Origin of the sequence: Streptomyces sp. NPDC015131 (assembly GCF_043079975.1) — a bacterium.
GTDB lineage: Bacteria > Actinomycetota > Actinomycetes > Streptomycetales > Streptomycetaceae > Streptomyces.
Window position 1 is genome coordinate 940,595 of sequence record NZ_JBIBVB010000001.1, and the last position, 113,901, is coordinate 1,054,495.

The window sequence follows — 113,901 nt, forward strand, 5'->3', positions numbered from 1 at the left end:
GACAGCACCGGCATCCCGGAGGTGATCGTCCAGGCGTGCAGGTCGTGCACGTCCAGCACCCCGGGAAGGGCCACTATGTGCGCCCGTACCTCGGCCATGTCCACGCCCTTCGGGGCGGACTCCAGCAGCACGTCCAGCGTCTCGCGCAGCAGCTTCAGGGTGCGCGGGACGATCATCAGGCCGATGACCAGCGAGGCGATCGGGTCGGCCGCCTGCCAGCCGGTGGCCAGGATGATCCCGGCCGAGATCAGCACCGTCACCGAGCCGAGCGCGTCCGCCAGCACCTCCAGATAGGCGCCCCGCACGTTCAGGCTCTCCTTCTGCCCCCGTACCAGCAGGGACAGCGAGACCATGTTGGCGACCAGGCCGAACAGGGCGAACGCGATCGCCACCCCGCCCTTGGTCTCGGCCGGCGTGATGAACCGCTGCACCGCCTCGAACAGCAGGAAGCCGCCCACCCCGAGCAGCAGCAGGCAGTTGGCGAGCGCCGCCAGTATCTCCGCCCGCGCGAAGCCGTAGGTGCGCCGCTGGTCGGCGGGGCGCCCGGCGAAGTGGATCGCCAGCAGCGCCATGGCGAGGCCCACGGCGTCGGTCGCCATGTGGGCGGCGTCGGCGATCAGGGCGAGCGAGTCGGCGACCACACCGCCCACGATCTCGGCCACCATGACCGCCACCGTGATCGCGAGCGCGATCCGCAACCGCCCCCGGTACGCGGCGGCGGCGGTGCCGGTCGGCGGCGGACCGCCGTGCGCGTGCCCGTGCCCGTGGTCGTGCCCAGCCCCCATGGAAAGCGCCTCCCGTTGATCGACGACACCGGCCAGTGAACTACGGGTGGGGGGTATCCGCAAGCTGGCATTGAACACGGTTGTCATCTGCCCTGACCTGCGGTTATGCCTCCTGGTCAGGGCCGTGGGCGATGCGCCCGGGAGGTCGCCGGGGACGGTCGGCGGACGGTTCCTCCGCGGGCCGTCCCGGCCGCGGTTTGTGGGGCGAGCCACCGATCGAGGATGATGATCGCGTACGGGCGGACGGCCGCCGGAGGCCGGGAAACCTCGGTGAAGTCCGGCTTCCGTTCATCCGATAGCCTCTGCCGACGTGCCGCCGCCCGCGACCGGGCCGAGCCGCCGCGCACCAGCCCCGTTCAGGCCCAAGGAGTGAGTTCGTCTGTCGACCGCCATCCTCACCGGTCCGCCGGTACCCGGATCGCCGCTCGAGGGCGATCTGCGGTCGCTGGGCTTCGACGTCCGGACCGCCGCCGACGCGCGGGAGACCGCCGCGCTGCTCGCCGCCGTCCCGGCCGCCGAGCGGGTCGCGGTCGTCGACCCGCGCTTCGTGGGCCACGTCCACGCACTGCGCCTCGCCCTGACGGACCCCCGCTTCCCGGCCGCCGCCGCCCCCGGCGCGCTCACCGCCCAGCCGGAGGCCCGCGCCGCGCTCACCCGCGCGCTCACGGCCGTGACGCCGGTCACGGAACGGAGCGTCACGGCCCCCGCCACCACCACGGCCGGAGCGCCGGCCACCGGGCCCGCGACCACCACGGCCGGAGCGCCGGCCACCGGGCCCGCGACGACCGCGGCCGGAGCGCCGGCCACCGCGCCCGCGACCACCACGGCCGGAGCGCCCGCCACCGCGCCCGCCCCGGGCGCCGGTGCCGGGCCGGCCACCCTGCCCGACCTGCTCGCGGACGCCCTCGGCGCCGACGGGGTCGCCGTCCACCGGCCCGACCTCGGGTCGCTGGTCGCCGCCGTGCCCGCCGACCCGCAGAGCCGCAAGGAGACCCGCGACGCCGTCGAGGCCGTCGACGACGAGGCCGTACGGCTCCGCTCCGCCGTGAAGGCCCGCGACGGGTTCTTCACCACCTTCTTCATCAGCCCCTACTCCCGCTACCTCGCCCGCTGGTGCGCCCGCCGGGGCCTCACGCCCAACCAGGTCACCACCGCCTCGCTGGTCACCGCGCTCGTCGCGGCCGGCTGCGCGGCCACCGGGACGCGCGGCGGGTACGTCGCCGCCGGAGTGCTGCTCCTCTTCTCCTTCGTCCTGGACTGCACCGACGGCCAGCTCGCCCGCTACTCGCTCCAGTACTCGACGATGGGCGCCTGGCTCGACGCGACCTTCGACCGGGCCAAGGAGTACGCCTACTACGCGGGCCTCGCGCTCGGCGCCGCCCGCGGCGGGGACGACGTCTGGGCCCTGGCCCTGGGCGCGATGGTCCTCCAGACCTGCCGCCATGTCGTGGACTTCTCCTTCAACGAGGCCAACCACGACGCCACCGCCAACACCAGCCCCACCGCCGCGCTCTCCGACAAGCTCGACGCCAAGGGCTGGACGGTCTGGGCGCGCCGGATGATAGTCCTGCCCATCGGCGAACGCTGGGCCATGATCGCCGTCCTCACGGCGGTCACCACCCCCCGCGTCGTCTTCTGGGCCCTGCTGATCGGCTGCGCCTTCGCCGCCTGCTACACCACCGCCGGCCGCCTCCTGCGGTCGCTCACCCGCAAGGCCCGCCGCACCGACCGGGCCGCCCGCGCCCTGGCCGACCTCGCCGACTCCGGCCCGCTCGCCCAGGCCGTCGCCGGGGCGTTCCGCTCCGCGCCCCGGACCCTGGCGCCCGTCACCGCCCTCGTGGGCGCCGCCGCCGTGGTCGCCACCGCGGCGCTCGCCCCCCTCGACGGCCCCTGGCCGGCGCTCGCCGCCCTCGCCTACGCCGTGACGTCCGGCGTGGCCGTCGCCCGCCCGCTGAAGGGCGCGCTGGACTGGCTCGTCCCGCCCGTCCTCCGCGCCGCGGAGTACCTCACGATCCTGGTCCTGGCCGCCCGCGCGGAGGCCCCGCAGGCGCTTCCCGCCGCATTCGGCCTGGTCGCGGCCGTCGCCTACCATCACTACGACACGGTCTACCGCATCCGCGGCGGCACCGGCGCGCCGCCCGCGTGGCTGGTGCGGACGATCGGCGGCCACGAGGGCCGCACGCTGGTGGTGGCGGTCCTCGCCACGGTCCTGGCGACCGGGAGCGGCTTCACGCTCGCGCTCACCGTCCTCGCCGTGGCCGTCGCGCTGGTGGTGCTCGTGGAGTCCATCCGCTTCTGGGTGTCCTCCGGAGCACCCGCCGTACACGACGAAGGAGAACCCGCATGATCGGCCTCGTACTGGCAGCCGGTGCCGGACGGCGTCTGCGCCCCTACACCGACACGCTCCCGAAGGCCCTCGTGCCGGTCGACCCCGCCGGTACCGGTGAGAAGACCGTGCTGGACCTCACCCTCGCCAACTTCGCCGCCGTCGGCCTGACCGAGGCCGCGATCGTCGTGGGCTACCGCAAGGAAGCGGTCTACGCCCGCAAGGAGGAGCTGGAGGCCACGTACGGCCTGAAGCTCACCCTGATCGACAACGACAAGGCCGAGGAGTGGAACAACGCCTACTCCCTGTGGTGCGCGCGTGACGTCCTGAAGGAGGGCGTCATCCTCGCCAACGGCGACACCGTGCACCCGGTCTCCGTCGAGGAGACCCTGCTCGCCGCCCGCGGTGAGGGCCGCCGCATCATCCTCGCCCTCGACACGGTGAAGCACCTCGCCGACGAGGAGATGAAGGTCATCACCGCCGACGGCCAGGGCGTGCGCCGCATCACCAAGCTGATGGACCCGGCCACCGCCACCGGCGAGTACATCGGCGTCACGCTCATCGAGCCCGAGGCCGCGGCCGACCTCGCCGACGCCCTGAAGGCCACCTTCGAGCGCGACCCGGACCTCTACTACGAGGACGGCTACCAGGAGCTGGTGAACCGCGGCTTCCGGATCGACGTGGCACCCATCGGCGACGTCAGGTGGGTGGAGATCGACAACCACGACGACCTCGCGAAGGGCCGTGAGATCGCGTGCCTGTACTGACCCGGCTCATCCCCTCGCCGGTCGTCGTCGACATCAGCTGCGGGGCGATGGACGACCTGGCCGGCCTCCTCGCCGACCAGCGGATCTCCGCCTCCGGCAAGCTCGCCGTGGCGATCAGCAACGGCTCGGGCCAGACCCTGCGCGAGAAGCTCGCGCCGGTCCTGCCCGACGCCGACTGGTACCCGGTCGAGGACGGCAGCATCGACTCCGCCGTGCGCCTCGCCGACGCCATCAAGGGCAGGCGGTACGACGCCGTGGTCGGCCTCGGCGGCGGCAAGATCATCGACGTGGCGAAGTACGCCGCCGCGCGCGTCGGCGTGCCCATGGTGTCCGTGGCGACGAACCTCTCGCACGACGGCATCTGCTCGCCGGTCTCCACGCTCGACAACGACAACGGACGCGGCTCCTACGGGGTCCCCTCGCCGATCGCCATGGTCATCGACCTCGACGTGATCCGCGAGGCGCCCTCCCGGTTCGTCCGCTCCGGCATCGGGGACGCGATCTCCAACATCTCGTCGATCGCCGACTGGGAGCTGTCGCACCGGCACACCGGCGAGCAGGTCGACGGCCTCGCCGCCGCCATGGCCCGTACGGCGGGGGAGTCGGTGCTGCGCCACCCGGGCACCGTCGCCGACGACGAGTTCCTCATCGTGCTGGCCGAGGCGCTGGTCCTCACCGGAATCGCCATGTCGATCAGCGGTGACACCCGGCCCGCGTCCGGCGCCTGCCACGAGATCTCCCACGCCTTCGACCTGCTCCACCCGGCGCGCTCGGCGCTCCACGGCGAGCAGGTCGGGCTCGGCGCCGCCTTCGCGATGCACCTGCGCGGTGCTCACGAGCAGTCCGGGCTCTTCGCCGAGGTGCTCCGCCGGCACGGCCTGCCCGTGCTGCCCGAGGAGATCGGCTTCTCCCCGGACGAGTTCGTCCGGGCCGTGGAGTACGCGCCGCAGACCCGCCCCGGGCGGTTCACCATCCTCGAGCACCTCGACCTGTCCACCGACCAGATCAGGGACGCGTACGCCGACTATGCCAAGACCATCCGTAGCTGAACTCCGCCCGGTCGTCCACCCGGCCGGAGTGAAGGACCGCCGCAGCGGGGAGCACTGGGGCGGCCGCCTCTACATGCGCGAGATCTCCCTGCGCATCACCCGGCTCCTGGTCACCACGCGGGTCACCCCGAACCAGCTGACGTACGTGATGACGCTCGCGGGCGTCCTCGCCGCCCCGGCGCTGCTGATCCCGGGCATCCCCGGGGCGCTCCTCGGCGCGCTCATGGTCCAGCTCTACCTGCTGCTCGACTGCGTCGACGGCGAGGTGGCCCGCTGGAAGAAGCAGTTCTCGCTGGGCGGGGTGTACCTGGACCGGGTCGGCGCCTACCTGTGCGACGCGGCGGTGCTGACCGGTTTCGGCCTGCGCGCCGCCGACCTGTGGGGCAGCGGCCGGATCGACTGGCTGTGGGCGTTCCTCGGCACCCTTGCCGCGCTGGGGGCCATCCTGATCAAGGCCGAGACCGACCTGGTCGGCGTGGCCCGCCACCAGGGCGGCCTGCCGCCGGTCCAGGAGTCGGCCGCCGAGCCCCGCTCGTCGGGCATGGCGCTGGCCCGCAGGGCGGCGGCCGCGCTGAAGTTCCACCGGCTCGTCCTCGGCATCGAGGCGTCGCTGCTCATCGTGGTGCTGGCGATCCTGGACACGGTCCGCGGCGACCTGTTCTTCTCCCGCCTCGGTGTCGCCGTCCTGGCGGGCATCGCCCTGCTCCAGACGGTGCTGCACCTGGTGTCGATCCTCGCCTCCAGCAGGCTGAAGTGAGGGGCCTGTGAGTACGCCGATGAAGCTGGGCGCCGTCATCATCACCATGGGCAACCGCCCCGACGACCTGCGCGCGCTGATCGAGTCCGTCCGCAAGCAGGACGGCGACCCGGTCGAGGTCGTCGTCGTCGGCAACGGCGCCCCCGTCACGGGCGTGCCCGACGGCGTCCGCACGGTCGACCTCCCGGAGAACCTGGGCATCCCGGGCGGGCGCAACGCCGGGATCGAGGCGTTCGGCCCCGGCGGCACGGACGTCGACGCCCTGCTGTTCCTGGACGACGACGGGCTGCTGGCGCAGACCGACACCGCCGAGCTGGTCCGCCGGGCGTTCACCGACGACCCGGAGCTGGGGATCATCAGCTTCCGGATCGCCGACCCGGACACCGGCGCCACCCAGCGGCGGCACGTGCCGCGGCTGCGCGCCTCCGACCCGCTGCGCTCCTCGCGGGTGACGACCTTCCTCGGCGGCGCCAACGCCGTACGGACGAAGGTGCTGGCCGAGGTGGGCGGCCTGCCGGACGCGTTCTTCTACGCGCACGAGGAGACCGACCTCGCCTGGCGGGCGCTCGACGCCGGCTGGATGATCGACTACCGCGCCGACATGGTGCTCTTCCACCCGACTACCGCGCCCTCCCGGCACGCGGTCTACCACCGGATGATCGCCCGCAACCGGGTCTGGCTGGCCCGCCGCAACCTGCCCGCGCCCCTGGTGCCGCTGTACCTCGGCGTGTGGCTGCTGCTGACCCTGGCCAGGCGCCCGTCCGTACCGGCGCTCAAGGCGTGGTTCGGCGGGTTCCGGGAGGGCTGGACCTCCCCGTGCGGCCCGCGCCGGCCCATGAGGTGGCGTACGGTGTGGCGCCTGACGAGACTGGGCCGCCCGCCCGTCATCTGAGAAGCTCGGAATCCGACAGGCCCGCCCGCCCGGCACGCCCGGAGCGGCGGGCCCGACACCACCAGCACGGGCGGCGGGGCCCGGCCGCCACCTGCCCCGCCCGCCCTCATCCGCCGCGCATCCGAAGACGAAAGTTTCCCCCAGTGAGTGAGACAACCCATGACGGAGCGATCGCCGTGACCGCTCCGCCATCCCCGGACGAGGGTCTGTCCCCGGCGGAGCTCGCCGCCAAGTACGGACTGTCGGTCAGCGGCGCCCGGCCCGGTCTGGCCGAGTACGTCCGGCAGCTGTGGGGCCGCCGCCACTTCATCCTGGCGTTCTCCCAGGCGAAGCTCACGGCCCAGTACAGCCAGGCCAAGCTCGGGCAGCTCTGGCAGGTGGCGACACCGCTGCTGAACGCGGCGGTCTACTTCCTCATCTTCGGCCTGATCCTGAACGCGGGCCGCGGCATGGAGAAGGAGGTCTACATCCCCTTCCTGGTGACCGGCGTCTTCGTCTTCATGTTCACGCAGACGTCCGTCATGTCCGGGGTGCGGGCGATCTCCGGGAACCTGGGGCTGGTGCGGGCGCTGCACTTCCCGCGCGCCTCGCTGCCCGTGTCGTTCGCGCTGCAGCAGCTCCAGCAGCTGATGTTCTCCATGATCGTGCTGTTCGTGATCGCGGCGGCGTTCGGCAGCTACCCGTCGCTGAGCTGGCTGCTGATCGTCCCGGCGCTGGCGCTGCAGTTCGTGTTCAACGTGGGCCTGTCGCTGATCATGGCCCGGCTCGGCAGCAAGACCCCGGACCTCGCGCAGCTGATGCCGTTCGTGATGCGGACCTGGATGTACGGGTCGGGCGTGATGTTCTCCATCCCGATCATGCTCCAGGGCAAGCCCGCCTGGATCGCGGACGTGCTGATGTACAACCCGGCGGCCATCTACATGGACCTCATCCGGTTCGCGCTGATCGACGGCTACGGCTCCGAGAACCTGCCGTCCCACGTGTGGTTCGCCGCCCTGCTGTGGGCGGTCCTCGCCGGCGTGGCCGGGTTCGTGTACTTCTGGAAGGCGGAGGAGCGGTACGGCCGTGGCTGACGACATCGACGACCAGACCCAGGCCGCCGTCGCCGACGGCGCCCGCATCCCCACCGTCATCGCCGACGACGTGCACATCGTGTACCGGGTCAACGGCGGCGGGGGCGGCAAGGGCAGCGCCACCGCGGCGCTCAGCCGGATACTGCGCCGCGACAAGCCGGAGTCGCGGGGCGTGCGCAAGGTGCACGCCGTGCGCGGGGTGTCCTTCACCGCGTACCGGGGCGAGGCCATCGGCCTCATCGGCACCAACGGCTCCGGGAAGTCGACCCTGCTGCGGGCCATCGCGGGCCTGCTGCCCACCGAGCGGGGCAAGGTCTACACCGACGGCCAGCCCTCGCTGCTGGGCGTGAACGCGGCCCTGATGGGCGACCTGACCGGTGAGCGCAATGTGATCCTCGGCGGCCTGGCCATGGGCATGTCCCGCGAGGAGATCAAGGAGCGCTACCAGGACATCGTCGACTTCTCCGGCATCAACGAGAAGGGCGACTTCATCACCCTGCCGATGCGGACCTACTCGTCCGGCATGGGCGCGCGGCTGCGGTTCGCCATCGCCGCCGCGAAGAACCACGACGTCCTGATGATCGACGAGGCGCTGGCGACGGGTGACCGGAAGTTCCAGATCCGCTCGGAGGAGCGCATCCGGGAGCTGCGCAAGGAGGCCGGCACGGTCTTCCTGGTCAGCCACAGCAACAAGTCCATCCGGGACACCTGCGACCGCGTCCTGTGGCTGGAGAAGGGCGAGCTGCTGATGGACGGCCCCACCAACGAGGTGCTGCGGGCGTACGAGAAGGAGACCGGCCGCTAGCGGCCCGGAGCGTACGGATCGGTGACGGCCCCCGCCCGCCCGGGCGGGGGCCTCGCGCTGGGCCGGCCGGGTGCGGCGCGCTTCCGCGTGTTCCGGCCGGCCAAGTCCCCTGCCGTACGGGGTGGTTGCCGTCGCGTGTGCGGGTGGCGGGGCCCGGGGGAGCCCCGGGCGCGGTCCCCGGCGTTGTACAACGTAAGCTGTACCGGTGTCATTCGTGGCAAGTCGGGTCAAACCTGCGCGATTCACCCGGATCGGTCCGGCCGGCCTCCGGCGGGAGTCTCCGCCGCGCCGGGGTGGCGCGGCGTCGCGGGACCGGCGGCGTGTCCGAAATAGGATGTTTTGGATCGGCAGTGTAGAACGGGAGACGTGACGGCAATGACGGAGAATCCCCAGCCCCGCCTCCGCAAGGGTCCCGCCGTCCGCACGCCGGGCAGTCCGCGGTGACCACCACCGCACGGGTGACACCCGACCCCGCCGCGCGCGGCACGCTCGACAAGGCCGCCCGCGAGAACTTCCCCGTGGCCCCCTTCTTCCTGCCCCGCGCCTGGCGCGCCGACCTCATGGCCGTCTACGGCTACGCCCGCCTGGTCGACGACATCGGCGACGGCGATCTGGCCCCCGGCGGCGCCGACGCCCGCCACCTCGGCGCCGAGGGCGAGACCGACCGGCTCACCCTCCTCGACGCCTTCGAGACCGACCTGCGGCGCGTCTTCGACGGAACCCCCCGCCACCCGCTGATGCGCGCCCTGCAGCCCACCGTGCGGCGCCACACGCTCACCCCCGAGCCGTTCCTCGGCCTGATCGAGGCCAACCGCCAGGACCAGCTCGTCCGGCGCTACCAGACCTACGATCAGCTCGCCGCCTACTGCGAGCTGTCCGCCAACCCCGTCGGCCGCCTCGTCCTCGGCATCACCGGCACCACCAGCCCCGAACGCCTCCGCCACTCCGACGCCATCTGCACCGCGCTCCAGATCGTCGAACACCTCCAGGACGTCGCCGAGGACTACGCCCGCGACCGCGTCTACCTCCCGGCCGACGACATGAAACGGTTCGGCGTCACCGAGGCCGACCTCGCCCGGCCCAACGCCACCGGCCCGGTGCGCGCCCTCGTCGCCCACGAGGCCGAACGCGCCCGCCGCCTGCTGCACGACGGCGCCCCCCTGGTGGGCAGCGTCCGCGGCCGGCTCCGGCTGCTGCTCGCCGGCTTCGCCGGCGGCGGGCACGCCGCGCTCGACGCCATCACGGCCGCCGGACACGACGTACTCCCCGGACCGCCCAGAGCCACCAGACCGAACCTGATGCGCGCGGTGGGAACCGTGTTGCGCAGAGCACGTGGAGAGGGGTGAGCGGGACCGTGGAGACACAGACCCCGGCGTCCGCGCCGGTGGCGGCCGCCTACAGCTACTGCGAGGCCGTCACCGGACAGCAGGCCCGCAACTTCGCCTACGGCATCCGGCTGCTGCCCACCGAGAAGCGGCAGGCCATGTCGGCGCTGTACGCGTTCTCCCGGCGGGTCGACGACATCGGCGACGGCCCCCTCGCGCCCGACGCCAAGACCGACCGGCTCCGGGCCACCCGCGAGCTGCTCGGCCGCATCCGCGACGGCGCCGTCGACGAGGACGACACCGACCCGGTCGCCGTCGCCCTGGCCGACACCGCCCGGCGCTTCCCGCTGCCGCTCGGCGGCCTCGACGAACTCATCGACGGCGTCCAGATGGACGTACGCGGCGAGACCTACGAGACCTGGGACGACCTCAAGGTCTACTGCCGGTGCGTGGCAGGCGCCATCGGCCGCCTCTCGCTCGCCATCTTCGGCACCGTGCCCGGCGCGCACGGAGCCGAACGCGCCCCCGAGTACGCCGACACCCTCGGTCTCGCCCTCCAGCTGACCAACATCCTGCGCGACGTCCGCGAGGACGCCGGAACCGGCCGCACCTACCTGCCCGCCGAGGACCTCGCCAAGTTCGGCTGCTCCGAAGGGTTCCGCGCCGCCACCCCGGCCCCCGGAGCCGACTTCGCCGGGCTCTTCCAGTACGAAGTGGCCCGCGCCCGCGCCCTGTTCGCCGAGGGCTACCGGCTGCTGCCCCTGCTCGACCGGCGCAGCGGCGCCTGCGTCGCCGCCATGGCCGGCATCTACCGCCGCCTCCTGGACCGCATCGAGCGCGACCCCGGGGCCGTGCTCCGCGGCCGGGTCTCGCTCCCCGGCCCCGAGAAGGCGTACGTCGCGGTCCGCGGCCTCTCCGGCCTGGACACCCGCACCGTCTCCCGCCGGCTCGTCAGGCGGCGCGCCTAGATGACGACGATGCCCGGGACCGGCCCGGTGAACCGGCACAATCGGCGCGCAACCCCGCACCACCGCCTCGCGTCACCGACTGCGACGACCCGACGGGAGACCGCATGAGCGACGACGTCCTGACCCCGGGCCGCGCCGCACCCGGCAGCGCCGTGGTCGTCGGCGGCGGCCTCGCCGGCATCACCGCCGCGCTGCGCCTGGCCGACGCCGGACTGCGCGTCACCCTCCTGGAGGGCCGGCCCCGCCTCGGCGGCCTCGCGTTCTCCTTCAAGCGCGGCGACCTCACCGTCGACAACGGCCAGCACGTCTACCTCCGCTGCTGCACCGCCTACCGCTGGTTCCTCGACCGCGTCGGCGGCACCAACCTCGCCCCCCTCCAGCCCCGCCTCGACGTCCCCGTCCTCGACGTCGCCCACCCGCGCGGCCCCCGCCTCGGCCGGCTGCGCCGCACCGCGCTGCCCGTCCCGTTCCACCTCGGCGCGAGCCTCGCCCGCTACCCGCACCTCTCGCTCGCCGAACGCGCCGCCGTGGGCCGCGCCGCCCTCGCGCTCCAGCGGCTCGACCCCGCCGACCCGGCCCTCGACGGCATCGACTTCGCCACCTGGCTCACCCACCGCGGCCAGTCGAAGCGGGCCGTCGAAGCCCTCTGGGACCTGATCGGCGTCGCCACCCTCAACGCCGTCGCCCCGCACTCCTCGATGGCCCTGGCCGCGATGGTCTTCAAGACCGCCCTGCTCACCGACCCCGGCGCCGCCGACATCGGCTGGGCGCACGTCCCGCTGGGCGAGCTGCACCACACCCGCGCCCGCGCCGCCCTCGACGCCGCCGGCGTCCGCACCGCGCTGCGCACCCGGGCCGGCGCGATCCTCCCCGCCCCGGACGGCGGCTGGACCGTCGACGTACCCGGCGAGCGGCTGGCGGCGGACACCGTCGTCCTCGCCGTACCGCAGCGCGAGGCGCACGACCTGCTGCCCCCGGGCGCGCTGGACGACCCCGGCAAGCTGCTCGACATCGGCACCGCCCCCATCCTCAACGTCCACGTCCTGTACGACCGCACGGTGCTGCGCCGCCCGTTCTTCGCCGCGCTCGGCACCCCGGTCCAGTGGGTCTTCGACCGCACCGACGCCTCCGGGTACACCGACGGCCAGTACCTGGCCCTGTCCCAGTCGGCCGCCGAGGCGGAGATCGACGAGCCCGTCTCCGTACTCCGCGAGCGCTACCTGCCCGAACTGGAGCGGCTGCTGCCCGCGGCGCGCGGCGCCAAGGTCCGGGACTTCTTCGTCACCCGGGAGCGGACAGCGACGTTCGCCCCCGCCCCCGGCGTCGGGCGGCTGCGGCCCGGCGCCCGCACCCGCGCGCCCGGCCTGCTGCTGGCCGGGGCGTGGACCGCCACCGGCTGGCCCGCGACCATGGAGGGCGCCGTGCGCAGCGGCTTCACCGCCGCGGACGCCGCCCTCACGGCCCTCGGCCGCCCCCACGCACATCCGCTCGAGGAGGCGGCATGAGCCTGAGTACTGGAACCAGAGGAGAGACCGTGCCGACTGTGCCCCCGGTGAACCCGGCCGTCGACACCGCGGACGTCACCGCGCTGCTGGAGCGGGGACGGACGATGTCCACCCCCGTGATGCGCGAGGCCGTGAAGAGACTGGCGCCGCCCATGGACACCGTCGCCGCCTACCACTTCGGCTGGATCGACGCCCACGGCCGGCCCGCCGACGGCGACAGCGGCAAGGCCGTGCGCCCCGCGCTGGCCCTGCTGTCCGCCGAGGCGGCCGGCGCGGCACCCGAGGTGGGCGTCCCCGGCGCGGTCGCCGTGGAGCTGGTGCACAACTTCTCGCTGCTGCACGACGACCTGATGGACGGCGACGAGCAGCGCCGCCACCGCGACACGGTGTGGAAGGTGCACGGCCCGGCCCAGGCGATCCTGGTCGGCGACGCCCTGTTCGCCCTCGCCAACGAGCTGCTGCTGGAGCTGGGCACCGTCGAGGCGGGCCGCGCCACCCGCCGCCTGACCACCGCCAGCCGCAAGCTCATCGACGGCCAGGCCCAGGACATCTCCTACGAGCACCGCGAGCGGGTCACCGTCGAGGAGTGCCTGACGATGGAGGGCAACAAGACGGGCGCCCTGCTCGCCTGCGCCTCCTCCATCGGCGCCGTCCTCGGCGGCGCCGACGACCGCACCGCCGACACCCTGGAGGCGTACGGCCACCACCTCGGCCTCGCCTTCCAGGCCGTCGACGACCTGCTCGGCATCTGGGGCGACCCGGAGGCCACCGGCAAGCAGACCTGGAGCGACCTGCGCCAGCGCAAGAAGTCCCTGCCGGTCGTCGCCGCGCTCGCCGCCGGCGGCCCGGCCTCCGAGCGGCTCGGGGAACTGCTCGCCGCCGACGCCAAGAACCCCGACCTCGACAGCTTCTCCGAGGAGGAGTTCGCCATGCGGGCGGCCCTCATCGAGGAGGCGGGCGGCCGGGAGTGGACCTCCGAGGAGGCCCGCCGCCAGCACACCGTCGCCATCGAGGCGCTGCACCGCGTCGACATGCCCGGCCGGGTCCGCGACCGGCTGACCGCGCTCGCCGACTTCGTCGTCGTACGCAAGCGATGACCACCCCCAGGAGTGCGTCGATCCGCACCATATGAATCGCTGGTCGCCGGCCGGTGCCACGGGCACCGGCCGACGGCTCACCCGCAGCAGCAGGACGCCAACTGCACGTTAGGGGAAGCCATGACAGCGACGACCGACGGAAGCACCGGGGACCTCGGCTCCCGCGCACCCTCGGACACCGGAACGACCACCACCACGACCACCCCCGCGGCCCCGGCCGCGGACGGCGTCCGGGACCTCGCCGCCCGCGCCGCCCAGCGCTCCGTCGAGCACCTCCTCTCCCGCCAGCACGACGAGGGCTGGTGGAAGGGCGACCTGGAGACCAACGTCACCATGGACGCCGAGGACCTCCTGCTCCGGGAGTTCCTGGGCGTACGGGACGAGGCCCTCGTCACCGCCGCCGCCCTGCACATCCGCGGCGCGCAGCGCGAGGACGGCACCTGGGCCACCTTCTACGGCGGGCCGGGCGAACTGTCCGCCACCATCGAGGCGTACGTCGCCCTGCGCCTGGCCGGCGACGCCCCCGACGAACCGCACATGGCCCGCGCCGCCGCCTGGATCCGCGGCCGGGGCGGCATCGCCTCCGCCCGGGTCTTCACCCGCATCTGGCTGGCCCTGTTCGGCTGGTGGAAGTGGGACGACCTCCCCGAGATCCCGCCCGAGATGGTGCTGCTGCCGAAGTGGTTCCCGCTCAGCATCTACTCCTTCGGCTGCTGGGCGCGGCAGACCATCGTGCCGCTCACCGTCGTGTCCGCGAAGCGGCCCGTGCGCCCCGCCCCCTTCCGGCTGGACGAGCTGCACGCCGACCCCGCCCGGCCCGCGCCGCCCCTGCCCCTCGCCCCCGCCACCACCTGGGAGGGGGCCTTCCAGCGGATCGACCGCGCCCTGCGCGCCTACCGCCGCGTCGCCCCCTCGTGGCTGCGCGGCACCGCGATGAAGGCCGCCGCCCGGTGGATCGTGGAGCGGCAGGAGAACGACGGCTGCTGGGGAGGCATCCAGCCCCCCGCCGTCTACTCGCTCATCGCGCTGCGACTGCTCGGCTACGACCTGGAACACCCGGTGATGCGCGCCGGGCTGGAGTCGCTCGACCGGTTCGCGGTCTGGAGCGACGACGGCGCCCGCATGATCGAGGCGTGCCAGTCGCCCGTCTGGGACACCTGCCTGGCCACCATCGCGCTCGCCGACGCGGGGCTCCGCCCCGACCACCCCGCCCTGGTGAAGGCCGCCGACTGGATGCTGGGCGAGGAGATCGTCCGCCCCGGCGACTGGACCGTGCGCCGCCCCGGGCTCACCCCCGGCGGCTGGGCGTTCGAGTTCCACAACGACAACTACCCCGACATCGACGACACCGCCGAGGTCATCCTGGCGCTGCGCCGCGTCCGGCACCCGCACCCGGAGCAGGTCGAGGCGGCCGTCCGGCGCGGCGCCAACTGGACCGCCGGGATGCAGTCCCGCGACGGCGGCTGGGCCGCCTTCGACGCCGACAACACCAGCCCCTTCCCCAACCAGCTGCCGTTCTGCGACTTCGGCGAGGTCATCGACCCGCCGTCCGCCGACGTCACCGCCCATGTGGTGGAGATGCTGGCGCACGAGGGCAAGGCCCATCACCCGCGCGCCCGGCGCGGTGTGGCGTGGCTGCTGGCCGCGCAGGAGCCCGGCGGCTCCTGGTTCGGCCGCTGGGGCGTCAACCACGTCTACGGCACCGGCTCGGTGGTGCCCGCGCTCACCGCGGCGGGGCTGCCCGTCTCGCACCCCGCGATCCGGCGGGCCGCCGCGTGGCTGGTGTCGGTGCAGAACCCCGACGGCGGCTGGGGCGAGGACCTGCGCTCGTACCGGGAGGCGGAGTGGGTCGGCCGCGGCGCCTCCACCGCCTCCCAGACGGCGTGGGCGCTGCTGGCCCTGCTGGCGGCGGGGGAGCGGGAGTCCGAGGCGGTGCGGCGCGGGATCGAGTGGCTGGCCGCGACCCAGCGCCCGGACGGCTCCTGGGACGAGCCGCACTTCACCGGCACCGGCTTCCCCTGGGACTTCTCCATCAACTACCACCTCTACCGGCAGGTCTTCCCGCTCACCGCGCTGGGCCGGTACGTCCACGGCGAACCGGTCGTCGGCCGGCTCGGCAAGGGGGCCTGATGGGGGCGGCGCCGGAGACCTCCGGCACCGCCAGGGCGCCCGGCGCGCCCGTCGCGGCGCCCCTGCTGATCGCCTGCGCGCTCGGCATCGAGCAGCTCGCGCTGCGCAGCGGCCGGCGCCGGCACGGCGCGGCGGCACCCGGGCCGGTGACTGTGCTCCGTACCGGCATGGGCCCGGCCAACGCGCAGCGGGCCGTCGCCCGGGCGCTGGAGGGCGGGGAGCTGCGGGGCGCCGCGGTGATCGCCTCCGGGTTCTGCGCCGGCCTGGAGCCGGGCATGCACCCCGGTGACCTGGTGGTCGCCGACGAGACCCGGGGCCCCGGCGGCTCCACGCCCTGCACCGGCACCGAGGCGCTGGTCGAGGCGCTCACCCGGGCCCTTCCGGGCCGCACGGTGCACACCGGCCCGCTCAGCGGCTCCGACCACGTGGTGCGCGGGCAGGAGCGGGCGCGGCTGCGCGGCACAGGTGCCGTGGCGGTGGACATGGAGTCCGCCGCCACCCTGCGCAGCGCGCTCAGCACCGGGGTGCGGTCCCGCCCGGTTGCGGCCGTCCGGGTGGTCGTGGACGCTCCGGAGCATGAGCTGGTGAGAATTGGCACGGTACGCGGGGGAATATCAGCTTTCTGCGTTCTTCGTTCTGTATTGCCCGCTTTCTTTGAATGGCACCGTTCTTTGCTGCTCCCCAGGAGGTGAGCCAGATGGCCATGCCGCTTCGCCAGACCATCCGGGTAGGGACGTATCTCTTCGAACAGAAGCTGCGCAAGCGTGAGAAGTTCCCGCTCATCGTCGAACTGGAGCCGCTCTACGCCTGCAACCTCGCCTGTGAGGGCTGCGGCAAGATCCAGCACCCCGCCGGGGTCCTGAAGCAGCGCATGCCGGTCGCCCAGGCCGTCGGAGCCGTCATGGAGTCCGGCGCCCCGATGGTGTCCATCGCCGGCGGCGAACCCCTGATGCACCCGCAGATCGACGAGATCGTGCGCCAGCTCACGGCGAAGAGGAAGTACGTCTTCCTCTGCACCAACGCCCTGCTCATGCGCAAGAAGATGGACAAGTTCACCCCCTCGCCCTACTTCGCCTTCGCCGTCCACATCGACGGCCTGCGCGAACGGCACGACGAGTCCGTCGCCAAGGAAGGCGTCTTCGACGAGGCCGTGGAGGCCATCAAGGAGGCCAAGAAGCGCGGCTTCCGCGTCACCACCAACTCGACCTTCTTCAACACCGACACCCCCCAGACCGTCATCGAGGTGCTCAACTACCTCAACGACGACCTGAAGGTCGACGAGATGATGATCTCGCCCGCGTACGCCTACGAGAAGGCGCCCGACCAGGAGCACTTCCTCGGCGTCGAGCAGACCCGCGAACTGTTCCGCAAGGCCTTCGCCGGCGGCAACCGGCGGCGCTGGCGGCTCAACCACTCCCCGCTCTTCCTCGACTTCCTGGAGGGCAAGGCCGACTTCCCCTGCACCGCCTGGGCGATCCCCAACTACTCGCTCTTCGGCTGGCAGCGGCCCTGCTACCTGATGGCGGACGGCTACGTCCCCACCTACCGGCAGCTCGTCGAGGAGACCGACTGGGACAAGTACGGCCGCGGCAAGGACGACCGCTGCGCCAACTGCATGGCGCACTGCGGGTACGAGCCCACCGCCGTCCTCGCCACCATGGGTTCGCTCAAGGAGTCCCTGCGCGCCGCCCGCGAGACGGTCTCCGGCGGCCGGGGGTGAGGGGGCGGGCGTGACGATCCTCGACACCGTCCGGGGCCCGCGCGACCTCCAGGCCCTCGACGCCGCGCACCTCGGGGACCTCGCCGGGGAGATCCGGCGGTTCCTGATCCACGCCGTCACCCGCACCGGCGGCCACCTCGGCCCCAACCTGGGCGTCGTGGAACTCACCCTCGCCCTCCACCGGGTCTTCGACTCGCCCGCCGACCGCATCGTCTGGGACACCGGCCACCAGTCGTACGTCCACAAGCTGCTCACCGGCCGGCAGGACTTCTCCAAGCTGCGCGGCAAGGGCGGCCTCTCCGGATACCCCTCCCGCGAGGAGTCCGCCCACGACATCGTCGAGAACTCCCACGCCTCCACCGCCCTGGGCTGGGCCGACGGCCTGGCCAAGGCACGCGACCTGCGCGGCGGGACCGGGCACGTCGTCGCCGTCACCGGCGACGGCGCGCTCACCGGCGGCATGGCGTGGGAGGCGCTCAACAACATCGCCGCCGCCCCCGGCCGCCCCCTGATCGTCGTCGTCAACGACAACGAACGCTCCTACGCGCCCACCATCGGCGGCCTCGCCGGACACCTCGCCACCCTGCGCACCACCGACGGCTACGAACGCTTCCTCGCCCTCGGCAAGGACGTCCTGCGCCACACGCCCGTCGTCGGACCACCGCTGTACGGGTCGCTCCACGGCGCCAAGAAGGGATTCAAGGACCTCGTCGCCCCCCAGGGCATGTTCGAGGACCTCGGGCTGAAGTACATCGGCCCCGTCGACGGGCACGACACCGCCGCCGTCGAAGCGGCGCTGCGCCGCGCCGCACGGTTCCGCGGCCCCGTCCTCGTCCACTGCCTCACCCAGAAGGGCCGCGGCTACGAACCCGCCCTGGAGCACGACGCCGACCGCTTCCACGCCGTCGCCGCCATGGACCCGCTCACCTGCGAACCCCTCGCGCCCGCCGCCGGCCCGTCCTGGACCTCCGTCTTCGGCGAGACCCTCGCCGAGATCGGCGCCGAGCGGCCGGACGTCGTCGCCCTCACCGCCGCCATGCTCCACCCGGTGGGGCTGACCGCCTTCGCCGAGCGGTTCCCGCAACGCGTCTGGGACGTCGGCATCGCCGAACAGCACGCCGTCACCAGCGCCGCCGGGCTCGCCACCGGCGGCCTGCACCCGGTCGTCGCCGTCTACGCCACCTTCCTCAACCGCGCCCTCGACCAGGTGCTCATGGACGTCGCCCTGCACCGGTGCGGCGTCACCTTCGTCCTGGACCGCGCCGGGGTCACCGGCGAGGACGGCGCCTCCCACAACGGCGTCTGGGACCTGTCCGTCCTCCAGGTCGTCCCCGGGCTGCGGATCGCCGCGCCGCGCGACGCCGTCCGGCTGCGCGACCAGCTCCGCGAGGCGGTGGACGTGAGCGACGCGCCGACCGTGGTGCGGTTCCCCAAGGGCCCCACCGGGCCCGAGGTGCCCGCCGTGGGGCGCGTCGGCGGCATGGACGTCCTGCACCGGGCCGGGGACGGCGACCCCGAGGTGCTGCTGGTCGCCGTGGGCGCCATGGCCCCCGTCTGCCTCGGGGCGGCCGGGCTGCTCACGGAACGCGGCGTCCGCTGCACGGTCGTCGACCCCCGCTGGGTCAAGCCGGTCGACGAGGCGCTCGCCCCGCTGGCCGCCCGGCACCGGCTGGTCGCCGTCGTCGAGGACAACAGCCGCGACGGCGGCGTCGGGTGGGCGGTCGGGCAGGCCCTGAGGGACGCCGGTACCGACGTACCCCTGCGGACCTTCGGCGTACCCGGGCAGTTCCTCGCCCACGGCAGGCGCGGTGAGGTGCTGGCCGATGTCGGGCTCACCCCGGTCGAGATCGCGGGCCGCATCAGCGGAGCGCTGGGACGCAAGGAGAACGACGCATGAGCAAGAAGTTCGACCTGGCGGAGCTGCTCGCCGAGCGCGGCGGCGACGGCTACGACCTGCACGCCCGCCACCTCAACCCGCAACTGCCCCGGATGCTGCGGACGATCGGCTTCGACCGGGTCTACGAGCGGGCCGAGGGCGCCTACTTCTGGGACGCCGAGGGCAACGAGCACCTCGACATGCTCGCCGGATTCGGCGTCATGGGCCTGGGCCGCCACCACCCCGTCGTCCGCAAGGCCGTCCACGACGCCCTCGACGCCGAACTGCCCGACCTCACCCGCTTCGACTGCCCGCCCCTGCCGGGCCTGCTCGCCGAGAAGCTCCTCACCCACTCGCCCCACCTCGACCGGGTGTTCTTCTCCAACAGCGGTACGGAGGCGGTGGAGACCGCCCTCAAGTTCGCCCGGTGCGCCACCGGCCGCCCCCGCGTCCTGTACTGCACCCACGCCTTCCACGGGCTGACCGCCGGCTCGCTCTCCGTCAACGGCGAGAAGTGCTTCCGCGACGGCTTCGCCCCGCTGCTGCCCGACACCGCGATCCCCCTGGGCGACCTGGCCGCCCTGGAGCGCGAGCTGAAGCGCGGCGACGTGGCCGCCCTCGTGGTGGAGCCCATCCAGGGCAAGGGCGTGCACGAGACGCCCCCCGGCTTCCTGCGCGCCGCCCAGGAGCTGCTCCACCGCCGCAAGGCCCTGCTGATCGCCGACGAGGTGCAGACCGGCCTCGGCCGGACCGGCGACTTCTACGCCCACCAGCACGAGGAGGGCGTCGAGCCGGACCTGGTGTGCGTGGCCAAGGCGCTCTCGGGCGGGTACGTCCCGGTCGGCGCCACCCTGGGCAAGGACTGGATCTTCAAGAAGGTGTACTCCTCGCTGGACCGGGTCCTCGTCCACTCGGCCAGCTTCGGATCGAACGCCCAGGCCATGGCCGCGGGGCTGGCCGTGCTGTCCGTCCTGGAGGACGAGGAGATCGTCGCCAACGCCCGGCGCACCGGCGACCTGCTGAAGTCGCGGCTCACCGCGCTCGTGGACCGCTACGAGATGCTGCACGAGGTGCGGGGCCGGGGGCTGATGATCGGCATCGAGTTCGGCCGGCCCTCGTCCCTGGGCCTGCGCGGCCGGTGGACGATGCTCCAGGCGGCCCGCAAGGGCCTGTTCGCCCAGATGGTCGTGGTGCCGCTGCTCCAGCGCCACCGCATCCTCACCCAGGTGTCCGGCGACCGCCTGGAGGTGATCAAGCTGATCCCGCCGCTGATCATCGGCGAGCGGGAGGTCGACCGGTTCGTGGACGCCTTCACCGAGGTCATGGACGAGGCGCACAACGGCGGCGGGCTGATCTGGGACTTCGGCCGGAACCTGGTCAAGCAGGCGGTCGCCAACGGCTGAGCCGCTTTTGCCTCCGAGGCAAATTGTTTGCCTCCGGGGAAAGGGTCTGGCGCAATGGACGCATGAGCACTTCCGCCGACGCGTCGTCCGGGGCCGCCGGTCCGTCGGGTGCGTCCGGGCCACCACCCGGGCCGTCCGGTCCGTCGGGTCCGTCGGGTCCGTCCGGTCCGGCCCTCCCGGGGGAGCCGGAGACCGGGCCCGGGGGACTGCCGGACGTGGCCCCGCAGCTGCGGGCGCTCCGGCGCCGCCGGGGGCTGACCCTGGAGGCCGCCGCACGCCGCGCCGGGCTCTCCCCGGCGCACCTGTCCCGCCTGGAGACCGGCCGCCGCCAGCCCTCGCTGCCGATGCTGCTGGCGCTGGCCCGTATCTACGGTACGACCGTCTCCGAGCTGCTGGGCGAGATCCCGCCGGAGCACGATCCCGTCGTCCGGGCCGGCCGGGCCGAGCCCGCCGAGGCCGACGGGTGGGTGTACCACCAGGCCGGCGGCCCCGGCCGGGCGATGCAGGCGCTGCGCGTCGAGGTGCCGTACGCCACCCCCGCCGACCTGGTGCGCGTCCACCCGGGGGAGGAGTGGCTGTATGTGCTCGCCGGGCGGGTGCGTCTGGTCCTCGGTGAGACCGTGCACGTCCTCGACCCCGGGGACAGCGCGCACTTCGACTCGCTCACCCCGCACCGTATCGGCGCCGCCACCCGCGGCGGCGCCGAGCTGCTGTTCGTCCACACCCTGATGCAGAGCGCCGCGGCCGACCTGTGCCTCGGCGCGCCCGGCCACCGCCGCTGACCCCGATCGGAGATCCGCCATGTCCCAGGAACGCTCGTTCCCCCGAGGGCTCGTCGTCCGGCTCTTCGCCTACCTGGTGGCCGGCCACCTCTTCGCGGCCTTCCTCTACCTCCTCTTCGCCCTCGGGGCCGAGTGAGTCACGAGGGCAAAAAGGAGGGCGGAGAGGAGTACGGAGAGGAGTGCGGGAGGAGCGTGGTCAGCCCTCGTCCAGCAGCCGCTCGCGCAGCCGCTCCCGGGTCTCCGGGGAGATCCGCAGCCCCTCGGTGAGATAGCGCTCGGTCGAGCCCCAGGTCTCGTCGATGGTCGCGAAGGCCGCGTCGAGGTAGTCGAGACGGGCCTCGAACAGCGGGCTCAGCAGCTCCAGGACCTCGGCCGACATCCCGGCGGGGGAGGTGTCGCTGCGGCGCACCTTGTAGCGGCGGTGCGGGTCGTTGGACTTGAGGTAGTCCTCCTCGATGGCGTCCCGCCCCACGCCCAGGGCGAGCAGCGTCACCGCGACGGACAGCCCGGCCCGGTCCTTTCCGGCCGCGCAGTGCATCAGCACCGGGACGCTGTCCTCGGCGAGCGCGTGGAGGACCCGGCTGTGCTCCCCGGTGCGCTGCGTGATGATCTCGCGGTACGAGGCCGTCATCCGGGCCGCGCCCTTGCCGTCCGCCAGGATCGAGCGGAGCTGGTCCAGGTCGCCGTCGCGGATCATGGTCCAGAACTCGGCCCCGTCGGCCGGGTCGGACAGCGGGATGTTCACATTCCGTACGCCGGGCAGCTCGACGTCCGGGCCCTCCAGCCGCTGGTCGGCCGCGTTGCGGAAGTCGAAGATCGTGTGCAGGCCCAGGGAGGCGAGGAAGGCGGCGTCCTCGCCGGTGGCGTGGGCGAGGTGCCCGCTGCGGTAGAGCCTGCCGTGGCGCACCCGTCGGCCGTCCGCGGCCGGAAGCCCGCCGACGTCACGGAAGTTGCGCACCCCTGTCAGCTCGGGCTCGGTCGGCGGGGCCTGCGGCGGCTGCTGCGTCACGGGGGCTCCTTGACGTCTCTGCGGTCGGCGTCCACCGCCGACGATGTCGCGGTCCGACGATACGACATCGGTGCGTCGGGCAATCAATCCCGGCGCATGTCGCACATCCGTTGCCCTTCCCGAGGTCAGCGCCCCGGCGGGCGTGGCGGGGCGCCCGGCCGCGAGGGTGGCGCGGGGGAGGATGTGATGCCTTACGTCCGCTCTGTACCGCTTGCGCCGTATGTTCCCGCCCGCCGCCCGGTGTCTCCGCTGCCTCCACCCGCCCGCGCGGGGCGGGGGTATAGGGGCTCTCGTTGCTGAATGGTGCTTCTGTCCGTTTCAGGGCAATAGGCATAACCTGCCCCGGTCGTACGGGAGATGGCGGGAGCCACGTGAGCAGCGTCATAACCGTGACGGTCCGTGGCGAAAGGCGAGGGCGAAATGCCGTGCCCGGCAACGGAATTCATGATCCGTAATTTACGGAGGGTGACCGCCGTTCCGGCCCCGCCGTACCCCCCGGAATGCCCGGCCGAATTCGGCGGCTTGTTCACGCCGACCCGGCTCGCTTACGGTCACGGCAATCCGGCCGGACCGCCGAGTCCTGCCACCGGCCGGAATTCGCACCCACCCACGCGTGGCAGGAGCGGGGGACCCAGGTAGTACGCCGGGACCGGATCAACTCCGGAACCGGCTCGGGGTGAAGTCGCGCCCATGGCGCGGCCGGACAACTCCAGTCCGAACCCGACAGCTCACCTCGCAGGCGCCGGAGAGGAAATCGCCATGCCCGCGAAGGGTAAGCACCGCCGTCCCAAGTCCAGCACCATCACGCGTGGTTTCGTCGCCGCCGGCACCGGAGGCGCGGCCATCGCCCTCCCGCTGTTCGGCGCCACCGGCGCGCACGCCGCCGAGACCGCCGCCCCGGCCGCCGCTCCGCAGGCCGTCACCGCCGCCGCGACGTCCGCCGCCCCGGCGCAGAAGGCGGCGCCGCGCACGTACACCGTGGTCGCCGGCGACCACCTCTCCAAGATCGCCCACGACAAGAACGTCAAGGGCGGCTGGAAGAAGCTGTACGAGGACAACCGCCAGGTCATCGGCGAGGACCCGGCCCTGATCCTCCCGGGCATGAAGCTCACCCTCGGCGCCAAGTCCACGGCCGCCCCGGCGAAGCCCAAGGCCGAGGACACCAAGGACTCCGAGGCCCGCGCCTCCCGCTCGGAGGCCCGTGCCGAGGCCCCCGCCCAGGCCGCCGCCCCGAAGACCAGCGGCTCCGGCTTCACCGCCCCGGTCGACGCCGGCGTCACCACCCCCTACCGGGCCTCCGGCTCCAGCTGGTCCTCCGGTTACCACACGGGTGTCGACTTCTCCGCCTCCTCGGGCACCCCGGTGAAGGCCGTCGGCGCCGGCACCGTCGTCTCGGCCGGCTGGAGCGGCTCGTACGGCAACGAGGTCGTCATCAAGCACGAGGACGGCAACTACTCGCAGTACGCCCACCTCTCCTCGCTGGCCGTCTCCTCCGGCCAGACGGTGAGCGGCGGCCAGCAGATCGGCCTGTCCGGTTCCACCGGCAACTCCACCGGCCCGCACCTGCACTTCGAGATCCGCACCAGCCCGAGCTACGGCGCGGACATCGACCCGCTGGCCTACCTCCGCCAGCACGGCGTCTCCGTCTGACACACCGTCGGCAGAGCTTTCGCCCTGCTTTCGCCGTCCTTCCGCGGCCCTTCCGCTGTCGTTGCGCGGTCCTTCCGCGGCCCGGCACCTTCCCGGTGCCGGGCCGCGGCGTATTCCGGGCTTGGGACAATTTTGACCGGTGGCAAACATCACCCCGCGTCAACCCCTCCTTACGGTCGCGTAGGTCACATCCCGGGGTGAAGGATGTGCTCCCGTGGCAGACGATTCGGCATTCAGGGACAGTGACGTATTCGGGTCGTACGCGGCGATCGGTGACAGCTTCACCGAAGGCGTCGGAGACCCCGGCCCCGGCGGCACGTTCGTCGGCTGGGCGGACCGGCTCGCCGTGCTCCTCGCGGACCGGCTGCCGGAACCGGACGCGTTCCGGTACGCCAACCTCGCCGTACGCGGGCGCCTCCTCGACCAGATCGTGGCGGAACAGGTGCCCCGCGCCAAGCAGCTGGCGCCCGACCTGGTGACCTTCTGCGCGGGCGGCAACGACATCATCCGGCCGGGCAGCGACCCCGACGAGGTCGCCGAGCGCTTCGAACGGGCCGTCGCCGACCTGACGTCCGCCGTCGGCACCGTCCTGGTGACGACCGGGTTCGACACCCGCACCGTCCCGGTGCTGCGCCGCCTGCGCGGCAAGATCGCCACGTACAACGGCCATGTCCGCGCCGTCGCCGACCGCTACGGCTGCCCCGTGCTCGACCTGTGGTCCCTGCGGACCGTGCAGGACCGGCGCGCCTGGGACGCCGACCGGCTCCACCTGTCCCCGGAGGGCCACACCCGCGTCGCCCTGCGGGCCGGGCAGGTGCTGGGGTACGCCGTCCCCGCCGACCCCGACCAGCCGTGGCCGCCGCTGCCGCCGCGCGGCACCCTCGAAGTGCGCCGGGACGACATCCAGTGGGCCCGCGAGTACCTCGTCCCGTGGATCGGCCGCCGGCTGCGGGGCGAGTCGTCCGGCGACCACATCTCCGCGAAGCGGCCCGACCTGCTGCCGCTGTGACGCTCACCCGGCGCCGGGCCCGCGTCCGGGCGGGCGGTACGATTCCCGGCCGCCGGGCGCGTCCGGGCGCTGCCCGGTGCGGCGGTCCTCCGCCGCCGGGCGCGGGTCGGTGGCCGGGCCCAGCTCACGGGCCAGCGCCTCGTCCGCCCAGGCCATCATCGTGGCGCGGCTGAAGGGCGGCGCCGCGTAGGCGGTCAGCTGCACGGCCAGTCCGTCCAGGAACGCGGTCAGCCGCCAGGCCGCGCCCACCGGGTCCTCGCACCGGAACTCGCCCGCCGCCGCGCCCTCGGCGATCACCTCCGCCAGCGCCGCCTTCCACCGACGGTCGAGGTCCTGGGCCACCTCCCGCAGCGCCGGTTCGCGCAGGGACGCCGCCCACCCGTCGATCCACAGGCGCCACCCCTCGGCCCGGCCGGTCGGGGCGTACCAGCGGACGGCCGCCCGCAGCCGGCTCGTCGCCGCCGTCCGGCGCCCCAGCAGCGTCCGCAGCCGCGCCAGGTCGCCCTCGGCGGCGTACGCGAACGCGGCGGCGACCAGCTTCTCCTTGGTCGAGAAGTGGTAGAGGACCAGCGCGTTGCTCACGCCCAGCGCGGAGGCCACGTCGGCGATCCGCACCGCCGCCACCCCCCGCGCCTCGATCTGCCCGACGGCGGCCCGCAGCAGTTCCTCGCGCCGCTCGGCCACGCTCAACCGCACTCTGCCCACCCGGCCACCCTAGGGCGCCGGGGCCGCCACCGTGGGCGCTCGCGGCGATCCGCGGCACGGGCCGCGGGTACGGGGACGGGGGTGGCCGTCGGTGGTGTCGTACCCGCCGCCCATAATGGAGGGACCCATACCCCTGGAGGTCCCGTGACCGGCGCCGGAACCCCGCACCCGCTGCGAGCCCGACTGCGTTCCCTCAGGTCCGCCGCCTTCGGCGCGGACTCCACCGGAGAGCGGATGGAGCGGATCCGCCGCTCGCCGAACTTCGGGGACGGGATCTTCCAGAACCCGGTGGGCACCCGGCACCGGCCGTCCGGCTCGACCCTCGACTTCGCGAAGGTCTACTTCGACCGGGAGTCCCGGGCCCGCCGGGCGCCGTCCGGCACCGTGCCGGTGCACCCCACCACCGTCGCCGACCTCGCCAGGCCCCCGGCCACCGGTCTGCGGCTCACCTGGCTGGGCCACTCCAGCGTGCTGGCCGAGATGGACGGCGCCCGCATCCTGTTCGACCCGGTGTGGGGCGAGCGCTGCTCCCCGTTCCCCTTCGCCGGTCCCAGGCGCCTCCACCCCGTCCCGCTGCCGCTCGCGGCGCTCGGACGGGTCGACGCCGTCGTGATCTCCCACGACCACTACGACCACCTCGACCTGCCCACCATCCGCGCTCTCGCCTCCACCGACACCGTCTTCGCCGTCCCGCTCGGCGTCGGCGCGCACCTGGAGCACTGGGGCGTGCCCGCCTCCCGGCTGCGCGAGCTGGACTGGCACGAGTCGACGGAGGCCGGCGGCCTGCGGCTCACCGCCACCCCGGCCCGGCACTTCTGCGGCCGGGGCCTGCGCAACCAGCAGCACACCCTCTGGGCCTCCTGGGCGGTCGCCGGTCCCGAGCACCGGATCTACCACAGCGGCGACACCGGGTACTTCGAGGGCTTCCGCGACATCGGCGCCGCGCACGGCCCGTTCGACGCCACCATGATCCAGCTCGGTGCGTACAGCGAGTTCTGGCCGGACATTCACATGACCCCGGACGAAGCGGTACGGGCGCACCTCGACCTCCAGGGCGGCGCCCCGCACGGGGTCCTGCTGCCCATCCACTGGGGCACCTTCAACCTCGCCCCGCACCCCTGGGCGGAGCCCGCCGAGTGGACCAGGGACGCGGCCGGGCAGGCGGGCCAGGCGGTGGCGGCCCCCCGCCCCGGCGAGCCCTTCGAAGCGGCGGGCAAGCTCCCGGCGGAGCCGTGGTGGCGCGACGTCTCCCGGCCCCTCACCCCCGGATGGCGCCGCCCCCCGGCCGCGCCCGGGGCGAACCGCGAGAACCTGGACCTCGCGGGCGAGCGGTGACGCCGGTGAAAAACGAGTGTGCTGCCGTGTGCCGTCGGCCGATCATGGGAGCATGACCGGCCTGCCGACGATCAGTACTTTGACCCTGCAGCACAGGATCCCGGACGACTGGGCGGCGGACCCATGGGCCGAGGTGCGCCCCCTGGTCGACGGTGTGGACGTGCTGAAAGCAGTCCATCCGGCAGGGCTGGCACCCAGTTGCCGGCACTGGCGAGGTCCGGCCGAGAGCTGGCCCCTGACTGTCACACAGGAGCCGCGCAGAGTCGTGATCACTGAGCCGACCTGCACCGCCGGCTGTTGCGGCGCCTTGTACGCCACCCTCCGCCGTGAGGGCTGCCGGGTGATCTGGGATGCGTGGGAGAACACCAGTAACGCCACCGCCCTGCCCGCTGACATCTGCTTCGATGCCTCCCAGTACGACGCCGAACTCGCACGAGCCGCAGCGGATCACAGCTGGGAACAGCCGGTGGACACCGTTGCCCGGCTGCTCGAACAGACCCTCACTGGCAGCGGCTGGTTCGAGCGGTGGAGCTGCGTCCTCACGGGTGTCTCGCCACGACGAGAAGAACCCGATCTCCCCGAGCAGCTCACCACTGCCGAGGGGGTCGACGTCGAGTTCCGGCATGCCCCGGCACCGGGGGAGCGCGCACGCTTCTACACCTACGCATTGGCGGTCGCGCACGATCGGCCCGTGGAGGAGCAGGTACGGCACCTCGCGGCCCTCGTCCTGGCGGACGACCCTCGGAGGAGCGCTGAGCCTCACCCGTAGCCGCGCAGACGTCTTTACGAGCGACTGCCCCGAGAAACGTGGGTCCCGCCGTGGTTGTTTCCCTCCCAGAACGGCCACTCACCGCGCCTGACTGATCTCTTCGTAAGACCGGCGTAATGGCTTGTCGCGGCGGTGTGCCGTTGAATGCGCCGCAGAGGACGCTGAGGACGTCGCCCTACGCGGGCGCGTAGCAGGGAGTGCGGAGATGAAGCTGGGTCGGGGGCGGCGGGGGCCGCTGGTGGGGGTCGTCGTGGTCGTGGTGACGGCCGTGGTGGCGGTGGGGCTGTATCTGTTCCAGCCGTGGAAGCTGTGGCAGGACGAGACCGTGAGCGAAGCGCTGCCCGCCGCCTCGCCCGCCGCCGGCCCGGCGCCCGGGTCCGGGGCGTCCGCGCCGGCCGCGGGGCCGCGCACCGTGGCAGAAGGGGCCTTCATCAGCCACGAGCACGACACGGCGGGAACGGCGAGGGTCGTGCGGCTGGCCGACGGCTCCCAGGTGCTGCGGCTGGAGGGGCTGGACACCAGCAACGGCCCGGACCTGCGGGTGTGGCTGACCGACGCGCCGGTGAAGGAGGGCGTGGCCGGATGGCGGGTGTTCGACGACGGGCGGTACGTCAGCCTCGGCAGGCTCAAGGGGAACAAGGGCGACCAGAACTACCCGATCCCGGCCGACGTGAACCTCGCCGACTACTCCAGCGTGGCCATCTGGTGCGACCGGTTCGACGTGTCCTTCGGCGCGGCACAACTCGCCACGGCCTAGCGGAGGATGCGCGCCGCCCCCGCGGTCATGACGGAAGTCTTACCGCGAAGTGCGGCAGCCCCCGCCGGACCCACCGGGTGCGTACCGTGCGGGCATGCGCGTACTTGTGACGGGAGGCGCCGGGTTCATCGGCGCACATGTGGTGGACGTCCTGCGGGAGCAGGGGCACGAGCCGGTGGTGCTCGACGCCTTGCTGCCGGCCGCACATCCGGTGCGACCCGCCCTCCCCGAGGCGGAGTTCCACCACGGGGACGTACGGGACGCCGACGCCGTACGCCACGCCCTGCGCGGCGTGGACGCCGTGTGCCACCAGGCGGCCATGGTCGGGCTGGGAAAGGACTTCGCCGACGCGCCGGACTACGTCGCGTGCAACGACCTGGGGACGGCCGTACTGCTGGCGGGCATGGCGGAGGCCGGGGTGCGCCGACTGGTGCAGGCCGGGTCGATGGTGGTGTACGGCGAGGGCCGGTACGAGTGTCGCGGCCACGGCCCGGTCCGGCCGGGCCCGCGCGCGGTGAGGGACCTGCGGGCGGGCCGGTTCGAACCGCGGTGCCCGCGCTGCGGGGCCGTACTGCTGCCGGGGCTGGTGGCGGAGGACGCCCCGCCGGACCCCCGCAACGTCTACGCCACCACCAAGCTGGCGCAGGAGCACCTGGCGGCGGCCTGGGCCAGGGCCACCGGCGGCTCGGCGGTGTCGCTGCGCTACCACAACGTGTACGGGCCGGGCATGCCCCGGGACACGCCGTACGCCGGGGTGGCCTCCTTCTTCCGCTCCGCCCTCGCGCGCGGCGAGGCGCCCCGGGTCTTCGAGGACGGCGGCCAGCGGCGGGACTTCGTGCACGTACGGGACGTGGCCAGGGCCAACGCGGCCGCCCTGACCGCGCCGCCCGCCCCCGGCGAGGACCACGGGGGCGCGGACGGGCGGCACACCGCGTACAACGTGGGCAGCGGGGAACCCCACACCGTGGGGGAGATGGCGGCGGAGCTCGCCCGGGCCCACGGCGGGCCGGGGCCGGTGGTGACGGGGGAGTTCCGGCTCGGGGACGTCCGGCACATCACGGCCGACTCCGCGCGCGCCCGGCGCGAGCTGGGCTGGCGTCCGCGGGTCGGTTTCGCCGAGGGGATGGCGGAGTTCGCCGGGACGGAGCAGCGGGCGTCGTCCGGGGCACTCTGACCCGTGCCCGGGGCGCGCCGACCCGTCGTGTCAGGCGAGGGGCAGGGTCACCTCGAAACGGCAGCCGCCCGGGACATTGCGGACGTCCGCCCGGCCGGCGTGGGCCTCCACGATCCCCCGGACGATCGCCAGACCCAGCCCCGCCCCGGACGGCGGGGTGCGCGCCGGGTTGCCGCGCCAGCCGGTGTCGAAGACGCGCGGCAGGTCGTCCTCGGCGATACCGCCGCACGCGTCGGTGACCGACAGCACGGCCGACTCCGCCCGGCGGGCGACCGCGACCGCGACGGTGCCGTCGGCGGGCGTGTGCCGAATGGCGTTCATCAGCAGGTTCGCCAGCACCCGGGTCATCTCCTTGCCGTCCACCTCGACGGGCACGTGCGCGATGTCCTCGCCCAGCAGGCGCACCCCGTGCTCCCGGGCGAGCGGATCGGCGCCCAGCAGGGCGTCCGCCGCCAGGTCGTGCAGCGACATCCGGCTGGGCGTCAGGGCGAGCGCCCCGGCGTGGATGCGGGACAGCTCGAACAGGTCACCGACCATGGTGTCGAGCCGTTCCACCTCGGCACGGATCTGCCGGTGGTACCGGTCCGGGTCGGCCGCCACGCCGTCCTCCAGCGCCTCGGCCATGGCCCGCATCCCGGCCAGCGGGGTGCGCAGGTCGTGCGAGATCCAGGCGACCAGCTCGCGGCGGGAGGTCTCCAGGGCCCGCTCACGCTCCCGGGAGGCGGCCAGCCTGGCGCTGGTGGACGCCAGCTCGCGGGCCAGCGAGGCCAGTTCGGCCGTGGCCGGGGCGGAGGGTGTCGCGAAGTCCCCCGCCTCGCCGAAGTCCCGTGCCGCGACCGTGAGTTCGCGGCTGCGGGCGACCACCCAGCGGCCCATCAGCAGGGCGGTCAGCAACGACACCACGGCCGCCATCGCCACGACCAGGGTGACCACCGTCAGGTCGTGCGGCGACAGGAACATCGCCTGCGCCACCGCCAGGGTGCCCGCCAGCATCGCGGTGACGGCCACGGCCGCGACGACCGTCAGCGAGACGGCGACCGACCGCTGCCGCAGCAGCCGCAGGGCCACCGCCCCGGCCGCCCCGGCGCACGCCGCGCCACCGAGCGCGAAGAGGGCGATGAGCAGGACGTCCGTCATGACTGTTCTCCCCGGCGCCGGGCGGGGAGCGCCCGCGTATCCTCCGCGAGACCGCCGGAGGCGATACCGCCGGAGGCGATACCGCCCGGATCGGCGACGCCGTCGGGCTGCGCCGCCGTGCCGTCCCCGTCGGCGACGCCGCCGAACCCGGATGTGCCGCCGGGCTGCGCCGTGATGCCGTCCCCGTCGGCGACGCCGCCGAACCCGGATGTGCCGCCGGGCCGCCCCGTGATGCCATCCCCGTCGGCGACGCCCTCGGGCCGCGCCGTACGGTTGCCGGGCTCGGGGCCGCCCCGCGGTCGCGCACCGGGCGGGGCCTGCGCCGCGGCGCCGGGGGGCGGGGCGTCGGCCGCCTCGAAGCGGTACCCGACGCCCCAGACGGTCTGGATGAGCCGGGGCGCGGCCGGGTCGCCCTCGATCTTGGCGCGGAGCCGGCGCACATGCACGGTCACGGTGGACAGGTCCCCGAAGTCCCAGCCCCACACGTCCCGCATCAGCTCCTCGCGGGTGTGTGCCCGCCCCGGCCGTGCCATGAAGTGCGCCAGCAGGTCGAACTCGCGCAGCGTGAGCGCCAGCTCGGTCCCGTCCTTCGACGCCCGCCGCGTCGCCGGGTCCACGACGATCCCCGCCGCGCGCAGCGGAACGCGGCCGTCCTCCCCGTCCCCGCCGCGCGCCGCGCCGTACCGGCTCCGCCGCAGCACCGACTCGACCCGCAGGACCAGCTCACGCGGGCTGAACGGCTTGGTCACATAGTCGTCGGCGCCCAGTTCGAGCCCCGCGATCCGGTCGTCCTCCGCCCCGCGCGCGGTGAGCATGATCACCGGCACCGGGCGGTCGTCGGTGCGCAGCCGCCGGCAGACCTCCAGCCCGTCGAGCCCCGGCAGCATCAGATCGAGGACCACCAGGTCGGGCTCGTCACGGGCGGCCGTCTCGAGGGCGGCGACACCGTCCGCGGCGTGACCGACCGTATGACCCGCCCTGCGGAGGTACCCGGTGACGACTTCCGCGACGGTCGGGTCGTCGTCCACGACGAGGATGCGCGCGGGGAGTGCTGGCGTGCTCATGCGCCCAGTGTCGTACGACGGCCCGCGGCCCGTCCCCCTCCCCCCGCCCGCACCGCTGTGCCGTCCGCGTTTCGTAAGGAGTCGGACGCCCCGCCGGAGGCACCCGCTCCCTACGGTGACAGTCGTGACCGACCAACGCGATCAACCCCCTGCCACGACCGTGGACGTGGTCCTTCCCTGTCTGAACGAGGCCGGGGCGCTGCCCTGGGTGCTCTCCCGCGTCCCCGCCGGCTGGCGGGCGCTGGTCGTCGACAACGGCTCCACCGACGGATCGGCGGAGATCGCCCGCTCCCTCGGCGCCACCGTCGTGGCCGAGCCCCGGCGCGGCTTCGGGGCCGCCTGCCATGCCGGACTGCTCGCCGCCGAGGCCGAGTTCGTCTGCTTTTGCGACTGCGACGCCTCTCTCGACCCCGCGCTGCTGACCGGCTTCGTCCGTGCGGTCGCCGCCGGGGAGGCCGACCTGGTCCTGGGCCGCCGCCGGCCGAGCGGCCCTGGCACCTGGCCCGTGCACGCGCGCGTGGGCAACGCCGCCCTGTCCCGGATGCTGCGCCGCCGCACCGGCACCCGGCTTCGCGACCTGGGGCCGCTGCGGGCCGCCCGGCGGATGGCCCTGCTCTCGCTGGACCTGACCGACCGGCGCTCCGGCTACCCGCTCCAGATGGTCGTCCGGGCCGCGGACGCCGGCTGGCGGGTCCGCGAGGAGGACGTGCCCTATCTGCCCCGGACGGGCCGGTCCAAGGTCACCGGCACCTGGCGGGGCACCTGGCAGGCGGTGCGCGACATGCGCGCCGTGCTCGCGGAGCCGCCCCGCGCCGTCCCGTCGGCGTCCGCCGGAGGTGTCCGGTGACCGCGCTGCTCGTGATCGCCAAGGAACCGGTACCCGGCCGGGTCAAGACCCGCCTGACCCCGCCCTTCACCCCCGGCGAGGCGGCGGCCCTGGCCGGGGCGGCGCTGTCGGACACCCTCCGGGCCGCGACCGCCACCCCGGCCGCCCGGCACGTCCTGGTCCTGGACGGCTCCCCGGGGCCATGGCTGCCACCCGGCGTCGAGGTCCGCCCGCAGAGCACCGGAACCCTGGACGCCCGGCTCGCCGCCGCCTTCGCCGACTGCGCCGGCCCGGCGCTGCTCATCGGCATGGACACCCCCCAGGTCACCCCCGGACTCCTCTCCCCGGCCCTGGACTTCACGCGGTACGACGCCTGGTTCGGACCGGCGGCCGACGGCGGCTTCTGGGCCCTGGGCCTGGCCGCCCCCGACCCGGCCCTGCTGCGAGGCGTACCGATGTCGGTGCCCGGAACGGGCGCCGCGCAGTACGCCCGGCTGCGCGCGGCGGGACTCCGGGTGGGCCTGCTGCCCGAGCTGCGCGACGTGGACACGGCGGCCGACGCCCGCGAGGTGGCCGCCGCGGCGCCGCACGGCGCCTTCGCCGCCCTGCACGGCCGGCTGACCGCCTCGCCGGAGGCCGTACGGTGACCGCCGTCCACGGCCGTACCGCCACACCGACCGCGATACGCGCCCCCTGGCGGGACGACCCCTACGCCCGGGCCCTGCGCGCCGGTCGGGGCCCGCTCTTCCTGCGCCGTGCCGACGGCTGGCTGATGCCGCTGGAGGTGGAGCGCTGGCTCGCCGACGCGGACGCGGGGGACGAGAGCGTGCTCGCCCGGTGCCGGGGAGCCGTCCTCGACGTCGGCTGCGGTCCCGGCCGGCTGGTCGCCGCCCTGGCCGGGCGCGGCCACCGGGTCCTGGGCGTGGACGTCAGCCCGGCGGCGGTGACCCGGACCGTACGGCGCGGAGGGACCGCCCTGTGCCGGTCGGTGTTCGGGCCGCTGCCCGGCGAGGGGCGCTGGACCACCGTCCTCCTCGTCGACGGCAACATCGGCATCGGCGGGGACCCGGCCACCCTCCTCGGCCGGGCCGCCGAACTCCTCGGTCCCGGCGGCCGGGTGGTGGCGGAGGCCGCCCCCGTCGAGGTGGACGAGCGGTGCGAGGTCCGCCTCGACGACGGCCGCGGCCCCCTCGGCGTCCCGTTCCCCTGGGCCCGCGTGGGGCCGGAGGCACTGCGCGCCCAGGCCCGCCGGGCGGGCTGGACGCCCTTGCACAGCTGGACGCTCGCCGGCCGGAGCTTCACCGAACTGGCCCGCTGACCCCCCGGGTTCACCCCTCGCCGGGTGCCCCTCCAGTGGCCCCGGACCCTCGCCGGGGTCGTACCCGCCGCCACCGGGCGAGCAGCACCAGGACCGCCGCGGCCACGGCCACGGCCGCCAGGACCAGCACCAGGTTGCGGGCGTACGGCAGCGGCAGCGCCGACGGGTTCGGCGGCGCCCCCGGGCGCAGCAGCAGCGGCAGGGTGACCAGCACCAGCGCCCCCGCCGTGACCAGCGCCCCCCGTACCACCGGCCGGGCCGGGACGGCGGCCACCAGCACCCCCACCGCCAACACCAGGGGCGCGATGAGCGCGTCGTGCAGAACCAGCGCCCCGCCCAGCCACAGCAGCACACCGTACGGATCGGGCTCCGCCGCGAGGTGCCACCCGCCGACCCCGATCAGCACCAGCCCCAGAACCCCGAGTGCCCGGCGCGCGAGCGACACCGGCACGGCACCCGGCTCCCGTCCCGTACCGCCGGGTCCCCCTGCGCCCCCGTCCTTCCGCCCCGTACCGCCGGGTTCCCGCGGGCCGCCCCCGGCCTTCCGCCCCGAACCGCCGGATCCCCGCGGGCCGCCCCCGGCCTTCCGCCCCGTTCCGCCCGGCTCCCCTCCGGCACCGGCCGCGGACGTCACCGGACCTCCAGCCGCGCGACCCACTTGGTCTGGAGCACCCCGGGCCGGTTCGGCGCGATGATCCGCGCCGGGTACCCGTGGTCGGCCGACAGCACCTCGCCGTTCAGCCGCAGCGCCAGCAGGGTCAGTGGATCCTCCGCGTACTCCCGGCCCATCTCCATGATCCGGTACGCGCCCTCCGCCTCCAGCGACACCACCCGCAGCCCGGCACCGGGCGGCGCCCCGGCCCGGTCCATCAGGTCCCGGATCCGTACGCCACCCCATTCGGCGTCCGCGCTCCAGCCCTCCACACAGGCGATCGGCAACCGGACCCGGCGCTGCGGGAGAGCGGCCAGCTCGGCGAGGGCCAGCCGGTACGGGGCGGGCCCCCGGACCTCCAGCCGCCACCCGCGCACGGCCGCCGGCGTCACCCGTGCCGCCGCCGCGGTCCGGTTCACCGGGAGCCCCTGCGGCCCGTACCCGGGGTGGCGGGGCGCCAGCAGGTCCAAGGGCGCCAGCGGGGTGAACGCCTGTCCGACCGTGGTCACCGTGACCGCGCCCACCGCCGTGCCCACCCCCAGCAGCAGGGCCCGTCGGTCGGGCACGTCCCGCTCCTCACCGGGCAGGGCGAGCGTCCCGGCGGACCGGCGGCTCCAGTGGGCGCGGATCACCGGCGCCTTCACCGCGAGGTGCAGCAGGACCGAGCCCGCCACCACCCACGCCACCGTGTAGTGCACCGGCACGAACGCGAACGGCCACGGGTACCACTCGGCGATGTTCAGCAGCCCCGTCAGGACCTGGAACACGGCCGCCGCCACCAGGAGCGCCACCGACAGCCGCTCCAGGGCGTGCCGTACCGAGCGGACCGGCGGCCACAGGAACAACCTCGGGTAGACCGCCCAGAGTTTGGCGAACAGCAGCACCATGGCCGCCAGCCCCGCCGCGACGTGCAGCCCCTGGGTGAGCCGGTAGCCCCACACCGGCCGCGACGGCAGGAGACCGGCCGCCCAGGACGGCGGGTGCTGGAGAAAATGGCTCACCAGACCGGTGAGGAAGCACACCGCCAGGGCCGCGCCCAGCCACCGCCCCACCGCCGTCGCGGTACGCGGTTCGTGCAACCGGCCCGAGAACGAGGGCGGCCGGAGGGCGGGAGGACGGAGCCGTGCGAAGGGGGGAGGCCGGCGGCCGGGGCGATGGTCCATGGCCTCATGCAACCGCTTCGGACGGCCCCGGCGGCGGGACCGACACCTTACGGAACGCGAACGGCCGCCCGCGCCGGGCGCGTCGGCGGCCCGGCCACTGCCAGGCTGGACCCGTGACCCACCCCCGCTCGGCCCGCCCCGACCCCGTCCCCGGCACGCGCGGGCGCACTCTGGGAAGCGCTCCGGACAGCACTTCGGCAAGCGCTCCGGACAGCACTTCGGCAAGCGCTCCGGAGAGCACCCCGGGAAGCACCCCGGTAAGCCTCCCGCCGTCCACCGTCCCGGCAGCCCCGCCCATCCCTCCCCGGGGGCGGCCCGGGACGGTCCGCGCCACCGTCGCCACCGCCATCCTGCTGACGGCCCTCGCCGCCGCGCTCGCCCTCACCGTCCGCCACGGAGGGTACGGCGCCGACCCGGCCGGGCTCTCCTGGCGGTACGCAACCTGCTGGGCGCTCTTCGGCACGGCGGCGTGGACGCTGCGGGGCGCGCCCGCACGGCACGTCACGCTGCTGGTCCTCGCCGGGGGCGTCGCGGTCGCCGCGGCCGGACTGGTGGCCGCGCCCCGTACCAGTACCGACTCCTTCCGCTACGCGTGGGACGGCCGGGTCCAGGCCGCCGGCGTCTCCCCGTACGACCACGCCCCGGCGGACCCCGCGCTCGCCGCGCTCCGCGACGACTGGCTCTTCCCGCCCGGCGCGGACTGCGGCCGGGTGCCCGGCGTCTCGCCGCTGCCCGGCGGCGGCTGCACCCGCATCAACCGGCCCCTGGTCCACACCGTCTACCCGCCCGCCGGCGAGGCGTACTTCCTCCTGGTGCACGGCCTCTCCCCGGACGGCGTCCGCCACAAGGCGTTCCAGGCCGGCGGCGCGCTGCTCGCCCTGGCCACCACCCTGGTCCTGCTGCGCTTCGCGCGCCGCCGGGGCGACCCGCGGCACGCCGCCTGGTGGGCCTGGTGCCCCGCGGTGGCCGTCGAAGCGGTCAACAACGCCCACGCCGACGTGCTCGCCGTCCTCCTGTCCGTCGCGGCGCTCACCCTGACGGCCCGCGGTCGCGCGGCGGGCGGCGCCCTGCTCGGCCTGGCGATCGCCGCGAAACTGCTGCCGGCGGTGCTGCTCCCCGGCGCGCTGTCCGGGGTACGGCGGGCCCGCGACGCCGCCGCCGTCCTGCTGCCGGCCGCCGCCGTCCTCACGGTGCTCTACCTGCCGTACGTCCTGCTCTCCGACGCCTCCGTGCTGGGCTACCTCGCCGGTTACGCCCAGGAGGAGGGCTACCAGGACGCGGCCTCCGGCAACCGCTACGCCCTGCTGCGCCTCATCCTGCCCGACTCCTGGGCCCTGCCCGCGGTCCTCGCCGGGACGGCCGCCGCCGGCCTGTACGCGATCCGCCGCGGCGACCCGGAACGCCCCTGGTCCGGGGCGCTCCTCGTCACCGGGGCCGTCTTCCTCCTCACCACCCCCGGATACTCCTGGTACGCCCTGCTCCTGGTCGCGCTGGTGGCCCTCGACGGCCGGTGGGAGTGGCTGGGGGTGGCCGTCGCGGGCGCGGCGGCCTACCTCCTCCCGCGCGAGTGGTCCGGTGCCGGGACCGCGATGTACGGGGCGGCCCTCCTGGCCGTCCTCGCCGCCCACGCCCTCCGCGCCCGCCCGGCGCGCGGGCTCGCGGGGAGCGTCCGCGCCGGGCGGGCCGGGGGCGCCCGGTCAGGCTGACGGCGCCGGGACGGCGGCGCCGAGGAACTCGCGCACGTGGCGCAGCCAGATCTCCCGGTCCGCCGGGCTCAGGATGTGGGCGGCGCCGGGCAGTTCGAGGAGCCGGGCGCCGGGGATGCCGGCGGCCAGGCGGCGGGTGCTCCCGGGCAGCACCAGCCGGTCGCCGGTCGGCACCGCGACCAGGGTCGGCGCGGCCACCCGCGCCAGGTCGGCGCGGACGTCCACGCGGGACACCAGGTCGAAGTGGTCCACCAGGCCCGGCGGCATCGAGGCCAGGGTCCCGGCGGTCGCCGCGTCGAGGGCAGCCGGGGCGAGGTCCGCCAGGTCCGCCGGGGACATGCAGGACAGGGTGGCGAAGCGGGCCAGGGCGTCCCGGTCACCGGAGGCCGTCAGCGAGGTGATCAGCCGGCCGGCGAGCGCCAGGACGGGGTCGGCGACGGCGAAGCCGGCGGTGAGGACCAGGGCGCGGACCCGCGCGGGGTGGCGGGTGGCGACGCGTATCGCCACCGCGCTGCCGAGGGACTCGCCCAGCACGGCGAACGTCTCCTGACCGGCCGCGACGGCGGCGTCGACCAGGCTGTCGGCCAGATCGTCCAGCTCCAGCGGTCCGGTCGCCCTGGGGGAGCCGCCCGCTCCCGGATAGTGCGGACCGACGAGGGTGTGGTCCCGGGCGAGATCGTCCAGGACCAGGCCGAAGTTCCCTTGAATGCCGCCCCCGGCACCATGGGCGAGCAGGAGCGCGGGACCGCGCCCCTGCACATGGACGTCGAGACGGGGGAGGGACGGCGACTGATGAGTGATCATGTCCCCGACGCTAAACTCCGACATCAGTGTCAGAGTCAAGTCGCAGGCGCGGAACGGGGGCTGGACGCGATGGGTGGCGGCATGCGCATGAAGGACATGGTGCGGCGCACCGGAGTCCATGAACGGCTCCTCCGCTACTACGAGCAGCAGGGGCTCCTCGCGCCCGAGCGGCTGCCCAGCGGCTACCGCGTCTACCGGGAGGCGGACGTCGAGACGGTGCACCGCGTCCGCAGCCTGCTGGCCGCCGGCCTGTCGACCGCCGTGATCGCCCAGGTCCTGCCGTGCGTCCGGTCCGACGGCGAGCGCCTCGCACCCACCTGCCCCGACCTGCTCGCCCGGCTGCGCCGGGAGAACGAGCGGATCACCCGCGCCATCGAGGACCTCCGGGCGTCCCGCGCGATGCTCGACGCCATCATCACCGCCGCACCCTTGGAGGTCACCGCCGCCGGGGGCGCTCAGGACGTTCCGGCGCAGAGCGTGCAGCGGTCCCTGCCGTCCCAGTCGGCCCAGCCGAAGTCGGCCGGGGCGAGCGACCGGCCCTCGACCTCCGCGCGGACGGCCACCCGGTAGCGCCAGACGGCGTCGATATACGGGTGGTAGGCGTCGTGGAACGCCGGCGAGGAGAGCGCCGCCCCGGCGGCGACGGCACGCTGGAGCGCGCGGAGCCGCTCGAACATCGCCTGGCCGGCCGCCGCGACGGACGGCGTGGCGTCGATGAACAGCCGCTCGCGCGCCTCGTACACCCCGGCCTCACTCAGCGCCGCACGCCCGGCCGCGTCCAGATCGGCCGCCGCGGCGGCGCCGGGGGAGCGGGCGAGCTGCCGCAGACGCGCGTGGCAGACCCCGGCGGCGTCGATGAACTCCGTGTACGTGGCGCGCCTGCGGGCCTCGACCCCGCTGTCGTCCTCGTGCCGCCGCCGCAGGTACTCGGCCAGGACGGTGCCCGAGATGGCGATCGTGCCGCCGCTCACCGTCGCCACGAGTGTTCCCCAGTCCACATCCGCCCCCCGCGTCCCGGCCCTTCCGGGCGTACGGAATCCTCGCGCGCGCCGGCCGGGAGAACAAGGGCGGCGCCGTGCCGGCCCGGCGATCAGGCGCAGTGGGTGAAGTCCTGGGAGACCCCCGGGATCGGTTCCCAGTTGCCGCCGCCGCTGACGTACACCGCGCTGACCCAGCCGACCGGGCCGCCCGCGTCGACCTGGACCCACCAGTCGTTGGCGTAGGCCCCGTCCCGGACCGTGCCGCCCCGGCGCTGGCAGTGGGCCTCGACCTCCACGGTGCTCAGCTTCCAGGCGTGGGCGGCGCAGCCGGTGGACGGGCAGGTGCGCAGGTTGACCCCGGTCGCCCATACGAACACGGGCGTGGGGCGGTGGGTGGTGTGCGCGGGTGCGGGGGAGGGCGTGGACAGGACCATCGCCACCGCGCCCGCGAGCGCCGCGGCGGCGCGGGCCGGGTACGTCCGTCGGGGGCGGGCGGGGCGCTCGGGCACGGTGGCTCCTCGGTCGTCGGTCTCGCGGGCGGTCGCCCGGTCGGTCACGCGGTGGTGACGGACCGGCCCCTCCCGTCGTATGAGCCGGCGGCCCGAGGTCATACGACAGGGCCGGCCGCACCGTCCCGTACACGGCCCCGATCCCGGACGGAAGGAGGACCCGGAGCCCCGACCCGGCCGTACCACCGGACTGCGCGACACGAGACGACGACAGTCCGGTGAAAGGCATGCCTGGACACGCGCCCGCTGGATATCGTCGCCGCGAGCGTGGGGACGCCAGTCGGGGGGACATCATGGAGCTGCGCCTGCTCGGACCCGTCGAGGTGTGGGACGGCGGCACACGGCTGCCGCTACACGGTGCCAAGCCCACGGCGATCCTCGCCGCCCTCGCCGTCCACCTCGGCGAGGTGCTCTCGGCCGGCCGGCTGGTCGACCTCGTCTGGGAGGAACGCCCGCCCGCCACGGCGAGAGCGCTGGTCGCCTCGCACGTCTCCGGACTCCGCCGGGCACTGGGCGCGGCGGGGGAGGGGCCCGCGATCACCACCCGCTCTCCCGGCTACCTCGTGACCTCGCCGCCGTGGAGCGTCGACGCCCGCCTCTTCGAGGAGGCCCTCGGCCGGGGGAGGCGCCTCGCGGGCGAGGGCCGGGCGGCGGAGGCGGCCCAACTGCTGCGCGAAACGGTCAATTTGTGGCGCGGCAGGGAAGCGCTGGAGGGGCTCGGCCAGACGTTCGCGCGGAACGAGGCCGCGCGCCTGGCGGAGCTGCGGCTGGACGCCCACGAGGTGCGGTTCGCCGCCGAGATGAGCCTGGGCTGCCGGGACGGCCTGGTGGCGGAGCTGTACGCGCAGGTCGCGGCGAACCCGTTGCGCGAGCGGCTGCGGGGGCTGCTGATGACCGCCCTGTTCCGGACGGGGCGGCTCCCGGACGCGCTGCGGGCCTACCAGGAAGGGCGCTCGCTGCTCCGGGACCAGCTGGGCATCGAACCCGGCCCCGAACTCCGGGGGTTGCACCAGGCACTGCTCCGCGAGGACACCGCGGTGCTGGGAGCCCCGTCCCCCACCGGCCCACCGCACGCGCGCACCGGCGGGGGACCGGGACAGCCCCCAGCGGCAGCGGCACCGGCCGCGGGCGACCCCGGCGCGCGCGCCGCCCGCCCCGTACCGTCCCATGTCCCGCCGGACGTCGCGGACTTCGTCGGACGTACCGACGAGATCGCCTGGGCCACGGCCCTGCTGCACGGCTCCGGCGACCCCCGACGCACCGCCCCGCCCGTCGGGCTGATCTCCGGGCGCCCCGGCGTCGGCAAGACCACGCTGGCCGTGCACATCGGCCACCGGGTCGCGCCGCTCTTCCCGGACGGCCGGCTCTTCCTCGACCTGCGGGCCTCCGGCTCCACCCCGCTCGCCACCCCCGACGCCCTGGCGCGCCTGCTCAGGGCCCTCGGCGCCGTACCCGACGAACTGCCCACCGACCAGGAGGAACTCCTCGGCCTGTACCGCACCCACATCGCCCGGCGCCGGGTCCTGCTCATCCTCGACAACGCCGTCGACGAGTCCCGGCTGCGCCCCCTGCTGCCCCCCGGCGGCGGCTCGGCCGTCCTCGTCACCAGCCGGCGCCGGCTGGTCGCCCTGGAGGGCGCCGCGCACCTGGAACTCACCGCCCCGCCCGACGGGGAGGCGCTCGACCTGCTGGCCCGGGTCATCGGCCCCGGACGGGTGGCCGCCGAACCGGCCGCCGCCTCCGAGATCGTCACCCTCTGCGGCCGGCTGCCCCTGGCCGTCCGCATCGCCGGCGCCCGCCTCGCCGCCCGCCCGCACTGGACCCCGGCGCGCCTGGCGGCCCGCCTGCGCGACGAGCGGCGCCGCCTCGACGAGCTGCGCGCCGGCGACCTGGAGGTGCGGGCCAGCCTCGCCCTGGGCTACGCCGACCTCGGGGAGCAGGAGCGCCGGGCCCTGCGCCGGCTGGCGCTGATGGACCTGCCCGACTTCGCCTCCTGGATCGCGGCTCCCCTGCTGGACATCACGGTCGACGAGGCCGAGGAGGCCGTCGAGGCGCTCGTGGACCGCCACTTCGCCGGTGTGGTCGGCACCGACGGGACCGGCCGCAGCCGCTACCGCGTCCATGCCCTGGCACGCGAGTACGCCCGCGAGCGGTGCCTCGCGGAGGAGAGCGCCCAGGACCGGGAGGCTGCCGTGCTGCGGCTGGCCGACCGCTGGCTGGCCATGGCCGCGATCGCGGCCTCGCGCGGGCCGGGCGGAGCCTCCGGGCTGCCACCGGGACCGCACGACGGCGGTCTCGCCGACGAGGCCGTACGAGAACTCATGGCGGGCCCCGCGGGCCCCGGCGGGCCGGGTGCCGAGGCGGCCACCTGGTTCGCGGCATGGTTCGCGGCCGAACAGCCCTGCCTGGTGGCGGCCGTGACGCACTGTGCCGAGAACGGCCTGACCCGTACCGCGCGTGAGCTGGCCGCCGTCGTCGGCGCCGGATCCGCCGCGCTGTACAACCAGTTCGACGCCTGGACGCGCTCGCACACCGTGGCCCTCGACGCCGTCCGCCGCCGCGGCGACACCGCGGAGGAGGCGTGGCTGCTCAACGGGCTGGGCCGGCTGCGCCTGGAGCAGGACCGGTTCGAGGAGGCGTACCGCCACTTCGCGGACGCGCTGGCCCTGTTCGAGCGGACCGGCGCGGTGCGCGGCCGGGCCGACGCACTGGCCGGGATGGGCACGGCGCGCCGGGAACAGGGGCGGTTCGACGAGGCCCTGGAGCTGCTGACCGCCGCGCTCGCCGGGTACCGGGACCTCGGGGACGGCGCCGGCACCGCCCGGCAGCACTACGGCATCGGATGCGTCCACCGTGACCGGGGCCACTACACCGAGGCCCGCGCCGAAATCGCGCGCGCCCAGGGCCTGTTCGAGGAGGCCGGCGACCGGCACGGCAGGGCGCTCGCCCTGCGCGCGCTCGCCCTGTGGCACCGGGCGCGGGGTGAACTGGGCCGGGCCGAGGAACTGTCGCGGGCCGCGCTCGGCGACTTCGAGGCGACCGCGGACTCCTTCGGCACCATGTACGCCGGGCAGGCCCTCGCCAAGGTGCTCCTCCGCCGGGGCAGGCCGGCCGAGGCCCGCGAGCGGCTCGACCGCTGCCTGGAGGTCACCCGGGAGCGCCAGGACACCTTCGGCGAGGCCCTGGTGGTCCGGACCCTCGGCGAGTGGTACCTGGCCGCCGGGGACCGGGAGCGTGCCGCCCGGGAGCTGCGGAGGGCGCTGGACCTCTGGGACGTCCTGCGGCTGCCGCTGTGGCGGGCCCGCACGCTGCGCGACCTCGCGACCGCGCTGGCGGGCGGCGGCGGGCCGGAGCGGGCGGAGGCCCGGGCGGCGTGGGAGGAGGCGTTGCGCGTCTTCGACGAGTACGGCAGCCGTGAGGCCGGGGAACTCCGGGCGGCCGGGTTCCCGGCCGCCGCGTCACGGGCCGGAGACCCCTCCGGCTGAGACGCGCCGCGCACGGGGCCCGGGCACGAGGCGCGGCCGCTGTCCCGGACGGGCCACGGCCTCGTTACGGGCACGGCCCCGCCGGGCCGCGGATGCCGCCCTGCCACGGCCCCGCGGGGTCAGGGCATCCGCCCCGCCTACGGCCCTGCCGGGTTATGGCATCCGCCCTGCAGAGGATGTGCAGCGCTTCTGCAGAGGTGGCGTCGACGCTGGAGACGTGACCGAGACAGAGATCATCCTGCTCTCCGACGAACGCGTCGCCGCCCTCACCGTCGCGGACGACGGCGAACCGCTGGTCGACACCCGCGGCGTACCGGAGCTGCGTGTCGACCCGCGCAAGGCCGACGACGGCGGCGCCTGGGCCCACCTGCGGGCGGACGTGGTCCGGCGCCTCCTGGCCGCCCAGCGCCAACTCCCGGCGGACGTCCGCTTCCTGGTCGTGGAGGGGTGGCGGCCCCCGGCGCTCCAGGCCGGCTACTTCACCACGTACGCCGCCGCGATGCGCCGGGCCCACCCCGGCGCGTCCCCGGCGCGGATACGCGAGCTGGCCAGCGCGTACATCTCGCCCCCGGAGGTGGCCCCCCATGTCAGCGGGGGCGCCGTGGACCTGACGCTGTGCACCGGGGACGGGGCGGAACTGCCCCTCGGCACCGAGGTCAACGCCACCCCGGAAGAGAGCGCGGGCGGGTGCCGCACGGCCGCGCCCGGCATCGGCGCCGAAGCCAGGGCCAACCGTGCCCTGATGGGTCGCGCCCTGACCGCGGCGGGCTTCGTCAACTACCCGACCGAGTGGTGGCACTGGTCCTACGGCGACCGGTACTGGGCCCTCCTCAGCGGGGCGCCGGCCGCCCGGTACGGCCCCATCGCCAGGCACACACCCTGATCCGAGCCGACCTCAACGGGGGAACACCGTGCGACCGACCGGCACCACACCGCATTCACCGACCGATCGCCCGACCGCGACCGATCGCCCGACCGCGACCGATCGCCCGACCGCGACCGATCGCCCGACTACCTCCGATCGCCCGCCGGCGAGGGGCGGCCCGCCGCCCGCGGACCACATGACCGCGGCCGAGTTCGACGCCGCGTTCACCGCCGCGATGCCGAGGCTCCGCCACCGGCTCCTGGCCATGACCGGCAACCCGCACGACGCCGACGACCTGCTCCAGGAAACCTATGTGCGGCTGTCCTCCCGCGCCCGGGCCCGGACCCTGGCCCGCCAGGACCACCCGTACGCCTACACCTGCGCGGCGGCGTCCAACCTGCTGCGCGACTTCTGGCAGCGCCCCTCCCGGCGCGAGCACGCCACGGACCGGCTGCCCGAACGGAGCTGGGACGGCGGCTTCGAGGCGCGCGAGGCCGCGGTGGCGACGACAGCACTGCTGCGCGCCCTGTCACCCAAGGAGGCGGCGGCGGTGATCCTCGTCGACATCGAGGGGCTGACGCACGACGGGGCGGGCGAGCGGCTCGGCACCCACCGCGGCACCGTCCAGCGCAACCGTATGCGGGGGCTCGCCAAACTGCGCGACGCACTGGCCGCATACGAGACGCCGCCCGGCTCCGTCCTGTCGACGGGCGCCGGCGAACCCGGGCGCGCACCCGCGCCGGCCACGCCCACCGCGACCACCGCACCGACCCACCTCATCAGAGACCATCAGGGGGAACCCGTATGCGCCGCGTGAACCGCGCCCTGGCGACCGCAGGAGGACTGCTGCTCGCCGTCTCCGCCGGGACCGGAACGGCCTCGGCCGCGCCGCTCCCCGACGGCGGGTCCGCCACCGCCGAGTGCCGTCCCCTGGCGAGCGCGACCGCTCAGGCCCGGGCGGTCGTCGAGGCCGCCTGCTCCCAGATCGGCGTGCCGTACAGCTGGGGCGGCGGCTCCATCCACGGGCCGACGTACGGCCAGGACTACCCCGGCGGCGGGCCCGGCGCCCACGACAGCAGGGTGAAGGGCTTCGACTGCTCCCACCTGATGCAGTACGCGGCGTGGCAGGGCGCGGGCATCGCCCTCCCCGAGGGCACCTGGAACCAGGCCCGCTGGTCCGGAGCCACCGCGCTCTTCACCCCCGCCCAGGGGCTCGACCCGCTCCAGCCCGGGGACCTGCTGCTGTGGGGCTCGGACCCGGGCAACCTCGGCAGCGTCCACCACATCGCCCTCTACCTCGGCGGCGGCCGGATGGTGGAGGCCCGCGAGTCGGGGACCCCGGTCATGGTCGGCGACGTCCGGCTGAACGCCCAGTACGCGGGCGCCCTGCGGATCACCGGTGGCGAGCAGCCGCCGGCGGACACCAAGAGGTTCATGACCTGGGGCACCGGCGTGAGCCTGCGGCCGGAACCCCGCACCTCCACCACCCCGGTGGCCCACCTGCCCGGCCCCACCCCGGTGGACGTCCTGTGCCAGAAGCGGGCTCAGATGGTCCACGCCGAGGGCTACAGCAACGACGTCTGGTCGTACCTGCCCCGGTACCGGGCCTGGATCTCCAACATCTACATCGCCGACCCGGCGGCATGGCTGCCCGGCGTACCCCCCTGCTGACGCGGAACACCGCCGACGCGGGGCACCGTCCCACCGCACCGCCCCCACCACCCCTCACCGCCACGGAAAGGTTCACCATGCGCGCTCTCAGGAGTACCCGCTCCATCGGCCTGCTGGCCGCCGCGATCGCCGCGACCGCCCTGGTCCCGCTCACCGCGGGTCCGGCGCAGGCGGCACCCTCCGGCTACGCCGGGTCGTGCCCGACGGCCGGCACGATCACCCAGGGGTACACCGCCAACCACGACGGCGTCGACATCGCCAACAGCATGGGCACGCCCATCTACTCGACCGGCCCGGGCACGGTCATCGCCGCCGGCCCGGCGACCGGCTACGGCCTCTGGGTCCGCATCCGGCACGACGACGGCACGGTCACCGAGTACGGGCACATGGATTCGTTCGTCGTGTCGGTGAACCAGCGGGTGAGCGGCGGCCAGCTCATCGCGTACATGGGCAACCGCGGCGTCTCCAGCGGCCCCCACCTGCACTTCGAGGCGCACAGCTCCACCTCCAGCACCCACGGGGTCAACCCCTTCACCTACCTGGCCGAGCGCGGAGTGGGCCTGCCCTGCACTCCGGGCGGGGGCGGCGGTACGCCCGGAACCAACTTCAGCACCTGGGGAACGTCCGTGCGTGTCCGCGCCGACGCCCGGCTCAACGCGGCCGTGGTGACCACCCTGACCGGCCCGACCCGGGTCAATGTGACGTGCCAGAAGCGCGGCGACATGGTCCACGCGGAGGGCTACAGCAACGACGCCTGGTCCTACGTCCCGGCGCTGGGCGGCTATGTGTCGAACATCTACATCGACCACCCGGCCTCCTGGCTGCCGGGCGTCAACCCCTGCTGACACGGACACACCTCGCCCCCGGGTCCGAGCGGATCCGGGGGCGAGGTGTTCCCGCACGGCTCAGGGTGTGCAGTCGGGCACTCCGGCGATCTTCTCGCCACCCTGGAGGTAGATGTTGTTGATGAAGCCGAGCTGACCACCGGGGGTCCGGACGTACGACCACCACTTGTTGGTGTAGCCGCTGTCGTGGACGGTCTCGCCCGCCCGCTGGCAGTGCGCCTGCACGGTCACCCGCGAGACGGTGGCGACGACCGGGCACGAGCGGGACGGGTGGAACCAGCAGTTGGCGTCGGCCGGGTCGTGCCGGACGTTGACGTTGCTCGCCCAGACGTAGACGGGTGTGGTCGCGGTCGCGGCGGCGGGTGCCGCGGGTGCGGCGGTGACGCCGGGCGCCGCCACCGCCATCGTGCCGGCCACGAGGCCGGCGGTCAGCAGCGCCTTGACGGAGCGTCGTGCGTTCATGGTCTCCCCTGTGTTCGTCGGTGTCGGCGGGGCCTTCCCCCGCCGTGTCCTGCGGTTCAGCAGACCGGGACGCCCGGGAGCTGGTTGCCGGGCGAGCTGAGGTAGATGTTGGTCATGTAGCCGCCGTATTGGGGCAGATACGCCCACCAGTCGTTGGTGTACGGCGGGACGCTGACCTGCTGGCCGCGCTTCTGGCAGCCGACCAGCACCTCCGCGCCGGCCGGCAGCGTAGTGAGCGCGGTCGAGCCGGTCGTCGCACCCGAGCGGATCCGCACACCACTGCCCCACGTGCCGACCCAGGTGCCCTGGGCGCGCACGGCTCCCGGGACGTTCAGCGAACGGGTCAGCCGGCCCACGTCCGTGTACGCCTTGCCGTACGGCGTGCCGTCGGGGTGCAGCGTGAGGACGGCCACGACGGACCGGTCGCCGGCGCCCACCACACCCGTGGTGTGCAGCGCCGGCCGGGCCAGGTCCACGGCGGCGGCCGAGGCCCCCGCGGCCCCCGACGCGGCACGCGCGGTGGCCCCGGCCGCGGTGCAGCCGCCCGAGGTGAAGCCGGACCACCCCTGCTTCACCGCCCAGGGGCGGTCGAACGCGCCCGCGACGCCGAAGTGCTGGTCGAAGCCGTCCGTCCCGCAGCGGGTCGACTGCCGCAGCGCGCCCAGGATGAAGTCCCGGACTGGCGCGGTGGCCGAGTCCAGCAGATGGCGGTAGATCCGCACCGTGTCCCGCGCGGACAGGGCCGTGTAGCCCCAGTACCCAGGATGGGTCGCGGGCGGTCGGGCGGTGTCCGTGAGACCGAGCCGGGCCACCATCCGGTCGACGACCGCCCCCTGGCCGCCGGCCGTCCAGAAGTGGCCGGCCGCCGCGTCGTCGCTGCTGCGCAGCATGACGTCCAGGCGGGCCCGGTCGGACGCTGTCAGGTCGGCGGGCGCCCGGCCCCACAGCAGGTCCAGCGCGATGAGCAGTTTGACCACGGAGGCGGAGCGGAACCGGCCGGAACTGTTCAGCTCCTCGGTGAAGGTGCCCGTCCGCCGGTCGAACACCGCGACACCGGCCGTCACGCCGGGCGGGACCTCGGCCCGCGCCACCGGGGCGCCCGGCCCGGCCTTGCCGCCCGGTGCGGCGCCCGCCCCGGGAGCGGCCGTCGTGGCGGCGCAGAGGAGCGCCGTGAGGAGGACGGCCGTGCGGCCCGTCCGCCGTGTCCGCCCGGCGGACCGCCGGAACCTCGCCGGCCGCGCGCCGGATGCTCGGTGCTGGGTCATGGGACGTCGTACCTCCTGGAGTCGACTGGGTGCCGCACTGTCTCGACGGCGCCGCGCACCGCGTCGTATGAGGCCGTACGAGCACACGGCCGGGATCCCGCCGTCATACGGACCCCGGCCGCGTCCGGTCCCCCCGGTGGAGCCACCCGCAGCACACGGGCCCGGCCCGCACCGCACCCGAAGCCCCAACCCGAACCCGAACCAAGGAGTCACCATGGCCCCACGCGCAGCGCGCCTCCTCGCCGCCGGTCTCGCCCTCGGCGCCGCCCTCGCCCTCTCGCCCGCCGCTCCCGCCGTCCCGGCCCGGGCCGCGACCGAGGATGCCCGCGCGGGCGGCCAGATCCTGCGGCCGAACAGTAACCTCCGGTGGGGCCCCTCCACCGCCCACGGAGTGGTGGCCAACACCGGTGCGGAGTGGGGCACGGGACTGGAGGAGTGCTTCGTGTACGGGGAGCGGGTCACCGCCGGCGGCTACACCACGGACGTCTGGTACCGGCTGAACGTCTACTTCGGTGGCGTCCAGTACTACAAGAAGTGGGCCTGGGGCGGAAACGTCGAGGTCGGCGCCGACCCGAAGCCGGGGTTGCGCACCTGCTAGCGCCCCCGGGCCCGCGCGCGCCGGCCCCGGCGCGCGCGGCGTGTCGGCCGGGGCGGATTATCGGGCGGCCGTGCGAGCCCTCATACCAGAGCGGGACGCTGGGCGGGCAACTTTGTCAACTGCGCATCGCTCATGATGAATTGGTGACTACGGTGGGTTGCTGGTGATCAACGGCGGGCTCATGTGGCGCCCGGCGCCCCCGCCGCCCGCCGGCATCGACCGAACGCCGAATCCTGTTCCTGGGGCCCCACGTACCAAGGACGCTGATGTCTCAACTTCGCGCACCCGCCGCGCGGCCGGACCGCCGTGAGGGCGGGCGGCACGGCCGGCCAGGCGCCCGTTCCCTGTCGTACTCCGGGAGGTCGCGCTCCTCGTCGCCCTCCCCGGACGTCCGCATACGACCCCAACTCCAGCGGGTCGCCGTGCTGCCGCCCGTCGCGGTGGCCCTCGGCGGCGCCGCGGCCGTGTTCTTCACCATCCGCTCCACCGACGCCCGGCCCTCGCCCGCCCTGTGGGCGGCGCTCACGGCGGCCGCGGCGCTCGCCGTCGCCGCCGTGGCCGCGGCCCTGATCGCCGCCAACCGCGCGGCGGCGGCCGTGCTGGACCGGTGCGACGCACTGCGCCGCCGCAGCGCGCACGGGCAGAACGAACTGCGCGCCCTGGTCGAGCAGCTCCGCCGGGGCGAGCGCCCGCCCGCCCGCCGGCCCGCGCCCCCGGCACGCCCGGGCGGCGACGAGTTCGACCGGCTCACCGACGAGCTGGGCCGCGCCCACGAGATGGCGGTCACCACCGTCGTCCAGGCGTCCCGCCTGTCCAGCAGCGTCGGCAACGAACAGAAGGTCGAGGTCTTCGTCAACCTCGCCCGCCGCCTGCAGTCCCTGGTCCACCGCGAGATCCAGCTCCTCGACGAGCTGGAGAACGAGGTCGAGGACCCCGAGCTGCTCAAGGGCCTGTTCCACATCGACCACCTGGCGACCCGCATCCGGCGGCACGCCGAGAACCTCGCCGTCCTCGGCGGGGCCATCTCGCGCCGCCAGTGGTCCAACCCGGTCACCATGACCGAGGTGCTCCGCTCCTCCATCGCGGAGGTCGAGCACTACCCGAGGGTCAAGCTCGTCCCGCCGATCGACGGCACCCTGCGCGGGCACGCCGTCGCCGACGTGATCCACCTGCTCGCCGAGCTCGTGGAGAACGCCACCCTGTTCTCGGCGCCGCACACCCCGGTGCTGCTGCGCGCCCAGTACGTGACCGCCGGGCTCGCCGTCGAGGTCGAGGACCGGGGGCTCGGGATGTCCCTGAGCGAGCAGAACAAGATGAACGCCCTGCTCACCGACCCCGACCAGGTGAATGTGGCGCACCTGCTCCAGGACGGCCGGATCGGGCTGTTCGTGGTCTCGGCGCTCGCCCGCCGCCACGGCATCGCGGTCCGGCTCCAGTCCAACATCTACGGCGGGGTGCAGGCCGTGCTGGTCCTGCCCCAGGGCCTGCTGGGCCCCGACCCCGACGGGCTCACCCCGGCCGAGCGGCAGGCCCGGCTCCAGGCCGGCCACGACCCCCTGGCCGACCGGGCGGGCCACGACCCGGTGCGCGAACTGCCGCACCCGCACGCCCCGGCCGAGGTCACCGCCCCCGAGCCGGTGCACCACGAGCCCGTGCACCACGAGCCGGTGCACCCCGAGCCCGCGCACGCGGGGCCCGGGCACGCGGAGCCCCCGCACCACGAGCCGGTGCACCGCGAGCCGCCGCCGGTCCGCGCCGAGCCCGGGCGCCAGGAACGGCCGCCCGCGCACCCCGCGCCGGCGCACGCCCCCGCCGCCGCCCCGCCCCCCGTGCTCCCGCACCAGCACGGCGGCAACGCCCCGCTGCCCGTACGGGGCGAGCGGACCGGCCGCCCCAACCCGGCCGCCGCTCCCCCCGGACCGCCCGGCCGGCCCCAACTGCCCAGGCGCCGCGCCCAGGAGCACTTGGTGCCCCAGCTGCGCGACGCCCCCGCCCCGCGGAGGAACGACGACGAGACCCTGCACGACCCCGGCCTGATGGCGGCCTTCCGGCGCGGTATCGGCCTGGCCGAGTCCGCGCACCCGGCCCACCCGGAACCGCAACGACACGACGAAGCGCACAAGGAGTAGATGCACCATGGCGAGCGATGTGCCGACCGGCCATTCCTCGGATCTCGACTGGCTGCTCGGCGGCCTGGTCCAGCGGGTACCGCACACCCGCAGCGCGGTTCTGCTCTCCTCGGACGGCCTGGTGAAGTCGGTCCACGGCCTCGACCCCGACAGCGCCGACCACATGGCGGCCCTCGCCTCCGGCCTGTACTCCCTGGGCCGCAGCGCGGGCAGCCGGTTCGGCGACGACGGCGAGGTCCGCCAGGTGGTGGTCGAGCTGGACTCCACCCTGCTGTTCGTCTCCACCGCCGGCTCCGGCACCTGCCTGGCCGTCCTCGCCGGCCGCGAGACCGACGCCGCGGTCCTCGGCTACGAGATGACGATGCTGGTCAAGAGCGTACGGCCGTATCTGGTCACCCCGGCCAGACAAGCGGCGGCGGCACCGGGCGGCACGGGACGCTGACCCGTGCCGCGCCGACAGGACGGGCCCTGGCTCGACGACGCGGCCGGCCGGCTGATCCGCCCGTACACCGTCAGCGGCGGCCGCACCCGGCCCACCGCGGCACTGGACCTCCTCTCCCTGGTCATGGCCACCGGGGCGGCGCCGCAGCCGCACCTCGGCCCCGAGCACTCCCTGGCCCTCGGGCTGTGCGACGGGCCGACCTCGGTGGCCGAGATCTCGGCCCACTTACGGCTGCCCGCCGTGGTCACCAAGGTGCTGCTCTCCGACCTCGTGGACTGCGGGGCGCTGACCGCGCGGGCGCCCCGCCTCCACGACACCCCCACCGACCGTTCCCTCCTGGAGGCAGTGCTCGATGGCCTACGACGACGGCTCTGAGGACCGGACCGCGGACCGCGACGTCTTCCCGACCGCGCTGAAGATCCTGGTCGCCGGCGGCTTCGGGGTCGGGAAGACCACCTTCGTGGGGGCGGTCAGCGAGATCGAACCGCTGAGCACCGAGGAGATCCTCACCACGGTGAGCGCCGCGACGGACAGCCTGGAGGGCGTGGAGTCCAAGACGACCACCACGGTCGCCATGGACTTCGGCCGCATCGGCCTGGACGACCGCCATGTGCTCTACCTCTTCGGCACGCCCGGCCAGGAGCGCTTCTGGTTCATGTGGGACGAGCTGTCCGAGGGCGCGCTGGGAGCGGTGGTCCTCGCCGACACCCGGCGGCTGGAGGCGTCGTTCTCCGCGGTCGACTTCTTCGAGCGGCGCGGCATCCGCTTCCTGGTCGCCGTGAACGAGTTCGACGGCTCCTACCACTACGAACCGGAGGAGGTACGGGCGGCGATCGACCTCAAGCCGGAGGTACCGGTCGTCCTGTGCGACGCCCGGCTCGCCAGCTCCGGGATCCAGACCCTGGTCACCCTCGTCCAGCACCTGCTGGACACCAACCCGGCCCCGGCACCGGCGCCGAGCTACGGAGTACCGACATGACGTACGACCCGACCGGCCATCTGCTGCTCACCCCCGTCGACCGGGAGGCCCCGCTGCGGGTGCGGCGGCTGCGCGAACTCGGCATCGGCGACCGGCCCGACCGCGACTTCGACGCGTTCGCGGAGCGGCTCGCCACGGTGACCGGTGCACCGTACTCGATGGTCAACTTCATCGACGAGCACCAGCAGTTCTTCGCCGGGCTGCACACCCCGCACGGCAACCACTCCACCGAGGAGCTGGGCGCCACGGCGGCGGCCGGCGGCGGGGTGAGCCGCTACATGGCCCGCGACCACGGCTACTGCCCGCACGTCGTCGTCCGCCGCAAGGCCCTGGTCCTGGAGGACGTCTGCGACTACCCGCGGTTCGCCGGCAACCCGGTCGTCGACGAGATCGGCATCCGCTCCTACCTGGGCGCGCCCCTCATCGACCGTACGGGCACGGCCCTCGGCACCATCTGCGTGGTGGACACCGAGCCGCGCCCGTGGGGGCGCCCCGGGCTGGAGACCATCAAGTCGCTGGCCGCCGAGCTGGTGGAGCAGATCCACCGCCGCGAGGACGCCCGGCTCTGACCGTCCGGCTCTGACCGTCAGCTGTGACCGTCCGGCCGCGCCCGGACGCCTGACGCGCCGTCCCCGGGGGCCCCGGCCCGCCCGGGGGCGGCGCGTCCGTGTGGTCAGAGCGCCGCCGGTTCCATCCGTACGGCGTCGGCGAGCCGCTCGGACCACTGCCCCTTCGCGGTGCCGAGCGCCACCTCGGCGAGGCGCAGCAACTGGATGTCGGAGGTGCCGGCCGGGGCGAAGATGTGGTGCGCGTCGCGCAGGTACCGTTCGATCGGCCGGTCGGTGAAGAGGCCGGCGGCGGCGTGGATCTCCATGGCGGTGCGCGCCGAGTCCAGCGCCGACTCGACGTTGACGAGCTTGGCGTTCATCAGCTCCGCGTCGCAGGGCAGCCCCGCGTCGAGCAGGTGCACGGCGTGGTAGGCGGCGAGCCGTGCCGTCATCAGCCGGGACTGGATGTGGCCCAGCTTGAGTTTGACCGAGGGCAGTTCGTGCAGGGGCTTGCCGTAGCGGTGCCGCTCCTCGCAGAAGCGGGTGGTCTCCTCCAGGATCGCCCGGTGGAGCCCCAGGGAGACGGCCGTGAGGTTGGCCCGGCCGTAGAGCACGCTGGAGGAGTACGCGACGGCCAGGCCGTCGCCCTCGTCGCCGAGCCGGTTGGCCGCGGGCACCCGGCAGTCGTCGAAGACCAGCTCGCCGAAACTGAAGCCGTGCAGCCCCATGGTGGGTTTCTGGTCACCGACGCGGACGCCCGGCCGCCCGGCCTCCACCAGGAAGGCCGTCAGCCCCTTCGAGCCGGGTCCGGTGCGGACGACCACCCCGTGCAGGTCCCCGACATGGCTGTTGCCGACGAACACCTTTCGGCCGTTCAGGACGTAGTCGTCGCCCACCCGCTCGGCGGTGGCGCTCATGCCCAGGACATGGCCGCCCGAGTCCGGTTCGGTGACCGCTATGGTCGGCAGGCACTCGCCGGCCGCGATGGCCGGCAGCCAGGTCTTCTTCTGCTCGTCACTGCCGAAGTGCACGATCTTCGCGGCGCCGAGCTGGGACGCCTGCACCATGGCGCCCATGGCCCCGCTGACCCGGGACAGCTCCTCGATGATGATGGTCTTGCCGAGGTGGCCCACGCCCATGCCGCCGTGGTCCCGGCCGATGGTGGCGCCGAGCCAGCCCTGCCGGGCGATCAGCCGGGACAGCTCGCGGTGCACCGACCGGGCCGCCTCCATGGCCGGTATCAGCGGCCTGACCTCCTCTTCCGCGAAGCGCCGGACGTCCCCCCTCAGCTGGTGATGGAGGTGACTGGCGAAGTACCCGTCCATGCGAGCCCTCCTCTGCGAAACGCCTGCTCGCCCGGTTGTGCGAGCAGCTGGTGCACCGGTGGTGGTCCCGTCCCGGACAGGCCGGCCCCCTCATGGTGTTGATCATTCCGGAACGCTTCAATACGGTCCTCAACTCTGGCCGATTTCCAGAGCGTTGACGTTTGATTGGAACAATGGATCGCGTGGTATCAGCCTGTCCGGTCCGCTGCGAAGGGCATTCCCCCAGCGCTTCTTTCTGCCACATGCCAAGGGCAAAGCTTTCGTGCGCAGAGGCGGCGGGCAGCCGGAATTTCGCCCCACGCATATACAGGAGTCCCACGCGTACGGTTCTGCCGGATCGATTCCGCACGAATGTCGACCGAAAAAGTTCCCTCCAGGACCGGGAAATGCGCCCCCTGCGAGGCGTGTGCGCGCCGGGCGCGGGATGAAGTCCTCGGTACGGGCGGCGCGTCGGTGCGCCGGGAGGGGCGAGCCGCGCGCGGTCGTGCCCCGCGGCGCGCGCCCGGGCGCGCGAAACCGCCCCGAGCGCCTCCCGCCGTGCCGGACAACCGGGGCGGACGACCGCCCGGGGCGTATCACCGTCACACCCGCCGGCGCCCCGCCCGACCGGCGTGCGGCGGCGCGGCGGCGTACGGTCGTCGCATGGCCACGGCCGACGACGTCCGCAGAATCGCGCTCTCCCTGCCGCAGGCGGTGGAGAAGCTCTCCTGGGGCATGCCCACGTTCCGCGTGGACGGCCCCGGGGGCAGGATCTTCGCCGCCCTGGACGAGGACGACACGTCCCTGGGCTTCCGCTGCCCCCGGGAGGAGCGGCAGGAGCTGATCGCGGGGGAGCCCGCGAAGTTCTTCCTGCGCGAGGGGCACGACGACCGCTACCCCTGGCTGCGGCTCCGGCTCGCGGCACTGGACGGCGAGGACGAGCTGTACGCCGTCCTCGCCGACGCCTGGCGCCTCTCCGCGCCCCGCCGCCTCCTGGCCGCCCACCCCGAGGTGGGCGAGCCGCGCGACTAGGCCGCGCCGGCACCGCCCAGGAACGCGGTGATCCGGGCGCGCAGCCCCCGGGGGTCCAGGCCGTGCGCGGCCAGGTGCTCGGCCATGCCGCCGTAGCGGCGCAGCTCCCGCCGGGCGACGCCCAGCCCCAGCACCCGGTGCGGGACGTCCGCGAGGGCGTCGTTCGCGGCGGCGGTGGACGTGCCCGCCAGATACGGCTCGACCAGCACCACGTCGGCGGCGCCCCCGGCGGCCACGGCGCGCCGCACCGCGCCGTCGTCGAAGGGGCGCACGGTCGTGGCGTACAGCACCGTCACATCGAGCCCCTCCGTCGCGGCGAGCACCGGGTCCAGCATCGGCCCCACCGCCACCACCACGCCCCGGCGCCCCTCCCGTACGGTGAGGAAGCCGCCGCCCGTGACCGGCCGCCCCCGCCCGTTCTCCTGGAGCGACAGCCGGACGTACACCCGGTCGTCGCCCGCCACCGCGTGCCGCAGCAGCGTCTCCGCCTCGTCCGGGTGGCCCGGCACGTGGACCGTCCAGCCGTCGAGCGTGTCCAGCAGGGCCACATCGCCCGGCGCCATGTGGGTGAAGCCCCCGGCGGGCCAGTCGTACGAGGCGCCGGCGCTCACCAGCACCCCGCCCACGCCCTGGTGGCCCAGGTCCAGCTTGACCTGCTCGAACGGCCGCTCGACCAGGAAACTCGCGAAGGTGTGCAGCACCGGCCGCATCCCGGTGAGCGCCAGCCCCCCGCCCACCCCGATCAGCAGCTGCTCCCTGATCCCCACGTTGATCACCCGGTCCGGGTGCCGCTCCTCGGCCCGGCGGAAGCCGTCCCGGCTGATCTCCGCCAGGACGAGCGCCAGGCGCGGGTCCTCGTCCAGCAGCCGGCTCGTGGTGGTGATGAATCGTTCACGCATGGTGTCCATGGCTGGGTCCCCCTCGTACGGGTCGACTGGTGCGGTCAGGTGTTCTTGGGTTCGACCCGGGCGACGACCACCCGGGGCCGCCCCGGGTGGGGGCGGGTGAAGGCGGCGTACAGGGCCTCGTGGTCCCGCCCGTCGGCGGTCTCGGCTGACCAACCGGCCGCCTCGAAGCGCGCGACGATCCCGCCGGGCCGGGCGTGGCTCGCCGAGGCGTTGTCGATCACCACGGTGTGCAGCTGCTCCAGGCCGGTCGCGCCCGCGTGGGCGACAGCCTCGTGGTTGCTGCCCTCGTCCAGCTCGGCGTCGCCCACCAGCACCCACACCCGCGGGTCGGTGAGGCCCCGCGCCCGCAGGCCCAGCACGCTCCCCACCGCGAGCGGCAGGCCGTGCCCCAGCGAGCCGCTGCCGATCTCGGCCCCCGGCACCAGGACCCGGTCCGGGTGGTGGCCGAGCGGCGAGTCGTAGGCGCCGAAGCCCGGCAGCAGCGCCTCGGGCAGGAAGCCCTTGGCGGCCAGCACGGCGTAGTACGCCATGGGCCCGTGCCCCTTCGACAGCAGGAACCGGTCCCGGTCCGGCGCGCCGGCGGTGGCGGGCGACACCCGCAGGACCCGGTCGTACAGCACCCACAGCGCGTCGAGCGTGGAGGTGGCGGCCGGCCCGTGCTTCTCGTCACCGGTCATCAGGGCCATCAGCCGGTGCAGCTCCGCGCGGGCCGCCTCGGGGGCCGCCCCGGGGGCCGTGGTGGATCCGGCGGTCCCGCCGGTCAGGAAGGTGTTCGTCATGGGATCACGGTGGTACCTCAAGCGGACTTGAGGTCAAGCGGTCAAAGCGGTTAGTGATCACCGGCAGGAGTGCGGTATGGTTTCCGTGCACGCCGGGCCGGGGGAAACCCCAGGTCAGACGGGCACCGGGACGTGGCGCAGCTTGGTAGCGCACTTGACTGGGGGTCAAGGGGTCGCAGGTTCAAATCCTGTCGTCCCGACTCGACGGAGTCGTAGGCCGAGGGGCCGTTTCAGAGTGATCTGAAACGGCCCCTCGGTCATTTCTGGTGGCGGGCGGCGCCGGGGGAGGGCCGGGGCCGCCGGGCCCGGTGCCTAGCGGCGCCTGGACCGTCCCATCGCGATCCCCACCATGATCGCGACGATGGCCACCGCCAGCAGCACGATGCCCGCCGTACCGCTCGGAAACCAGATCGCGGCCTGATCACTCATGGACACCTCCAGGGTCGGTCGTCTTCGGGGTGCTCGGCCCGGCCGGCGGCGAGAGGCCGCCGGCCGGGGACGTTTCTCAGTTCACATACGCGTCTTTCGCCTTGTCACCGACGTAGGAGCCCACCAGGGCGCAGCCGCCGGCGACGATCGCGCCGCCGACTCCGGCGGTCGCCGCCCCGGCGAGCCCGGCGCCGAACATGCAGGCGGTCTCCGTTCCGAGGCTGGCCAGGGTTCCCACGAGGTCGCCCTCCAGCGCCTTCCCGTCGCCGTTCCAGGCGTCGGTGCCCAGTTCCAGGAGGTCCTTGGCGAGCAGGAGGTTCGAGACCGCGTTGAGCCCGGTGGGGTCGATGCGGTTGACGGGGTCGCCTTCGGCGTAGAGGTAGGGGTTCTTCTCCCGGCCGGAGGGGTCGGGCTGGGTGAAGCGCCCGATGTTGGGGTCGTAGTAGCGGGCGGCGAAGTGGTAGAGGCCGGTGGCGTCGTGGTAGCCGCCGGCGAACTGGTACGGCTGCGGGACCTGCTCCGAGGTGCCCGCGCGCCGGACGCCCCGGGGGCTGTAGGAGTAGCTGTTGACCTTGGTCCCGGCCTCGTCGGTGAGCGCCACGACCGAACCGAGCGCGTCGGTGAGGTAGTAGTAGGTCTTGCCCCCGGTGGTCATGGAGTTCAGGGTGCCCCCGGGCTCACGGTTGAATCCGGTGTCCACGCCGCCGGTGCTCTGGGCGGACAGGCCGAGCGGCCCGTGGTGGAAGAAGGTGTCGCCGAGCTTGATCCGCTCGCTCTGGTCGGTGGAGCCGTACTGGCCGGCGTAGGTCTTGCCGCCCACCGTGAGGGACGTCAGCTGGGAGTGGTCGGACCAGGTTCCGGCCGTGCGGGTGCCCTCGGGCGTGGAGGCGCCGGCGGTCTCGTTCCCGGCCCTGTCGTAGGACCAGTTGGCCGTGGAGCCGTTCTTCGCGGTGATCTGCTGGGCGTCGTTGAGGGTGTAGGTGGTGCCGCGGGGGCAACCGGGGTCGACGCCCTGGGAGGTGAGGTTGCCCGCCAGGTCGTAGCAGTACTGCCAGGAGGCGTTGAGGGTGGTCCCCTTCTCCTCCTTGGCGTAGGAGAACCGGCCGGCGCTGTCGTACGTGAAGGTCGTCTTCGTCCCGGCGACCGCGTCGTCCCGGGTGCGGACCTTCCCGCCGTCCTTCAGGGGGGTGCCGGCGTTGGCGTCGTGGTCGTAGCCGTAGGAGTAGGCGAGGTCGACCAGGGTGCCCTTGGGGGACGTCGCCCGGATCCGCTCCGGGCGGCTCGACTTGTCGAGGGTGACCTCCTGGGCGGTGCCGCCGGGGTACGTCGTCTTCGTACGGACGTCGTTGTTGTCGTACGTGTACGTGGTGACCTTGCCGGTCGGGTCCTTCAGCCGCGTGAGCTTGTTGACCTCGTTCCAGGTGTAGTCGGTGAGGCCCGCCGGGTCCTCGTAGGTGTCCACGTTGCCGGCCGGGGTGTAGGTGAGACGCGTCTGCGAGCCGTTCTGCAGGGTGCGCACGGTCTCCCGGGACAGCGGGTCGAAGGCGTACGTGATCACGCCGGTGCCGTCCGACCGCTGGGTGAGGTTGCCGTCCCCGTCGTAGGAGTAGGTGACGGTGGCGTAGCCGGAGGTGTCCACCTTGGTGATCCGGTCGCGGTGGTCGTAGGTGTAGAGCGTGGTGACACCGCGCCCGTCCCGGACGGAGGCGGGCCGGCCCAGGGCGTCGTAGGTGTAGGTCGTCACCCCGAGCGGCGCGGGCGGTGTGACCCTGGTCAGATTGCCCTTGGCGTCGTACGTGAAGGACGTGGAGACCGACTTGGACGACGACATCTTCGTCGTGACCTTGCAGCGCTGGCCCTCGAAGCCGCCGCAGGTGGGGGTGGCGGGGTTGTGGTCGAAGGACTGGGTGCCCCCGCCGGTGCCGGTGACGGCGACGGACTTCGTGTTGCCGGCCGTGTCGTAGGTGTACTCCGTCTTCTCGCCGTCGGCCGTGGTCATGCTGCCGGGCAGGTCCGCCCCGGACAGGGTCTGGTAGCCGCTCAGGGCGGAGGTGGCGCCGGTGGGCAGCTTCGCCGAGGTGAGGTTGTTGCGGGTGTCCCAGCCGTAGGCGGTGACGTTCCCGCCGGTGCCGCCGACCCCCATCGCGTCCGTCGCGGTCTGGACGTTGTTGTTCGCGTCGAAGGTCGTGGAGCGGGAGCGGCCGAGGGCGTCGGTCACCTTGGTGACCTTGCCGTCGTCGTCGTGCTCGTACGTCATGGTGTGCTGCTCGGGGTCGGTGACGGTCGTCGTGCCCGCATCGGAGGGGTACGCGCCGCTGTACGCGTACCGGTACGTCGGGCCGGTGTGGCCGGAGCCGCCGGTCTCGGTCGCCCGCAGCATCGACGTGACGCGGTTCCGCGCGTCGTAGGTGAAGGCGGTGACGCGCCCCTCGGGGGTGGTGACCTTCGTGATGCGCCCGTCCGCGTCGAAGGCGTAGAGGGTGGTCTTGCCCTCGGTGTCGGTCGTCCGCGAGAGGTTGCCGTCGCCGTCGAGCTGGAACACGGCGGTGCGGCCGGTGTGGTCCTTCGCCTGCCACTGGTCGGGGTGCGCTTCCTGCAGGTCGATCCAGCGGCCCGAGCGGGTCTCGGTCAGCCGGAAGCCCTTGTGCTCGCCGGTCTCGTCGTGCTGGTCGACCGTGATCGTCCCGTTGTTGCGGTCGGTGACCTTCGTCAGGGTCCCGTTCGCGTCGTAGGTGTCCTTGACGCCCGACTTGCGGTCGGTCAGCAGATACGTGCCGTCCGCCTGCTTCTTCAGGTCCTTCGAGTACCCCTTGGGGGTGGTGAAGGAGCCGTCGGCGTTGATCTCGAACCGGACCGTGTCGCCGGTGGCGTCGTAGACCACGACCGCGTTGGTGAAGACGTGCAGGTACCGCTCGTACTCCTGCCACCAGCGGCTCGACACCTTGCCGTACGGCCCGACCAGCGCGTTGTAGGTGCGCGCCAGGCGCAGCTTCCTGCCGACACCGGCGACCTCGAAGTCGGTCGCGGCCAGCATGAGGTTGCCGTTGGACAGGTTGATCCGTGCCACGAGGGAGTCGGTGATGCGGAACTCCGACATCCGGTGCCAGGGCACCTCACCCTGCCCCCGCGGCACGTAGACGAGCGTGCCGGTCCCCGCCCGGGGCGAGGGTGAACGCCGTTCCCCGGTGGGCGATTTGGCCGCCCCGTCGGCGCGCTCGCTCTGTGCGGTACGCCACGCGGCCTCCGCCGCGGACGGGGCCGCCTCGGGCCGCGTGGCCACCGGCTTCGTCGCTCCCACCTTCACCGGAGGCACCTCGAGGCGCGCCGCCGGTTTGCCCCACACCGAGCCGGGGCCCGGGTCGGCCGCCGGTGGGCCGGCGAGTGCCGGGGACGCCGACGCGGCCAGCGCCAGGGCCGCGATCGCCGCCGTCAGGGTGTGTCTTACCGTGATACGGGCACGCCGGATCGGCGTGCCGGACGCACGCGAGCTCATGCACTTCCCCCCACGAGAAGAGATCTCACAGTGGCCCCATCGGCCACCGGAGGCGCACACGCTGCCACAGCCACTTCTCCGGCGGCCGGTGGCTGCCCGCGATCCTTTCGCACACACGGACGAGAACCGGCCGAAGATCGGCAGGGTGGGGGCAGGGGCCGGGGCTCAGGCACCTGCCGGACGGCAACAGTTGCCGTACCTCGCCCCGGGTGTGAGGGGCGTGTGAAGATGGCCGGAAATCGTGGGTGTGCCCGCGCCCGGGCGGGCGGCCGGGGAGCGGGGCGCCGATGTCAGAGGGCCCGGTTATCCTGCCCGCCACACCGCACACCGACTGTAGGGATCACCGACCTTGACCGGCCAGTCCGCCTTCCCGCTGCCCTTCCACGCCTCCCGCTCGCTGCCGTTCGCCACACCCCGGACCCTGCGGGAGCTCCAGATGATGGAGTGCAGCGCGCACATCCGGACCAAGCCGGGATGGTTCGACAAGGTCAACGACCCGGAGATAGCCGCCAGGTGGACGCGGGAAGCGGTCGCCCAGGGCCTCACCGAGGCACAGGTGGCCTTCGTGCTCGCCGAACTCGCCCACTACGCCGCGCTGCGGGACGCGCGGACCGGTGCCGAGGTGTCCGCCGTCGACGGGGTGTGGCAGTCGGACGCCCTCGTCGACGAGACGCTCCGCGCCCGGCTGCGTGAGGCGGTCCGGGTGCTGGAGGACGTCCCGGAGGCGGCGCGGGACTGGCACCCCGGATCCGGCGGGCAGGTGCTGGACCTGGTGCATCCGTCCCTGTTCTGCCTGGTGAGGGACGTGAGCGGCGGCCCCGGCCGGGCGTGGGAGAACCCGACCGACCGCTACTCGAAGCACGAGTTCTCCGAGCGGTTCCAGTGGCTGCCGGCGGACGTCGACGTCAGCGACGACGGCCGGGTGGCGCTCCGCTCGTACATCAACAACGTCCACCCCGAGACGCACCGCGAACTGGCCGCCGTCCTGCCGGAGTTGTTCGGGCGCATGCTCCCGCTGCTGGAGAACGTGCTCACCGACCTGCGCCACCCCCGGCCCCCGAGGATCACGGTCGACCCCTACGACTGGTACGACTCGGAGCCGGAGCGCCCGGTCCGGGCCGACTTCCCCGACGACGCGGCCTACGCGGACGCACGCGGCGCGTGGGAGCCGGCCCACGACGCCTGGTGGGACAACCGCCGCCCGGTCGTCCCGGACGCCCCGGAGTTCACCCCGCCCGAGCCGCCCGCCGAGGCCGATCGCGTACACCTGCGCGGGCGGAGCCTCCAGGTCATCGTCAAGCTCGCCACCATCCGGCTGACCCCGGACAAGCCCGAGTACGCGGGCGGCTCCTGGCACGTGGAAGGGATGCTGAACGAGCGGATCGTCTCGACCGGCATCTACTACTGGGACAGCGAGAACATCACCGAGAGCCGGCTGAGCTTCCGGGCGGCGCTGGACGACCCCCAGTACGAGCAGAACGACGACAACGGCCTGCGCGAGGTCTACGGCCTGGAGGATCAGGACGCCCTCAACCAGGTGCTCGGCTCGGTGGCGACCCCGGCGGGCCGCTGCCTGGCCTTCCCGAACGTCCTCCAGCACCGCGTGGGATCGTTCCGCCTCGCCGACCCCACCCGCCCCGGGCACCGCAAGATCCTGGCGTTCTTCCTGGTCGACCCCTCGCGGCGGATCGTCTCCACCTCCGACGTCCCCCCGCAGCAGCCCTGGGCCGAGACCTCCACCATGACCCTGGAGCAGGCCAAGGAGTACCGCGAAGAGCTGATGAGGGAACGCAAGTTCTTCGTGGACGAGCACAACGAGCAGCTCTACGAGCGGGAGTTCTCCCTCTGCGAGCACTGAACGCCCGGGGGCCGCGCCGCGTCCGTGCGGCGCGGCCCCCGGGGCTCCGGGACGGGCGGGCACCGGCCCGCCCGCCGTCAGCGCGGTGCCGGGAAGGACCGCTCGAAGGCGGCGAAGGCCGCTTCCTGCCGCCACTGCAGGGCGGCCTTCGGGCTGGCCTCCAGCAGCCGGCGGCACTCGGCGCCGGCCGGCCTGCCGCTGCCGGGCAGCGCGTCCCGGCAGGCGGCCTCGGGGCGGTAGCCCTCGGCGGTGGGGTTGCCCCGCCACAGGCTGCGGCCCGGGAGGAAGGCGTACTCCAGGGAGGCGCGCGCCAGGTCCTTCAGCGCCGGGTAGCCCAGCCCGTAGGTGGTGGCCGCGTACTGGTATTCGTGGCTGATGTCGATGCGCGAGACCCCCGGGTCGTCGGTGGCCAGCACCACCGGCACCCCGTGCTCCCGGTAGGCGGAGAAGGGGTGGTCGTCGCCCTTCACCCCGAGGATCTGGGCGTTGCTGGTGAAGGGCACCTCGACGGCGATCTCCCGGGCGGCCATCGTCCGGGCCGTGCCGCGCCAGTCGTTCTCGTGGCGCAGGCCGACACCGTGCCCGATCCGCTCGGCGCGCGCCACCGTGACCGCCTCCTTGATGTGGAAGGCCAGGTCGGCGGGCTTGACCAGGCCCGGCCACAGCTCACCCGCGTGCAGGGTGACATGCGCCTTCGGGTACACCCCGCGCAGGTACTTCAGCATCCGCATGTGCAGCCGGTAGTCGGCCAGGGCGCGCTCCCCGTCCTCCGGCTGGACCAGGTTCACGGCCACGAACCGGCTGTCGCGCTCGGCCAGCCGCATGCCCAGGGCCATCTGCGTGAAGACCCGCTCGGGGGCGCTGCCGCGCGACACCTGGGAGATCCAGCGCACGGTCATGCCACAGGCGGCGCCCGGCCGGTCCGTACCGCAGCGGGCCTCCGCGCGGAACTCGGCACCCGTCCGGTCCGCCTCCCCGCGCGCCTCGGCGACCAGGGCGTCCAGCCTGCCCCCGGCGGCCAGCCGGCGGTGCAGCCGCGCCAGGTCGGCGTCCCAGCCCACCTCGGCGGCCAGCTTCTTCGCGCCCTCCGACGCGGGCGTCGCCATCGTCTCCAGATAGGACTGGTTCTGGGCCGCCGCCGTGCCGGCCACCTCCGCCAGCAGCTTGCCGGGGTGGCGCCAGGTGACCTCGCCGAACTTCCCGAACGTGGCGAAGAAGTGGTCGTGGCCGTTCCCGCCGGGCGGGAAGTCCTGCATGGACCAGGCCCTCACCAGGGCGTCGTGGAACGCCCGGTCGGTCCGCGCGTCCGCCGCCGGGCGCCTGCCCGGGCCGCAGGGCGGGGCGACCGCCGTCATGGTCGCGGTGTCGACGCACAGCCCGTCGTCGCCGGCCAGCCGGATCAGGTACTCCGTGGACACCGCGCCCGAGAGGTGGTTGTGCAGCTCACCTCCCTTGGGCATCCGGGTGAAGAAGCCGCGCAGCAGCCGGGGGTCCCGGCGCAGGTGCTGCAGGACGGCGTCGGTGCGTGCCTCGGCGGCGGTGCGCGGGGTGGCCGGCGCCGGGGCCCCGGGGGCCGCGGGGCGGGGCGCGGGCGGCGCCGGCTGGGCGCCGGCGGGCGGCGGGGACAGGAGGGGCAGGAGGCCGGCGGCGGCCAGCGCGGGCACCAGGAGTGCCCGGCGCCGGCGGGCGGCGTGGAGTAGGGGGTTCACGGCCCACATGATCACGGCCCGTGGGCGGCCGCACCGGGTTTTGACGCGGTTCGCCCCTCTACACCACCCGGCCGAGGGACGGTGAGGGACGGTGAGGGACGGTGAGGGACGGTGAGGGACGGCGGGGGACGGCGAGGGACGGCCGGGCCCGGTGGCGTCCGCCTCCCGGTACGTACGCCCGGGGACGCCCGCCTCCCGGTACGTACGCCCGGGGGCGGCCGCCACCGGAGCCGCCGGGTGACTCCGGCCGGCGGGCCGGTGTGGCCCGTTTTGTATCCTCGGCAGGCGCGACGCACCCTGCGAGAGGAAACACCATGACCACCGAGCTGAGCCCCGACGCGCTGACCGGGCTCCTCGAGCGTGCCCGCCAGGACTACCAGGAGCTCGTGGGGCGCGGCCTCTCGCTCGACCTCACCCGGGGTAAGCCCGCACCGGAGCAGCTCGACCTCTCCGAGGAGCTGCTCAGCCTGCCCGGCGGCCGGTACACCGCCGCCGACGGCACCGACGTACGCAACTACGGCGGCCTCCACGGGCTGCCCGAGATCCGCGAGATCTTCGCCGAAGCCCTCCAGGTGCCCGCCGCGCAGCTGCTCGCCGCCGGCAACTCCAGCCTGGAGCTGATGCACGACTGCCTGGTGCACGCCCTGCTGAGCGTCCTGCCGGGCGCCGAGTCGCGGTGGGCCGACCAGGAGCGGATCGCGTTCCTGTGCCCCGTCCCCGGCTACGACCGGCACTTCGCGCTCTGCGAGCGGTTCGGCATCGACATGATCCCCGTCCCCATGACGGACGAGGGCCCCGACATGGACGCCGTGGAGCGGCTCGCCGCCGAGAACCCGGCGGTCAAGGGCATCTGGTGCGTCCCGAAGTACAGCAACCCGGACGGCGTCTGCTACAGCGACGCGACCGTGGCGCGGCTCGCCGCGATGCCCACCGCCGCGCCCGACTTCCGGATCTTCTGGGACAACGCGTACGCCGTCCACCACCTCACCGACGAGCCCGTCGAGATCGCCGACCTGCTCGCCGCCTGCGCGGAGGCGGGCAACCCGGACCGGGCCTTCGTCTTCGGCTCCACCTCCAAGATCACCGCCGCCGGCGCGGGCGTCGCCTTCTTCGGCTCGTCCCAGGCGAACGTGGCCTGGCTGCTCGGCAACAACGCCAAGCGGTCCATCGGCCCCGACAAGGTCAACCAGTTGCGGCACGCGATGTTCCTGCGGGACGCCGACGGCGTGCGGGCCCACATGGAGCGCCAGCGCGCCCTGCTGCAGCCCAAGTTCGAGGCCGTCGCGCGCATCCTGGACGCCGAGCTGGGCGGTACGGGGCTCGCCACCTGGACCTCGCCCAAGGGCGGGTACTTCGTGACGCTGCGGGTGCCGGACGGCTGTGCCCGGGAGGTCGTGCGCCGGGCCGGCGACGCGGGCATCAAGCTGACCCCGGCCGGGGCCACCCACCCCTACGGCGACGACCCGGGCGACACGGTCATCCGGATCGCGCCCAGCTACCCGGGGCTCGCGGAGCTGGAGCAGGCGATCCGGGGCCTCGCCGTCTGCGTCCGCCTGGTGGGGTACGAGCGGCGCGCCGCCTGACCCGCCTTCGCGACGGCCGGCCCGCTCCCGTGCCCCGGGGCGGGGCGGCGCCGACGAGCCGGTCTCCAGTGCCGCTGCAGCGCGGCGCGGCAGGCTGGGGCCGATCGGCGCGGCCACCGGGCCGGCCGTTGCGAAGGGAGTATCCATGTCTCAGCCGGTCGGGACCCTGCCCCACCAGGTCACCGGGGACCTCTACGCCGAGGTGCAGACCTTCTACGCCCGGCAGATGCGACGGGTCGACGCCCTGGACATCGAGGGCTTCGCCGACACCTTCACCGAGGACGGCGAGGTCGTGCACGCCGGCGGCCAGCGGCAGCGCGGCCGTGCGGAGATGGTCGCGGGCATGCGGGCCAACCTGCCCCGCTACCGGGACATCGCGGTACGGCACTGGTTCGGCCACCTGATCATCGAGGTGGACCCGGCCGACGCCGACCGCCTCCAGGTGTCGTACTACACCCTCGTCACCCAGACCGACCGCGAGGGCAGGGTGAACTTCCAGCCGACCTTCACCGTGGAGGACGAGCTGGTCCGCCGGGACGGCCGGCTCCTGACGCGCTCGCGGGTCATCCACCGCGACACCCCGGCCCCGGCCGGACCGCCCGCCGCCTGAAGCTCCCCCCGCACTGCGGCACCCCGCCCACGGGTCGTCCATGGGCGGGGTGCCGCGGTGCGCGGGCGGGCGGTCAGTCGATGCCCCGCCAGATGTGCGGCTCGCTGCCGTCGTCGTCGGGGTCGCCCGCCAGCAGGAGCGGCACCCACTGCGGCGGGGGGTCGGGAGGGGTGCGTACCGGCTCCTGAGCGGGCCGGTCCAGCAGGATCGTCGCCATTGACGTCTCCTCTCGGTCGGCGTGCGTCCGTGCGTGTACGTGTACGTGTTCGTGTACGTGTGTCCGTACCGGATCTCAGGCGTGGCAGGCGGGCAGCCCGCCGTGGAAGGCGACCATCTCCCGGAAGGACGCCAGGACGTCGATGCGGGCGCCGGGCGCGAGCCCCTCCAGCTCCGCGTACGCCCGGTGCAGATTGCCCACCAGCCGCTCGGGGTCCACCAGCTTGGCGAAGGCGCCCAGGTCCGCCTCCTGGGCGGCCCGCAGCGGCGGAACCCCCCGGCGCACCCCGTCCTCCGCCAGCTCCTGGAGCAGCCGCAGGTACGCCTCGGTCTCGTCCAGCAGCTCCGGCCCGCCGACCGGCCCGTGTCCCGGGACGACCGTGGCGGGCCCCAGCGCCCGCAGCCGGGCCAGGGCGTCGAGCGACCCGGTGACCGAGCCCATCAGGACGTACGGTGTGACCCCCGACCACACCACGTCGCCGGTGAAGAGCACGGACCGCTCCGGCACCCACACCACGACATCGTTGGCGGTGTGGGCGGGCCCCACATGGAGCAGCTCGACCCTCAGGTCCCCGGCGTGCACGGTGAGCGCCTCACGGAAGGTGAGCGAGGGCAGGGTGAGCGGGGTGTCGCCCCACTCCACCTCCGGCCACAGCCCGCGCAGCCCCAGCCCCGCCTCCGCCGTGTCGGCGCGGCACCCCTCGTGGGCCACGATCACCGAACCCGCGAACTGGCCGTTGCCGAAGGTGTGGTCACCGTGGAAGTGGGTGTTCACCACATAGTCCGGCCCGCCCGGCAGGAGGCGTTCCACCTCCGCGCGGAGCCGGCGGGCGCGCTTCTCCGTCGCGGCCGTGTCGACGAGGACGCCGCGGCCCCCGCCGGTGACCAGGCCCGCGTTGTTGAGGCACCAGCCGCCGTCGGGCTGCACGAACGCGTACACGCCCTCGGCGACCGGCTCCAGCGAGGCGAGGGCCGCGGTCATGCCCGCGCCGCCGCGTCCAGGGGCAGCCGGGTGAAGCCGCCGCGGTGGAAGACGAGCGGGTCGGGGCCGGTCTCCCCGGAGGCGAGCGCCACCACCCGGCCGACGAGCAGGGTGTGGTCCCCGGCCGCGTACTCGGCGTCCAGCACGCACTCGAAGTACGCCTCGGCGGAGGGGACGACGGCGTTGCCCAGCACGCCCCGCGCCGCGCCCAGCCGGCGCATGGCGGCCGTCCCGGACGGCCGGTCCGGACGGCAGAACTCCTGGGCCAGGTCCTGCTGGTGACGGCCCAGCACATTGACGGTGAAGCTCCCGGCCCGGGCCACGCGGGGGCGCATCCGGCCGTCGGCCTTGACCGAGACCAGGATCAGGAGCGGGTCCAGGGACACGGAGGTGAGGCTGTTGAGGGTGATCACACCGGTGTCCTCGTCACTGCCCTGGGTGAGCAGGGTGACCCCGGTGGGGAACCGGCCCATGGCCGCCCGGAACGCGGCGGTGTCGGGCACAAGGGCGTCGGGTACGCGGGTCCCGGGCACGAGGACGGCCGTGGCCGCCGCGCCGGTGGTCGCTGCTTCGCTCATGATGGGGGTGTCCGTCTCCGTCCGCATCAGTAATTGCCCAGCCCGCCGCAGACGTTGAGCGCCTGCGCGGTGATCGACGCCGCCACGTCGGAGACGAGGTAGCCGACCAGCCCCGCCACCTCCTCCGGGGTGGAGTAACGGCCCAGCGGGATCTTGGCGTTGAACTTCTCCTGGATCTCCTGCTCAGACACGCCGTAGTGCCCGGCGTACCCCTGGCGCACCCGCTGGGCCATCGGGGTCTCGACATAGCCGGGGCACACCGCGTTCACCGTGATGCCCGTCTTCGCCAGCTCCTTGCCGACGGCCTTGGTGAAGCCGATGACTCCGTGCTTGGACGCGGAGTACGGCGCGGCCAGCTCCACGCCCTGCTTGCCGCCCGTGGAGGCGATGTTGACGATCCGGCCCCAGTCGCCGTCCCGCATCCGCCCGGTGCTCAGCACCTCGCGGGTGACCCGGAAGGTGCCGTTCAGGTTGGTCTCGATGACGTCGTCCCACAGGGCGTCCTCGATCTCCGCGGTGACCCCGCCGCCGCCGCGCCCCGCGTTGTTGACGAGCACGTCGATCCGGCCGTACGTCTCCACCGCCTCCCGCACGGCCGTCCGGATCTGCTCCGCCGAGGTGACGTCGCAGACCGTGCCGGCGACGTCCAGCCCCTCGCCGCGCAGCCGCTTCACCAGGGCGCGCACGTCCTCCTCGCCGCGCGCCACCCCGAACACGGCGAGCCCCTGCCGGGCCAGGAGCTCGGTCACCGCCAGGCCGATACCACTGGTCGCGCCCGTGACGAAGGCGACCCGCCGCCGCTCCGCGCCCGTCCCCGTAGCTGTCATCGTGCTCTCCCGTCGCTCGTCGTCCGCATGGGTCGACCGTGAACGCGCCTCCTTGCGCCGATCTGGACTCCGCCTCGAACACCGCCCGTTCGAGCCGCCGTCGACGGCGGGTTGAGCCGCCGGCGCGACGGTGGACGGGTCCGAACGACGTGACATGAGCGAGGAGGGTCCGTGTCCGAGCAGACGATTCCGGACGTACGGAAGTCGGTGACCGTGGCGGCCACGCCCGAGGAGAGCTTCCGGGTGTTCACCGAGCGCCCCAAGGACTGGTGGCCGCCGTCGCACGTCCTGCTGAAGAAGGAGCGGGCCGGCCTCGCCTTCGAGGGCGGCGCCGGCGGGCGCTACTACGAGTGGGACGTGGAGGGCAACGAGATCACCTGGGGCCGCATCCTGGAGTGGCGGCCCGGCAGCCGGCTGGTGATGACCTGGCGGCTGGACGGCAACTGGCAGTCCATCCCCGACGACGAGCGGGCCAGCGAGATCGAGGTGACCTTCACTCCCGCCCCCGGCGGCGGCACCACGGTGGAGCTCGCCCATGTGAAGCTGCACAAGCACGGCGAGGGCGCGCGGCGGATCTTCCAGGCGCTCGACGGGCCGAGCCCGGGCGAGACCCTGGAGCGGTTCGCCAAGCTCTTCTGACCCGCACCCCGCTCTTCGCGGTTCTTCCCGTACGGCTCAGGGCCCCGGTCACCTCGACCGGGGCCCTGAGCCGTCGTCCGCGTACCGCCCGGGGTCAGTCCGCGACGGCCTCGATGACCGAGACGACCGGGTCGGCCGTCTCCAGCACCTCGGTCACCGTGAAGCCGGCGGCACCGAGGATCTCCTTGAACTCCGGCAGGGTGCGCTCCTTGCCGTTGAAGACCGTCATCATCATCATGTCGATGGTCTTGCTGACGTGCGGGTCGTTGCCGTCCGGGATCACCGCGTCGACCACCAGCAGCTTCGCCCCCGTGGGCATGCCCTCGCGGGTCGCCTTCAGGATGCGCAGGCCGTTCTCGTCGCTCCAGTCGTGCAGGATCGACTTGAGGATGTAGATGTCCCCGCCGCCCGGCACGCTCTCGAAGAAGTTGCCCGGCTCGGTCTTCCAGCGCCCGGCCACCTGCGGCTCGTCGAGCAGGTTCTCGCGGAGCACCGACTCCTGGTCGTACAGCGTGCCGGTCACCGTGGGGTGCTTGCTGAGGATGGACAGCAGCAGACCGCCGCGGCCACCGCCGACGTCCACGACCCGGGCGCCCTCCGGGAAGGGGTAGGTGTCGGCGACGAGGTCGGTGAACTGGCCGGAGAAGGCCGCCGTCCCGGCGTTGAAGACGGTCGCCTCCTCGGGGTGCGAGCCCAGCCACTCGAAGAACGGCGCGCCGTACAGGTCGTCGAAGACCGTGCTGCCCTTGCGGACCGTCTCGTTGAGCTTGCCGATCGGCTTCCAGAACAGCTCGCCGCCGAGCATCAGGAAGCTGTCCCGCACCGAGTTCGGCACGCCGGTGCGCAGCAGGTCCGCCATCGGCGTCAGGTGGAAGCGGCCGTCCTCGTCCTCGCGGAAGACCTCCCGGGTCGCCAGGTAGCGCAGCAGACGCCGGACGTACGGGCCGTGCAGGCCGGTCAGCTCACCGATCTCGGCGGGGGTACGGGGACCGTCCGCGAGGTGGTCGGCGATCTTGGCCTCGGCCGCCGTGTACAGCGACGCGGAGTACAGGAAGCCGGTCATGTGCACGGTCAGCTCGGCGGCGAGCTCCGTACGGTCGGACGCGGTTGCAGCCATGGGACCCTCCGTATGTCGGCCGCCCGGCCGGAAGTGGCCGGGCGCACGGCACGCCCTTCGGCGTGCGGTGCGGCCCACCGTGCCCGCCGCGCCATGAGCGGCGGCACAGCACGGGTCGCACGCCGCATGAGCACGCGGCGGCCGGGGGAGGGCCCGGAGGGCGTCTAGTGCGGGTGCATCCCGGTTCGAGGGACGGCCGCCACGCTGCCCGGACGACCGCGCACCGCGAAGCGTTCACCACAGGAGGTCACGAGGATGCCTGCCGCCATATCAGGGGACACGGGGTTGGCCGAGGCCGCCGTCAAGCTGCGCGCCCTCGCCGCCGAGCACGCCGCCGAGGCGGACACCACCCGGCGACTCGCCCCCGACGTCACGGAAGCGGTCCGCACGACCGGCTTCGCCCGCCACTTCGTCTCCTCCCGCTGGGGCGGTACGGAGGGCACGTTCGGCGAGCTGACGGACGCCGTCGTCGCGGTCGGGGAGGGCTGTGCGGCCACCGCCTGGTGCGCGTCGCTGGCCGCGTACTCCGCCCGCTTCGCCTCGCACCTGCCCGAGGAGGGGCACCGGGCGGTCTGGGGCGAGAGCCCCGACGTGGTGATCGCCACCGCGCTGATGCCCGCGGGCCGGGCCCGCCAGGAGGACGGCGGGTGGCGGCTGGGCGGCCGGTGGTCCTACGTCAGCGGGATCGACTTCGCCGACTGGGCCCTGGTGTGCGCCGCCGTGCCCGGGGGCGACGGCCCGCCGCGGCTGCGGTTCTTCGCGCTGCCGCGCGGCAGCTGGACCGTGCTCGAGAGCTGGGACAGCATCGGCATGCGGGCGACCGCGAGCCACACCGTGGTCGTCGAGGACCTCTTCGTACCCGGCCATCTGTCCTTCGACCGCGCGGACATGCTGACCGGGCACAACACCACCTCCGACGCCCCCTGCCACCGGGTGCCCTTCCAGGCGGTGGGCGGGCTCACCTTCATCGCGCCCGTCGTGGGGGCCGCCGCCGGCGCCCTGGAGGCCTGTGCGCGCACGATGACCGGCCGGCGCCGCAACCCGTCGGGCGAGCTGCTGGTGGTGCGCGCCTCGGGGCGCGTCGACGCGGCCCGCCACCTGGTCGAGCAGAACGCGGCGGTCATCGACGAGCGGCGGTTCACCCCCGAGCTGATGGCGCGCAACGAGCGCAACGCCACCTTCTCGGCCGAGCTGCTCCAGGAGGCCGCCGCCCTGCTGATCCGCGGCGCCGGCACCGGGGGCCTCGGGGAGGCGCACCCCCTCCAGCGGTTCTGGCGCGACATCACCTCGGCGACCAGCCATGTCGCCCTCCAGTACGACACGGCCGCTCGCAAGAACTACTCGGCCGTCCTGCTGGGGCCCGAGGAGGGCTGACCGCCCGCCCCGGGCCGTTCCCGCCCCGGACCACTCCGGCCCCCGGACCACCCGCCCGGCGCCGCCTCAGACCCGGGCCTCCTCGCGCAGCTCCAGTGCGGTCGCCCCGTCCAGCGACTCCCGTACGAGGTCGGCGTGGCCCGCGTGCCGCGCCGCCTCCGCGATCAGGTGGAGCAGGATCCACCGCACGCTGCGCGGCTCCTCGGGCGGCCCCCACGGGGTCACCGGCATGGGCACCTCGCGGTCGAGGCCGCCGGGCAGCTCGCGCACGGCGCGGGCGACCTGCTCGCCGACCCGCCGGTGCTCGCGCAGCAGGTCCCCGACGCTCTGCCCGGCCGGGGGCCGGAACTCGGCCTCGCCGTCCCGGTCGGTCCAGTCCCCGCCCTCGCCCCGCAGCACCGGGATCCAGGCCGGCTCGCCCCGCACGGCGTGGGTGAGCAGCGCCGCCAGGGACAGTTCGCTCGCGCTCGGGGTGCTGCGCGCCTGCTCGTCGGTGAGCCCGCCCGCCGCCCGGCGCAGCGCCTCGCGCTGCTTCTCCCAGCAGGCCAGCAGCGCCTCCCGCTCGTCGGTTCCCGTCTCCACCGCCATGACCGGCATGCCGATCGCCTCCTCCACCTCGTGCCGTGTACGTCGTCGCGCCTGTACGCGCCGCGCGCCCGTGAACCGTGCGCCGCGGCGGCCCCGTCCTTCCCGTATGTCCCGTACGCCGCGCTTCGTGCCCAACGGTGTGCGCCGGGGCCAGGACACGGACACGGACGTCCGTCATCCGCACGGGCGTTGTAGTGCCTCTCCAGGACGCGTCCAGCCGGCGTTGCCACCGTGGGCGGTGGATGCGCGCCCCGCGACGGCGGCGCGCCGACAACGGAAGCCGACCATGGAAAGGGGGCCGGGGTGTCCGAAGCGTCGCGGTCGACCGACCGGCGGGTGAGCGCCGAACTCTACGTCGAGGTGCAGCAGTTCTACGCGCGCCAGATGCCGCTGCTGGAGGAGCGCAGGCTCGAGGAGTTCCTCGGGACGCTCACCGAGGACGGCTCGATCGAGCACCGCCCGGGCGGCTGGAAGCTGGAGGGGCGGGAGCAGCTGCTCAAGGAGATGACCGCCCGGCGGGGCGACGCCGAGCGGCCCCTCGTCGGGGAGATCTCGGCCCGCGAGGCGCGGGAGAGGAACGTCGCCTACTACGACGGCCTGGTCTACCGCTACTGGTTCGACCGGATGCGCGTCGAGCCCGTCGACGACGACACCCTCCACGTCCGCTACCAGGCGATCGTCAGCATGACCGACCGGTCGGGCAAGGTCAGCTTCGAGCCGACCACCACCGTCGAGGACGTCCTGGTGCGGGTCGGCGGGGTGCTGCACACCCGGTCCCGGGTGGTCACCCACGACACCCCGAACTGGGCCGACAAGATCCACAACCCCTCCTGAGCCGGCGTCCCGCCCCCCGTTCCGCCACCCACCCGAAGCCCGCACCCCGCGGAGGTACCCCTTGTCCGCCCGCCCCGTGTCGCCCGCTGCCGACGTCTTCCCCTTCTCCGGTTCGACCTACCGCGGCCCCGCCGCGCCGTACGCCGCGCTGCGCGCCGAGCAGCCGGTGGTCAAGGTCCGCACGGCGGGGGGTGTGGACGCCTGGCTGGTCACCCGCTACGAGGACGTCCGGGCCCTGTCGGCCGACCCCCGGCTGAGCCGGGCCCTGGCCTGCGGCCCGGGCGCCCCCCGCATCGGCGGGACCATGCACACCACCCCCGAGATGATCATCTCGCTGGACTCGCCCGAGCACTCCCGGCTGCGCAAGCTGGTCGCCGGCGCCTTCACCCTGCGCCGGGTGGAGCGGATGCGGGCCGGCGTCCAGAAGGTCGCCGACGAGCTGCTCGACGACATGCTCGCCCAGGAGGGCCCGGTCGACCTGGTCCAGCAGCTCGCCGTGCCGCTGCCGCTGACCGTCATCGGCGAGCTGCTCGGCGTACCGCCGCAGGACCTGCGCGACTTCGAGAAGTGGGCGCGGGCCTTCGCGACCGTCGACGACCGGGCCGGCGGCGAGGAGTCGCTGAACGGGCTCGCCAAGCTCAGTGAGTACATCGTCGGGCTGGTCGCGGACAAGCGCGCCCACCCCACCGACGACATGCTCTCCGAGCTGATCGCCGCCCGGGACAACGACGACCGGCTCAGCGAGCAGGAGCTGGTCACCTTCGGCTTCACCCTGATCGGCGCCGGTTTCGACACCACCGCCAACCAGCTGGCCAACTCGGTGCTCGCACTGATCGCGGACCACCGCGACCAGTGGCGGTGGCTGGTGGAGGACCGCTCCCGCATCCCGGTCGCGGTCGAGGAACTCCTGCGCCACGTCAACCTGTTCGCCACCGACACCTCCGGCTTCCCGCGCATCGCGGCCGACGACATCGAGGTCGGCGGGGTGACGATCGCCAAGGGCGACGCCGTGCTGCTCTCGCTCGCCTCCGCCAACCGGGACGGCGACGTCTTCCCCGACGCCGACCGGCTGGACCTCGCCCGGGAGAAGAACCCGCACATCTCCTTCGGCCACGGCCTGCACCACTGCCTCGGCAAGCACCTCGGCCGGATGGAGATGGAGATCGCCCTCGACGGACTGGTGCGCCGCTTCCCCGGCCTCCGGCTCGCCGTGCCGGCCGCGGAACTGCCCTGGCACAGCGGGGAGATCAACCACACCCTGACCAGCCTGCCGGTCGTCTGGGGAGACTGACCGATGGCCACCGCCACCCTTCCCGTCCTGCGGGAACGCGTGGACCACGGGCTGCCCGCCCGGTTCGCGCGCTCGGCCGCGGTCACCGGGGCCGGCGCCCTGACCCGTACCGCCGACGTCGCCGGCTGGCTGGACGAGCGGCGCCGGGCCCACCGGTTCGCGGTGCGGCGGGTGCCGTTCGCCGGGCTGGAGGGGTGGTCCTTCGCGCCCGGCACCGGCAACCTGGCGCACCGCAGCGGACGGTTCTTCACCGTCGAGGGACTGGCGGTCACCACCGGCACCGGGCCGTACCCGTCCTGGCAGCAGCCCGTGATCCACCAGCCGGAGGTGGGCATCCTCGGCATCCTTGCCAAGGAGTTCGACGGCGTCCTGCACTTCCTGATGCAGGCCAAGATGGAGCCGGGCAACCCGAACCTGCTCCAGCTGTCGCCGACCGTGCAGGCCACCCGGAGCAACTACACCAAGGCGCACGGCGGTTCGGGCGTCCGCCACCTCGACCACTTCCTGCGCCCCGGGCGGGGCGGGGACCGGGTGCTGGCCGACAGCCTCCAGTCCGAGCACGGGGCGTGGTTCTTCCGCAAGAGCAACCGCAACATGATCGTCGAGACCACCGGGGACGTCCCCGCCCACGAGGACTTCCGCTGGCTGACCCTCGGCCAGCTGGGCGAGCTGCTGCGGCTGGACAACGTCGTCAACATGGACACCCGTACGGTCCTCGCCGGTGTGCCCGGCCCGGCCGGGTCCGGGGCGCTGCACTCCGACACCGAGCTGCTGTCCTGGTTCACCGCCGAGCGCGCCCGCCACGAGGTGGACGCCCGGCTGATCCCGCTCGGCCGGGTGGCCGGCTGGCGCCGGGACGACCGGGAGATCGCGCACGAACGGGGGCGCTTCTTCACGGTCGTGGCCGTCTCCGTCGAGGCCGGCAGCCGCGAGGTCACCGGCTGGACCCAGCCGCTGATCGCGCCGGTGGGCAGGGGAGTGGCGGCCTTCCTGACCCGTACGGTGGACGGCGTCCCGCACCTGCTGGCGCACGCCCGGGTCGAGGGCGGCTTCCTCGACACCGTGGAGCTCGCCCCCACCGTCCAGTGCGTCCCGGAGAACCACCACCCGGATCTCGTACGGGAGGGCCAGCCGTTCCTGGACGCGGTCCTGCGCGCCGACCCCGCGCGCGTGCGCTACTCGGCCGTCCACTCGGAGGAGGGCGGCCGGTTCCTGGACGCCGAGATCCGCTACATGGTCGTCGAGGCCGACGCCCCGCTCGACCCGCCACCGGGCTACCGGTGGTGCACCCCGGCGCAGTTGACCGCGCTTGCCCGCCACGGGCACTACCTGAATGTCCAGGCGCGCAGCCTGCTGGCCCTGGTGACCAGCGGCGCGGTACGGCTCTAGCGCTGTTCGAGCCCGGCGCGAGCGCCCGCCCGCACACTTGCCCCGCACCACCTCTGTCCCACCCCTGCCCCACCCCCGCCCCACCACGCCCGCCCGACCGGCCCGCAACGGAGGACGACCATGGCAGCCGGAACGCCGTACACCATCCCGGCCAAGGCCCGTGAGATACGACTGGCCAGGCACCTCGACGGGGAACTGACCCCGGACCACTTCGAGCTGGTCGACGTGGAGGTGCCGGAGCCCGGCCCGGGCGAGGTCGTCGTCCGGATGGACCACCTCGGTGTCGCCGCCGCGTACCAGGACCTGATGCGCACCGACTGCCAGCTGCCGCTGCCCCCGTACCGGGTCGGCGGGCGGATCGGCGGCGGGGAGACCGGCACCGTGGTGGCGTCCAACAGCCCGGACCTGGCGGTCGGCGACCTGGTGCAGTCCATGACCGGGTGGTGCGAGTACGCCGTCGGGCCCGCCGAGTCCTTCTTCCGGCTCACCCCCGGCCTCTTCCCCAGCACCTCCTACTTCCTGTGCCAGGGGCCCACCGCGTACTACGGCATGGCCGACATCGCGCGGGCGGGCGAGGGGGACGTGGTCTTCGTGTCCGGCGCGGCCGGCGGCGTCGGCTCGCTCGCCGGCCAGATCGCCAAGTGCCGCGGGGCGGCCCGGGTCATCGGCAGCGCGGGCAGCAAGGAGAAGGTCGCCTACCTGGTGGACGAGCTGGGCTTCGACGCCGCCTTCGACTACCACGACGGCCCGGTCGCCGACCGGCTGGCGGAGCTGGCACCCGACGGCATCGACGTCTTCTTCGACAACGTCGGCGGCGAGCAGTTCGAGGCGGCGCTCCAAGCGGCCCGGCCGCACGCGCGGTTCGCCCTGTGCGGCGCGCTGTCGGTGCAGAACGGCGCGGGCCGGGCGGACTTCCCGCGCCTGGACCTGATGACCGCCATCACCCGCCACCTGGAGCTGCGCCCCTTCGCCTGCTACCACACCCCCAAGCAGATCGGGGCGTGGATCCAGCACTTCGCCGGCTGGCTGGGCGAGGGCCGGTTCGTCTTCCCCCAGACCGTGGTCGAGGGCGGCATCGAGGCCGCCCCCGGGGCCCTGATCTCGCTTCTGCGCGGGGCCTACCGGGGCAACGTCTCCGTCGCCCTCTGACCTGTTCCCGCCGGTGGCCCGCGGCGACGCCGGGGGCCACCGGCACGTTCGGCATTCACACAGATGGGAATCGTCATGACAGCAGCGGCCGCACCCGCTGACGCCCCCCGCAGGGCAGGCCGGCGGGAATGGATCGGCCTGGCCGTCCTCGCCCTCCCCGCCATGCTCATCGCCATGGACATGACTGTCCTCTATCTGGCGGTGCCCCAGCTCAGCGCCGACCTCGCGCCCGACAGCTCCCAACTGCTCTGGATCCTCGACGTCTACGGCTTCCTCGTCGCGGGCTGCCTGATCACCATGGGGACCATCGGCGACCGCATCGGACGCCGCCGCCTGCTGCTGATCGGCGCCGCCGCCTTCGGCACCGCCTCCGTGCTGGCCGCCTGGTCCAACACCGCCGAGCTGCTCATCGTCACCCGCGCCCTGCTCGGCGTGGCCGGGGCCACCCTGATGCCCTCCACGCTCGCGCTCATCCGCAGCATGTTCCCCGACCCCGGGCAGCGCACCGCGGCCATCGCCGTGTGGATGACCAGTTTCACCGTGGGCATGACCCTCGGCCCGCTGGTCGGCGGCGCCGTGCTCGAACGCTGGTGGTGGGGCGCGGTGTTCCTGCTCGCCGTGCCCCCGATGATCCTGCTGCTCGTCGCCGGACCGGTCCTGCTCCCCGAGCACCGCGACCCGGCCCCCGGCCGGCTCGACCTGGTGAGCGCCGCGCTGTCGATCGTCGCCACGATCGCGTTCGTCTACGGCGTCAAGGAGATCGCCAAGGACGGCGCCGGAGCCGTCCCGTTCGCCGCGCTCGCCCTGGGCGTCGCCCTCGGCGTGGTGTTCGCCCGCAGGCAGCGCCGCCTCGCCGACCCCATGCTGGACCTGAAGCTCTTCTCCGACCGGGCCTTCAGCGCCTCGCTCGGCACGCTCACCCTCACCCTGTTCGCCATGTCCGGGGTGTTCTTCTTCCTCTCCCAGTACATGCAGATGGTGCTGGGCCTCACGCCCTTCCAGGCCGGGCTGTGGACCCTGCCCCAGGCCGGCGCCATGGTCGTGGTCGCCGCGCTGACGCCCGCGCTGGTGCAGAGCGTGCGCCCCGCCTATGTCATGGCGGGCGGACTCGTCATCGGCGCGATCGGCTTCCTGCTCTTCCTCGGCCTCGACGGCTCCGACGACCTGTGGCTGCTGGTCACCGGGTCGGTCGTCCTGTCGATCGGCGTCGGGCCCATGACCATCATGGGCGTCGACATGATCGTCGGTGCCGCGCCGCCGGAGCGGGCGGGCGCCGCCTCCGCGATCTCCGAGACCAACCAGGAGTTCGGCATGGCCATCGGCGTGGCCGTCCTCGGCAGCGTCGGCACCGCCGTCTACCGCTCCACCCTCCAGGACACGCTGCCCGCCGGGGTGCCCGCCGAGGCCGCCGAGGCCGCCCGGGACACGCTCGGCGGCGCCCTGGAGACGGCGGCCGCGCTGCCCGGTGCGGCCGGGCCGCAGCTGCTGGCCGCCGCCCGCCAGGCGTTCACCCAGGGGCTGCACGTCAACACCGTGATCGCCGCGGTGCTCGTGCTGCTCGCGGCGGCCCTGGTCGCCGGACTGCTGCGGCAGGTCACCCCCAGGAACGCCGACGAGACCGCCGAGACGGCCAAGTCGGCCACCGCGGCCACCGCGGCCCGGCCGGACGGCACGGAAGCCGGCCCGTCCGGGGACGCGGCCGGGCCGGTGGAGGTGGCGGAGCGGGGCGACACGGTGGAGACTGCTGCCGGGCAGCCGGCGGGCGGCCGGACCACGCGCGCGGAAACGGTGTGATGACGAACGTGACCACGGTTCAGTGGCCGCAGGCGGCGGCCCGGCGCCTGGAGCGGCACGGGCTGGCCGCCCCCGCGAAGGACGCCGGCCCCGCCGACGCCGTCGCCGCCATGTGCGGGGCCCACGCCCAGCTCATGTCCGCGGCGGAACTCTCCATCGGCCTGCGGCTGGAGGGCACCACCCGGGCGGACGTCCGGGACGCGCTGTGGACCGGCCACACCCTCGTCAAGACGTACGGGCCGCGCGGCACCGTGCACGTCCTGCCCGCCCGCGACCTGGCGATGTGGACGGGCGCCCTCTCCGCCCTGCCGGGCGTGCGCAACCTGCACGCGCCCGGCGTCCGCCTCACCCCCGAACAGACCGAGCAGGTCGTCGAGGCCGTCGGCGACGCGCTCTCCGGCGCCGAGCTGACCGCCGACGAACTCGGCGACGCGGTGGCCGAACGGGCCGGGAGCTGGGCCGGCGACCTCGTCGTGCCCGCGTTCGGCGGCATGTGGCCGCGCTGGCGCCAGGCCATGGACGTCGCCGCCAACCGCGGCGCCCTCTGCTTCGGGCCCCAGCGCGGCCGCAAGGTCACCTACACCAACCCGCACCGCCTGGTGCCCGGCTTCCGCCCGATGGACGGGCCGGCCGCGCTGACCGCGCTCGCGGAGGCGTACCTGCGGTCCTACGGGCCCGCCACGGCCCAGCAGTTCGCCCAGTGGACCGCCACCCCCCGCCCCTGGGCCGCCGAGCTGTTCGCGTCCCTGGAGGCGGAGGGCCGCGTCGAACCCGTGGACTTCCTGGGGGAGCGGGCCTGGCTCGTCACCGGCGACACCGCGATGCCGGGCAGCCCGCCGAGCGGGGTGCGGCTGCTGCCGTACTTCGACGCCTTCACCGTCGGCTGCCACCCCCGGGAAGCCCTCTTCCCGGGCCGCGCGGCGCAGCGGGCGCTCTCCGGCGGGCAGGCGGGCAACTTCCCCGTCCTCCTGGTGGACGGCGAGGTCGCCGGGGTCTGGCACCAGCGGCGCTCCGGGCGGAAGATCCACCTGACCGTCGAACCGCTCAACCCCCTCACCCCGGGGCAGCTGCGCGAGCTGGACGAACAGGCCGAGCGGGTGGGCCACATCCTCGAAGGACGGCCCGAACTCACCATCGGCACGGTCACCGTGGGCGCCCACGCCTGACCCCGCCGTCCCCGGCAGTCCCACGCTCCGCCCGGCCGCACCCGGACCCACGCGGCCGGGCGGAGCTACGCCGGCGGTACACCGGGACGCCGCGCCCGGGCCGCGATGCCCACCCGCGCCACCCGCCGCCGCGCGCCGTCGGCGCCGTACACCACCGACGTGCCCTCCCCGCCGAACGCGCCGCCGTCACCGCTCAGCACGGCCCGCTGCTCCACGTCCACCCAGCCCGCGCAGGCACCGCCGTCGAGGACCGGCTCGGCGATCCGGAAGGCGAAGGCCCCCTCGCCGGCCGTCGCCCACCACGTCCCGGCGCCCCCCGAGTCCAGGAACACCCGGCCGTCCACGGTGAAGTGCAGCACGCTGGTGTACGTCCCGCCCGGCCGGGCCACCCGCGCCGTCCACGTCCCGGCCGGCGTACGGCCGCCCACGGCGGCACCGGCCGCGGCGGTGTCCGTCCCGGGCGCGGCGGCTCGTTCGGCATCGGCAGTCATGGCCGAAATGCTGCGCCCGCGCGCTCGAGCGCCGGTCGAGCCCCGCCGGGGACAATGACCGCATGTCCGTGATCTCGCAGCGCACGCTCAACCGAACGCTCCTCCAGCGCCAGTTCCTCACCGAACGCACCACCCGCGCCCCCCTCGACGTGACCGGCCACCTGGTCGCCCTCCAGGCCCAGGAACCCGACGCGCCGTACATCGGACTGTGGACGCGGATCACGGACTTCCGGCACGACGGCCTGACCTCGCTCCTGCACGACCGCTCCCTGGTCCGCGCCAAGCTGCTCCGCAACACCCAGCACCTGGTCACCGCCGACGACTTCCGCTGGCTGTGGCCCCTGCTGGAACCGGTGCTGGGGCGGACCCGGCAGGGCGCCTTCGGCCGCGCGGCGGCCGGCATCCCCGAGGAGGAACTGCGGTCCGCCGGGCGGGAATTGCTGGCCGGTGAGCCGCTGACCCGGCCCCGGCTGGGGCGGCTGCTCGCCGAGCGCTTCCCCGGCCGGGACGCCACCGCCCTCGCCTATGTGGTGCAGTCCCTCGTGGCGCACATCCACCCGCCGCCCAGCGGCACCTGGGGCCAGCGCGGCGCCACCCCGCTGACGCTCGCCGAGACCTGGCTCGGCCGCCCCCTGGACACCGGCGCCCGGCTCGACACCCTGGTGCCGCGCTATCTGGCGGCGTTCGGGCCCGCAAGCGTCGCCGACCTCCAGGCGTGGTCCGGACTCACCCGGCTGCGCGAGCCGGTCGAGGCCCTGCGCTCCCGCCTGCGCGTGCTGCGCGGCCCCGACGGCAGGGAGTTGCTGGACCTCCCCGACGCCCCGCTCGCCGACCCCGACCTGCCCGCCCCGGTCCGGTTCCTGCCCGCCTACGACAACCTCCTCCTCGGCCACGCCGACCGCACCCGGGTGATCGGCGACGAGGACCGCGCGCGGGTCGTCACCGGCAGCGAGGTCCGGCCGGTGTTCCTGGTCGACGGGGTCGTCCACGGCGTCTGGGCGCTGAAGGAGCACACCCTGCAGATCGAGCCCTACCGCCCGCTGACCGGCGCGCAGGCCGCCGAGGTGGAGCAGGAGGCGTGGCGGGTGCTCGACTTCGTCCGGGCCGCCCCGGCGAAGCGCGGCAAGCGGCCGGCGGCGGAGCCCGGCGCACCGTCCGTCGCCTTCGTCTGAGCCCCGCCGCCCCGGGCCGCCGCCACGGCCGCCGCGCCGGTCAGGGGACGGGCAGGACGAGGACCTCGTACGGGGTGGACGGCGTCGGCACGGTCATATTGATCCGCGAGTTGGGGACGTACAGCCGGTCGCCGTGCACGGCCACCGCCGACGGGGCGTCGAACCGCTCGTGCCGCACCCGCCGGACCACCTCGCCCCGGGTGCCGGCCGGGTCCAGCCGGACCTCGGCCAGATGGTGCTCGATGCCGACCGCCCCGTACAGCGTCGTCCCGCACAGGGCGAGGCCGTCCGCCCGCACGGTCTCGCCGCCGAGACCGACCCGCGTCGTCACGCCCGTCGCCGGATCGACGCGGAACAGCAGCCCCTCGTTGGCCTGCACGATCAGCAGCGCCGTGCCGTCCGGGGTGCGCTCGGCGCCCATCACATTGAGCCCCTCGGTGTACACCAGGTCACCGGTCAGCTCCACCCGCCGCACCTCCCCGGGGCCGGGCAACGCGCCGTCCGCGCCCAGCGGCAGCCGGTACAGCACGGGGGCCAGCGCGTCGGTGAACCAGGCCGCGTCCGGGGTGAGGACGACGTCCGCCACCAGCGTGGGCCCCCCGTCCGCCAGCCGGTACGCCGCCAGGATCTCGCCCGTCGTACCGTCCACCACCCGGGCGTCCCCGGCGAACGCGCCCGCCACGAACACCCGTCCCCGGCCGTCGGCCCGCACCCCCGCGGCCGGGGTGCCGGGCCCCGGCGCCAGCGTCCGCCCGGCGCCCGTGACCAGATCCAGCCGGTGCAGCGAGCCGTCCGCCAGCGAACCGAACCAGGCGACCGGCTCCGCGCCGATCGTCACCGACTCCGGCTGGAAACCGTCCGGCAGCCGCAGCGCCCCGACCGCCGGGGCCTGCGCCGCCCCTCCGTACCCGCCCGCGCTCCTCGTGTCGGTCATCCGTCCGCTCCTCCTCCGCCCGCACCGGCCCGCCCCTCGGACGGCGGCCGGTTCCCGTCGTCCGCCCCATCGTCCGCAGAACCGCTCGACGTGGCCTCGAGAGCCGCCGCAGCGCAGCGCCCCGGCCGGTTCGAGCCCGCTTCGACCCGCGCTCCCTACCCTCCCGGCATGAGAATCCTGGTGAACACCGGCCCGTCGCACGGGCTGTACTTCCCCGTCGTGCCCATGGCCTGGGCCCTGCGTTCCGCCGGGCACGACGTCCTGGTCGCCGGCACCGAGGGGCTGGGGCCCCTGGTGCGCGGCTCGGGCCTGCCGTTCGTCGCGGTGCCCGGCCCGTACCACACCAGCGAGGCCATGATCACGGACCGCTCCGGGCAGCGCCTGGTGCCGCCGGACGACGAGGCCGGCGTCCTGGAGCACATGGGGCGGGGCTTCGCCCGGCTCGCCGCCCGCACCCACGAGGGGCTGTCGGACGTCGTCCGGCGCTGGCGGCCCGGCCTGGTCCTCAGCGACGTGCACGCGTACGGGGCGGGCCTGGTCGCCCGCGAGCACGGCGTCCCCTGGGTCGAGCACAGCATCGGGCTCGGCTACCGCCACCGGCCCGTCATGGACAAGTGGGGCGCCGAGGAGCTGGCGCCCGAGCTGGAGCGCGCCGGGCTCTCCGGCCTGCCGCAGGCCGACCTCACCCTGGACGTGTGCCCGCCGAGCCTCCGCGCGGAGGAGGCGGCCGTCGTCCAGCCGCTGCGGTACGCGCCGTACGACGCCCCCGGCACCCTGCCCGACTGGGTGCTCCGGGAGCCGGAGCGGCCCCGGCTGCTGCTGAGCATGGGCACGGTGTGGCCCGCGATCGGCGGCGCGCCGGTGCTGGGCCGCCTGGTCGCGGCGCTGGCGTCGCTGGACGTGGACATCGTCGCGGCCGTCGACGACCAGTACCTGGAGCAGCTCGGGCCCCTGCCGCCGCAGGTCGTGGGCGCCGGGTGGATGCCGCTCGGCTCGGTGCTGCCGGGCTGCGACGTGGTGGTCCACCACGGCGGCGGCGGCCTGACGATGGCGGCGCTGCGGGCGGGGCTGCCGCAGCTCCAGGTCCGCTACCTGATCACGGCCGAGCAGTTCGACAGCGGGCGGCGGCTGGCGGACCTGGGCGTGGGCCGGCAGGCGGTGAGCGAGGAACTGGACCTGGACGCGGTGGTGGAGAGCACCACGCTGCTGCTGCGGGACGGCGCCTACCGCGAGCGGGCGGGCAGGGTCCGCGACGAGATCGCGGCCATGCCGCCGGCCACCGAGGTGGTCGCCGCGATCGAGCGGCTCGCCGGCGCCTGAGGCGGCGCGGGCGGCGCACGCCGAGGGGCCGGGCGATCCACCACCCCGGCCCCTCGGCCGTACGTACCGCTGTGACGGCGACTCAGGACTCGCGGGCCCGCTGGAAGCCGTTGATCTCCCGGAGCCAGCCCTCGTGGTCGGCGAGCCGGGCCCGGGCGTGGTCCGCCACCTCCGGGTGCGGCAGGATCAGGAACCGCCCCTCCGCCATCCCGGCGAACAGCGCGTCCGCCACCTCCTCCGCCCCGATGGGCGCCGAGGTGAGGGTGAGCCCGCCGGACGTGCCGGCCGTCGCGTGCATCGCGGTGCGCACCCCGCGCGGGCAGACGGCGTGCACGTCCACGCCCCGGTGCCGGTAGGTGACCGACAGCCACTCCGCGAACGCCAGCGCCGCGTGCTTGGACACCGCGTACGGGGCCGACCCCACCATCGTCAGCAGGCCCGCGGCGGACACCACCGACACGAACCGGCCGCGCCCGCGCTCCAGCCAGTCGGGCAGCAGGTCCCGCGCGGCCCGGACGTGCGCCATCAGATTGACGTCCAGCGCCGAGAACCAGTCCTCGTCCGGCACGTCCGGGCCGCCGGCCGTGGCCACCCCGGCGTTGGCGCAGTAGACGTCGACGGGCCCGCCGAGCAGCGCGCGGGCGGCCGGGACGAGCGGGACGGTGGCGTCACCGGGCAGCGCCAGTCCGCCGATCTCGGCCGCCAGCGCCTTCGCCCGGTCCTCGTGCCGGTCGTTGACGACCACCCGGGCGCCCGCCGCCGCGAAGCGGCGGCACAGCGCGGCGCCGATGCCGCGGCCCGCCCCGGTGACCACCACGCCCGCCCCGCGCAGCGGCACCGCCGTCCCGTCCGCGCCACCCGGCGGTACCGCCGTCCCGTCCGCGCCGCGGCCGCTCATGGGCGCGCCCCGGCCCGGTCGAGCGCCCGGCACTCCTCGTACCGGGGCAGGAGCCCGGCCCGTTCCGCCTCGGCGAGCGTCGGGGCCGCCCGGTCGCGCTCCGACAGCACCGGGGTGATCCCCTCCGGGATCGGCAGGCCCAGCGCCGGGTCGAGCGGGGAGATCGCGTGCTCGCGCTCGGCGGCGTACGCGGTGGACAGCAGGTACGCGACGGTGGTGTCGTCCTCCAGGGCGACGAACAGGTGCCCGACGCCCACCGGGAGCAGCACCGCCTGGCACTCCCGGGTGTCGAGGACCACCGAGTCCCAGCACCCGAAGGTGGGCGAGCCCACCCGGGTGTCGACCACCACGTCCAGCGCCGTGCCGCGGGTGCAGTAGGCGTACTTGGCCATGCCGGGCGGCGTCGCGGTGAAGTGGACGCCCCGCACCACCCCGCGCCGCGAGACGCTGTAGCTGCACTGCGCCACCGGGAACAGCGGGCGCCCCACGGCCCCGGTGAACGCCGCCTCCTGATGGGGCGACAGGAACATGCCCCGGTCGTCGTGGAACACCTCGGGGGTGAAGGCGAAAGCGCCCTCGACCGCCAGCTCCCGCGCCTTCACGGCCTCGCCCCGCCGCCCGCCCGCCGGGGCCCGGCCCCGCTCACCGGTCCCCGCCGAGCACACCGACGAACAGCCCGGGGCCGGCCTGGTCGTAGGGCAGGAACTCCACGGACAGACCGGCGGCCCGGAAGGCGTGCTCGTACTCCTCACGGGTGAACAGCGTCATCACATGCGTATCGGTGAAGTGCTGGATGCCGTGGTCCGGTTCGGCGACCGTGTAGTGCACCTCCATCCGGCTGGCGCAGCGCTCCTCGTGCCGCACGGTGTGCGAGACGCGGGAAATCGTCCGGCCGTCCACCTCGACCACGTCCCCGGCCACGAAGCCCGGGAGGAAGGTGTCGGGGGACCACCACGGCTCGACGACGGCGACCCCGCCGGGCGTCAGGTGGCGGGCGAAGGAGCGCAGCGCCGCGTCCAGCTCCGCCGTGGTGGCCAGATAGCCCACCGAGCTGAACATGCAGGTGACCGCGGAGAAGGAACGGTTCAGCCGGAGGTCGCGCATGTCGCCCTGGTGGATCGGCACCCCGGGCACCTTGGTCCGGGCGGTGCGCACCATGTCGTCCGACAGGTCGATGCCCTCGACATGGGCGAACCGCTCGGAGAAGTACCGCAGGTGGGAGCCGGTGCCGCAGGCGACGTCCAGCAGGGACGACGCGTCGGGCCTCCGGTCGAGGACCGCCCGCACGGTGACGGCGGACTCGGCCGCGTAGTCCTTGCCGCGCCCGCGGTAGATCGCCTCGTAGATGTCGGCTCTGTCGTACAGGTCCAGGACCTCTGCCGTGTTCACGTGCCGCCTCCTTGGCCGATGGGCCGTCGTGGAGCGGCCGGGCCCGGTCCGGGCCCCGGCCCCGCCGGGCTGCTGCCCGCCCGGGGAACCGGGGCCGGACCCGGCCCGGCCGCTGGGGGAAGCCCGGTCAGTCCCGGGCGAGCCTGACGAGGACCTGGCCCTTGTAGTCGCCGCCCAGCAGTCCGAGGAACGCCTTCGGCGCCTGTGCCGGCCCGCCCTCGACGACGGTGTGCGGGAAGACGATGCGGCCCTCGGTCAGCCACGCGCCGAACTGCCGCTGCCAGTCCGCGATCGCGTCCGGGGTGTACGGGGTGCTGAAGCCCTTGATGACCACGTCGCGGCCGACGGCCGGGTCGAGGTCCAGGGTCGGGTTCTTGCCGGACAGCGCGCCGCAGAGGATGAAGCGGGCGCCGTGCGCGGAGTTCTGCATGGCGGCCTCGAACTGGTCGCCGCCGACCGTGTCGAAGTACACGTCGACGCCGTCCGGGGCCAGCTCGGCGAGGCGCTCGGCGAGCGCGCCCTCCTTGTAGTTGAACGCGGCGTCGAAGCCGAGCTCCTTCACCACGTACTCGACCTTCTCGTCGCTGCCCGCGCTGCCGATCACGCGCTTGGCGCCGAGGCACTTGGCGATCTGCCCGGCGAGCGAGCCCACACCGCCCGCGGCGCCGGAGACGAAGACCGTGTCGCCCTCGCGGATCTCGGCGGCCTTCACCCCCCAGAACGCGGTGGGGCCCTGCTGGGCCAGGAAGTGCTTCAGGTCGGGCAGCGTGCCCGGGTCCACCTTGGTGAACTCGCCGGCCGGCGCGACGGCGTACTCGCGCCAGCCGAGGTTGTGGGACACCACGTCGCCCACGGCCAGGTCGGGGCTGTCCGACTCGACCACGGTGCCGACGGCCGGGAACCACAGCGGCTCGCCCACCTCGAAGGTGGGGAAGGGCAGCTCCGGGTCGGGCTCCAGGCTGAGCATGAAGCTCATCGCGTAGGCGAGCGCCATGTACTCGTTGCGCACCAGCACCTCTCCGGAGCCGGGGCGGCGCACCTCCTTCTCCACCACGGCGAAGTGGTCGAGCGTGATGTCACCGTCCGGCCGTGCGGCGAGGTGCACTTCCGTTGCGGTGGAGGGAATTCGGGGGGTGGTCACAGGGTCTCTCCTCATAGCCGGCTGCGAACGCAGGGCCAGCGTAGGGGGGTTCGGCTGGAGCGGCCCTCGAATCGCGGTGGAGCGCCGCCGTCCGGAAGGGACGGCCGAAAATCGGGGGACCGGCGCTTTTCGGCCGCCTTTCCCCCGCATTTCCGTCGCCTTTACGGTGGCTGTCCGGTGGTCAATCGCGGCAGACCCGGCCGGGATCGGCCGTCGACACCCGTACGAAATCGGCCTCGCCCTCGAAGGTGGCGACATGGTTCCCGGCCGCGTCGAACACCTTCGAGGTGCCCTTGGCGTGATAGGTGCCGCCGTTCTGCGTGGCGTCGTCCCGGATCTCCGCGTGCCCCTGCGGGGTGCCGTCCGGGGAGGGGAAGTGCTCGACGATGCGGTACGAGAACGTCTTCCAGCCGGTGGGGTACCAGTGCCCGGTGCCCTTGGCGCCGCCGCCGCCCCGGAGGCAGGCCCGGCCCCGGTGGTCGAACGAAAGAGAAAGCGTGTGCGTGCCGCCGGGTGTTTCCACCTGTGCCTCCCACACGCCGATGGGGAGGAAATTCCGCCAGGGCGCCCCGGTCGTGGCCGATGCGGCGCCGGACGGCGGTGCGTTCCGGCCAACCGCCGGGGTGGCGGCGAGGGAAACGGCCGCCAGGGCGACGGCCATGACGGGAACGGCGGTTCTACGCCCGGGAAAGCGTTGCATTGTCGCGTCCTTTTCTGCGGAGTTCCGGTACGGAGTTCCGGTACCGGAAAGCGGGAGAGGACCGGGGCGGGCCCGGCGGAAGGTCAGGCAGGGGCAGGGGCAGGGGCTTGGGCTTGAGTCGAGGCTTGAGGTTGGGCCGGGGCTTGGGCGGAGGCCGGGGCCTGCCAGGTCTTGAGGTCGAAACCGGGCCGCGCCGCCTCGTCCGGGGTGGGCCGGGGGCCGTCCGACGCCAGCAGCCGGCGCGTGATCATGTGGTCGGCCGGGCGGTTCACCGACTCGGCGCCCACCAGCAGCCCGTCGCGGAAACACAGCACGGAGAACCGCCCCGCCGGGTCCCCCACCGTCACCCGCCGGTCGCCCGCCCGCACGATGCCGGCGATCTGCACCCGCAGGTCGTACTGTTCCGTCCAGAACCACGGCACCGCCGTGTACGGCGCCGGCGCCCCGCACAGCTGCCCCGCCACGTGCCGGGCCTGGTCCGAGGCGTTCTGCACCGACTCCAGCCGCAGCCGGCCCGGCGCGTACGGGGAGGGGAACCGGGCGCAGTCGCCGACCGCGTACACGGCCCGGTCGCTGGTGCGCAGCCGCGCGTCGACCACGATCCCGCCGCCCACCTCCAGGCCCGCGTCCGCCGCCAGCTCCACCGCGGGCAGCACACCGATCCCGACCACGACCACGTCCGCGGGCAGGCGCCGCCCGTCGTTCAGCTCCACCACCCGCACCCGGCCCCGCCGGTCGCCCTCCAGCGCCGTCACCTCGCGCCCGAGGACCAGCTCCACCCCGCGTGCCCGGTGCTCGGCGGCGAGCCGCTCCGACACCTCCGGGCCCACCGTGCGCCCCATCACCCGGGCGCCCGCCTCGACGACCGTCGCCGGCACCCCCAGGCCGCTCGCCGTGGCGGCGACCTCCAGGCCGACGAACCCGCCCCCGACGACGACCAGGTGCCGCGCCCCGGCCAGCGCCCGCCGCAGCGCCTCCGCGTCCGCCAGACTCCGCAGCGCCTGCACGCCGGTGAGCCCCGCGCCCGGCACCGGCAGCGACCGCGGCCGGGCACCGGTGGCCAGCACCAGCCGGTCGTACGGCAGCGTCCGCCCGGACGCCAGCACCACCCCGGCGCGGTCGCGGTCGATCCGGGCCACCGGGTCGCGGCGCACCCGCTCGATGCCGTGCGCCCCGTAGAACCCCTCCGGGCGCAGCTCCAGACCGGCGGCGTCGGTACGGCCCGCGAGGTACGCCTTCGACAGCGGCGGGCGCTGGTACGGCACCGCCGCCTCGTCACCGATCAGCGTGACCGCCCCGGTGAAGCCCCCGGCGCGCAGCGCGGCGGCCGTGTCCGACCCTGCCTGACCGGCGCCGACGATGACCATCCGCTGGCCGGCCATCAGCTCTGGGCCTCCGGCAGGTGCACGACCAGCCCGTCGACGGCGTCGGACACCGGCAGCTGGCAGCTCAGCCGGCTGGTCGGGCGCCGCGGACTGGCCGTGCCGTACAGCACGTCGTCCTCCACCTCGTCCATCGGCGGCAGCGGCAGCGTGTTGGCCTCGTCGATGTAGACGTGGCAGGTGCCGCACTGGGCGGAGCCCCCGCACTGCGCCTCGATGCCGGCCACGTTGTTGAGCTTCGCGCCGCGCATCACGCTGTTGGGTTCCGGAACGTCCACCACGGTCTCGCTGCCGTCCGGATGCGTATACCTGATCTTGGCCATGGCGCCCTCCTCGTAGAAAACCGTCCGGCTGCACGCCCGGTACGCCCGGGAGGCCCTTGCGCCCGCGACTGTCGCAACGCGGACTGGGGGTCGGCTGGGGACCTTCTGGAGCGGCCCTCGAAGCCCTCCCGCCCGGTGCGGCGGCACCACCGGCCCGGTCGCCGCGGCTCGACCCGGCCGCTACCGGGCGTCCACGCCCCGGCGCCAGCGTCCGGGCATGACGCTCAAGACCCTGCGTGCGCCCGGCGCCCCCGCCGCGTCGGGCGGACGCCTCCGCCTGATCCTCGTCGCCTGCTGCCTGGGCCAGTTCATGAACGTGCTGGACGCCTCCGTGGTGAACGTGGCCCTGCCGGTGATCGGCGCCGAGCTGGGCTTCGCCCCCACCGGGCTGAGCTGGGTGAACAACGCCTACACCATCTCCGTCTGCGGCTTCCTGCTGCTCGGCGGCCGGCTCGCGGACCTCTTCGGGCAGCGCCGCGTCTTCCTGGGCGGGGTCGCCCTCTTCACCGTCGCCAGCAGCGTCGGCGGGATGGCCGACGACCCCGCCACCCTCGTCCTCGCCCGCGCCTTCCAGGGCCTCGGCGCCGCCGTCATGGCGCCCGCCACCCTCACCGTGCTCGGCACCACCTTCACCGAACCCGGCGCGCGGGCCCGGGCGTTCGGGATGTGGAGCGTGGTCTCCGGCGCCGCGGGCGCGGCGGGCGTCCTGGCCGGCGGGCTGATCACCGAGTGGTTCTCCTGGCGCTGGATCCTGCTGGTCAACGTCCCGATCGGGCTGCTGCTCATGGCGCTGGTGCGCTGGGTGGTGCCCGAGACCCCCGGCCGCGCGGCGGGCCGCCGGGGGCTGGACGTCCCCGGCGCGCTCACCGTCACCGGCGGGCTGCTGGCCCTCGCGTACGGCATCGCCGAGTCCCACACGTACGGCTGGGGCTCGCCCCGCGTCCTGGCCGGCCTGATCGCCGGGGCGCTGCTGCTGGCCCTCTTCGTCCTGATCCAGGCCCGCTTCGCCACCGCGCCGCTGGTGCCCCCGGCCGTCTTCCGCAACCGGGCCGTGACCAGCGCCAACCTGGTGGCGTTCTTCAGCATCGCCGCGCTCTTCAGCACCTTCTACTTCTTCACCCTCGTCCTCCAGCAGGTCCTCGGATACAGCCCCCTGCGCACCGGCCTCAGCTATCTGCCCCTGTCGCTCGGTATCGCCTTCGGCGGCTGGGGCGTCTCCTCCTTCGTCCCCCGCACCGGCCCGCGCCCCGTCCTCCTCGGCGGCCTCGCCCTGTCCGTCGCCGGACTGCTGTGGCTGTCCGGCGTCGACCAGTACTCCGGGTACACCGCCGACATCCTCGGCCCCGCCCTGCTGCTGGGCCTCGGCATGGGCGCCGTCCTCAACGCCACCACCAACGCCGCCACATCGGGCCTCCCGCCCCGCCAGGCCGGCCTGGCGTCCGGGCTGCTCAACACCACCCGCCAGCTCGGCAGCGCCATCGGCCTGGTCACCCTGGCGACCCTGTCCGCAGCCCGCGCCGAAACCGGGCTCGCCCAGGGGATGACCACGCCCCAGGCGCTCGCCTCCGGCTACGGCCTGGCGCTGTTCTGCGCGGCGCTGTTCGCCCTCGCCGGACTGCTCGCCGCCCTCGCCGTACCCGCCTCCCGACCGGTCCGGAAGCGGTCCAGAGCCTCTCAAGGCGACACGGAGACGCTGGCCGCCTGAAACGAACTGGAGGTTCTGCGGTGGCAACCAACCGGCCCGCGACCACACCGACCGACGCCGACGCGCTGAGCACGTACCGCTCCCAGCGGCCGGTCTGGACGACGACCACGACCGACGGCGGCGGCACGGTCGAGCACACCACCATCGAGGTGCCCGTCGACTACACCCGCCCCGGCGGGGAGCGCCTCACGCTCGCCCTCAGCCGGCACCGGGCCGCCGACCCCGCCCGCCGGCGCGGCGTCCTGCTCTCGGTCAACGGCGGCCCCGGCGGCGACTGGGGCAGGGGCCGGGGCCTCGCCGCCGCGTACACCGGCACGCCCGTCCACGACGCGTACGACCTCATCGGCTTCGACCCGCGCGGCACCGGCGCGTCCACGCCCCTGCACGCCGAAGTCACCCTCCCCTCCGCGCCCTTCGACTCCCGCCCCCCGGACACGGCCTTCGCCGCCCTGGCCGAGGACATGCGGCTGCGCGAACTGGCCTGCGAGCGGGCCGGCGGCACCCTCCGCCCCCACATCAGCACCCGCAACACCGCCCGGGACATGGACCTGATCCGCGCGGTGCTCGGCGAGGAGCGGATCAGCTTCGTGGGCTACGCCTACGGGGCGTACGTCGGCGCCGTCTACGGCACGATGTTCCCCGAGCGGCTGGACCGCAGCGTCCTCGACTCCTGCGTCCACCCGGACTGGACCTGGCGCGAGCAGTTCCTGTGGCAGGGTGACGCCGTCCAGCGCAACGTGGACCAGTGGGCCCGGTGGACCGCCGACCGCCACGGCCGCTTCGGCCTCGGCCGCGCACCCGGCCGGATCCTCGCGGCGGTCGAGGAGACCGCCGCCCGGCTGGAGAAGCTGGACGACAGCCACCACCTGCGCACCCTCCTCGACGGAGCCGTCGGCAACCGCGCCGCCGACCGCGGCCGGTGGGCCGAACTCGCCACCCTGGTGGGCGACCTGCGCGACGCCACCACCGCCGGCGACACCGGCGCGGCCCGCGCGCTCCTCGCCGAACAGGGCACCTGGCGCCCCAGCGACAACGAGGGCGACCTGCGCACCGCGGTGCTCGAGGCGGTGACCCTGGAGCACGAGTGGCCCACCGACCTGGAGGTCTACTACCGGGACATGCGGGAGTTCCGCGAGCGCTTCCCCTACGGGTACGGCGTGCTGCGCGCCCAGCCGTGGGTGGGCGCCTTCCGCACCTTCGAGGCGCCCGAGAAGCCGGTCGCCCCGGTCCGCGACGGCTACCCGGTGGGCCTGGTCGTGCAGGCCGACGGCGACCCCATGGACCACTACGCCGGCGGTGTGGCCATGGCGGAGCGCCTCGGCCACCACCTGATCACCGTCGAGGACTCGGGCGACCACGAGGTGTACGCCCTCCTCGGCAACACCCGGGTGGACGACCTCGTCGACCGGTACCTGGTCGACGGCGTCCTCCCCCCGCCGCGGGTGAGCGTGCCCGGCACCACCCGCAGGCCGGACGTCCCGGCCGATTCCGATGCCCGCAACGTACAGAGGAGCAGCTCGACATGACGACTGTCGCCAACCGACAGGACTTCAAGGTCGCCGATCTCTCCCTGGCCGAGTTCGGCCGCAAGGAGATCACCCTCGCCGAGCACGAGATGCCCGGCCTGATGGCGATCCGCGAGGAGTACGCCGAGGCCCGGCCGCTCGCCGGCGCCCGGATCACCGGCTCGCTGCACATGACCGTGCAGACCGCCGTGCTGATCGAGACCCTGGTCGCCCTGGGCGCCCAGGTCCGCTGGGCCTCCTGCAACATCTTCTCCACCCAGGACCACGCCGCTGCCGCCATCGCCGCCGCCGGCATCCCCGTGTTCGCCTGGAAGGGCGAGACGGCCGAGGAGTACTGGTGGTGCACCGAGCAGGCCCTCACCTGGCCCGGCGAGGCCGGGCCCAACATGATCCTGGACGACGGCGGCGACGCCACCCTCCTCGTCCACAAGGGCGTCGAGTACCGCAAGACCGGTGTCCTGCCGGAGGCGGAGAACGAGGAACTCGCCGTCGTCCGCGCCCTCCTGGAGAACAGCACCCTCGACTGGACGCGTCTGGCGTCGGAGATCCGCGGGGTGACGGAGGAGACGACGACGGGTGTGCACCGGCTGTACGAGATGCACCGGGAGGGGACGCTGCTGTTCCCGGCGATCAACGTCAACGACGCGGTGACGAAGTCGAAGTTCGACAACAAGTACGGGTGCCGGCACTCGCTGGTGGACGGCATCAACCGTGCGACGGACGTGCTGATCGGCGGCAAGGTCGCGGTCGTCTGCGGCTACGGCGATGTCGGCAAGGGGTGTGCGGAGTCGCTGCGCGGTCAGGGTGCGCGGGTGATCGTGACGGAGATCGACCCGATCTGCGCGCTGCAGGCGGCGATGGACGGCTACCAGGTGACCACGCTGGACGAGGTGGTGGGCCTGGCGGACATCTTCATCACCACCACGGGCAACAAGGACATCATCATGGCCTCGGACATGGCCAGGATGAAGCACCAGGCGATCGTGGGGAACATCGGTCACTTCGACAACGAGATCGACATGGCCGGTCTGGCCAGGATTCCGGGCATCGTGAAGGACGAGGTGAAGCCGCAGGTCCACACGTGGACCTTCCCGGACGGCAAGAAGATCATCGTGCTGTCGGAGGGGCGTCTGCTGAACCTGGGCAACGCCACCGGTCACCCGTCGTTCGTGATGTCGAACAGCTTCGCGGACCAGACGCTGGCGCAGATCGAGCTGTTCACGAAGCCGGAGGAGTACCCGACCGATGTCTATGTGCTGCCCAAGCACCTGGACGAGAAGGTCGCCCGGCTGCACCTGGACGCGCTGGGCGTGAAGCTGACCACCCTCCGTCCCGAGCAGGCCGCGTACATCGGCGTCGAGGTCGAGGGCCCGTACAAGCCCGACCACTACCGCTACTGACACCACGTCAGGCACCCGGTACACCCCCGGCACCACCAGGACCGGCCCCCGCCCCCGCAACCCTTGGAGTGCGCATGTCCCGCCGCCTTTTCACCTCGGAGTCCGTGACCGAGGGACACCCCGACAAGATCGCCGACCAGATCAGCGACACCGTCCTCGACGCCCTGCTGCGGGAGGACCCCACCTCCCGCGTCGCCGTCGAGACCCTCATCACCACCGGTCAGGTCCACATCGCCGGCGAGGTGACGACCACGGCGTACGCACCGATCGCGGCCCTCGTCCGAGAGAAGATCCTGGAGATCGGCTACGACTCCTCCGCCAAGGGCTTCGACGGCGCGTCCTGCGGCGTCTCGGTCTCGATCGGGGCCCAGTCGCCCGACATCGCGCAGGGCGTCGACACGGCGTACGAGCAGCGCGTGGAAGGGTCCTCCCGGAGAGACGAGAGCGACGAGCTGGACCAGCAGGGCGCGGGCGACCAGGGCCTGATGTTCGGGTACGCCTCGGACGAGACGCCCGAGCTGATGCCGCTGCCCATCCACCTCGCCCACCGCCTGTCCCGGCGCCTGACCGAGGTCCGCAAGAACGGTACCGTGCCGTATCTGCGCCCCGACGGCAAGACGCAGGTCACCATCGAGTACGACGGCGACAAGGCCGTCCGCCTCGACACCGTCGTCGTCTCCTCGCAGCACGCCTCCGACATCGACCTGGAGTCGCTGCTCGCCCCGGACGTCCGCGAGTTCGTCGTGGAGCACGTCCTGCGGGAACTGGCCGCCGAGGGCATCAAGCTGGACACCGAGGGCTACCGTCTGCTGGTCAACCCGACCGGCCGCTTCGAGATCGGCGGCCCGATGGGCGACGCGGGCCTGACCGGCCGCAAGATCATCATCGACACCTACGGCGGCATGGCCCGCCACGGCGGCGGCGCCTTCTCCGGCAAGGACCCGTCCAAGGTCGACCGCTCGGCCGCCTACGCCATGCGCTGGGTCGCCAAGAACGTCGTCGCCGCCGGCCTCGCCTCGCGCTGCGAGGTCCAGGTCGCCTACGCCATCGGCAAGGCAGAGCCGGTCGGCCTGTTCGTCGAGACCTTCGGCACCGCCAAGATCGACACCGACAGGATCGCGAACGCGATCGGCGAGGTCTTCGACCTCCGCCCGGCCGCCATCATCCGCGACCTCGACCTGCTGCGCCCGATCTACGGCCAGACCGCCGCCTACGGCCACTTCGGCCGCGAGCTGCCCGACTTCACCTGGGAGCGCACCGACCGCGTCGACGCCCTCCGTGCCGCGGCGGGGATCTGACATGCGTATCGCCGTCACCGGATCCATCGCCACCGACCACCTGATGGTCTTCCCCGGCAGCTTCGCCGACCAGCTCCTCGCCGACAGCCTGGACAAGATCTCCCTGTCCTTCCTCGTGGACGGCCTGGAGGTCCGGCGCGGCGGGGTCGCGGCCAACATCGCGTACGGCCTCGGCGGCTTCGGCCTCGCCCCGGTCCTGGTGGGCGCCGTCGGCGACGACTTCGCCGAGTACCGCGTCCGGCTCAAGGAGCACGGCGTGGACACCGACGCCGTCCATGTCTCCACGAGCCGCCAGACCGCCCGCTTCTCCTGCGTGACCGACCGGGACATGAACCAGATCGCCGCCTTCTACGCCGGCGCGATGAGCGAGGCCCGCGACATCCGGATCGCGCGCGTCGCCGAGTACGCGGGCGGGCTCGACCTGGTGCTCGTCGCCCCCAACGACCCGGAGGCGATGCTCCGGCACACCGCGGACTGCCGCGACCTGGGCATCCCCTTCGCCGCCGACCCGTCCCAGCAGCTCGCCACCCTGACCGGGCCGCAGATCGTCCGGCTGGTGCGGGGCGCCCGCTGGCTGTTCACCAACGAGTACGAGGCCGCCCTGCTGCTGGAACGCACCGGGTGGGACCGGGCCGACGTGCTGCGGGAGGTCGGCGCCTGGGTCACCACGCTGGGCGCCGACGGCGTCCGCGTCGAACGGGACGGCGAGACCCCCCTCGTCGTCCCGGCCGTGCCCGTCCGGGCGGCGGCCGACCCGACCGGCGTCGGCGACGCCTTCCGCGCCGGGTTCCTCGCGGCGACCGCCCGCGGACTGCCGGCCGAGGCCGCCGCCCGCCTCGGGTGCGCCCTGGCCACCACCGTCCTGGAGACGGTGGGCCCCCAGGAGTACGAGGTCGACCCCGGGGCCCTCCTCGCCGGCATCGAGGCCGCCTACGGCGCCGAGGCCGCCGCCGTCTTCACCCCCTGGCTCGGCAAGGAGCCGCGGTGAGCGGCCGGGTTGCCGCTCTGCGTGAGGCGTTGGCTTCGCGTGTGGTGGTGGCTGATGGGGCGATGGGGACGATGTTGCAGGCGCAGGATCCGTCGCTGGAGGACTTTCAGCAGCTGGAGGGCTGCAACGAGGTTCTGAATGTGACGCGGCCGGACATTGTGCGGTCGGTGCATGAGGCGTATTTCGCGGTGGGTGTGGACTGTGTGGAGACCAACACCTTCGGCACGAACTATGCGGCGCTGGCGGAGTACGACATCGCGGAGCGGGTGTTCGAGCTGGCGGAGGCGGGTGCGCGGATCGCGCGGGAGGTCGCCGACGAGTACAGCGCCTCCTCGGGCCGGCAGCGCTGGGTGCTGGGCTCGATGGGTCCGGGGACGAAGCTGCCGACGCTGGGGCATGCCCCGTATGTGACCCTGCGGGATGCGTATCAGCAGAACGCGGAGGGGATGATCACCGGTGGTGCGGACGCGCTGCTGGTGGAGACCACCCAGGACCTGCTGCAGACCAAGGCGGCGGTGCTGGGCGCCCGGCGCGGCATGGACGCCCTGGGTATCGACCTGCCGCTGGTCGTGTCCGTGACGGTGGAGACGACGGGCACGATGCTGCTGGGCTCGGAGATCGGTGCGGCACTGACCGCGCTGGAGCCGCTGGGTATCGACATGATCGGGCTGAACTGCGCGACCGGCCCGGCGGAGATGAGCGAGCACCTGCGCTACCTGGCCCGCCACTCCCGCATCCCGCTCTCCTGCATGCCGAACGCGGGGCTGCCGGTGCTGGGCAAGGACGGTGCGCACTATCCGCTGACCGCTGGGGAGCTGGCGGATGCGCAGGAAGCGTTCGTGCGGGATTACGGGCTGTCGCTGGTGGGCGGCTGCTGCGGGACGACACCGGAGCACCTGCGCCAGGTGGTGGAGCGGGTCCGGGGGCTGACTCCGGCAGCAAGGGATCCGCGTCCGGAGCCGGGGGCGGCGTCGTTGTATCAGACGGTGCCCTTCCGGCAGGACACCGCCTATATGGCGATCGGTGAGCGGACGAACGCCAACGGGTCGAAGAAGTTCCGGGAGGCCATGCTGGAGGGCCGCTGGGACGACTGTGTGGAGATGGCCCGCGATCAGATCCGTGAGGGCGCTCACATGCTGGATCTGTGTGTGGACTATGTCGGCCGGGACGGTGTGGCGGACATGGCGGAGCTGGCGGGCCGGTTCGCCACCGCCTCGACGCTGCCGATCGTGCTGGACTCCACGGAGGTGGAGGTGATCCGGGCGGGGCTGGAGAAGCTCGGCGGCCGCGCGGTGATCAACTCCGTCAACTACGAGGACGGTGACGGGCCGGAGTCCCGGTTCGCGCAGGTCACCCGGCTGGCCCAGGAACACGGCGCCGCGTTGATCGCTTTGACGATCGATGAGGAGGGTCAGGCCCGCACGGTGGAGACGAAGGTCGCGATCGCCGAGCGGCTGATCGCGGACCTGACCGGGAACTGGGGTATCCACGAGTCGGACATCCTCATCGACACCCTGACCTTCACCATCTGCACGGGTCAGGAGGAGTCCCGCAAGGACGGGATCGCCACCATCGAGGCGATCCGGGAGCTGAAGCGCCGTCACCCCGACGTGCAGACCACCCTGGGGTTGTCGAACATTTCTTTCGGCCTGAACCCGGCGGCCCGGATTCTGTTGAACTCGGTGTTCCTGGACGAGTGTGTGAAGGCGGGCCTGGATTCGGCGATCGTGCATGCGAGCAAGATCCTGCCGATTGCCCGGTTCGACGAGGAGCAGGTCACCACCGCTCTGGATCTGATTTATGACCGGCGTGCGGAGGGGTATGACCCGCTTCAGAAGCTGATGGCGTTGTTCGAGGGGGCGACGGCGAAGTCGCTGAAGGCGGGCAAGGCGGAGGAGCTGGCGGCGTTGCCGCTGGAGGAGCGGCTGAAGCGGCGGATCATCGACGGGGAGCGCAACGGCCTGGAGGCCGACCTGGATGAGGCGTTGGTGGAGCGGCCGGCGCTGGACATTGTCAACGACACCCTGCTGGAGGGGATGAAGGTCGTTGGTGAGTTGTTCGGGTCGGGGCAGATGCAGTTGCCGTTCGTGTTGCAGTCGGCCGAGGTGATGAAGACGGCGGTGGCTCATCTGGAGCCGCACATGGAGAAGTCGGACGACGAGGGCAAGGGCACGATCGTGCTGGCCACGGTGCGTGGGGACGTCCATGACATCGGGAAGAACCTGGTCGACATCATCCTGTCGAACAACGGCTACAACGTGGTCAACCTCGGTATCAAGCAGCCGGTGTCGGCGATCCTGGAAGCCGCCGACGAACACAAGGCCGACGTCATCGGCATGTCCGGCCTCCTCGTCAAATCCACCGTCATCATGAAAGAGAACCTCGAGGAACTGAACGCCCGAGGGCTCTCCTCACGCTTCCCCGTGATCCTCGGCGGCGCCGCGCTGACCCGCGCGTACGTCGAGCAGGACCTGCACGAGATCTACGAGGGCGAAGTCCGCTACGCCCGCGACGCGTTCGAGGGCCTGCGCCTGATGGACGCCCTCATCGCCGTCAAACGCGGCGTCCCCGGCGCCACCCTCCCCGAACTGAAGAAGCGCCGGGTGAAGGCGCAGGCCACCGTGCAGATCGAGGAGCGCCCGGAACCGGGCGCCGTCCGCTCCGACGTCGCCACCGACAACCCGGTGCCCGCCCCGCCGTTCTGGGGCACCCGCGTCGTCAAGGGCATCCAGCTCAAGGAGTACGCCTCCTGGCTCGACGAGGCCGCCCTGTTCAAGGGCCAGTGGGGGCTGAAGGGCGCGGCCATCGAGACCGAGGGCCGGCCCAGGCTGCGCGGCTGGCTGGAGCGGCTCCACACCGACCGGCTGCTCGAAGCGGCGGTCGTCCACGGGTACTTCCCGTGCGTCTCCAAGGGCGACGACCTGATCGTCCTGGACGAACAGGGCTCGGAACGGGCCCGCTTCACCTTCCCGCGCCAGCGCCGCGGCCGGCACCTCTGCCTGGCCGACTTCTTCCGCCCCGAGGAGTCCGGCGAGACCGATGTCGTCGGCCTCCAGGTCGTCACCGTCGGCTCCCGCATCGGCGAGGCCACCGCCGAACTCTTCGCCGCCGACTCCTACCGCGACTACCTCGAACTCCACGGCCTGTCCGTCCAGCTCGCCGAGGCCCTCGCCGAGTACTGGCACGCACGCGTGCGCGTCGAGCTGGGCATCTCCGGGGGCGACCCCGCGACGCTCGACGGGATGTTCCGCACCGAGTACCAGGGCTGCCGGTACTCCCTCGGCTACCCGGCCTGCCCCGACCTGGAGGACCGGGCGAAGATCGCCGCCCTGCTGGAGCCCGAGCGGATCGGCGTCCAGCTCTCCGAGGAGTTCCAGCTCCACCCCGAGCAGTCCACCGACGCCATCGTCGTCCACCACCCCGAAGCGAGCTACTACAACGCCCGCTGACCCCGCCCCCGAAGCCCGGCCGAAGGGCCGACCACGAGAGGCCGCCCATGCCATCCGTGCCGACACTGGGGGAGCTCCTGGCCTCCGGACAGCGCTCCTTCTCCTTCGAGTTCTTCCCGCCCAGGACCGAGGCCGGCGCACGCACCCTGTGGGACGCGATCCGCCGCGTCGAGGCCCTGTCGCCCACCTTCGTCTCCGTGACGTACGGGGCGGGAGGGTCGTCCCGTGACCGCACCATCGAAGTCACCCAGCGCATCGCGGCCGAGACGACGCTCCGCCCCGTGGCCCACCTCACCGCCGTCGGCCACTCGGTCGCCGAACTGCGCCACATCATCGGCCAGTACGCGGACGCCGGCGTCCACGACGTCCTCGCGCTGCGCGGCGACCCGCCGGGCGACCCCCGCGGCCCCTGGCTGCCCCACCCCCAGGGGCTCACCCACGCCCGCGACCTGGTCACCCTCGTCCGCCGGTCCGGGAACTTCTGCGTCGGTGTGGCGGCCTTCCCCGAGCTGCACCCGCGCTCCCGCGACTGGGAGAGCGACATCCGGCACTTCGTCGCCAAGTGCCGGGCGGGTGCCGACTACGCCATCACCCAGATGTTCTTCGACCCCGAGGACTATCTGCGCTTCCGCGACCGCGTGGTGGCCGCGGGCTGCGACACCCCGGTCATCCCGGAGATCATGCCCGCCACGGACGCCCGCCAGATCCGCCGCTTCGCCGAACTCAGCGACGCGGCCTTCCCCGAGGACCTCGCGCACCGCCTGGAGGCCGCCAAGGACGACCCGGAGACCTCCCACCGCATCGGGGTCGACCACGCCACCGCCATGGCCGACCGGCTCCTCGCCGAGGGCGCCCCGGGCCTGCACTACATCACGCTCAACCGGTCCACCGCCGCCCTGGACATCCACCGCGCCCTCGGGGTGACCCGGCCCGGCGCGGCGCTCCAGCCGGCCTGACCGGCACATGCACCACGTACGCGGGCCCCGCTCTCCCGGAGAGCGGGGCCCGCTTCGGCCTTCCGGCGAGGCCGGGATCACCAGCCCTCGACGGGCAGCTCCCACAGGCCGTAGATGACCGCGCCCTCCTTGCGCTCGATCTCCAGGAACGGCTTGGCGAGCTTCAGGCCCGGGATGCGCGCGAACAGCCTGCTCCACACGATCTCCAGCTCCAGCCGGGCCAGGTCCGCGCCGATGCAGTGGTGCACGCCGTGGCCGAAGCCCAGGTGCTTGCGGCTGCCGCGGCTCAGGATCACCTTCTCCGGCTCGGGGAAGACCTCCGGGTCGCGGTTGGCCGCCAGGCCCAGGCACAGGATGCCGTCGCCCTCGCGGATCACCTTGCCGCCGATCTCGATGTCCTCCAGCGCCACCCGGGGCACCGCGGTGTCGCCGATGGTGGCGATCCGGACCAGCTCCTCCACCGCCGGCTTGATCAGCTCCGGGTCGTTCCTGAGCTGCTCCAGCTGGTCCGGGTTCTCCAGCAGGCAGGCGGTGCCCAGGGAGATCTGGCTGGCCGTGGTCTCGTGGCCGCCGTTCATCAGCAGCCGGACCATGTTGAACAGGTCGCGGTCGGTGTACGACTCGCCCGACGCCTCGTAGTCGGCCATCGCCCGGCTGAGCAGGTCGTCGCCGGGCTCCCGCTTCTTGAGCTGGATCAGCTCCTCGACGTACGCGTTCACCTCGACGATCGCGGCCTGCCGCTCCTCCGTGGAGCTGTGCCCGCCGAGCAGCGCCGTACCGTGCTTGATGAAGAAGTCGTGCCGGTCCTGCGGGATGCCGAGCAGCTCGCAGATGACCGTCATCGGGACGGCCAGCGAGAACACCCGGTGCATGTCGACCGGCGGCTCCATCGACAGCATCAGGTCGATGTGCTCGTCCACGATCTCCTCGATGCGCGGACGCAGCCGCTGCACCTGGCGGTTGGTGAAGGTCAGCGCCGCCTTGCGCCGGGTGCTGGTGTGCTCCTTGCCGTCGTACCCGATGAAGGACGTCTCGGTGCGGTACTCGGGCGGGGCGATGAAGTAGAAGGGGAAGTTGGCGTGCCGGCGCGACGCGCTGACCCGCGGGTCGGTGAGCAGGCGGCGGATCGTCTCATAGCCGGTGACGGTCCATATCCGCAGGCCGGAGCCGGTGAGGGTGACCTGTGAGACGTCCTCCTCGATCATCTCCTGGTACTCGGCGGGCGGGGTGAAGGGGCAGGTGCGCCGGTAGGGGAAGGTCGGGGTCTGCTGGTCCTGGCCCGGCTCGGCGGTGGGTGCGGTCACGGTGGGTCCTTCCTTCACAGGGGGTGGGGTCAGCGCAGCGGGCCGAAGAAGGCGCGCAGTTCGGCGACGAGGGTGTCCGGCTGTTCCAGTGCGGGGAAGTGCCCGCCGCTGTCGTGGTCGGTCCAGCGGCGGAGGTCGGTGAAGCGCCCCTCGATCCAGGGGCGGGGCATCCGGCCGTCCTTGGGAAAGGCGGACACCGCCGCCGGCACCCGGACCGGCCCCAGGGCCAGCTTGTTCTGGCTCTCCCAGTAGATCCGGGCCGACGAGGCCGCCGTCGCGGCCAGCCAGCCCACGGTGACCGCGTCCAGCACCCGGTCGCGGGGGATCGCCTTCTCCAGGTCGCCGTCGTGGTCGCTCCACGCCCAGTACTTCTCCACCATCCAGGCGAGCTGGCCGGCCGGCGAGTCGGTGAGCCCGTAGCCGAGGGTCTGCGGCCGGGTCGACTGGAGGACCGAGTAACCGCCCTCGTTCTGCTGGAAGTCCTTCAGCGCCGCCAGCCCGGCGAGGTCCCGCTCCGACAGCTCGACCTGCTCCTGGGGCGGGCGGGCGAAGGGCATCGTCACATGGATGCCGATGAGCCGCCGGGCGTCCGCGGGCCGCTCGGAGTCCCGTTCGCCCAGGATGGCGGTGATGAACGAACCCCAGTCGACCCCGTGGGCGGCGTACCGCTCGTAGCCGAGCCGGGTCATCAGCTCGTCCCACGCGGCGGCGACGCGCTCGGCGGTCCAGCCGGGGCCGGAGGGCCGGTCGCTGAAGCCGAAGCCGGGCAGCGACGGGCAGACGACGTGGAACGCGTCCGCCGGGTCCTCCGGGTCGGTGAGCGGGCCGACGATGTCGAGGAACTCCACCACGGAGCCCGGCCAGCCGTGGGTGATCAGCAGCGGCACCGCGTTCTCGTGACGGGACCGTACGTGCAGGAAGTGGACGCCCAGCCCGTCGACGGTGGTACGGAACTGGGGCAGGGCGTTCAGCCGGGCCTCGGCCGCCCGCCAGTCGTAGCCGTCCGCCCAGTACGCGCACAGCTCCCGCACGTACGCCAGCGGCGCGCCCTGCGACCAGTCGGCGACCGTCTCCCGCTCCGGCCAGCGCGTCCGGGCCAGCCGCAGCCGCAGATCCGCCAGCTCGCTCTCGGGCGTCTCCACCCGGAAGGGCACCACGCTCATCAGGACGCGCCCCCGCCCACGTCCATGCCGCCGTCGACGGTGATCACCTGACCGGTCACCAGGTCGCTGCCCGGGTCCGCGAGCCGGGTGATCCACGGGGCGATGTCCTCGGCCTCGGCGACCCGGCCCAGCGGGATGCCCTGCACGACGCCCGCGAAGAGCCCCTCGACCTGCTCCGGGCTCAGCCCGTTCGCCGCGTACGCCTCGGTGCGGACGAAGCCGGGGGCCACCGCGTTGACGCGGATGCCCGACGCGGACAGCTCGGCGGCCCAGCTGCGGGTGAAGCTGTGCACGGCGGCCTTGCTCGCCGAGTAGACGGAGCTGCCGGGCCCCGGGTTGTGGCCGCCCCGGCTGGAGACCAGGACGATGCTGCCGCCGGGGGAGCGCAGCAGCGGCAGCAGCCGGTGGGTGAGGCGCAGCGGGGCGACGACGTTGACGTCCCACACCTCCGCGGCGGCCGTCTCGTCGAGCGCCGCCAACGGGGTGAAGCGGAACACCCCCGCGTTGTGCACCAGGACGTCGAGGGTGCCGCCCGCGGCGGTCACCGCGTCGGCGACGGCCCGCGTGCCCTCCTCGGTGGTGACGTCGGCGGCCACGGGCACCACCGCGGGGCTGAGCGCGGCGGTCGCGTCGAGCCGGTCCTTGCGGCGGCCCGTGACGATCACCCGCTCGGCGCCGAGGCCGGCGAAGGCGAGCGCGGTCGCCCGGCCGATGCCGGTGCCGCCGCCGGTGACGACGACGGTGCGGCCGGTGAACGGCTTGTCGGTCATGACTGGTTGCCTCTTTCGTCGTGGGTTCGCGGAGCGGTGGTGCGGGTGCCGGGTACGGCGGCGCCGGGGGCGACGCGGACGTCGAAGGTGTCCGCGCCGGCCGCCGCGAAGGCCAGCAGGCGCGCGCCCTCCTCGGTCACGGCGTCCCGCTCGGCGCGGGAGAGCGGGGCGAAGGGCTCGACGCACAGGGTGGCCGCCGTCCGTTCCCGGACGACCGACCAGATGGCCCTGACGAAGCCGTCGACGAGGACGGTCGCACGGACGACGCCGTTGCGGGTGAGGACCGCGGAGCGGGGCAGGTCGCCCAGGACCCGCGCCCGGTCGGCGTGGGAGAGCAGCACGTTGTCGAACTCCGGCAGGAAGCGCACCGGCACGGGGGTGTCCCCGTCCGGCAGCGGCCCGTCCGGTACGTCGAACAGCTCGGCGCCCTCCTCGTCGCGGAAGGTCCGCAGCCCGGGCCGGAGCCGTTCCAGGACCTCCCGCAGCCGGGTCAGCCCCGACCAGGTCTGGACGTCCTTGACGGAGGCCGGGCCGTACGCGCGCAGGCAGCGCGTCACCAGGGCGTCCGGCGAGGGCGCGGGCTCCGGGGGCCGGCCGAGCCAGGACTCGGCGGTGGCGTACCGGGTCCGCCCGCCCACGCCCCACACGCCCCGCGGCGGCACCTGCACCAGCGGCAGCAGGTTGCGCACCGCGTAGGCCAGCCCGGCAGGGTCGCGGTCCGCCCACCGGGCCCCCAGCGCGGCGCCCAGCTCCCCGGGGGTGAGCGCCCCGCCGGCCAGGGCGGCGCGCCCGGCCCGGCGCAGCTCCTCCGGGGCCAGCCCCGCCGACGCCCGGGCGTACCGGGTGGCGCCGCGCAGGTCCCGGTCGAGGGCCGGCTGGAGCAGCGGGCGCAGCGCCAGGCAGTCCTCCGCGGTGACCAGGTGCACGGTGGCACGCAGCAGCGCGGTCCGGACCACCGCGCGGGAGGTCAGCAGCTCCGCCAGCTCCTCGTGCCGGAAGCCCTCCAGCCGGCTCCACAGCCCGGTGTACGGCGGGTCCGGCGCCTGCGCCTGCATGCCGACCAGGTGGGCGACCGCCGCTGCGGCGGGCATCCGGTGGCGGCGGAGCAGCAACTGCCGCTCGATCAGCGCTCGGTTGAGCGCGCGTCGCTGGAGCGTGGGCATGCCCGTACTGTCGCCCGTCGCGCTCGGGCGGCCCTTGAGGGCGGGCCCTCCGGGGCGGGGGCCGCACGAGCGCCCGGCTTGAGGGGTTCTGTAGGGGGCGCCCCTACCGTGCCCGCATGCTGATCACGCCATGTGACGATGCCCGGCCCGGCGGGCCGCTGAGCGGTGTGCGGGTCGTCGAACTCGCCGGGATCGGCCCCGCCCCCTTCGCCTGCATGCTCCTCGCCGACCTGGGCGCCGACGTGGTGCGCGTCGACCGCGCCGGCGGGGAGCGGCCGTTCGGCAGCTGGCACCGGGTCCTCGACCGGGGCCGGCGCTCCGTCGCCCTGGACCTCAAGCACCCCGACGGTCGGGAGACCGTCCTGCGGCTCGCCGAACGCTCCGACGTCCTGGTGGAGGGCTTCCGCCCGGGGGTCACCGAGCGGCTCGGCATCGGCCCCCGGGAGTGCGCCGGCCGCAACCCGGCGCTGGTGTACGCCCGGATGACCGGCTGGGGCCAGGACGGGCCGCTCGCCCGGACGCCGGGCCACGACATCAACTACATCGCCCTGAGCGGGGCGCTGCACGCCGTCGGACCGGTCGGCGGGCCACCGGTGCCGCCGGTCAACCTGCTCGGCGACTTCGCCGGCGGCGGGCTGTACCTGGCGGTCGGCGTCCTCGCCGCGCTGCACGAGCGGCGGGCGTCCGGGCGCGGGCAGGTCGTCGACGCGGCGATCACGGACGGCACGGCGTCCTTGCTCGGCATGCTGCTGGGCATGGCGGAGGCGGGGGAGTGGCAGCACGGCAGGGGCGGCAACCTGCTGGACGGCGGCGCGCCCTACTACACCGTGTACGCGTGCGCCGACGGCGGGCACGTCGCGGTGGGCGCCCTGGAGGACCGCTTCTACGCCGCCCTGCTGGACGGTCTGGGCCTCGACCCGGACGCCGTGCCCGACCGGTCGGTCCGGGCCCAGTGGCCCGCGCTGCGCGCGCTGTTCGCCGCCCGGTTCGCCACCCGCACCCGGGACGCCTGGGCGGCGGCCTTCGACGGCACCGAGGCGTGCGTGAGCCCCGTGCTGTCCGTCGCCGAGGCCGCGGGCCACCCCCACCACCGCGCCCGCGGCACCTACCTGCGCACCGGCGCGGGCACCGAGCCGGCGCCCGCGCCCCGCTTCGGCCGCACCCCGGCGGCGGTGCCCCCGCCCGCCCCCCGGCCGGGCGAGCACACCCGGGCCGTCCTCGCCGAGTGCGGCTGGCCCGGGGCGGACGCCGAACGGCTGCTGCGCACCGGCGCCGCCCGTACCGCCCACCGCCCCGCGGCGACCACCCGCGCTTGAGCGAGACCCGACTGCCGCGCCACACATTGCGGGCAGCGGGCACGGCACCGGACCACGGACCGCCCGACGGAACTGATGGAGGCTGACCCACCCATGACCACCTATGTCTGGGACTACCTGCCGGAGTACGCGACCGAGCGGAAGGACATCCTCGACGCCGTCGAGACCGTGTTCGCATCCGGCCAGCTCGTCCTCGGAAAGAGCGTCCGGGGCTTCGAGGAGGAGTACGCCGCCTGGCACGGCGTACGGCACTGCACCGGCGTCGACAACGGGACCAACGCCCTGAAACTCGCCCTCCAGGCCCTCGGCGTGGGGCCCGGCGACGAGGTGATCACCGTCTCCAACACGGCCGCGCCGACCGTGCTCGCCATCGACGCCACCGGCGCCCGGCCGGTCTTCGTCGACGTGCGCGAGAGCGACTTCCTCATCGACACCGACCGGGTCGCCGACGCCATCACCCCCCGGACCAAGGCACTCCTCCCGGTCCACCTCTACGGCCAGTGCGCCGACATGGCCCCGCTGACCCGGCTCGCCGAGCGGCACGGCCTGAAGATCCTGGAGGACTGCGCCCAGGCCCACGGGGCCCGCCACCACGGCCGGCTCGCCGGGACCATGGGCGACGCGGCGGCGTTCTCCTTCTACCCGACCAAGGTGCTCGGCGCGTACGGCGACGGCGGAGCCGTCCTCACCGACGACGCCGGCACCGACGCCCGGCTGCGCCGGCTGCGCTACTACGGCATGGAGAAGACGTACTACGTCGTCGAGACCCCCGGCCACAACAGCCGCCTCGACGAGGTGCACGCCGAGATCCTGCGCCGCAAACTGACCCGCCTGGACGCCTATGTGGAGGGCCGGCGCGCGGTCGCCCGCCGCTACGAGGAGGGCCTGGCGGACCTCACCGGACCCGGCGGCCTCCTCCTGCCGGCCACCAACCCCGGCAACGAGCACGTCTACTACGTCTACGTCGTCCGCCACCCGCGGCGCGACGAGATCATCGAGGCGCTCAAGCGCCACGACATCGCGCTGAACATCAGCTACCCCTGGCCGGTCCACACCATGACCGGCTTCCGGCACCTCGGGTACGAGGCGGGATCGCTGCCGGTCACCGAGCGGCTGGCCGGCGAGATCTTCTCGCTGCCGATGTACCCGTCACTGCCCCCGGAGACCCAGGACCGGGTGATCGGGGCCCTGCGCGAGGTGCTGACCGCCCTCTGAGGAGGCCCGACGATGGAGGTCCGACGATGAAAGCACTCGTGCTGGCCGGAGGGCTGGGCAGCAGACTGCGCCCCTTCAGCCACTCCATGCCCAAACAGCTCATGCCGATCGCCAACAAGCCGGTGCTGGCCCATGTGATGGAGGACCTGCGCGACCTCGGGGTGCGGGAGGCGGGCATCGTGGTCGGCGACCGGGGCGCGGAGATCGCCCGGGCGCTCGGCGACGGCTCCTCGCTGGGCGTCCGGCTCACCTACATCCCCCAGGACGTGCCCCGGGGGCTCGCCGACTGCATCGCGATCTCCCGCGGGTTCCTCGGCGACGACGACTTCGTGATGTACCTCGGCGACAACCTGCTGACCGGGGGAGTCAAGGACATCGCCGACGAGTTCCGCGCCCTGCGCCCCGCCGCCCAGGTGGTGGTGCACCCCGTGCCCGACCCCCGGGCCTTCGGCGTCGCCGAGGTGGACGCCGACGGCCGGGTCCTGCGGCTGGTGGAGAAGCCGCAGGACCCGGCGAGCGACCTCGCGGTGATCGGCGTCTACTTCTTCACCCCGGCCATCCACGAGGCGGTCGCCGCCATCGAGCCCAGCGCCCGCGGCGAACTGGAGGTCACCGACGCCATCCAGTGGCTCGTCGCCCGCGGCGACGACGTCCGCGCCCGCACCTACCACGGGTTCTGGAAGGACACCGGCAAGGTCGAGGACGTCCTGCTCTGCAACCGCAAGCTCCTCGACGGGCTGAAGCCGTCCGTCGCCGGCGACGTGGACGGCACCAGCGAACTGGTCGGCGCCGTGGTCGTCGAGGAGGGCGCCCGGGTCGTCCGGTCCCGGATCACCGGCCCGGTGATCGTCGGGGCGGGCAGCGTCGTCGAGGACAGCCACATCGGCCCGTACACCGCCATCGGCCGGGACTGCGTGCTCGCCGCGGCGGGCGTCGAGGACTCGATCATGCTGGACGGGGCGCGCATCCACAGCGTCGGCGGCGTGCACGGCTCGGTCATCGGCCGCGACGCCACCGTCTCCTCGCAGGCGCGCACCAACCGCAGCAGGATCGTGGTCGGTGACCACTCCAGCGTGGTGGTGGCCGCATGAGGGTCTTCGTGACGGGCGGCGCCGGCTTCATCGGCTCGCACTACGTGCGGACGCTCCTCGCGGGCGGCTACCCCGGCTTCGCCGAGGCCCGGGTCACCGTCCTGGACAAGCTCACCTACGCCGGCAACCGCGCCAACCTGCCGCCCGACGGGCCCCGGCTCACCTTCGTCCACGGCGACGTCTGCGACCGGGCGCTGCTGTTCGACCTGCTGCCCGGCCACGACGTCGTGGTGCACTTCGCGGCCGAGTCGCACGTCGACCGCTCGCTCGTCGACGCCTCCGACTTCGTCCGCACCAACGTCGCCGGCACCCAGACCCTGCTGGACGCCTGCGTCGCCGCGGGCGTCCAGCGCGTCGTCCACATCTCCACCGACGAGGTCTACGGCTCCATCGACACCGGCTCCTGGACCGAGGACTGGCCGCTGCTGCCCAACTCCCCCTACGCCGCGTCCAAGGCGGCCAGCGACCTCGTCGCCCGCTCCTACTGGCGCAGCCACGGACTGGACCTGTCCATCACCCGCTGCTCCAACAACTACGGCCCCTACCAGCACACCGAGAAGCTGATCCCGCTGTTCGTCACCAACCTGCTCGACGGGCTGCCCGTCGGCCTGTACGGGGACGGGAGCAACGTGCGGGAGTGGCTGCACGTCGACGACCACTGCCGGGCGGTCCAGCTCGTCGTCACCCGCGGCCGGCCCGGCGAGATCTACAACGTCGGCCGCGGCAACGAACGCACCAACCGGCAGATGACCGACCTGCTCCTGCGGCTGTGCGGCGCCGACCCCGCGCTGGTGCGCGCCGTGCCCGACCGCAAGGGCCACGACCTGCGCTACTCGCTCGACGACAGCAAGATCCGCGAGGAGCTGGGCTTCAGCCCCGCCGTCCCCTTCGAGCAGGGGCTCGCCGACGTGGTCGCCTGGTACCGGGACAACCCCGGCTGGTGGCGCCCGCTCAAGGCCGCCGTGCCCCCGCTCGCCACGGCACGCCCCTGACCCCGCCCCACGGCCCGCCCCCCGCCCCCTCCGGCACCCCGCCGGAGGGGGCGCGGTGCTGCCCGGCACCGTCCGTACGAGCCCGCCCGGCGCGTCGACCGCCGCTCCAGGGCTTCCCGAGCCGGGCGCCGGACGGTGGCCCGACCAGAGCCGCCGTATGACGGGTACCGGCGGCACGAAGGAGGAGGGGCGATGGGCGAGGAGAGCCTCCAGCTCTACGACACGACCCTGCGGGACGGCAGCCAGCAGGAGGGCATGGTGCTGACGGTCGACGACAAGCTCGCCGTCGCCCGCCATCTGGACGCGCTCGGCGTGCACTTCATCGAGGGCGGCTGGCCGGGCGCCGTACCCCGGGACACCGAGTTCTTCCACCGGGCGCAGACCGAACTGACGCTCGACCACGCGCGGCTCGCCGCCTTCGGCGCCACCCGCCGGGCCGGCACACCGGTCTCCACCGACCCGCAGGTACGCGCCCTGCTGTCGTCCGGCGCCCCGGTCGTCACCCTGGTCGGCAAGAGCCACACCGGCCATGTGCGGCGCGCCCTGCGCACCACCCTCGCGGAGAACCTCGCCATGATCGGCAGCACCGTGCGCCACCTGGTGCATGCCGGCCGGCGCGTCTTCCTCGACGCCGAGCACTACTTCGACGGCCACCGCCTCAACCGCGACTACGCCCTCGCCGTCGTCCGCACCGCCGCCGAGGCGGGCGCCGAGGCCGTGGTCCTCTGCGACACCAACGGCGGCTCCCTGCCCGACGAGGTCCGCGAGATTGTCGCCGACACCATCGCCATGACCGGGGCACCCGTCGGCATCCACTGCCACGACGACACCGGCTGCGCCGTCGCCAACACCCTGGCCGCCGTCGACGCCGGCGCCGTCCACGTCCAGGGCACCGCGCACGGCTACGGCGAACGCTGCGGCAACGCCGACCTGTTCACCGTCATCGGCAACCTCGCCCTCAAGAGGAACCGCCCGGTCGTCGGCCCCGCCCAGCTCGCCGGCATGGCCGCCACCGGGCACGCCATCACCGAGCTCACCGGTGTCCCGCCCCGCCGGGGCGCCCCCTACATCGGCCCCGCCGCCTTCACCCACAAGGCCGGCCTGCACGCCTCCGCGCTCCGCGTCGACCCCGGGCTCTACCAGCACATCGACCCCGAACGCGTCGGCAACGTCATGCGCACCCTCGTCTCCGACATGGGCGGCCGCTCGTCGGTCGAACTCAAGGCCCGCGAACTGGGCTACGACGTCGAGGCGGGCTCCGAGGAGGTCGCCCGCGCCGCCGCCCGCGTCAAGGAACTGGAGAGCGCCGGCTACAGCTTCGAGTCCGCCGACGCCTCCTTCGAACTGCTGCTGCGCGGAGAACTGGCCGGCACCCCGGACACCCCGCCCTTCCAGGTCGACTCCTGGCACGTCTCCGTCGCCCGCCGCCAGGACGGCGAGGTCCACACCGAGGCCACCGTACGGCTGCGCGTGGACGGGGTCCCGCTCGCCGCCAGCGGCGAGGGCAACGGCCCCGTCAACGCCCTGGACCGGGCCCTGCACCAGGCGCTCGACCCCTTCTTCCCGCAGCTCGCCCGGCTCGAACTGGTCGACTACCGGGTGCGCGTCCTCACCGGCGAGACCGGCAGCAGCGCGGCGGCCCGCGTCCTGATCAGCTACTCCGACGGCGAACGCCGCTGGGGCACCGTCGGCGTCGACCGCAACACCGTCACCGCGAGCTGGCGGGCCCTGCTCGACGCCGTCCACTACGTCCTCCTCGACGACGTCCGCCCCGGACGCGCCGCCACCCCCCTCGCCACCGCCCTGGCGGGCTGACGCACACGAACCGAACGGGAGAAGCCGTGCGCGTGGACCACACATACATCCGGGGGACGTCGGTACGGCTCCCCGCCACCCTGACCGTCGCCGACGCCGTGGCGTCCGGCGCCTGCCCGCCCCGCACCGCCGCCGCCACCGGCCTGGTCTCCGTGGCGTACTCACCCGGCGAGTCGGCCGCCGAGATGGCCGCCGCCGCGGCCCGCACCGCCCTGGCCCGGGCCGGCTCGGCACCCGGCGACGTCGACCTCGTCCTGCACGCCGACACCTACCACCAGGGCCAGGACCTGTGGCCCGTCGCCTCCTACATCCAGCGCGAGGCCCTCGGCAACTCCTGCTCCGCGCTGGAGATCCGCCAGATGTCCAACGGCGGCCTGGCCGCGCTCGACCTCGCCACCGCCTACCTCACCGCCGGACACGGCCGCTGCGACGCGCTGCTCACCACCGCCGACCGGTTCTGCGAACCGGGCATCGACCGCTGGCGCACCGACCCCGGCACCCCGTACGCCGACGGGGCCACCGCCCTCGTCCTGTCCCGCCGCGGCGGCTTCGCCCGCCTCCGCTCCCTCGCCCTGCTCGCCGACCCGGAACTCGAACCGCTGCACCGCGGCGACGAACCGTTCACCCGCGCCCCGTTCAGCAACCGCGTCCCGGTCGACTTCGAGGAGGCCAAACGCGCCTTCGTCGGCCGCGTCGGCATGTCGTACGCCATCACCCGCGCCCACGCCGGACAGAGCACCGTCGTCAAACAGGCCCTGGCCGACGCGGAGATGGAGCTGGCCGACGCCACCTGGGTGATCCTGCCCCACTTCGGCCTGCGCCGCCTCACCTCCATCTACTACAAGCCCTTCGGCATCGACCCCGCCCGCACCACCTGGGAGTGGAGCCGCACCGTCGGGCACCTCGGCGCCGGCGACCAGTTCGCGAGCCTGGACCACCTGGTCACCACCGGCCGCGCCCGCCCCGGCGACCGCTGCGTCCTCATCAGCGTCGGCGCCGGCTACAGCTGGGGCTGCGCCGTCGTCGAGATCACCGGCCAGCCCCACTGGGCCACCGGCTGACACACCCCGTTCCACCACCGCTCGAGTCCGGTTCGAGCCCACCTCTGCCACTCTGGACCGGCCGCTCACCCCGGCCGCAGTGAAGGGAAGGTACGCCGTGGCGACCGTTACGCCCACGACCCCGGGAACCCATGTCACGGAGCACTCCGTCACCGTCTCCGCACCACCGGCCAC

The 113,901-nt window shown here is 74.0% G+C and carries 102 protein-coding genes, 1 tRNA gene, 2 pseudogenes and 1 riboswitch (2 of these 106 only partly in view); of the genes and pseudogenes, 69 read left to right on the top strand and 36 right to left on the bottom strand.

The features are described 5' to 3' along the window. A protein-coding gene (locus ACF08D_RS03865; protein ID WP_392220889.1) for a cation diffusion facilitator family transporter crosses the window boundary here: on the bottom strand, nt 1–785 show its 5' portion. It extends 163 nt beyond the left edge of the window; the window shows 785 of its 948 coding nt (coding positions 1–785); its start codon is at nt 783–785; its stop codon lies beyond the left edge, outside the window. A 436-nt stretch (nt 786–1,221) separates the two neighbouring features. Here ACF08D_RS03865 and ACF08D_RS03870 point away from each other — a divergent pair, with 436 nt between their 5' ends. The 18 genes from ACF08D_RS03870 to ACF08D_RS03955 all read left to right on the top strand — a co-directional run bounded on the left by ACF08D_RS03870 (nt 1,222) and on the right by ACF08D_RS03955 (nt 21,396). Further along, nucleotides 1,222–3,132, top strand: a complete 1,911-nt coding sequence (locus ACF08D_RS03870; RefSeq protein WP_392221209.1) for a DUF5941 domain-containing protein — start codon at nt 1,222–1,224, stop codon at nt 3,130–3,132. Continuing rightward, on the top strand, nt 3,129–3,878 hold the full coding sequence (locus ACF08D_RS03875) for a sugar phosphate nucleotidyltransferase (protein ID WP_392220890.1): 750 nt from the start codon (nt 3,129–3,131) through the stop codon (nt 3,876–3,878). The genes ACF08D_RS03870 and ACF08D_RS03875 overlap by 4 nt, the downstream gene beginning before the upstream one ends. After that, nucleotides 3,866–4,927, top strand: coding sequence for an iron-containing alcohol dehydrogenase family protein (locus ACF08D_RS03880; protein ID WP_392220891.1), 1,062 nt, complete (start codon nt 3,866–3,868; stop codon nt 4,925–4,927). Before ACF08D_RS03875 ends, ACF08D_RS03880 begins: the two co-directional genes overlap by 13 nt. After that, nucleotides 4,905–5,684, top strand: a complete 780-nt coding sequence (locus ACF08D_RS03885; protein ID WP_392220892.1) for a CDP-alcohol phosphatidyltransferase family protein — start codon at nt 4,905–4,907, stop codon at nt 5,682–5,684. The genes ACF08D_RS03880 and ACF08D_RS03885 overlap by 23 nt, the downstream gene beginning before the upstream one ends. A gap of 7 nt (nt 5,685–5,691) precedes the next feature. Continuing rightward, a complete protein-coding gene (locus ACF08D_RS03890; protein ID WP_392220893.1) occupies nt 5,692–6,576 on the top strand; it encodes a glycosyltransferase family 2 protein in 885 nt (294 codons plus the stop codon). 143 nt (nt 6,577–6,719) lie between these two features. After that, nucleotides 6,720–7,649 (top strand): ABC transporter permease, encoded by a 930-nt coding sequence (locus ACF08D_RS03895; RefSeq protein WP_392220894.1) that lies wholly within the window; start codon nt 6,720–6,722, stop codon nt 7,647–7,649. Next, nucleotides 7,642–8,454 (top strand): ABC transporter ATP-binding protein, encoded by an 813-nt coding sequence (locus ACF08D_RS03900; RefSeq protein WP_392220895.1) that lies wholly within the window; start codon nt 7,642–7,644, stop codon nt 8,452–8,454. The genes ACF08D_RS03895 and ACF08D_RS03900 overlap by 8 nt, the downstream gene beginning before the upstream one ends. Before the next feature lie 458 nt (nt 8,455–8,912). Next, nucleotides 8,913–9,800, top strand: a complete 888-nt coding sequence (gene hpnC / locus ACF08D_RS03905; protein WP_392221210.1) for a squalene synthase HpnC — start codon at nt 8,913–8,915, stop codon at nt 9,798–9,800. 8 nt (nt 9,801–9,808) lie between these two features. After that, complete coding sequence (hpnD, locus tag ACF08D_RS03910) at nt 9,809–10,747, top strand: presqualene diphosphate synthase HpnD (protein WP_392220896.1); 939 nt, start codon at nt 9,809–9,811, stop codon at nt 10,745–10,747. A 104-nt stretch (nt 10,748–10,851) separates the two neighbouring features. Beyond that, complete coding sequence (hpnE, locus tag ACF08D_RS03915) at nt 10,852–12,252, top strand: hydroxysqualene dehydroxylase HpnE (RefSeq protein WP_392220897.1); 1,401 nt, start codon at nt 10,852–10,854, stop codon at nt 12,250–12,252. Further along, nucleotides 12,249–13,349, top strand: coding sequence for a polyprenyl synthetase family protein (locus ACF08D_RS03920; RefSeq protein ID WP_392220898.1), 1,101 nt, complete (start codon nt 12,249–12,251; stop codon nt 13,347–13,349). The genes hpnE and ACF08D_RS03920 overlap by 4 nt, the downstream gene beginning before the upstream one ends. Nucleotides 13,350–13,469: 120 nt before the next feature. Then, nucleotides 13,470–15,479 carry a squalene--hopene cyclase gene (gene shc / locus ACF08D_RS03925; RefSeq protein WP_392220899.1) on the top strand — a complete coding sequence of 670 codons (2,010 nt, stop codon included), beginning with the start codon at nt 13,470–13,472 and terminating at the stop codon, nt 15,477–15,479. Then, the gene (locus tag ACF08D_RS03930; RefSeq protein WP_392220900.1) at nt 15,479–16,171 is read left to right on the top strand and encodes a 1-hydroxy-2-methyl-2-butenyl 4-diphosphate reductase; all 693 of its coding nucleotides are present in this window, start codon (nt 15,479–15,481) and stop codon (nt 16,169–16,171) included. The genes shc and ACF08D_RS03930 overlap by 1 nt, the downstream gene beginning before the upstream one ends. A gap of 5 nt (nt 16,172–16,176) precedes the next feature. Continuing rightward, complete coding sequence (gene hpnH / locus ACF08D_RS03935; protein WP_392220901.1) at nt 16,177–17,199, top strand: adenosyl-hopene transferase HpnH; 1,023 nt, start codon at nt 16,177–16,179, stop codon at nt 17,197–17,199. A 10-nt stretch (nt 17,200–17,209) separates the two neighbouring features. Next, the gene (dxs, locus tag ACF08D_RS03940; RefSeq protein ID WP_392220902.1) at nt 17,210–19,096 is read left to right on the top strand and encodes a 1-deoxy-D-xylulose-5-phosphate synthase; all 1,887 of its coding nucleotides are present in this window, start codon (nt 17,210–17,212) and stop codon (nt 19,094–19,096) included. Then, nucleotides 19,093–20,478 (top strand): aspartate aminotransferase family protein, encoded by a 1,386-nt coding sequence (locus ACF08D_RS03945; protein WP_392220903.1) that lies wholly within the window; start codon nt 19,093–19,095, stop codon nt 20,476–20,478. Before dxs ends, ACF08D_RS03945 begins: the two co-directional genes overlap by 4 nt. 215 nt (nt 20,479–20,693) lie before the next feature. After that, nucleotides 20,694–21,260, top strand: coding sequence for an XRE family transcriptional regulator (locus tag ACF08D_RS03950; RefSeq protein WP_392220904.1), 567 nt, complete (start codon nt 20,694–20,696; stop codon nt 21,258–21,260). Nucleotides 21,261–21,279: 19 nt separating this feature from the next. Beyond that, entirely contained in the window at nt 21,280–21,396 is a 117-nt protein-coding gene (locus ACF08D_RS03955; RefSeq protein ID WP_392220905.1) for a DUF6126 family protein, read from the top strand. Between the two features lie 60 nt (nt 21,397–21,456). Here ACF08D_RS03955 and ACF08D_RS03960 read toward each other — a convergent pair whose 3' ends face one another. Continuing rightward, a complete protein-coding gene (locus ACF08D_RS03960) occupies nt 21,457–22,269 on the bottom strand; it encodes a tyrosine-protein phosphatase (RefSeq protein WP_392220906.1) in 813 nt (270 codons plus the stop codon). A gap of 594 nt (nt 22,270–22,863) precedes the next feature. Beyond that, a riboswitch (cyclic di-AMP (ydaO/yuaA leader) is annotated at nt 22,864–23,024 on the top strand. A 4-nt stretch (nt 23,025–23,028) separates the two neighbouring features. Between ACF08D_RS03960 and ACF08D_RS03965 the strand changes: the two genes are divergently transcribed. Continuing rightward, nucleotides 23,029–23,919: a peptidoglycan DD-metalloendopeptidase family protein gene (locus tag ACF08D_RS03965; RefSeq protein ID WP_392220907.1), complete on the top strand. Its 891-nt coding sequence runs from the start codon at nt 23,029–23,031 to the stop codon at nt 23,917–23,919. 214 nt (nt 23,920–24,133) lie between these two features. Continuing rightward, the gene (locus ACF08D_RS03970; protein ID WP_392220908.1) at nt 24,134–24,928 is read left to right on the top strand and encodes an SGNH/GDSL hydrolase family protein; all 795 of its coding nucleotides are present in this window, start codon (nt 24,134–24,136) and stop codon (nt 24,926–24,928) included. A gap of 3 nt (nt 24,929–24,931) precedes the next feature. Here the strand turns inward: ACF08D_RS03970 and ACF08D_RS03975 are convergent, their stop codons facing one another. Continuing rightward, nucleotides 24,932–25,633: a TetR/AcrR family transcriptional regulator gene (locus ACF08D_RS03975; RefSeq protein ID WP_392220909.1), complete on the bottom strand. Its 702-nt coding sequence runs from the start codon at nt 25,631–25,633 to the stop codon at nt 24,932–24,934. 144 nt (nt 25,634–25,777) lie between these two features. Here ACF08D_RS03975 and ACF08D_RS03980 point away from each other — a divergent pair, with 144 nt between their 5' ends. From ACF08D_RS03980 to ACF08D_RS03995, 4 genes are all read left to right on the top strand, one after another. Continuing rightward, a complete protein-coding gene (locus ACF08D_RS03980) occupies nt 25,778–26,968 on the top strand; it encodes an MBL fold metallo-hydrolase (protein WP_392220910.1) in 1,191 nt (396 codons plus the stop codon). A gap of 52 nt (nt 26,969–27,020) precedes the next feature. Then, complete coding sequence (locus tag ACF08D_RS03985; RefSeq protein WP_392220911.1) at nt 27,021–27,737, top strand: hypothetical protein; 717 nt, start codon at nt 27,021–27,023, stop codon at nt 27,735–27,737. 205 nt (nt 27,738–27,942) lie between these two features. Then, nucleotides 27,943–28,494: a DM13 domain-containing protein gene (locus tag ACF08D_RS03990; RefSeq protein ID WP_392220912.1), complete on the top strand. Its 552-nt coding sequence runs from the start codon at nt 27,943–27,945 to the stop codon at nt 28,492–28,494. Nucleotides 28,495–28,588: 94 nt separating this feature from the next. Continuing rightward, complete coding sequence (locus tag ACF08D_RS03995; RefSeq protein WP_392220913.1) at nt 28,589–29,668, top strand: NAD-dependent epimerase/dehydratase family protein; 1,080 nt, start codon at nt 28,589–28,591, stop codon at nt 29,666–29,668. 30 nt (nt 29,669–29,698) lie between these two features. Here the strand turns inward: ACF08D_RS03995 and ACF08D_RS04000 are convergent, their stop codons facing one another. Together ACF08D_RS04000 and ACF08D_RS04005 are read right to left on the bottom strand one after the other, a co-directional pair. Continuing rightward, nucleotides 29,699–30,805, bottom strand: a complete 1,107-nt coding sequence (locus tag ACF08D_RS04000; protein WP_392220914.1) for a sensor histidine kinase — start codon at nt 30,803–30,805, stop codon at nt 29,699–29,701. Nucleotides 30,806–31,062: 257 nt separating this feature from the next. Beyond that, nucleotides 31,063–31,842, bottom strand: a pseudogene (locus tag ACF08D_RS04005) (response regulator transcription factor); the annotation flags it as partial. Nucleotides 31,843–31,993: 151 nt separating this feature from the next. Between ACF08D_RS04005 and ACF08D_RS04010 the strand changes: the two are divergent. From ACF08D_RS04010 to ACF08D_RS04020, 3 genes are read left to right on the top strand one after another with little or no spacing between them, the layout of a single operon-like run. Further along, complete coding sequence (locus ACF08D_RS04010; RefSeq protein ID WP_392220915.1) at nt 31,994–32,716, top strand: glycosyltransferase family 2 protein; 723 nt, start codon at nt 31,994–31,996, stop codon at nt 32,714–32,716. Further along, nucleotides 32,713–33,342 carry a DUF2064 domain-containing protein gene (locus tag ACF08D_RS04015; protein WP_392220916.1) on the top strand — a complete coding sequence of 210 codons (630 nt, stop codon included), beginning with the start codon at nt 32,713–32,715 and terminating at the stop codon, nt 33,340–33,342. Before ACF08D_RS04010 ends, ACF08D_RS04015 begins: the two co-directional genes overlap by 4 nt. Further along, a complete protein-coding gene (locus tag ACF08D_RS04020; RefSeq protein WP_392220917.1) occupies nt 33,339–34,013 on the top strand; it encodes a methyltransferase domain-containing protein in 675 nt (224 codons plus the stop codon). The genes ACF08D_RS04015 and ACF08D_RS04020 overlap by 4 nt, the downstream gene beginning before the upstream one ends. Before the next feature lie 10 nt (nt 34,014–34,023). On the opposite strand, the gene ACF08D_RS04025 is transcribed toward ACF08D_RS04020, so the two are convergent. After that, nucleotides 34,024–34,464, bottom strand: coding sequence for a hypothetical protein (locus ACF08D_RS04025; protein ID WP_392220918.1), 441 nt, complete (start codon nt 34,462–34,464; stop codon nt 34,024–34,026). Nucleotides 34,465–34,643: 179 nt separating this feature from the next. Further along, nucleotides 34,644–35,828 carry a molybdopterin-dependent oxidoreductase gene (locus ACF08D_RS04030; RefSeq protein ID WP_392220919.1) on the bottom strand — a complete coding sequence of 395 codons (1,185 nt, stop codon included), beginning with the start codon at nt 35,826–35,828 and terminating at the stop codon, nt 34,644–34,646. Nucleotides 35,829–35,941: 113 nt separating this feature from the next. On the opposite strand from ACF08D_RS04030, the gene ACF08D_RS04035 reads away from it, so the two are divergent. Continuing rightward, nucleotides 35,942–37,534, top strand: coding sequence for a glycosyltransferase 87 family protein (locus ACF08D_RS04035; protein ID WP_392220920.1), 1,593 nt, complete (start codon nt 35,942–35,944; stop codon nt 37,532–37,534). Here ACF08D_RS04035 and ACF08D_RS04040 read toward each other — a convergent pair. Next, nucleotides 37,526–38,338: an alpha/beta fold hydrolase gene (locus tag ACF08D_RS04040; RefSeq protein WP_392220921.1), complete on the bottom strand. Its 813-nt coding sequence runs from the start codon at nt 38,336–38,338 to the stop codon at nt 37,526–37,528. The genes ACF08D_RS04035 and ACF08D_RS04040 overlap by 9 nt on opposite strands. A gap of 81 nt (nt 38,339–38,419) precedes the next feature. Here ACF08D_RS04040 and ACF08D_RS04045 point away from each other — a divergent pair. Then, nucleotides 38,420–38,791 (top strand): annotated as a pseudogene (locus tag ACF08D_RS04045) (MerR family transcriptional regulator); the annotation flags it as partial. A 2-nt stretch (nt 38,792–38,793) separates the two neighbouring features. On the opposite strand, the gene ACF08D_RS04050 reads toward ACF08D_RS04045, so the two are convergent. Together ACF08D_RS04050 and ACF08D_RS04055 are read right to left on the bottom strand one after the other, a co-directional pair. Further along, nucleotides 38,794–39,318: a CchlQ gene (locus tag ACF08D_RS04050; protein ID WP_392220922.1), complete on the bottom strand. Its 525-nt coding sequence runs from the start codon at nt 39,316–39,318 to the stop codon at nt 38,794–38,796. A gap of 110 nt (nt 39,319–39,428) precedes the next feature. Further along, nucleotides 39,429–39,827, bottom strand: coding sequence for an SH3 domain-containing protein (locus ACF08D_RS04055; protein WP_392220923.1), 399 nt, complete (start codon nt 39,825–39,827; stop codon nt 39,429–39,431). 293 nt (nt 39,828–40,120) lie between these two features. Here ACF08D_RS04055 and ACF08D_RS04060 point away from each other — a divergent pair, with 293 nt between their 5' ends. The 5 genes from ACF08D_RS04060 (at nt 40,121) to ACF08D_RS04080 (ending at nt 46,693) form a co-directional block, all read left to right on the top strand. Continuing rightward, nucleotides 40,121–43,312, top strand: a complete 3,192-nt coding sequence (locus tag ACF08D_RS04060; protein WP_392220924.1) for a BTAD domain-containing putative transcriptional regulator — start codon at nt 40,121–40,123, stop codon at nt 43,310–43,312. Nucleotides 43,313–43,529: 217 nt separating this feature from the next. Beyond that, nucleotides 43,530–44,195 carry a M15 family metallopeptidase gene (locus tag ACF08D_RS04065; protein ID WP_392220925.1) on the top strand — a complete coding sequence of 222 codons (666 nt, stop codon included), beginning with the start codon at nt 43,530–43,532 and terminating at the stop codon, nt 44,193–44,195. Between the two features lie 178 nt (nt 44,196–44,373). After that, nucleotides 44,374–44,994, top strand: a complete 621-nt coding sequence (locus ACF08D_RS04070; protein WP_392220926.1) for an RNA polymerase sigma factor — start codon at nt 44,374–44,376, stop codon at nt 44,992–44,994. After that, a complete protein-coding gene (locus ACF08D_RS04075) occupies nt 44,982–45,848 on the top strand; it encodes an NlpC/P60 family protein (RefSeq protein ID WP_392220927.1) in 867 nt (288 codons plus the stop codon). The genes ACF08D_RS04070 and ACF08D_RS04075 overlap by 13 nt, the downstream gene beginning before the upstream one ends. 77 nt (nt 45,849–45,925) lie before the next feature. Next, nucleotides 45,926–46,693 (top strand): M23 family metallopeptidase, encoded by a 768-nt coding sequence (locus tag ACF08D_RS04080; RefSeq protein ID WP_392220928.1) that lies wholly within the window; start codon nt 45,926–45,928, stop codon nt 46,691–46,693. A gap of 60 nt (nt 46,694–46,753) precedes the next feature. On the opposite strand, the gene ACF08D_RS04085 is transcribed toward ACF08D_RS04080, so the two are convergent. After that, on the bottom strand, nt 46,754–47,155 hold the full coding sequence (locus ACF08D_RS04085) for a peptidase M23 (protein WP_392220929.1): 402 nt from the start codon (nt 47,153–47,155) through the stop codon (nt 46,754–46,756). A 56-nt stretch (nt 47,156–47,211) separates the two neighbouring features. Next, nucleotides 47,212–48,420, bottom strand: coding sequence for a hypothetical protein (locus tag ACF08D_RS04090; protein ID WP_392220930.1), 1,209 nt, complete (start codon nt 48,418–48,420; stop codon nt 47,212–47,214). A gap of 214 nt (nt 48,421–48,634) precedes the next feature. Between ACF08D_RS04090 and ACF08D_RS04095 the strand changes: the two genes are divergently transcribed. The 6 genes from ACF08D_RS04095 to ACF08D_RS04120 all read left to right on the top strand — a co-directional run bounded on the left by ACF08D_RS04095 (nt 48,635) and on the right by ACF08D_RS04120 (nt 53,137). Next, complete coding sequence (locus tag ACF08D_RS04095; protein WP_392220931.1) at nt 48,635–49,018, top strand: hypothetical protein; 384 nt, start codon at nt 48,635–48,637, stop codon at nt 49,016–49,018. Between the two features lie 266 nt (nt 49,019–49,284). Then, nucleotides 49,285–51,147 (top strand): sensor histidine kinase, encoded by a 1,863-nt coding sequence (locus ACF08D_RS04100; protein ID WP_392220932.1) that lies wholly within the window; start codon nt 49,285–49,287, stop codon nt 51,145–51,147. 7 nt (nt 51,148–51,154) lie between these two features. Then, complete coding sequence (locus tag ACF08D_RS04105) at nt 51,155–51,589, top strand: roadblock/LC7 domain-containing protein (protein ID WP_392220933.1); 435 nt, start codon at nt 51,155–51,157, stop codon at nt 51,587–51,589. 3 nt (nt 51,590–51,592) lie between these two features. After that, complete coding sequence (locus tag ACF08D_RS04110) at nt 51,593–51,964, top strand: DUF742 domain-containing protein (RefSeq protein WP_392220934.1); 372 nt, start codon at nt 51,593–51,595, stop codon at nt 51,962–51,964. After that, a complete protein-coding gene (locus ACF08D_RS04115; RefSeq protein ID WP_392220935.1) occupies nt 51,942–52,568 on the top strand; it encodes an ATP/GTP-binding protein in 627 nt (208 codons plus the stop codon). The genes ACF08D_RS04110 and ACF08D_RS04115 overlap by 23 nt, the downstream gene beginning before the upstream one ends. Continuing rightward, on the top strand, nt 52,565–53,137 hold the full coding sequence (locus tag ACF08D_RS04120) for a GAF domain-containing protein (protein WP_392220936.1): 573 nt from the start codon (nt 52,565–52,567) through the stop codon (nt 53,135–53,137). Before ACF08D_RS04115 ends, ACF08D_RS04120 begins: the two co-directional genes overlap by 4 nt. Nucleotides 53,138–53,241: 104 nt before the next feature. Here ACF08D_RS04120 and ACF08D_RS04125 read toward each other — a convergent pair whose 3' ends face one another. Then, on the bottom strand, nt 53,242–54,441 hold the full coding sequence (locus tag ACF08D_RS04125) for an acyl-CoA dehydrogenase family protein (RefSeq protein ID WP_392220937.1): 1,200 nt from the start codon (nt 54,439–54,441) through the stop codon (nt 53,242–53,244). A gap of 642 nt (nt 54,442–55,083) precedes the next feature. Between ACF08D_RS04125 and ACF08D_RS04130 the strand changes: the two genes are divergently transcribed. Next, nucleotides 55,084–55,452 carry an MmcQ/YjbR family DNA-binding protein gene (locus ACF08D_RS04130; protein ID WP_392220938.1) on the top strand — a complete coding sequence of 123 codons (369 nt, stop codon included), beginning with the start codon at nt 55,084–55,086 and terminating at the stop codon, nt 55,450–55,452. On the opposite strand, the gene ACF08D_RS04135 is transcribed toward ACF08D_RS04130, so the two are convergent. Both ACF08D_RS04135 and ACF08D_RS04140 read right to left on the bottom strand, forming a co-directional pair. Continuing rightward, on the bottom strand, nt 55,449–56,360 hold the full coding sequence (locus ACF08D_RS04135; protein ID WP_392220939.1) for a transketolase family protein: 912 nt from the start codon (nt 56,358–56,360) through the stop codon (nt 55,449–55,451). The genes ACF08D_RS04130 and ACF08D_RS04135 overlap by 4 nt on opposite strands. Before the next feature lie 35 nt (nt 56,361–56,395). Then, the gene (locus ACF08D_RS04140) at nt 56,396–57,139 is read right to left on the bottom strand and encodes a transketolase (RefSeq protein WP_392220940.1); all 744 of its coding nucleotides are present in this window, start codon (nt 57,137–57,139) and stop codon (nt 56,396–56,398) included. A 126-nt stretch (nt 57,140–57,265) separates the two neighbouring features. On the opposite strand from ACF08D_RS04140, the gene ACF08D_RS04145 reads away from it, so the two are divergent. Further along, nucleotides 57,266–57,339, top strand: a tRNA-Pro gene (locus ACF08D_RS04145). A gap of 305 nt (nt 57,340–57,644) precedes the next feature. Here the strand turns inward: ACF08D_RS04145 and ACF08D_RS04150 are convergent. Beyond that, complete coding sequence (locus tag ACF08D_RS04150) at nt 57,645–61,061, bottom strand: RHS repeat-associated core domain-containing protein (RefSeq protein WP_392220941.1); 3,417 nt, start codon at nt 61,059–61,061, stop codon at nt 57,645–57,647. A gap of 349 nt (nt 61,062–61,410) precedes the next feature. Between ACF08D_RS04150 and ACF08D_RS04155 the strand changes: the two genes are divergently transcribed. Then, nucleotides 61,411–62,919, top strand: a complete 1,509-nt coding sequence (locus ACF08D_RS04155; RefSeq protein WP_392220942.1) for a DUF4246 domain-containing protein — start codon at nt 61,411–61,413, stop codon at nt 62,917–62,919. A gap of 77 nt (nt 62,920–62,996) precedes the next feature. On the opposite strand, the gene ACF08D_RS04160 is transcribed toward ACF08D_RS04155, so the two are convergent. Further along, entirely contained in the window at nt 62,997–64,637 is a 1,641-nt protein-coding gene (locus ACF08D_RS04160) for an adenosine deaminase (protein WP_392220943.1), read from the bottom strand. A gap of 305 nt (nt 64,638–64,942) precedes the next feature. Here ACF08D_RS04160 and ACF08D_RS04165 point away from each other — a divergent pair, with 305 nt between their 5' ends. Continuing rightward, nucleotides 64,943–66,211, top strand: a complete 1,269-nt coding sequence (locus ACF08D_RS04165) for an aminotransferase class I/II-fold pyridoxal phosphate-dependent enzyme (RefSeq protein WP_392220944.1) — start codon at nt 64,943–64,945, stop codon at nt 66,209–66,211. A gap of 145 nt (nt 66,212–66,356) precedes the next feature. Then, complete coding sequence (locus ACF08D_RS04170) at nt 66,357–66,821, top strand: nuclear transport factor 2 family protein (protein WP_392220945.1); 465 nt, start codon at nt 66,357–66,359, stop codon at nt 66,819–66,821. Nucleotides 66,822–66,894: 73 nt separating this feature from the next. Here ACF08D_RS04170 and ACF08D_RS04175 read toward each other — a convergent pair whose 3' ends face one another. From ACF08D_RS04175 to ACF08D_RS04190, 4 genes are all read right to left on the bottom strand, one after another. Beyond that, entirely contained in the window at nt 66,895–67,038 is a 144-nt protein-coding gene (locus ACF08D_RS04175; protein WP_392220946.1) for a hypothetical protein, read from the bottom strand. Nucleotides 67,039–67,113: 75 nt separating this feature from the next. Beyond that, nucleotides 67,114–68,019 (bottom strand): MBL fold metallo-hydrolase, encoded by a 906-nt coding sequence (locus ACF08D_RS04180; protein ID WP_392220947.1) that lies wholly within the window; start codon nt 68,017–68,019, stop codon nt 67,114–67,116. Next, the gene (locus ACF08D_RS04185) at nt 68,016–68,597 is read right to left on the bottom strand and encodes a flavin reductase family protein (RefSeq protein WP_392220948.1); all 582 of its coding nucleotides are present in this window, start codon (nt 68,595–68,597) and stop codon (nt 68,016–68,018) included. The genes ACF08D_RS04180 and ACF08D_RS04185 overlap by 4 nt, the downstream gene beginning before the upstream one ends. Before the next feature lie 26 nt (nt 68,598–68,623). Then, entirely contained in the window at nt 68,624–69,424 is an 801-nt protein-coding gene (locus tag ACF08D_RS04190) for an SDR family NAD(P)-dependent oxidoreductase (protein WP_392220949.1), read from the bottom strand. A 171-nt stretch (nt 69,425–69,595) separates the two neighbouring features. Between ACF08D_RS04190 and ACF08D_RS04195 the strand changes: the two genes are divergently transcribed. Beyond that, nucleotides 69,596–70,063 (top strand): SRPBCC family protein, encoded by a 468-nt coding sequence (locus tag ACF08D_RS04195; RefSeq protein ID WP_392220950.1) that lies wholly within the window; start codon nt 69,596–69,598, stop codon nt 70,061–70,063. A 94-nt stretch (nt 70,064–70,157) separates the two neighbouring features. Here ACF08D_RS04195 and ACF08D_RS04200 read toward each other — a convergent pair whose 3' ends face one another. Then, nucleotides 70,158–71,180 carry a methyltransferase gene (locus tag ACF08D_RS04200; RefSeq protein WP_392220951.1) on the bottom strand — a complete coding sequence of 341 codons (1,023 nt, stop codon included), beginning with the start codon at nt 71,178–71,180 and terminating at the stop codon, nt 70,158–70,160. A gap of 255 nt (nt 71,181–71,435) precedes the next feature. On the opposite strand from ACF08D_RS04200, the gene ACF08D_RS04205 reads away from it, so the two are divergent. Beyond that, complete coding sequence (locus tag ACF08D_RS04205; RefSeq protein WP_392220952.1) at nt 71,436–72,554, top strand: hydrolase; 1,119 nt, start codon at nt 71,436–71,438, stop codon at nt 72,552–72,554. A gap of 66 nt (nt 72,555–72,620) precedes the next feature. Here the strand turns inward: ACF08D_RS04205 and ACF08D_RS04210 are convergent, their stop codons facing one another. After that, the gene (locus ACF08D_RS04210; protein ID WP_392221211.1) at nt 72,621–73,151 is read right to left on the bottom strand and encodes a DinB family protein; all 531 of its coding nucleotides are present in this window, start codon (nt 73,149–73,151) and stop codon (nt 72,621–72,623) included. A gap of 294 nt (nt 73,152–73,445) precedes the next feature. On the opposite strand from ACF08D_RS04210, the gene ACF08D_RS04215 reads away from it, so the two are divergent. The 6 genes from ACF08D_RS04215 to ACF08D_RS04240 all read left to right on the top strand — a co-directional run bounded on the left by ACF08D_RS04215 (nt 73,446) and on the right by ACF08D_RS04240 (nt 80,765). Next, complete coding sequence (locus ACF08D_RS04215; protein ID WP_392220953.1) at nt 73,446–73,976, top strand: nuclear transport factor 2 family protein; 531 nt, start codon at nt 73,446–73,448, stop codon at nt 73,974–73,976. A gap of 61 nt (nt 73,977–74,037) precedes the next feature. Then, nucleotides 74,038–75,267, top strand: coding sequence for a cytochrome P450 (locus ACF08D_RS04220; protein WP_392220954.1), 1,230 nt, complete (start codon nt 74,038–74,040; stop codon nt 75,265–75,267). A 3-nt stretch (nt 75,268–75,270) separates the two neighbouring features. Beyond that, on the top strand, nt 75,271–76,656 hold the full coding sequence (locus tag ACF08D_RS04225; protein WP_392220955.1) for an NDP-hexose 2,3-dehydratase family protein: 1,386 nt from the start codon (nt 75,271–75,273) through the stop codon (nt 76,654–76,656). A gap of 120 nt (nt 76,657–76,776) precedes the next feature. Beyond that, nucleotides 76,777–77,805, top strand: a complete 1,029-nt coding sequence (locus tag ACF08D_RS04230; protein ID WP_392220956.1) for a zinc-binding dehydrogenase — start codon at nt 76,777–76,779, stop codon at nt 77,803–77,805. A 75-nt stretch (nt 77,806–77,880) separates the two neighbouring features. Continuing rightward, entirely contained in the window at nt 77,881–79,599 is a 1,719-nt protein-coding gene (locus ACF08D_RS04235; RefSeq protein WP_392220957.1) for an MFS transporter, read from the top strand. Beyond that, entirely contained in the window at nt 79,599–80,765 is a 1,167-nt protein-coding gene (locus ACF08D_RS04240) for a winged helix DNA-binding domain-containing protein (RefSeq protein WP_392220958.1), read from the top strand. Before ACF08D_RS04235 ends, ACF08D_RS04240 begins: the two co-directional genes overlap by 1 nt. Nucleotides 80,766–80,830: 65 nt before the next feature. Here the strand turns inward: ACF08D_RS04240 and ACF08D_RS04245 are convergent, their stop codons facing one another. Further along, a complete protein-coding gene (locus tag ACF08D_RS04245) occupies nt 80,831–81,256 on the bottom strand; it encodes a hypothetical protein (RefSeq protein WP_392220959.1) in 426 nt (141 codons plus the stop codon). Between the two features lie 62 nt (nt 81,257–81,318). On the opposite strand from ACF08D_RS04245, the gene ACF08D_RS04250 reads away from it, so the two are divergent. Continuing rightward, nucleotides 81,319–82,428: a winged helix DNA-binding domain-containing protein gene (locus ACF08D_RS04250; protein WP_392220960.1), complete on the top strand. Its 1,110-nt coding sequence runs from the start codon at nt 81,319–81,321 to the stop codon at nt 82,426–82,428. 40 nt (nt 82,429–82,468) lie between these two features. Here the strand turns inward: ACF08D_RS04250 and ACF08D_RS04255 are convergent, their stop codons facing one another. Further along, entirely contained in the window at nt 82,469–83,362 is an 894-nt protein-coding gene (locus tag ACF08D_RS04255) for a superoxide dismutase (protein ID WP_392220961.1), read from the bottom strand. Between the two features lie 168 nt (nt 83,363–83,530). Between ACF08D_RS04255 and ACF08D_RS04260 the strand changes: the two genes are divergently transcribed. Beyond that, nucleotides 83,531–84,682, top strand: coding sequence for a nucleotide disphospho-sugar-binding domain-containing protein (locus tag ACF08D_RS04260; RefSeq protein ID WP_392220962.1), 1,152 nt, complete (start codon nt 83,531–83,533; stop codon nt 84,680–84,682). Nucleotides 84,683–84,764: 82 nt separating this feature from the next. Here the strand turns inward: ACF08D_RS04260 and ACF08D_RS04265 are convergent, their stop codons facing one another. The 7 genes from ACF08D_RS04265 to ACF08D_RS04295 all read right to left on the bottom strand — a co-directional run bounded on the left by ACF08D_RS04265 (nt 84,765) and on the right by ACF08D_RS04295 (nt 90,515). Continuing rightward, nucleotides 84,765–85,580: an SDR family NAD(P)-dependent oxidoreductase gene (locus tag ACF08D_RS04265; RefSeq protein ID WP_392220963.1), complete on the bottom strand. Its 816-nt coding sequence runs from the start codon at nt 85,578–85,580 to the stop codon at nt 84,765–84,767. After that, nucleotides 85,577–86,182 carry a dTDP-4-dehydrorhamnose 3,5-epimerase family protein gene (locus ACF08D_RS04270; protein WP_392220964.1) on the bottom strand — a complete coding sequence of 202 codons (606 nt, stop codon included), beginning with the start codon at nt 86,180–86,182 and terminating at the stop codon, nt 85,577–85,579. The genes ACF08D_RS04265 and ACF08D_RS04270 overlap by 4 nt, the downstream gene beginning before the upstream one ends. A gap of 40 nt (nt 86,183–86,222) precedes the next feature. Further along, nucleotides 86,223–86,969 carry a class I SAM-dependent methyltransferase gene (locus ACF08D_RS04275; RefSeq protein ID WP_392220965.1) on the bottom strand — a complete coding sequence of 249 codons (747 nt, stop codon included), beginning with the start codon at nt 86,967–86,969 and terminating at the stop codon, nt 86,223–86,225. A 127-nt stretch (nt 86,970–87,096) separates the two neighbouring features. Continuing rightward, nucleotides 87,097–88,110 (bottom strand): zinc-binding dehydrogenase, encoded by a 1,014-nt coding sequence (locus ACF08D_RS04280; RefSeq protein WP_392220966.1) that lies wholly within the window; start codon nt 88,108–88,110, stop codon nt 87,097–87,099. A gap of 181 nt (nt 88,111–88,291) precedes the next feature. Further along, nucleotides 88,292–88,633 (bottom strand): hypothetical protein, encoded by a 342-nt coding sequence (locus tag ACF08D_RS04285; protein ID WP_392220967.1) that lies wholly within the window; start codon nt 88,631–88,633, stop codon nt 88,292–88,294. A gap of 260 nt (nt 88,634–88,893) precedes the next feature. Further along, entirely contained in the window at nt 88,894–90,192 is a 1,299-nt protein-coding gene (locus tag ACF08D_RS04290) for an NAD(P)/FAD-dependent oxidoreductase (RefSeq protein WP_392220968.1), read from the bottom strand. Then, nucleotides 90,192–90,515, bottom strand: a complete 324-nt coding sequence (locus ACF08D_RS04295) for a 2Fe-2S iron-sulfur cluster-binding protein (protein ID WP_392220969.1) — start codon at nt 90,513–90,515, stop codon at nt 90,192–90,194. Before ACF08D_RS04295 ends, ACF08D_RS04290 begins: the two co-directional genes overlap by 1 nt. A 217-nt stretch (nt 90,516–90,732) precedes the next feature. Here ACF08D_RS04295 and ACF08D_RS04300 point away from each other — a divergent pair, with 217 nt between their 5' ends. From ACF08D_RS04300 to metF, 7 genes are all read left to right on the top strand, one after another. After that, a complete protein-coding gene (locus ACF08D_RS04300) occupies nt 90,733–92,220 on the top strand; it encodes an MFS transporter (RefSeq protein WP_392220970.1) in 1,488 nt (495 codons plus the stop codon). Between the two features lie 20 nt (nt 92,221–92,240). Then, the gene (locus tag ACF08D_RS04305) at nt 92,241–93,746 is read left to right on the top strand and encodes an alpha/beta fold hydrolase (RefSeq protein WP_392220971.1); all 1,506 of its coding nucleotides are present in this window, start codon (nt 92,241–92,243) and stop codon (nt 93,744–93,746) included. Then, nucleotides 93,743–95,146 (top strand): adenosylhomocysteinase, encoded by a 1,404-nt coding sequence (gene ahcY, locus ACF08D_RS04310; protein WP_392220972.1) that lies wholly within the window; start codon nt 93,743–93,745, stop codon nt 95,144–95,146. Before ACF08D_RS04305 ends, ahcY begins: the two co-directional genes overlap by 4 nt. A gap of 74 nt (nt 95,147–95,220) precedes the next feature. Further along, nucleotides 95,221–96,444 carry a methionine adenosyltransferase gene (gene metK, locus ACF08D_RS04315; RefSeq protein ID WP_392220973.1) on the top strand — a complete coding sequence of 408 codons (1,224 nt, stop codon included), beginning with the start codon at nt 95,221–95,223 and terminating at the stop codon, nt 96,442–96,444. A gap of 1 nt (nt 96,445) precedes the next feature. Next, entirely contained in the window at nt 96,446–97,432 is a 987-nt protein-coding gene (locus ACF08D_RS04320; RefSeq protein ID WP_392220974.1) for a carbohydrate kinase family protein, read from the top strand. Continuing rightward, nucleotides 97,408–100,881, top strand: a complete 3,474-nt coding sequence (gene metH / locus ACF08D_RS04325) for a methionine synthase (RefSeq protein ID WP_392221212.1) — start codon at nt 97,408–97,410, stop codon at nt 100,879–100,881. The genes ACF08D_RS04320 and metH overlap by 25 nt, the downstream gene beginning before the upstream one ends. Before the next feature lie 47 nt (nt 100,882–100,928). Next, complete coding sequence (gene metF, locus ACF08D_RS04330; RefSeq protein ID WP_392220975.1) at nt 100,929–101,837, top strand: methylenetetrahydrofolate reductase [NAD(P)H]; 909 nt, start codon at nt 100,929–100,931, stop codon at nt 101,835–101,837. Between the two features lie 77 nt (nt 101,838–101,914). On the opposite strand, the gene ACF08D_RS04335 is transcribed toward metF, so the two are convergent. Genes ACF08D_RS04335 through ACF08D_RS04350 form a run of 4 tightly spaced genes read right to left on the bottom strand, consistent with a single transcriptional unit; the run spans nt 101,915 to nt 106,237 of the window. After that, nucleotides 101,915–103,141 (bottom strand): cytochrome P450, encoded by a 1,227-nt coding sequence (locus ACF08D_RS04335; protein ID WP_392220976.1) that lies wholly within the window; start codon nt 103,139–103,141, stop codon nt 101,915–101,917. 29 nt (nt 103,142–103,170) lie between these two features. Continuing rightward, entirely contained in the window at nt 103,171–104,304 is a 1,134-nt protein-coding gene (locus ACF08D_RS04340; RefSeq protein ID WP_392220977.1) for an epoxide hydrolase family protein, read from the bottom strand. Next, nucleotides 104,304–105,074, bottom strand: a complete 771-nt coding sequence (locus ACF08D_RS04345; RefSeq protein WP_392220978.1) for an SDR family NAD(P)-dependent oxidoreductase — start codon at nt 105,072–105,074, stop codon at nt 104,304–104,306. The genes ACF08D_RS04340 and ACF08D_RS04345 overlap by 1 nt, the downstream gene beginning before the upstream one ends. Further along, entirely contained in the window at nt 105,071–106,237 is a 1,167-nt protein-coding gene (locus ACF08D_RS04350; protein WP_392220979.1) for a winged helix DNA-binding domain-containing protein, read from the bottom strand. Before ACF08D_RS04350 ends, ACF08D_RS04345 begins: the two co-directional genes overlap by 4 nt. A gap of 116 nt (nt 106,238–106,353) precedes the next feature. On the opposite strand from ACF08D_RS04350, the gene ACF08D_RS04355 reads away from it, so the two are divergent. The 7 genes from ACF08D_RS04355 to ACF08D_RS04385 form a co-directional block, all read left to right on the top strand. Continuing rightward, nucleotides 106,354–107,553 (top strand): CaiB/BaiF CoA transferase family protein, encoded by a 1,200-nt coding sequence (locus tag ACF08D_RS04355; protein WP_392220980.1) that lies wholly within the window; start codon nt 106,354–106,356, stop codon nt 107,551–107,553. Nucleotides 107,554–107,646: 93 nt separating this feature from the next. Next, nucleotides 107,647–108,768: a DegT/DnrJ/EryC1/StrS family aminotransferase gene (locus ACF08D_RS04360; protein ID WP_392220981.1), complete on the top strand. Its 1,122-nt coding sequence runs from the start codon at nt 107,647–107,649 to the stop codon at nt 108,766–108,768. A 26-nt stretch (nt 108,769–108,794) separates the two neighbouring features. Then, nucleotides 108,795–109,859 carry a glucose-1-phosphate thymidylyltransferase gene (locus ACF08D_RS04365; RefSeq protein ID WP_392220982.1) on the top strand — a complete coding sequence of 355 codons (1,065 nt, stop codon included), beginning with the start codon at nt 108,795–108,797 and terminating at the stop codon, nt 109,857–109,859. Next, nucleotides 109,856–110,851, top strand: a complete 996-nt coding sequence (gene rfbB / locus ACF08D_RS04370; RefSeq protein WP_392220983.1) for a dTDP-glucose 4,6-dehydratase — start codon at nt 109,856–109,858, stop codon at nt 110,849–110,851. The genes ACF08D_RS04365 and rfbB overlap by 4 nt, the downstream gene beginning before the upstream one ends. A gap of 192 nt (nt 110,852–111,043) precedes the next feature. Then, nucleotides 111,044–112,666, top strand: a complete 1,623-nt coding sequence (gene cimA / locus ACF08D_RS04375) for a citramalate synthase (RefSeq protein ID WP_392220984.1) — start codon at nt 111,044–111,046, stop codon at nt 112,664–112,666. A gap of 26 nt (nt 112,667–112,692) precedes the next feature. Further along, on the top strand, nt 112,693–113,727 hold the full coding sequence (locus ACF08D_RS04380) for a ketoacyl-ACP synthase III family protein (protein WP_392220985.1): 1,035 nt from the start codon (nt 112,693–112,695) through the stop codon (nt 113,725–113,727). Nucleotides 113,728–113,824: 97 nt separating this feature from the next. Further along, nucleotides 113,825–113,901, top strand: partial view of an aromatase/cyclase gene (locus tag ACF08D_RS04385; RefSeq protein ID WP_392220986.1) — the beginning only. The gene runs 904 nt beyond the window's last position; 77 of the gene's 981 nt are visible here — the first part of the coding sequence; it begins with the start codon at nt 113,825–113,827; its stop codon lies beyond the right edge, outside the window.

Excerpts from the sequence above, each read along its gene's own strand:
- ACF08D_RS04070 (WP_392220926.1), top strand. The coding sequence starts at position 44,374 with ATGACCGCGGCCGAGTTCGACGCCGCGTTCACCGCCGCGATGCCGAGG.
- rfbB (WP_392220983.1), top strand. The coding sequence starts at position 109,856 with ATGAGGGTCTTCGTGACGGGCGGCGCCGGCTTCATCGGCTCGCACTAC.
- ACF08D_RS03995 (WP_392220913.1), top strand. The coding sequence starts at position 28,589 with ATGCGCGTACTTGTGACGGGAGGCGCCGGGTTCATCGGCGCACATGTG.
- ACF08D_RS03885 (WP_392220892.1), top strand. The coding sequence starts at position 4,905 with ATGCCAAGACCATCCGTAGCTGAACTCCGCCCGGTCGTCCACCCGGCC.
- ACF08D_RS04185 (WP_392220948.1), bottom strand. The coding sequence starts at position 68,597 with ATGAGCGAAGCAGCGACCACCGGCGCGGCGGCCACGGCCGTCCTCGTG.
- ACF08D_RS04235 (WP_392220957.1), top strand. The coding sequence starts at position 77,881 with ATGACAGCAGCGGCCGCACCCGCTGACGCCCCCCGCAGGGCAGGCCGG.
- ACF08D_RS04175 (WP_392220946.1), bottom strand. The coding sequence starts at position 67,038 with ATGGCGACGATCCTGCTGGACCGGCCCGCTCAGGAGCCGGTACGCACC.
- ACF08D_RS04170 (WP_392220945.1), top strand. The coding sequence starts at position 66,357 with ATGTCTCAGCCGGTCGGGACCCTGCCCCACCAGGTCACCGGGGACCTC.
- ACF08D_RS04190 (WP_392220949.1), bottom strand. The coding sequence starts at position 69,424 with ATGACAGCTACGGGGACGGGCGCGGAGCGGCGGCGGGTCGCCTTCGTC.
- ACF08D_RS04080 (WP_392220928.1), top strand. The coding sequence starts at position 45,926 with ATGCGCGCTCTCAGGAGTACCCGCTCCATCGGCCTGCTGGCCGCCGCG.
- ACF08D_RS04105 (WP_392220933.1), top strand. The coding sequence starts at position 51,155 with ATGGCGAGCGATGTGCCGACCGGCCATTCCTCGGATCTCGACTGGCTG.
- ACF08D_RS04085 (WP_392220929.1), bottom strand. The coding sequence starts at position 47,155 with ATGAACGCACGACGCTCCGTCAAGGCGCTGCTGACCGCCGGCCTCGTG.
- ACF08D_RS04250 (WP_392220960.1), top strand. The coding sequence starts at position 81,319 with ATGTCCGTGATCTCGCAGCGCACGCTCAACCGAACGCTCCTCCAGCGC.
- ACF08D_RS04090 (WP_392220930.1), bottom strand. The coding sequence starts at position 48,420 with ATGACCCAGCACCGAGCATCCGGCGCGCGGCCGGCGAGGTTCCGGCGG.
- ACF08D_RS04030 (WP_392220919.1), bottom strand. The coding sequence starts at position 35,828 with ATGGACCATCGCCCCGGCCGCCGGCCTCCCCCCTTCGCACGGCTCCGT.
- ACF08D_RS04210 (WP_392221211.1), bottom strand. The coding sequence starts at position 73,151 with ATGCCGGTCATGGCGGTGGAGACGGGAACCGACGAGCGGGAGGCGCTG.
- ACF08D_RS04345 (WP_392220978.1), bottom strand. The coding sequence starts at position 105,074 with ATGACCGACAAGCCGTTCACCGGCCGCACCGTCGTCGTCACCGGCGGC.
- ACF08D_RS04240 (WP_392220958.1), top strand. The coding sequence starts at position 79,599 with ATGACGAACGTGACCACGGTTCAGTGGCCGCAGGCGGCGGCCCGGCGC.
- ACF08D_RS04265 (WP_392220963.1), bottom strand. The coding sequence starts at position 85,580 with ATGAGCGGCCGCGGCGCGGACGGGACGGCGGTACCGCCGGGTGGCGCG.
- ACF08D_RS04200 (WP_392220951.1), bottom strand. The coding sequence starts at position 71,180 with ATGGCTGCAACCGCGTCCGACCGTACGGAGCTCGCCGCCGAGCTGACC.
- ACF08D_RS04320 (WP_392220974.1), top strand. The coding sequence starts at position 96,446 with ATGCGTATCGCCGTCACCGGATCCATCGCCACCGACCACCTGATGGTC.
- ACF08D_RS03955 (WP_392220905.1), top strand. The coding sequence starts at position 21,280 with ATGTCCCAGGAACGCTCGTTCCCCCGAGGGCTCGTCGTCCGGCTCTTC.
- ACF08D_RS04355 (WP_392220980.1), top strand. The coding sequence starts at position 106,354 with ATGCTGATCACGCCATGTGACGATGCCCGGCCCGGCGGGCCGCTGAGC.
- ACF08D_RS04115 (WP_392220935.1), top strand. The coding sequence starts at position 51,942 with ATGGCCTACGACGACGGCTCTGAGGACCGGACCGCGGACCGCGACGTC.
- metF (WP_392220975.1), top strand. The coding sequence starts at position 100,929 with ATGCCATCCGTGCCGACACTGGGGGAGCTCCTGGCCTCCGGACAGCGC.
- ACF08D_RS04245 (WP_392220959.1), bottom strand. The coding sequence starts at position 81,256 with ATGACTGCCGATGCCGAACGAGCCGCCGCGCCCGGGACGGACACCGCC.
- hpnH (WP_392220901.1), top strand. The coding sequence starts at position 16,177 with ATGGCCATGCCGCTTCGCCAGACCATCCGGGTAGGGACGTATCTCTTC.
- ACF08D_RS04140 (WP_392220940.1), bottom strand. The coding sequence starts at position 57,139 with ATGACGAACACCTTCCTGACCGGCGGGACCGCCGGATCCACCACGGCC.
- ACF08D_RS04095 (WP_392220931.1), top strand. The coding sequence starts at position 48,635 with ATGGCCCCACGCGCAGCGCGCCTCCTCGCCGCCGGTCTCGCCCTCGGC.
- ACF08D_RS04160 (WP_392220943.1), bottom strand. The coding sequence starts at position 64,637 with ATGTGGGCCGTGAACCCCCTACTCCACGCCGCCCGCCGGCGCCGGGCA.
- ACF08D_RS03930 (WP_392220900.1), top strand. The coding sequence starts at position 15,479 with ATGGGGGCGGCGCCGGAGACCTCCGGCACCGCCAGGGCGCCCGGCGCG.
- ACF08D_RS04260 (WP_392220962.1), top strand. The coding sequence starts at position 83,531 with ATGAGAATCCTGGTGAACACCGGCCCGTCGCACGGGCTGTACTTCCCC.
- ACF08D_RS04040 (WP_392220921.1), bottom strand. The coding sequence starts at position 38,338 with ATGATCACTCATCAGTCGCCGTCCCTCCCCCGTCTCGACGTCCATGTG.
- ACF08D_RS04230 (WP_392220956.1), top strand. The coding sequence starts at position 76,777 with ATGGCAGCCGGAACGCCGTACACCATCCCGGCCAAGGCCCGTGAGATA.
- ACF08D_RS04060 (WP_392220924.1), top strand. The coding sequence starts at position 40,121 with ATGGAGCTGCGCCTGCTCGGACCCGTCGAGGTGTGGGACGGCGGCACA.
- ACF08D_RS04150 (WP_392220941.1), bottom strand. The coding sequence starts at position 61,061 with ATGAGCTCGCGTGCGTCCGGCACGCCGATCCGGCGTGCCCGTATCACG.
- ACF08D_RS04365 (WP_392220982.1), top strand. The coding sequence starts at position 108,795 with ATGAAAGCACTCGTGCTGGCCGGAGGGCTGGGCAGCAGACTGCGCCCC.
- metK (WP_392220973.1), top strand. The coding sequence starts at position 95,221 with ATGTCCCGCCGCCTTTTCACCTCGGAGTCCGTGACCGAGGGACACCCC.
- ACF08D_RS04130 (WP_392220938.1), top strand. The coding sequence starts at position 55,084 with ATGGCCACGGCCGACGACGTCCGCAGAATCGCGCTCTCCCTGCCGCAG.
- ACF08D_RS03920 (WP_392220898.1), top strand. The coding sequence starts at position 12,249 with ATGAGCCTGAGTACTGGAACCAGAGGAGAGACCGTGCCGACTGTGCCC.
- ACF08D_RS04120 (WP_392220936.1), top strand. The coding sequence starts at position 52,565 with ATGACGTACGACCCGACCGGCCATCTGCTGCTCACCCCCGTCGACCGG.
- ACF08D_RS04000 (WP_392220914.1), bottom strand. The coding sequence starts at position 30,805 with ATGACGGACGTCCTGCTCATCGCCCTCTTCGCGCTCGGTGGCGCGGCG.
- ACF08D_RS04340 (WP_392220977.1), bottom strand. The coding sequence starts at position 104,304 with ATGAGCGTGGTGCCCTTCCGGGTGGAGACGCCCGAGAGCGAGCTGGCG.
- ACF08D_RS04255 (WP_392220961.1), bottom strand. The coding sequence starts at position 83,362 with ATGACCGACACGAGGAGCGCGGGCGGGTACGGAGGGGCGGCGCAGGCC.
- ACF08D_RS03990 (WP_392220912.1), top strand. The coding sequence starts at position 27,943 with ATGAAGCTGGGTCGGGGGCGGCGGGGGCCGCTGGTGGGGGTCGTCGTG.
- cimA (WP_392220984.1), top strand. The coding sequence starts at position 111,044 with ATGGGCGAGGAGAGCCTCCAGCTCTACGACACGACCCTGCGGGACGGC.
- ACF08D_RS03875 (WP_392220890.1), top strand. The coding sequence starts at position 3,129 with ATGATCGGCCTCGTACTGGCAGCCGGTGCCGGACGGCGTCTGCGCCCC.
- ACF08D_RS04295 (WP_392220969.1), bottom strand. The coding sequence starts at position 90,515 with ATGGCCAAGATCAGGTATACGCATCCGGACGGCAGCGAGACCGTGGTG.
- ACF08D_RS04350 (WP_392220979.1), bottom strand. The coding sequence starts at position 106,237 with ATGCCCACGCTCCAGCGACGCGCGCTCAACCGAGCGCTGATCGAGCGG.
- ACF08D_RS04125 (WP_392220937.1), bottom strand. The coding sequence starts at position 54,441 with ATGGACGGGTACTTCGCCAGTCACCTCCATCACCAGCTGAGGGGGGAC.
- ACF08D_RS04180 (WP_392220947.1), bottom strand. The coding sequence starts at position 68,019 with ATGACCGCGGCCCTCGCCTCGCTGGAGCCGGTCGCCGAGGGCGTGTAC.
- ACF08D_RS04290 (WP_392220968.1), bottom strand. The coding sequence starts at position 90,192 with ATGGCCGGCCAGCGGATGGTCATCGTCGGCGCCGGTCAGGCAGGGTCG.
- ahcY (WP_392220972.1), top strand. The coding sequence starts at position 93,743 with ATGACGACTGTCGCCAACCGACAGGACTTCAAGGTCGCCGATCTCTCC.
- ACF08D_RS04360 (WP_392220981.1), top strand. The coding sequence starts at position 107,647 with ATGACCACCTATGTCTGGGACTACCTGCCGGAGTACGCGACCGAGCGG.
- ACF08D_RS04135 (WP_392220939.1), bottom strand. The coding sequence starts at position 56,360 with ATGGACACCATGCGTGAACGATTCATCACCACCACGAGCCGGCTGCTG.
- ACF08D_RS03945 (WP_392220903.1), top strand. The coding sequence starts at position 19,093 with ATGAGCAAGAAGTTCGACCTGGCGGAGCTGCTCGCCGAGCGCGGCGGC.
- ACF08D_RS04300 (WP_392220970.1), top strand. The coding sequence starts at position 90,733 with ATGACGCTCAAGACCCTGCGTGCGCCCGGCGCCCCCGCCGCGTCGGGC.
- shc (WP_392220899.1), top strand. The coding sequence starts at position 13,470 with ATGACAGCGACGACCGACGGAAGCACCGGGGACCTCGGCTCCCGCGCA.
- ACF08D_RS04075 (WP_392220927.1), top strand. The coding sequence starts at position 44,982 with ATGCGCCGCGTGAACCGCGCCCTGGCGACCGCAGGAGGACTGCTGCTC.
- ACF08D_RS04205 (WP_392220952.1), top strand. The coding sequence starts at position 71,436 with ATGCCTGCCGCCATATCAGGGGACACGGGGTTGGCCGAGGCCGCCGTC.
- ACF08D_RS03965 (WP_392220907.1), top strand. The coding sequence starts at position 23,029 with ATGCCCGCGAAGGGTAAGCACCGCCGTCCCAAGTCCAGCACCATCACG.
- hpnE (WP_392220897.1), top strand. The coding sequence starts at position 10,852 with ATGAGCGACGACGTCCTGACCCCGGGCCGCGCCGCACCCGGCAGCGCC.
- ACF08D_RS03985 (WP_392220911.1), top strand. The coding sequence starts at position 27,021 with ATGACCGGCCTGCCGACGATCAGTACTTTGACCCTGCAGCACAGGATC.
- ACF08D_RS04225 (WP_392220955.1), top strand. The coding sequence starts at position 75,271 with ATGGCCACCGCCACCCTTCCCGTCCTGCGGGAACGCGTGGACCACGGG.
- ACF08D_RS04165 (WP_392220944.1), top strand. The coding sequence starts at position 64,943 with ATGACCACCGAGCTGAGCCCCGACGCGCTGACCGGGCTCCTCGAGCGT.
- ACF08D_RS04100 (WP_392220932.1), top strand. The coding sequence starts at position 49,285 with ATGTCTCAACTTCGCGCACCCGCCGCGCGGCCGGACCGCCGTGAGGGC.